Genomic DNA, 115,343 nt, shown 5'->3' with positions numbered 1-115,343 from the left:
TCAAATAAAATGGATAAATCTATTGTTATTGCTGAAGTAAGAAAAGTAAAACACCCATTATACGGTAAGTTCGTGTTGAAAACAAAGAAATACGTTGCACACGACGAAACAAACGACTGTAACATTGGAGATACTGTAAGAATTAGCGAAACGCGTCCTTTAAGTAAAACAAAATGTTGGAGATTAGTTGAAATCTTAGAAAGAGCTAAATAATTATGGTACAACAGGAATCAAGACTAAAAGTAGCAGATAACACGGGAGCAAAAGAAGTTTTAACTATCCGTGTTTTAGGAGGTACCAAAAGAAGGTATGCCTCTGTTGGTGACAAGATTGTAGTATCTATTAAAGATGCAACTCCTAACGGTAACGTTAAAAAAGGAGCTGTTTCAACTGCAGTTGTTGTACGTACCAAAAAAGAAGTGAGAAGAGCTGATGGTTCTTATATCCGTTTCGATGATAATGCTTGTGTTCTTTTGAACGCTGCAGGGGAAATGAGAGGAACACGTGTTTTTGGTCCGGTAGCAAGAGAACTTCGTGAAAAACAATTCATGAAAATTGTATCATTAGCACCAGAAGTGCTTTAATTCGTTTTAAGATGATAAAGCTAAAAATAAAATCAGGAGATATCGTAAGAGTTATTGCTGGAGACCATAAAGGTGCTGAAGGTAAAGTTTTACGTGTTTACCGTGAGAAAAATAAAGCGATAGTTGAAGGTGTAAACATGGTTTCGAAACATACAAAACCAAGTGCTAAAAACCCTCAAGGTGGTATCGTTAAGAAAGAAGCTTCTATACAAATATCTAACATTTCACTAATTGATCCTAAAACTAAGGAAACAACTAGAGTTGGTATTAGAGTAGAAGGAGATAAGAAAGTAAGATTTTCAAAAAAATCTAATCAAGTACTATAGTAATGGCATATACACCTAGACTAAAAGAAGAATATAAGAGTAGAGTAATCTCTGCTCTTAAAGAGGAATTCGGATATACAAACGTGATGCAAGTTCCAAAACTTGAAAAAATCGTTTTGAGCCGTGGAGTTGGTGCAGCTGTATCTGATAAAAAACTTATTGACTATGCGGTTGATGAGTTAACAAAGATCACTGGACAAAAAGCAGTATCTACAATTTCAAAGAAAGACGTTGCGTCTTTTAAATTGAGAAAAGGGATGCCTATTGGAGCAAAAGTTACTTTACGTGGTGAGAGAATGTATGAGTTTTTAGATAGACTTATTACTTCTGCTTTACCACGCGTTAGAGATTTTAGTGGTATCAAAGCTACAGGATTTGACGGAAGAGGCAATTACAATCTTGGAGTTTTAGAGCAAATCATTTTCCCAGAAATTGATATTGACAAAGTAAACAAAATTTCAGGAATGGATATTACTTTTGTTACTACTGCAAAAACAGACAAAGAGGCAAAGTCATTATTGGCTGAATTAGGATTACCTTTTAAAAAGAATTAAGACATGGCTAAAGAATCAATGAAAGCCCGTGAGGTGAAAAGAGAAAAAACGGTAGCTAAGTACGCTGAAAAAAGAAAAGCTTTATTGAAAGCTGGAGATTATGAAGGCTTACAAAAATTACCTAAAAATGCTTCACCAGTTCGTTTGCATAATCGTTGTAAATTAACAGGCAGACCAAGAGGTTATATCCGTCAATTCGGTATTTCACGTGTAACTTTCCGTGAAATGGCTAATAATGGATTAATTCCAGGTGTAAAAAAAGCATCTTGGTAATCTCATAATTAGTTTGTACTTTTGCAAACCAAAAAAATAATTTTAATTGATTAAAGGTTCGGGAGATGAGTATCTCCCGAAAACCATAATCGCAATCAAATACATATGTATACAGATCCTATTGCAGATTATTTGACTAGAGTTCGTAACGCTGTGGCTGCAAACCACAAAGTTGTAGAAATTCCAGCTTCTAATCTAAAAAAAGAAATAACTAAGATCTTATTTGATCAAGGTTATATCTTAAGTTACAAATTTGAGGACAACACTGTTCAGGGTTCAATCAAAATTGCTTTAAAGTATGATAAAGATACTAAAGAGCCTGTAATTAAAGATATCCAAAGAATTAGTAAACCTGGTTTACGTAAATACGCAGGTGCTGCCAAATTACCAAGAATCCTTAACGGATTAGGGATTGCTATTGTTTCTACATCAAAAGGTTTGATGACAGGAAAACAAGCTAAGCAATTAAATGTAGGTGGTGAAGTAATTTGTTACGTATACTAATTTTAAAGACTAAATAAGATGTCAAGAATAGGTAAAAGCCCAATTGTAATCCCTGCTGGAGTAACTGTAGAAGTTAAAGACGGTATTATTACAGTAAAAGGAAAAAAAGGTCAACTAACTCAGGAGTTTTCGGACGTAACTGTAACAGTTGAAGGCGATCATGCTTTAGTAGAAAGATCGTCTGATCATAAAGACCAAAGAGCAAAACATGGATTATACAGATCTTTAATCAGTAATATGATTGTTGGTGTATCTGAAGGTTTTACAAAAGAACTTGAATTAGTTGGAGTTGGTTACAGAGCTTCAAACCAAGGTCAAAAATTAGATTTAGCTCTTGGATATTCTCACAATATTGTTTTAGAAGTTGCTCCGGAAGTAGTGGTAGAAACAATATCTGAAAAAGGTAAAAACCCTATTGTAAAATTAACATCATTTGATAAACAACTTTTAGGTCAGGTTGCTGCGAAAATCAGAGGTTTCCGTAAGCCTGAGCCATACAAAGGAAAAGGTGTTAAATTTGTAGGTGAAGTATTAAGAAGAAAAGCAGGTAAATCAGCTTAAAAAATAAGATTATGTCATTAACAAAATCTGATAGAAGACAGAGAATTAGATTCAGAATTAGAAAATCGATTAGTGGTACTGCTGCTAACCCAAGATTATCTGTATTTAGAAGTAACAAAGAAATTTACGCTCAACTTATTGATGATGTGAATGGAGTTACTATTTTAGCTGCATCTTCAAGAGAAAAAGAAATAGGAAAAGGTACTAACGTTGAAGTAGCTGCTGCAGTTGGAAAACTAGTTGCTGAAAAAGCGTTAAAAGCCGGGATTGATACCATCACTTTTGATAGAGGTGGATATTTATATCACGGTCGTATTAAATCATTAGCAGAAGGCGCAAGAGCGGCTGGACTTAAATTCTAATATATTATGTCTAAATACAAAAATGTAGAATTGGTAAAACCAAGTGGTCTTGAACTTAAAGATCGTCTGGTAAGTGTTAATCGTGTTACTAAAGTTACAAAAGGAGGTAGAGCTTTCGGTTTTTCTGCTATTGTAGTTGTAGGTGATGAAAACGGAGTAGTTGGTCATGGATTAGGAAAATCTAAAGACGTTTCTGAAGCAATTGCAAAAGCAGTAGAAGATGCTAAGAAAAATTTAGTAAAAATTCCTTTGAACGGTCAATCTGTTCCTCACGAACAAAAAGGTAAATTTGGAGGTGCACGTGTATTTTTAATTCCTGCTTCTCATGGTACAGGAGTTATTGCTGGTGGAGCTGTTCGTTCAGTTCTTGAATCAGTAGGTATTCACGATGTATTGTCTAAATCTCAAGGATCATCAAATCCTCATAACGTGGTTAAAGCAACTTTTGATGCTTTATTGCAAATGAGAAGCGCTTATACTGTTGCAAAACAAAGAGGTGTTTCTTTAGAAAAAGTTTTTAAAGGTTAATTCAAGGAAATTATGGCTAAATTATTAGTAAAACAAGTACGAAGCAAAATCAACTGTCCTCTTTCTCAAAAGAGAGGTTTAGAAGCTTTGGGTCTACGTAAAATGGGACAAGTTGTAGAGCATGATTCAAACCCTGCTATCCTTGGGATGATAAACAAAGTTAAACACTTAGTTTCTGTTGAAGAAGCTAAATAACAAATACTGTTATGAATTTAAGTAACTTACAACCAGCTGAAGGGTCAACACACAATCAAAATAAAAGATTAGGTAGAGGAGAAGGTTCTGGAAAAGGTGGTACTTCTGCAAGAGGACACAAAGGAGCAAAATCTCGTTCTGGTTATTCTAAAAAGATTGGTTTTGAAGGAGGGCAAATGCCACTTCAAAGACGTGTGCCTAAGTTTGGTTTCACAAACATTAATCGTAAAGAATACGAAGGTGTTAATTTAGATACGCTTCAATTGTTAGTAGACAATGGTGTGATCACTGATTCTGTTTCTATGACAGATTTCGTAGCAAACCGTCTGGCTACCAAAAATGAAATCGTTAAGATTTTAGGTAGAGGAGAATTGAAAGCAAAATTAAAAGTAACTGCTCACAAATTTACTGCTACTGCGAAAGCTGCTATTGAAGCTGCTGGAGGAGAGGCTGTAACAATATAATTTTTCTATTGTATGAAGAAATTTATTGAATCAATAAGTAATGTTTGGAAAATCGAAGAACTGAAAAACAGAATCCTGATTACATTAGGTCTACTTTTAGTATATCGTTTTGGAGCACACGTTACGCTTCCTGGAATTGATGCAACTCAATTAACTGGTTTAGCGGGACAAACAAAAAATGGTTTAGGATCTATCTTAGACATGTTCACCGGAGGTGCTTTCTCTAAAGCTTCAGTTTTTGCTTTAGGGATTATGCCCTACATTTCTGCTTCTATTGTTGTTCAGTTAATGGGAATCGCAATTCCATATTTGCAAAAACTTCAAAATGATGGAGAAAGCGGTAGAAAAAAGATTAATCAAATTACCCGTTGGTTAACTATTGCTATTACATTGGTTCAAGGTCCTACTTATATTTATAATTTATACAGAACATTACCAGGTAATGCATTTTTGCTTGGTTTTAACTCTCCTGAGTTTTTATTTTCTTCTGTTATTATCTTAGTTACTGGTACTATTTTTGCTATGTGGCTTGGAGAAAAAATTACTGATAAAGGTATTGGAAACGGAATTTCATTATTAATTATGGTTGGTATATTAGCGCGTTTACCACAAGCTTTTATACAAGAGTTTACAACCAGAGTTACGAATAACAACGGAGGTCCAATGTTATTGGTTATTGAAATTATTGTATGGTTGTTAGTTATCATTTCTTGTGTATTGCTTACAATGGCGGTACGCAGAATTCCTGTACAATACGCTCGTCGTACAACTACAGGAGATTACGAACAAGATTTAGCAGGTGGTAATAGACAATGGATTCCTCTTAAGCTTAATGCTTCCGGAGTAATGCCAATTATTTTTGCTCAGGCAATTATGTTTATTCCTGCTGCTGTAGCTGGATTGTCTAAATCAGATACATCACAATCTATTGTTGGGGCATTTAGTAATATGTTTGGGTTTTGGTATAATTTTGTTTTTGCAACTTTAATTATTGTATTCACATTCTTCTATACTGCAATCACAGTACCTACTAACAAAATGGCCGATGATTTAAAAAGAAGTGGTGGTTTTATTCCGGGTGTCAGACCTGGCGCAGAAACTTCAGACTTTCTTGATAAAGTGATGTCTTTAATAACTTTCCCTGGATCTTTATTCCTTGCTTTGATTGCTGTGTTCCCAGCTATTGTTGTAAGTATTATGGATGTACAACAATCTTGGGCAATGTTTTTTGGAGGTACCTCTTTAATAATTATGGTTGGAGTTGCGATAGATACTATTCAGCAAATCAATTCATACTTGTTAAACAAACATTATGATGGTTTAATGAAGACTGGTAAAAATAGAAAAGCAGTAGCTTAATATATTTATGGCAAAACAATCAGCAATAGAGCAAGACGGATCAATCATTGAAGCATTATCAAATGCAATGTTCCGTGTAGAGTTAGAAAATGGACATATTGTAATTGCTCATATTTCTGGGAAAATGCGAATGCATTATATCAAATTATTACCTGGTGATAAAGTGAAGCTAGAAATGAGCCCTTATGATTTGTCAAAAGCAAGAATTACTTATCGATATTAAAGGATATTCACTATGAAAGTTAGAGCATCAGTAAAAAAGAGAAGTGCCGAGTGCATTATCGTGCGTAGAAAAGGGAGATTGTACGTTATAAACAAAAAAAATCCTAGATTTAAACAAAGACAAGGATAATTATGGCAAGAATAGCAGGGGTAGATATCCCAAAAAACAAAAGAGGTGTTATAGCACTTACCTATATCTTTGGATTAGGAAGAAGTAGAGCTATTGAGATTTTAGAAAAAGCTCAAGTTAGCCAAGATAAAAAAGTTCAAGATTGGAATGATGACGAGATCGGAGCAATTCGTGACGCAGTAGGATTTTACAAAATTGAAGGTGAATTACGTTCTGAAGTTTCTTTGAACATCAAACGTTTAATGGATATTGGATGTTACAGAGGTATCCGTCACAGATCTGGTCTTCCGTTAAGAGGGCAAAGAACTAAAAACAACTCTAGAACAAGAAAAGGTAAAAGAAAAACTGTTGCTAACAAGAAAAAAGCAACTAAATAATAAGTAATATGGCTAAAGCAACTGCAAAAAAACGTAAAGTTATCGTTGAATCAACGGGTGAAGCTCATATTTCTGCCACTTTCAACAACATCATTATTTCTTTGACAAACAAGAAAGGTGAAGTTATTTCTTGGTCTTCAGCTGGTAAAATGGGTTTCAGGGGTTCTAAAAAGAATACTCCATATGCTGCTCAAATGGCTGCAGAAGATTGTAGTAAGGTAGCTCTTGAGGCAGGACTTAAAAAAGTTAAGGTTTATGTAAAAGGACCAGGAAATGGACGAGAGTCTGCTATCCGTTCTATTCATAACGGTGGAATTGAAGTTACAGAGATTATCGATGTTACTCCAATGCCTCACAACGGTTGTCGTCCTCCAAAGAGACGTAGAGTATAATAATATTGTTTAAGTATAACAAGGTAGAATAAACGATTATCGAAGGATATGACCTGAATTCATAATCTCTACCTTAAATTTAATTTTTAGAAATGGCAAGATATACTGGTCCTAAAACTAGAATTGCTCGTAAATTTGGCGAAGCAATATTCGGAGATGATAAATCTTTCGAAAAAAGAAATTACCCACCTGGACAACACGGGATGGCTAAAAAAAGAGGTAAAAAATCTGAATACGCTGTTCAGTTAATGGAAAAGCAAAAAGCTAAATATTCTTATGGAATTTTAGAAAAGCAATTCAGAGGTTTATTCAAAAAAGCATCAGCTACTAAAGGTGTTACTGGTGAAGTTCTTTTACAATTATGTGAAGCAAGATTAGATAATGTTGTTTTTAGAATGGGAATTGCTCCATCTCGTAGAGGTGCAAGACAATTAGTTTCTCACAGACACATTACTGTTAACGGAGAAGTTGTAAACATTCCTTCTTACCACCTTAAGCCTGGTGATAAAGTTGCAGTTCGTGAAAAATCTAAATCTTTAGAAGCTATCGAACGTTCTTTGTCAAATTCAAGTCATGTTTATGAATGGATTACATGGAATAATGATCTTAAAGAGGGAACTTTCGTTTCTGTACCTGCAAGACTTCAAATTCCAGAAAACATTAAAGAACAATTAATCGTAGAGTTGTACAACAAATAATAATTGACTTAGTCGAAATTTATGGCAATATTTAATTTTCAAAAGCCCGATAAAGTTATCATGATCGATTCAACCGATTTTGAAGGTAAATTTGAATTTAGACCTTTAGAACCTGGTTACGGATTGACAGTTGGTAATGCACTTAGAAGAGTTTTGCTTTCAGCATTAGAAGGTTATGCAATTACATCTGTTCGTATCGAAGGTGTAGATCATGAGTTTTCTACTATTTCAGGTGTTGTTGAAGATGTTACCGAAATTATCCTTAATCTAAAACAAGTACGTTTCAAACGTCAAATTGAAGACATCGATAATGAAGCAGTTACTATTTCTGTTTCTGGTAAAGATCAATTAACAGCAGGTGATTTTCAAAAATTTATCTCAGGTTTTCAAGTTCTGAACCCGGATCTTGTTATCTGTAATTTAGATTCTAAAATCAAATTGAATTTCGATTTAACAATCGAAAAAGGTAGAGGATACGTACCTGCTGAGGAGAACAAAAAACAGAATGCTGCAATTGGAACTATTTTTACAGATTCTATTTTTACTCCGGTAAAAAATGTAAAATATGCAATTGAAAACTTCCGTGTTGAGCAAAAAACAGATTACGAAAAATTAGTTTTTGAAATTAAAACTGATGGCTCTATTAATCCAAAAGATGCTCTTACTGAAGCTGCTAAAGTTTTAATTCACCACTTCATGTTGTTCTCTGACGAAAGAATTACACTCGAGGCTGACGAAATTGCACAAACAGAATCGTATGATGAAGAGTCATTGCATATGAGACAATTGCTTAAAACTAAGCTTGTTGATATGGATTTATCTGTGAGAGCATTAAATTGCTTGAAAGCGGCTGAAGTTGATACACTTGGTGATTTAGTATCGTTCAATAAAAATGACCTAATGAAATTCCGTAATTTTGGTAAAAAATCTTTAACTGAACTTGATGAACTTGTTGCGGTTAAAAATTTAACTTTCGGGATGGACTTAGCTAAATACAAATTAGATAAAGAATAATTCAATCCCGCTTGCGGGATTAAATTTAAAATAGCAATGAGACACGGAAAAAAATTCAATCACTTAAGCAGACAGACTGGACATAGAAAAGCTATGTTGGCTAATATGGCTTGTTCTCTTATTGAGCACAAACGTATTAACACTACTGTTGCTAAGGCTAAAGCGCTTAAACAATTTGTTGAGCCTTTAATCACAAAATCAAAAGAAGATACGACTCACAACCGTCGTATTGTTTTTGCTTACTTACGTAGCAAATATGCTGTAACTGACTTGTTCAGAGACGTAGCTGCTAAAGTTGGTGACCGTCCAGGAGGATACACTCGTATCATCAAAGTTGGAAATCGTTTGGGAGATAATGCTGATATGGCAATGATCGAACTTGTAGATTTCAATGAGCTTTACAATGGAGGAAAAAAAGAAGTTAAAAAAGCAAAAAGCCGTCGTGGTGGTAAAGCAAAAAAAGCTGAGGAGACAACTACAGAAGCTCCTGCTGCTGAATCAGAAACGACTACTGAAGCTTCTGAATAATTATGAAAGTAATGATTCTATAGAAATAAAGGATAAGCTAATTTTTAGTTTATCCTTTTTTTTTTTTTTGATTTTTTTATAAAGAAAGTATAATTTAACTTATTTAAGAGATTAGGTTTTATTTTTATTAATGAAATTTTTAAAAAATCTTGGAGACACTCTTTTAAAAAAGTAAATTTGCAAAATATCTAATTACAAATAAACGAGCTACAGCTTGTTTTAGAATACGATAAAACAATACAAATTAAAGAATGAAATACACGACACGACAGAGCGCCATTTTATTACTAAGTGATGGGACTATTTTTCATGGGAAATCTATCGGTATTAGCGGTAAAACTTTTGGTGAAGTTTGTTTTAATACAGGAATGACCGGGTATCAGGAGATTTTTACAGATCCTTCATACTTTGGGCAAATATTGGTAGCTACAAATGCGCATATTGGAAATTATGGTGTTAATGATTTGGAAATTGAATCGGATAGCGTTAAAATTGCTGGTTTAGTTTGTAAAAACTTTAGCTTTAATTATTCAAGAGAAGATGCTTCGGGAAGTTTAGAAGATTATTTTACAAAACAAAATTTAATCTGTATTTCTGATGTTGATACAAGAGCTCTTGTAAGTTATATCCGTGATAATGGAGCAATGAATGCTGTTATTTGTACAGACGGAACTTCGATTGATGAATTGAAAAAAGAATTGGCTAATGTACCAAACATGGAAGGTTTAGAATTAGCGTCAAAAGTTTCAACTAAAGAACCTTATTTTTTTGGTGATGAAAATGCTACTTATAAAATATCTGCTTTAGATCTTGGAATTAAAAAGAATATTTTGAGAAATCTTGCAAAAAGAGATTGCTATATCAAAGTTTTTCCTTATAATTCAACATATGGAGATTTGACTGCCTTCAGCCCTGACGGTTACTTTTTGTCAAATGGGCCTGGAGATCCCGACCCTCTATTTAGTGCTATACAAGTTGCTAAAGAAATTATAGCAGATGATAAACCATTATTTGGAATCTGTTTGGGTCATCAGGTTATAGCTTTGGCTAACGGAGTTAAAACTTATAAAATGTTTGGAGGTCATCGTGGAATTAATCATCCTGTAAAAAATATTATTACTGGAAAAGGTGAAATAACTTCTCAAAATCATGGATTTGCTGTAAAAAGAGAGGCTTTGGAAGGTCATCCAGAATTAGAGATTACACACGTGCATCTTAATGATGATACAGTTGCGGGAATGCGTATGAAAAATAAAAATTGTTTTTCAGTGCAGTATCATCCTGAAGCTAGTCCGGGCCCGCATGATTCGTCTTATTTGTTTGATCAATTTGTTGATAACATAAAATCTGCAAAGGTCTAAAACGATGTAGTTAATAAATAAAGATGTTTAATGATAAAAATGCGTTTTTAGTATTAAATATTTTTATACTTTCGAAAAAAAATTATATTTTATTAATAAAAAACAAAAATAATGAGTATTATAATTAAAGTTCACGCAAGACAAATTCTTGATTCCAGAGGGAATCCTACTATTGAAGTTGATGTAGTAACTGAAAATGGTGTATTAGGTAGAGCGGCTGTTCCGTCTGGAGCATCAACTGGAGAGCACGAAGCTGTTGAATTACGTGATGGAGGTAAAGCTTATCTTGGAAAAGGAGTTTTGAATGCAGTGAATAATGTAAATACCGTTATTGCTGAAGAATTGGTTGGAACTTCTGTTTTTGAACAAAATACTATTGATCAATTAATGATTGATTTAGATGGAACACCAAATAAATCTAAATTAGGAGCTAATGCTATTTTAGGAGTTTCACTTGCTGCTGCAAAAGCTGCAGCTAATGAACTTGGATTACCATTATACAGATATGTTGGTGGGGTTTCTGCTAATACATTGCCTGTTCCTATGATGAATATCATCAATGGTGGTTCGCACTCTGATGCTCCTATTGCTTTTCAGGAATTTATGATTTTCCCTGTAAAAGCCACTTCTTTTACACATGCTATGCAAATGGGAACTGAAATTTTTCATAGTTTGAAAAAAGTATTACACGATAGAGGTTTAAGTACTGCTGTTGGTGACGAAGGAGGGTTTGCTCCAAACTTGGCAGGTGGTACTGAAGATGCTTTAGATACTATCAAATTAGCCGTTGAAAAAGCAGGATATACTTTTGGTGACGAAATTATGATTGCTCTTGACTGTGCTGCATCTGAGTTTTATGTAGACGGCAAATATGATTACACTAAATTTGAAGGAGAAACCGGAAAAATCAGAACTTCTGAACAGCAAGCAGATTATTTAGCTGAACTTGCTGCTAAATATCCAATTATTTCTATCGAAGATGGTATGTACGAAGATGATTGGGATGGATGGAAATATTTAACTGAAAAAATTGGACATAAAGTTCAATTAGTTGGAGATGATTTATTCGTAACTAACGTTGCTCGTTTGTCAACGGGAATTGAAAAAGGTATCGCTAACTCAATTTTAGTAAAAGTAAACCAAATTGGTACTTTGACAGAAACTATTGCTGCAGTAAATATGGCTAAAAATGCGGGTTATACTTCAGTTATGTCTCACCGTTCAGGAGAAACAGAAGATAATACAATCGCAGATTTGGCTGTAGCTTTAAATTGTGGTCAAATTAAGACAGGTTCTGCTTCTCGTTCTGATCGTATGGCAAAATATAATCAATTATTGAGAATCGAAGAAGAATTAGGAAGTACTGCTTATTTTCCGGGGTTAAACGCTTTTAAGATCAAGTAATTGTAGTGTTATATTCGTAAAATTAAACCATTCGTATAAACGAGTGGTTTTTTTTTGGGGTTTTAACAAATTCATAGCATTATTCCTTTTTTAATTAGTCTTAAATTCCTTAGATTTGATAAATTATTATTTTAAAGAATTATTTCCCATATATTATGTCAAAAATAGCTACATTAGAAGTAGATGGTAAGAAAATTGAGCTTCCGGTAATCACAGGAAGTGAAAATGAATCCGCTATCGATATTAACAAATTACGTGATTTAACTGGTATTATTACTATTGATCCTGGTTATAAAAATTCTGGTTCGTGCAAAAGTGAAATCACTTTTCTGGATGGAGAATTAGGAATTTTACGTTACAGAGGGTATTCAATCGAAGATCTTGCAGAGAAAGCAAGCTTCTTAGAGGTTTCTTATCTTTTGATTTTTGGAGAATTACCAACCGCTGCACAATTAGAGGATTTCGAAAATAATATTAAAAAGCATTCTTTGGTAAACGAAGAAATGAAAAATATTATTGACGGTTTTCCAAAAACTGCTCATCCGATGGGGGTTTTATCTGCTTTGACAAGTGCTTTAACAGCATTTAATCCTAAAGCAGTAAATGTTGATAACGAAAAAGAAATGTACGAAGCTATTTGTAAAACAATGGCTAAATTTCTCGTAATTGCTACATGGACTTACAGAAAGTCAATGGGGTATCCTTTAAACTATTATGACAATACAAAAGGATATGTAGAAAGCTTTATGCAATTAATGTTTAAATTGCCTACAGGTCCTTACTCTGCAAATCCGATAATTGTTAATGCATTAGATAAATTATTTATTCTTCATGCAGATCACGAACAAAACTGTTCTACATCTACAGTAAGAATGGTTGGCTCTTCTCATGCTGGTTTATTTGCTTCGGTTTCTGCAGGAGTTTCTGCTCTTTGGGGACCTCTTCACGGAGGGGCAAACCAAGCAGTTCTTGAGATGCTGGAAGATATTAATAAAGATGGTGGAGATACAGATAAGTTTTTAGCGAAAGCGAAAGATAAAAATGACCCATTCAGATTAATGGGGTTTGGTCACAGAGTTTATAAAAACTTTGATCCAAGAGCTAAAATCATCAAAAAAGCGGCTAAAGAAGTTTTGGAAACTTTAGGTGTTGAAGATCCGATTTTAGATATTGCCAGAAAATTAGAAACTGCAGCTCTTGAAGACGATTACTTCAAATCAAGAAACTTGTATCCAAACGTTGATTTCTATTCTGGAATTATTTACAGAGCATTAGGTATCCCAACTGATATGTTTACTGTAATGTTTGCTATTGGTAGATTACCGGGCTGGATTGCACAATGGAAAGAAATGCGAGAAAATAAAGAACCAATTGGAAGACCAAGACAAATTTATACTGGGCATCCATTGAGAGATTTTAAGTCAAATAAATAAAATTGAAAGCTTCACTTAACTGTGAAGCTTTTTTTATATTTGCAACAAAATATAACATATATGTTGCAATTAAATATAAAGAACGAAACCTCAAGATTACGTGCTGTAGTTTTGGGTTCTGCTGTTCATAATGGGCCAACTCCTTCAATAAGGGAAGCTTATGATCCTAAATCATTGGAACATATTAAAGCAGGTACTTATCCTGTAGAAAAAGATATGGTTGCTGAAATGGATGCTTTTAATGCTGTTTTTCAAAAATACGATGTAGTGGTTTATCGTCCGGAAATGATAGAAAATTACAATCAGATTTTTGCCAGAGATATTGGTTTTGTAATTGATGATGTCTTTGTGAAATCAAATATTTTACCTGACAGAGAACGAGAACTTGATGCAATTCAATATGTTATTGATCAGATTGATTCTTTAAAAGTGCTTCGTCCGCCAGAGGAAGTTCATATTGAAGGTGGTGATGTAATGTTATGGAATGATCATATTTTTATTGGAACTTATAAAGGGAGTGATTATAAAGATTACATAACAGCAAGGACTAATATGGAAGGAGTAAACTATATTAAAAATTTGTTTCCGAATAAAATTGTCAAGGAATTTGATTTGGTTAAATCTAAAATTGAAGCCCGCGATAATGCTTTGCATTTAGATTGCTGTTTTCAGCCTGTAGGAAAAGATAAAGGGATTGTTTATAAAAGAGGTTTTCGTGAAGAAGCTGATTATATGTATTTGGTAAATCTTTTTGGAAAGGAAAATTTATTTCATATCGAAAGAAACGAAATGTATAATATGTTTTCGAATGTGTTTTCGATTGATGAAAAAGTTGTAGTTTCAGAAAAAAACTTCACACGTTTAAACAATTGGTTACGTGCAAATGGTTTTATAGTCGAAGAAATTCCGTACGCTGAAATTGCAAAACAAGAAGGGTTGTTGAGATGTTCAACTTTGCCATTAATTAGAGATTAATTTTATTTTAAGATATGAAACAAACTACTCACTCGATTGTAATGATTCGTCCAGTTGCTTTCAGAATGAATGAACAGACAGCAGTAAATAATTATTATCAAAAAGTTTTAGATGGCCTTTTGCCAAGTACAGTAAATGCAAAAGCACAACAGGAGTTTGATGAATTTGTAGAAAAATTGATAGCAGTTGGAGTTGATGTTACCGTTATAGAAGATACCTTAGAGTCAGATACACCAGATAGTATTTTTCCAAATAACTGGGTGTCGTTCCATGAAAATGGAGAGGTAGCATTGTATCCAATGTTTGCTGAAAATCGTCGCCAGGAACGCCGCGAAGATATTTTGGATATTTTGGAAGAAAAAGGTTTTGAGATTACTGATATCATGGATTATACATCTGCAGAAGAAGATGGTATTTTTCTCGAAGGAACGGGAAGCTTACTTTTGGACAGAGCTAACGGAAAAGCATATTGCGCCTTATCACCTCGTGCAGATGAAGAATTGTTTATCGAATTCTGCGAAGATTTTGATTATGCTCCGGTAATTTTTGAAGCTTTCCAGACTGTTGATGGTGAACGTAAATTGATTTATCATACTAATGTTATGATGTGTATTGGTGAAACTTTTGCGGTTATTTGTGCAGATTGCATTGATGATAAAAAAGAGCGCAAAATGGTCTTGGAAAACCTGAAAGTAGATAATAAAGAAATTATTTTAATTACGGAAGCACAAGTAAATAATTTCGCAGGTAATATGTTGGAGGTTCGAGGATCAAATGATATAAAGTATATCGTTATGAGCTCATCGGCTTATAACAGTTTAACAATAAAACAAATTGAACAATTACAAAATCATGCTGAAATTTTAAGCTCGAGTCTCGATACAATTGAAGCCTGTGGTGGAGGTAGTGCCAGATGTATGATGGCAGAAGTATTCTTGCCAAGAAGTTAAAGTTAAATTTTCAATAAAAAATTCCAAATTCCAAAAGCTGAATGCAGTGGGATTTGGAATTTTGTGTTTTGATATTCAAAGGGTTATATTAAATTTGCTTTAACAATATTAATTATAGAACTCACAATATATTGAATTCCAATTGCAATTACAATAAAACCAATAATTCTGGAAATAGCGACAATACCAGAAGCGCCTAATATACGAGCTAAATAATGAGCGCTTTTTAAGATAACAAAAATGGTAATTGCTATAGCTAAAATAGCTAAGCTGGAAATTATTATTTCGTTCACTTCATGATGTTCCTGGTAAAAAGCAATTAGTAAAGAGATAGATCCAGGGCCAGCCAGCATTGGAATTGCCAATGGGGTCAATGCAATATCATTTCTTTTTTGGGCATCGTTTTCTACTTTTTTATTAATTCCTCTTTTTTTGCTGATTTTTCCGGATAATAATGAAAAACCTGAATTTAAGATCACAAGACCACCAGCAATACGAAGTGCATCAATGCTAATTCCAAAAAAAGTTAAAACATATTGTCCAATAAAAAATGAAACAATTAAAATAATGAAAACATTAATAGCTGTCCATAATGATATTCTGGAACGCTCACTATCTGAATCATCATGAGTGAGCCCTACAAAGATAGGAACAGTACCAATTGGATTTAAAACAGAGAAAAGAGCAGCAAATAAATAAATGAATAAATCCATAATGTTTTCGAATGATAAAGTAAAAATAATCAAATTTTAAGATTTTACCCGAATATGATGTTAGGATATTGTTTTTTTTGTCTTTAATAGCTCTAAATCAAAAGACGAAGGTATTTCAGCCTTTTTTGATTACTTTTGTGGCTTATTCAGAAACAATGAAAAATAAAAAAACTTTAGTTTTAGGTGCAACAACAAAACCGGAACGTTATGCTTTTAAAGCCATAAATATGTTGACTCAAAAAGGGCATACAGTTTTAGCAATAGGACAAAAAGCAGGTGAAGTTGCAGGCGTGAAAATTTATACCAAAGCCATTCCTGTTAAAAATATAGATACAGTAACCTTATATTTAAACCCGGCTCGTCAGCGTGATTATTATAATTATATTATCGAAGCACAGCCTAAGCGGGTAGTTTTTAATCCCGGAACTGAAAATCCAGAGTTTTATCAGTTACTTGAACTTAATAATATCAAAGCAGAGGTTGCTTGTACTTTGGTTTTGTTGGCAACAAATCAATATTAGTTTTCTTGGGAGTTATTTCCTTTTATGCACTATGTCTTTTGTGTCAAATGAGGTGTAAAAGGATTTTTTAATAGGGTTAGAAATCACTTTTTAAGATAGCTTTGTGATACTAAGTATGTTTAAAATGTAAGTCCTTACAAACCATATAAATTATTATTTTTGTTTCATGGAATTTTCTTCAAAATTAATAGAAAAAGCAGTCAATGAAATGTCTCAATTACCGGGGATTGGTAAACGTACGGCGCTTAGACTGGTGCTTCACTTATTGAAACAACCTAAAGAGCAGACAGGCTTTTTATCTCAGGCACTATTAAATATGCGTGAAGATATTAAATTTTGCGAAAGCTGTCACAATATTTCAGATACAAAAGTTTGTGAAATATGTGCTAATTCATCCAGGAATCATCAGACTATTTGTGTTGTAGAAGATATCAGGGATGTGATGGCTATAGAAAATACAGCCCAATATAAAGGGATTTATCATGTTTTAGGAGGTAAGATATCTCCAATTGAAGGAGTGGGACCAAGTCAGTTGAATATAGCAACTTTAGTGGAAAAAGTAAAACTAGGCAAAGTTGTTGAAATTATTTTTGCATTAAGTTCCACCATGGAAGGAGATACCACAAATTTTTATATTTATAAACAAATTGCCGATTCTGAAATTATAATATCTACAATAGCGCGAGGGATTTCCGTGGGAGATGAATTAGAATATGCTGATGAAGTTACGCTCGGCCGAAGTATTTTGCATCGTATTCCTTTCGAAAAAACTTTCAAAAATAATTAAATAATACAAACTAAGTAAGATTTCCTGAAGATTAAAGGAATGGTTATATTTGCTTATAAAATTTTTAAAATGACAAAAAACTGTTTTTATTTATTATTAATTAGTACGTTTTTTACATCGTGTATCCCAGTAAAAGATTTGGTCTATTTGCAGGATAAAGGAACCGTTGGAAATGAAACTACTGTTTCATCAATTGTATTAAAACCTTACAGATTGCAAGTCAACGATATTTTGAATATAGATATTAAAGCCATAGACCCTAAATTGGTTGCAATTTTTAAATCTACTGAAGTTGAAAATAGTATGGGTAAATCGGAGTCACAGCTATATTTTAATGGTTTTACTGTTGATGATCATGGAAATATAAGAATGCCAATTTTAGGGGAAATAAATGTAATTGGATATACTCTCGAAGAAGTACGTGTGAAGATTGAGAAAAAATTACTGGAGGAATATTTCAAAACAGAAGCAAATATTTTTCTTACTGTAAAATTAGCGGGTTTTCGATATACAATAAATGGAGAAGTAGGGATTACAGGTACTAAAACATTATTTCAGGAACGTGTAAATATCATGGAAGCGATTGCCAATGCTGGAGATATCACTACTGTTGGTAATCGTAAAGCAGTTACTGTAATACGTCAAACACCTACAGGAGTGCAGATCAATGATATTGATCTGACAGATGAAAATGTAATGAAATCACCATACTATTATTTACAGCCTAATGATTATGTTTACGTTAAGCCGTTAAAGCAAAAAACGTGGGGTACTGGTCAGACAGGAATTCAATCTGTTGGTACAATTATAACTTTGTTATCTTTGGCCACAACAGTTTATTTATTGTTGAAAAATTAAAAAGTAAATACAAGAGATGTTAGACATAAAAGATTTTTCAATTTTTGAAAATCATCCCAGTTTTGATTTTAAAGGCTTTTTGCTGAAAATCGCTGGTTATTGGAAATTGTTTTTGGTGAGTTTAATTATTGCATTTACGATAGCTTATCAGGTTAATATTCGTAAGGAAAAGATTTATGCCATGCAGACCTTAATTTCGATAAAAGAAGAGAGCAACCCTTTCTTTACCTCGAATACAAGCTTGGTTTTTAATTGGGGAGGTATTTCTGATCAGGTAAGTGGTGTTTCGACTATTTTGCAATCGAGATCACATAATGAATTGGTAGTGGATAAATTGCAGTATTATATTGATTATCTCGCGAAAGGCGAATTTAATATGGTTGATGTATATGGTGCGGTTCCTTTTTATGTTAATATAGATAAAACGAAACCTCAATTAACAGGAGTATTAATTAGTATTAAATTTTTAAGCCCGAATGAATATGAAATTAGAATTCCATTTGAGAATAATTCGGTTTCATTGCTGACTTATTCAAATAATACTTATAGCAGTACTGCCGTTCAGCCTATTGAATTCTTAAAAAAGTATAAAGTTGGGGAACAAGTTGTATTGCCATTTTTGAATTGGAAACTTGAAATAACTGATAATCCTGGTTTCTATAAAGGGAAAGAATATTTTGTAAGATTTAATAATTTCGATTCTACCGTTTCACGTTATCGTGGAATTGATGTTAATTCTGAGGAAAAAGGAGGATCTATACTTACACTATCGATGCAGGGTACAAATAAAGCACGGATGGTTGAGTATTTAAATTCCACAGTCAAAATGTTAATCAAAATTCAATTAGACGGTAAAAATCAGTTTGCTACAAACACTATAGCATTTATTGATAGTACTCTTGTGTCTATGGAATCTCAGTTGAAAGAAACCGGAAATGAACTTAAATCTTTTCGAAAAGATAAAAATATATATGATATTGAAGAAGGTGGAGCTAAGTTTTCAGATAAAATTTTAAATTTTGATGTTGAAAAAGATGTGGTAGCACGAAAAATTGCGTACTACAATTCGTTAAAAGCCTATCTTAAAAACAGTGTTGATTATTCTAAATTACCAGCGCCATCCGTTGCAGGAATTGAAGATCCAAATATTGTTACGAATGTTTCTAAACTTATTGCTTTATCAACCCAAAGATCTGAAATGTCTTATGCAGTAAAAAGTGATAAGATTTTTAAAGATTTCGATAATCAAATGATGGCTGTAAAAAATGTTTTGCTTGAAAATATAGCCTCAGCCAAGTCTTCTTTGCAATATGATTTAGCTTTAGTTAATAATAAAATTGGTGAAGCAGAGAGTAAAATCAAAAAACTTCCTGAAGAACAACAAGAATTGCTGAAGATTAAAAGGAAATATGATTTAAGTGATAATATTTATAGTACATTTCTCCAGAAAAGGAATGAAGCTGATATTGTAAAAGCTTCTAATTTGTCAGATATTCATTTTATAGATCCTGCGAAAGATATTGGAGGAGGTTTAATTGGTCCGAAAACTTCTGTTAATTATGTGTTAGCTTTGTTTTTAGGGTTTTTAATTCCTCTAATTATTGTTTTCATATTTTTCTTTATTAATAATACAATTCAAAATACAGAAGATATTAGTAAACAAACACAAATTCCGTTAATAGGTGTTGTGGGTATTAATAAAGAGAACACCAATCTAGCGGTTTTTGAAAAACCAAAATCAGCATTGTCGGAAGCTTTTAGAGGTATACGTTCTTCATTACAGTTCTTATACAAAAAAAAGCAGTTAGACGGAGCAAAAACGCTAATGATTACTTCATCAATAAGTGGAGAGGGAAAGACGTTCTGTTCTATAAATATTGCGACTGTATTTGCCTTAAGCGAAAAAAAGACAGTTATAGTAGGGTTAGATTTAAGGAAACCACGTCTAGCAGATGAATTTAATCTGGTAAACCAGTATGGGGTAGTCAATTATTTGATAAAGCAAAAAACACTTCCAGAAATAATAAATAAAACTCAGATTCCGTATCTTGATGTTATTTTATCAGGTCCAATTCCTCCAAATCCTTCAGAATTAATTATAAGTGAAGTAATGGGTGAATTGATTGAGGAGCTTAAAAAAACATACGATTATATTATATTGGACACACCACCGGTTGGACTTGTTTCGGATGCTTTAGAACTAGTGGAATTTAGTGATGTTACTTTGTATGTGGTGAGACAGAATTATTCAAAAAAGGAAATGATTACATTGTTAAATAATCGTGTCAAACGGGGAGAGCTGAATAATGTTAGTATAGTTTTAAATGGTTTTGAAAATAAAGCTAAATACGGGTCAGCATATGGTTATGGTTATTATGGAGGTTATGGAACGTATTCAAACGGTTATCATGAGGAAGAGGAGAAAGCAGGTTTTTTTAAAAGTGCTTTTAAAAAATTTAAAAAATAATAATTTGAAATAGATGGGAGCAGTTATTCAAAACACTATTTTAATAACAGGAGGAGCTGGTTTTATTGGTTCTAATTTATGTGAGTATTTTTTAAATTCAGGACACAAAGTAATTTGTTTAGACAATTTTTCAACCGGACATTATCATAATTTGGAAGAGTTTATTGTAAATCCGAATTTTAAATTAATTGAAGGAGATATTCGAAATATATCTGATTGTAATTTAGCTGTTACAGAAGTAGATTATGTGTTGCATCAGGCTGCGTTAGGCTCTGTTCCAAGATCAATAAATGATCCAATTACTACAAATGATGTAAATGTTACGGGTTTTTTAAATATGTTGGTAGCTGCCCGTGATGCAAAAGTAAAGCGATTTATTTATGCTGCAAGTTCTTCAACCTATGGCGATTCTGAAGGATTGCCTAAAGTAGAAGAAGTAATTGGTAAACCTTTGTCTCCTTATGCAATAACTAAATATGTCAATGAATTGTACGCTGAAATTTTTAGCAAACAATATGGGCTTGAAACTATAGGTTTGCGCTATTTTAATGTGTTTGGAAGAAGACAGGATCCAAAAGGTGCTTATGCAGCTGTGATTCCAAAATTTGTCATGCAATTAATGAATTACGAAAGTCCGGTAATTAATGGAGATGGAAATTATTCAAGAGATTTTACTTATATTGATAATGTAATACAAATGAATGCTCTCGCAATTTCATCTAATAACTCTGAAGCAATCAATAATATTTATAATACCGCGTTTGGAGATAGGAATACCTTAAATGATTTAGTTGAATATTTAAAAAAATATTTAGCCGTATATGATTCAAAAATAGCAACTGTGCCAATTATCTATGGTGAGACAAGAGCGGGAGATATCCCCCATTCATTAGCAAGTATAGATAAGGCTAAAAAATTATTAGGATATAATCCCAAATATTCCTTGGAAGAGGGGCTAAAAGAAGCACTGAGCTGGTATTGGAACAATTTAAAATAAAAGGAAACATAATATATAAGAAGTATAATATATAAAATATGAAAATCACAAAAATTTGTTGCATTGGTGCAGGTTATGTAGGAGGTCCAACTATGGCAGTAATTGCACAAAAATGTCCACATATTCAAGTAACTGTTGTCGATTTGAATGAACAAAGAATTAAAGATTGGAATGATCCAAATACGGATAATATTCCAATTTATGAGCCGGGTCTTTCTGAAATTGTGGCAGAAGCAAGAGGGAGAAATCTTTTTTTCTCAACCAATGTAGAAGAAGCTATTGATGAAGCTCAGGTTATTTTTATATCTGTAAATACACCTACTAAGACTTATGGGAAGGGTAAAGGAATGGCAGCAGATTTGAAATTCATAGAGTTATGTGCCAGACAAATAGCAAAAGTTTCAAAAAACAATAAAATAGTTGTTGAAAAATCAACTTTGCCTGTTCGTACTGCTGAAGCAATAAAAAGTATTCTGGATAATACCGGAAATGGTGTTCAGTTTCAAATTCTTTCTAATCCGGAGTTTTTAGCAGAAGGAACTGCTGTTACAGATTTACTAAATCCTGATAGAATTCTTATTGGAGGAGATTCAACTCCGGAAGGAGAATCTGCAATTAATGCTTTAGTTGATGTTTATGCTAATTGGGTTAGTAAAGATAAAATCTTAACAACAAATGTTTGGTCGTCTGAATTGTCTAAACTTACTGCAAATGCTTTTTTAGCTCAACGTATTTCATCAATAAATGCAATGTCTGAGTTGTGTGAGAAAACTGGTGCAGACGTAAGTGAAGTAGCACGTGCTATTGGAATGGACAGTCGTATTGGTTCTAAGTTTTTGAAGGCATCTGTTGGATTTGGAGGTTCTTGTTTTCAAAAAGATATATTGAATTTAGTTTATATAGCAAAATCTTACGGATTAAATGAAGTTGCGGATTACTGGGAGCAAGTAATAATCATGAACGATTATCAAAAGAGAAGATTTTCAAATAAAATCGTTCAGACTTTATACAACACAGTGGCCGATAAAAAAATAACTTTCTTAGGTTGGGCGTTTAAAAAAGATACAAACGATACACGCGAATCTGCAGCAATATATGTAGCAGACGATTTGATTAACGAACAGGCTAAGATTTCGGTTTATGATCCAAAAGTTTCAAGAAATAAGATTTTAGGTGATTTAGATTATTTAGAAACAAGAAAATCTTCCGCGAATGCAGATGCTGTATTAACATTTGAAGATTCTTATGAAGCCTGTAAAGGAGCTCATGCCATAGCAATACTTACGGAATGGGATGAATTTACACAATACGATTGGCAAAAAATATATGATTCTATGCAAAAACCTGCTTTTGTTTTTGATGGAAGAAATATACTAAATGCAAAAGATTTAAAATCAATTGGCTTTATTTATAATGGAATAGGTTCTTAAAAATAAATTACATGAATTGGTATGTTGTTTATACAAAACCTAAATGGGAAAAAAAAGTAGCTGAAAAGTTAAATGAAATAGGAATTGAATGCTACTGTCCTTTAATTACTCAGATAAAACAATGGTCTGACAGAAAGAAAAAAGTTGAAGTTCCTCTTTTTAATTCTTACGTTTTTGTTCAATTGTCTGATGCAGACAGAAATTTGGTATTTCAGGTGGCAGGTGTGATCCGTTATTTGTTTTGGTTAGGAAAAGCAGCAATTGTTCGAAATGAAGAAATTACAACGATAAAAAAATGTCTTTCGGATACAAGTATTTCTGATGTTTCAGTTGTATCTTATAAAAAGGGAGATAAAATAAAATTGGAAGCTGGGGTTTTCAGTAGTCAGAATGCAGTTATTCAGGAAGTGACAAATACTCATTATATTCTTGTTTTAGAATCTTTAGGATGTCTTTTGAAAATAAAATATAAAAAAGATGCTGACTGAATGTACTGAAGAATGAAACAAAGCTTGAAAAAAGCAAAAAATCACCAAACTTAGTGATTTTTTGCTTTTTTTTTGGAAGTATTTTCTTTTGTTTGTTGACTTTGAGGCTGTTAAATTTATTTATTTAATAGGATAATCATAAGATTTTTTAAGGGTTGATAAAATTGACTTATTGTACTATATTTGCTGAAATTGAATTTTTCGATATTCAGGTCATTAGTGTGACTGTGAATCGCGAAGCCGTACAATGTCATAAACGAAATTAAGGAAAAAGATGAATAATAACGTAAAAATTGCCGTTATTGGATTAGGTTATGTAGGGTTGCCTTTAGCTCGTTTATTTGCTACAAAATATCCTGTAGTAGGTTTTGATATTAATGAATCAAGAATTACAAGTTTAAGGCAAGGTACTGATTCAACATTAGAGGTTGAAGATGCTATTTTGCAAAGTGTATTAGTTGATAGTACAAACAAAACAAAAGGACTTTATTGCACTGACAATATAAATAATATTGCAGATTGTAATTATTTTATAATAACCGTTCCTACTCCTGTAGACAGAAATAATCGACCTGATTTAACTCCTTTATATAAAGCAAGTGAAACTGTAGGTAAAATGTTAAAACAAGGAGATATTGTAATTTATGAATCAACTGTATATCCTGGAGTTACTGAGGAGCAATGTGTACCGGTTTTAGAAAAAATATCCGGATTAAAATTTAATGTAGACTTTTTTGCAGGATATTCACCAGAAAGAATTAATCCCGGTGATAAAGAGCATACGGTAGAGAAAATTCTCAAGATTACCTCCGGTTCTAATCCTGAAACAGGTTTAAAAGTTGATGAGCTTTATAAATCAGTTATTACCGCGGGAACTTATCTTGCACCAACAATAAAAGTTGCTGAAGCAGCCAAAGTAATTGAAAATTCACAACGGGATATTAATATTGCTTTTGTAAATGAACTAGCAAAAATATTCAACTTAATGAATATTGATACACAAGAAGTATTAGCCGCTGCGGCTACGAAATGGAATTTCCTTCCTTTTAAACCAGGTTTAGTAGGAGGACATTGTATAGGCGTAGATCCTTATTATTTAGCACAAAGAGCACAAGAATTTGGTTATCATCCTGAAATAATTTTAGCTGGGCGGCGTTTGAATGATAGTATGGGCGAATACATAGCATCTCAGGTTGTGAAATTAATGATAAAAAAAGGTATTTCAGTAAATAATGCTGAGCTTTTAATGCTTGGAATTACTTTTAAAGAAAATTGTCCAGATGTTCGGAATACTAAAATTGTAGATGTGGTAAGGGCATTAAAAGAATATGGAATTTCGGTTACAATATATGACCCAATAGCAAATATTGAAGAAGTTAAAAAAGAATACGGATTAACAACAATAAATATTTTTCCGAAAGAAAAATTTGACGCAATAGTTTTAGGAGTTGCACATTCTGAATTTTTAGACTTAGATTACTTTGAGATTCAAAAAACAAATAGTTTGATATATGATGTAAAAGGAGTTTTAGGAACTATAGCTGATAATAGACTATAGCCTAAAACTTTTTTATTTAAAATAAAAAATATGAGTAATTCAATTGTACATGTAATTCTTACAGGAGGAGTTGGTAGTAGACTATGGCCGCTTTCACGTAAAAGCCAGCCTAAACAATATCTTGAGATATTTGATGGGAAATCATTATTTGAAATGACAGTTAATCGCAATAGCCATTTAGCAAATAAAGTGATGGTAGTAGGAAATGTCGATAATCATCATTTAAGTGGCAAAGTTATGGATAAATCTCAAACAGCTTATCTTAATATTGTTGAAGCCACACCCAGAAATACGGCTGCTGCTATTGCTTTTGCAGCTTTTGCCAGTGATCCTGATGATATTTTGATTATTACTCCTTCAGATCATATTATTGATAAAATGGAGAATTATAATGATGCGATTAATGATGCAATTAGTAAAGCACAGGAAGGTTTTATTGTAACTTTTGGAATCATTCCTACTAAACCTGAAACAGGTTATGGTTATATCGAATCAAAAGGAGATAAAGTACTTTCATTTAGAGAAAAACCAAATGAAACAACTGCTAAAGATTTTATTGCAAAAGGTAATTTTTTATGGAATAGCGGAATGTTTTGTTTTAAAGCCAGTGTGCTTTTAGAAGAATTGAAACAGTTTCAACCCGAAGTTTACGAAAAGTCCAAAATAGTCTGGGAATCAAGTAAAGAGGGCTTTCTGGACTTAGAAGCATCTCTGGAAATTCCATCGATCAGTATTGATTATGCGGTAATGGAACGAAGTAAAAAAATTAAAGTAGTTCCTGCATCATTTTCCTGGTCAGATTTAGGTTCATTTGAATCTGTTTATGATTATTTATTTTCTAAAGGGCATCCGATAGATAAAAATGGTAATATGGTTATAGGCTGTAATAAACATACCACTTTTTTAGGGTTAAAAAACACAATTTTTGTTTATACAGAAACTGCTAATTTAATTTTACAAAAAGAAAATTCGCAAGATGTAAAAGACATATATAGTGAGTTAGAAAAACAAAACTCAGAATTATTAAATTAAGAAAATGAAAAAAATTCTTATAACAGGTGGTGCTGGTTTTATCGGTTCACATGTAGTGAGGCGTTTTGTAAACAAATATCCTGAATATCAAATTTACAATCTTGATGCTTTAACTTATGCTGGAAATTTAGAAAATATTAAAGATATTGAAAATTGTCCTAATTATAATTTTGTAAAGGGAGATATTGTAAATGAAACTTTTATTAATGAACTTTTTTCAATTCACAATTTTGATGGAGTATTGCATTTGGCCGCAGAATCTCATGTCGACAGATCAATCGAAGATCCGTTAGCATTTGTAAAAACAAATGTTATTGGGACCATGAATTTGCTTAATGCTGCAAAAAAACAATGGAAAGACAATTTTGAAGGCAAAAGATTTTATCATATCAGTACAGATGAAGTTTACGGATCTTTAGGCACCGAAGGACTTTTTACCGAAACTACACCATATGATCCAAACTCTCCTTATTCAGCTTCAAAAGCAAGCTCAGATCATTTTGTAAGGGCATATGGAGAAACGTATGGTTTACCCTATGTTTTGACAAATTGTTCAAACAACTATGGATCTTATCATTTTCCTGAAAAATTAATTCCGCTTTTTATCAATAACATTATTAATAACAATCCACTACCTGTTTATGGAGATGGTAATTATACTCGTGACTGGCTTTTTGTTGAAGATCATGCCATTGCCATTGATTTAGTTTTTCATGAAGGGAAAAATCATGAAACTTATAATATTGGTGGCTTTAACGAATGGAAAAACATTGATTTGGTTAAATTATTATGCCAGATTATGGATGAAAAACTAGGACGGAAAAAGGGCAAATCTCAGGAATTAATCACCTACGTGAAAGACAGACCTGGACATGATTTGCGTTATGCAATTGATGCTTCTAAAATTAATAAGGAATTGGGCTGGAAGCCATCGGTAACTTTTGAAGAAGGCTTGGAAAAAACCATTAATTGGTATTTGAACAATGAAGAATGGTTAAAAAATGTAACTTCTGGTTCCTATAAAGATTATTATAAAAAACAGTATTCTTAAAAATAAATCCCATTCTGATTTGAATTTCTTATCAAAACATCATTAAATATGAAAAATATAACGGTTGTTGTTTTATTATTTTTTACTTTTTTACTTTCTTTTCAAGTAAGTGCTCAGGATTTAATGAAATCAAGTGATTTGAGTACTTTAAAAGTGGATTATTTGTCTGATAGTGATATTGCTAAAATACGAATTCAACTGCAGAATAACAATATGACTATTGAACAGGCTGAACCTATGGCTTTATCAAAAGGGATGAGTGCTGCGGAATTTTCAAAGCTAAAAGCAAGAGTAAATGAAGGGGTCATTATTAATTTAAATAAAAAAAATAACGAAAATACTGCTACAAACAAAAAAGATTCAGGACGTGCTCAGGACAAAATAGTAAATAATAAAGTTAAAGATTCTGCTAATGCCTTAATATTTGGTTCTGAATTGTTTGATAATCCGACGTTGAACTTTGAACCTGATTCAAATCTTGCCACTCCCATGAATTATGTTTTAGGACCGGGAGATGAACTTCAGGTAAGTGTTTATGGAGTACAAGAGTACAATGCCAGTATACCCGTAAGTGTTGAAGGAAAAATTACGATTCAGTATGTTGGTCAAATTTCAGTTTCCGGAATATCAATTGAGGCTGCAACACAAAAAATTAAGGCAGCAATTGCAAAAGTTTACAGTACTGTAAGATCGGGGCAATCTCAAGTAAGTGTGAGTTTAAGTAGAATTAGAACCATTAAAATTACTATTGTAGGTGGAAAACAGCCAGGAAATTATTCTATTTCATCTTTGGCGACAGTATATAATGCTTTGCATTTAGCTGGGGGGCCAGGAAAAAACGGTAGTTACAGAAATATAGAATTAATTAGAAATAATAAGATTTATAAAAACATAGATATTTATCGTTTTTTAGTTAAAGGTGATCAGTCAGACAATGTAAGTTTAAAAGAAAACGATGTAATTCGAATTCCGGTTTATACACAAAGGGTTACTGTCGAAGGAGAAGTAAAGAGACCTGGTATTTTCGAGATGAAAAAAGGCGAAAAATTTTCAGATTTATTGAATTTTGCATCTGGTTTTAACGAATTTGCCTATACTGCGTCAGTAAATGTTTTACAAAAAACGGGCAAAGAGTTTAAGGTTCATGACATTAAGGAAAGTGAATTCTCTTCATATCTGCCAAAATCCGGTGATGTTTTCCGAGTTACTAAAATTTTAAACCGATTTGAAAATCGTATTAAAATAGAAGGGGCAGTTTTTAGACCGGATTATTATTCTTTTGATGAAGGAATGAGAATTTCGGATCTTATTGCCAGAGTAGAGGGGCTTAAAGAAGATGCTTATACTAAAAGAGCCAGAATTATTCGTTTAAAATCTGATTTAACTACAGAAATAGTAAATATTGATTTAGCGAGCGCATTGTCCGGAAATTTGAATGCTGATATTGAGTTAAAAAGAGAAGACGAAGTAACAGTATACTCAATTTTAGATTTTAGAGAAGAATATAAAGTTACAATTGATGGCGAAGTAAAAACTCCCGGGGAATATCCATTCTTTGATAACTTAACATTAAATGATTTGATTATTCAGGTAGGAGGATTAACAGGTTCAGCTTCTAAAAGAGTTGAAATTGCAAGAATGATAAAATCTGATGAAATTGATGATACTAATCCAAGGCGTATTGAATTAGTAGAATTAGAAATAACCGCTGACAATAATGAGCAAGTAAAAAACTTTCTTTTAAAGCCTTTTGATGTGATAAATATTAGAAGAATGGCCGTTTATGAAAAACCACAAATGGTAACAATTAGCGGAGCCGTTGCTTATCCCGGGAAATACGTTCTGGCAAATAAAAAAGAATCCGTTTATAATGTAGTTATGCGTGCAGGAGGATTAACATCAGTAGCTAATCTAGAAGGGATGAAAATTAAGAGGCCAATTAAACAGCAACAAATTGATGATATAAAACGAGTTGATTTAAATTTATCTAAAAATGACACTTTAAAAGAAAATCTTGCTAAAAGACTAAAAGAGGAATTGAAATATGCTACTATTCCTTTGGATTGGAAAAAAATTGTAAAGGATAAAGAGCATTATTCTAATGTTAGCTTGTTTCCTGATGATGAAATAGAAGTTTCGACATTAAATGAAGGGGTTAAAGTTACAGGAAATGTATTGCTTAATTCTGAAATTCCATATAGAAGCGGAAAGAGTTTCAAATACTATATAAATGCAGTTGGAGGAGTGGACAGTAAAGGATGGAAGAAAAAGGCATATATTATCTATCCTAATGGAAAAGCTGCAGTAACAGGTTCATTTTTGTTTTTTAGGTCATACCCTAAAGTTACACCGGACTCTCAGATTGTTGTTCCTGAAAAGCCAGAAACAAAAAAGATGAGTACTGGTGAATGGGTAAGTATCGGTAGTGTTCTGACTAGTTTAGCATTATTAATCGTAACAGCATTTAAGTAAAATTTAGATTTTATATGGAAAATAGTTTACCGGTTAAAAATGATGAGATTTCATTGAAAGAATTATTTGGAAAAGTAAAAGAGTGGTGGAATTATTTACTTTCTCAATGGAAAATTATTTTGATAGCGAGTGTTATTGGAGCTAGTTTGGGGCTTGCCTATTCATTTAGTAAGAAGCCTGTTTATACAGCTACATTATCGTTTGCATTAGAAGACGAAAAAGGAGGAGGAGGATTTAGTGGAGCACTAGGGTTAGCAAGTTCATTTGGCATTGATTTAGGAGGTGGCGGGGGTAGCATTTTTACAGGATCTAATTTGACCGAATTGTTTAAATCCAGATCAATGGTAGAAAAAACATTGCTGTCTTCTGTTGTAGTTGAAGGAAAGACAATTTCTTTAGCAGAAATGTTTATTCAGAATAATAATTGGCGTAAAAACTGGAGGGATAATCCAAAATTTGCAAGTTTAGAATTTTTGCCAAATGCAAACCGAAAATTATATACCCGTGTCCAGGATAGTATAATGGGGAAAATGTATGAAAGTTTGTCAAAAGGAGGTTTAAATGTTGCCCAAAAAGACAAAAAGATTTCAATTATAAGTATTGATGTTACTTCTCAAAGTGAACTTTTTGCAAAATATTTTTGCGAAGCTTTAGCGAAACAAGTATCTGATTTTTATGTGGATACTAAAAGTAAAAAAGCAAGAATGAATATGGCAATTTTACAACGCCAGACAGATTCTATTAGAGGGGAACTTAATGGTGCAATTACTGGAGTCGCAGTTGCGAATGATAATACATTTAATTTAAATCCGGCACTTAATGTTCGACGAGCTCCATCAGCGAGGAGGCAAGTTGATGTACAGGCTAATACAGCAATCTTAACAGAATTAGTTAAACAATCGGAATTAGCAAAAGTTACTTTACGTAAAGAAACCCCTTTAATTCAAATTATTGACAGGCCAATTTTACCATTGCCTAAAGAACGTTTTGGTAAAGCGAAAGGATTGATTTTTGGTGTTTTTTTGACCAGTTTAATGACTGTTATTGTATTAATTATTAGAAGATTTTTCAAAGTTTTTTTTTAAATAATTTTCAATGAATTGTAAACAAAGAAAGATGTCTTAAAATAGAATAATATAAATAAAAAGCAATTGGTGATTAAAAAGTATTTTAGGCATGTTAATCAAGATAGATCTCAAAAAGCTAATCATAACATAATATTATCTATTTTCTTTAAGGGCTGTAGTATAATAATGCAATTTGTCTTAGTGTTTTTGACAATTCACTATATTAAACCAGATGCATATGGGGTATGGTTAACACTTTCCTCCTTAGTTGGGTGGATTGCTATTTTTGATATAGGTATTGGAAATGGTTTGAGAAATAAGTTATCTGAAAGTTTAGCAAAAGAAGATTTTAGAACTTCTAAAATCTATGTAAGTACTACATATGCAATTATAGGTCTAATTGCTTTGGTCTTAATTGTTTTGTATTTTATAGTGAGTTCGTTTGTTAATTGGCAATCTGTTTTTAATTCTGATTTTATTCCAGAGAAGGAGCTGCATACAGTTGTAACAGTCGTTTCTCTTTGTTTTTTCTTGAAATTTGTAACTGATATTATTAATATTGTTGCGGCCTCTTTTCAAATGGTTTCAATTAGTTCTATATTGTTGTTTCTAAGTAATATTGGTTTAATTGTCGCGGTTTGGATATTAACAAACACTACAAATGCTAATTTGGTTATACTTTCTTTATGTTTATCAGTTATTCCACTTTTAATTTCTATTGGAGCGACTCTTTATTTGTATACAAAACAATTTAAACTAGTTTCGCCCTCTTTAAAAGCAGTTGATTTCAAGGAATCTAAGGGTATCGTAAACTTAGGGTCTCAGTTTTTTATACTTCAGATTGTAAGTCTGATTATTTTTCAAACAGATAATATATTGATTGCACAATTGTTTCAACCTTCTGATGTAACTGATTTTAATATCTCATATAAGTATTTCAGTATTATAACTATACTTTTTACAATTGTTCTTTCTCCTTATTGGACTGCATTTACAGAAGCTTACTATAAAAAAGAGTATGCTTGGATAAAAAAAGCGATTAGAACTTTAATGAAATATTGGGCATTAAGTGTTATTGTTTTGGTTTTCATGGTTCCATGCGCTAGTATTATTATTAATCTATGGGTTGGAGATTCCGTTTCTGTTTCTTTATCTTTATCAATATCTATATGCTTTTATATAATTGTATTCAATTGGAACGCAATTTTTGCTAATTTTTTAAATGGTGTTGGTAAAATACGTATTCAAATCATTTATGCTATAATAATGGGTTTTCTTAATATTCCGATCTCTATTTTTTTAGTCAAATATTTAAAATGGGGTATTTATGCGATGCCTGCTTCTAATTTTATATGTTTACTTTTAGGTGCAGTAATAAGTTATATTCAATATAAAAAAATAATAAATGGCACTGCATCAGGTATTTGGAATAAATAATCTATAACCATTGATATAAATACTTAAAACTTGAAAATAAATGAAAGTGTTATTTGATTATCAAATTTTTGCGATGCAACAATATGGAGGGATATCAAGATATTTTTTTGAATTGATTAAGCGTTTTGAAAACTCAGAAAATGATTACTTGCTAGGAACTAAATTTACCAATAACGCTTATTTGAATTCAAATACGTTTTCAAATGTATATCCTTTTTTTCCTAATTTTAATTTTAGAGGTAAAGAAAGGTTCATAGATTTAGTTAATAAGTCTAATACTTTAAGATATGTTCAAAAATCAGATTTTGATGTTTTTCACCCTACTTATTATGATGATTATTTTTTTAATAATCTTGGAGATAAACCTTATGTTGTGACTTTTTACGATATGATTCATGAAAAATTTTCGGATTCATTTTCTGATTTAAAAAGTCTTGAAAAGACAATTATGCAAAAAAGTAGAATTGCTAAAAAAGCTCACAGAATTATTGCTATTTCAGAACATACAAAAAATGATATTATTGATATTTATAATATTGATAAAGATAAAATAGATGTTGTTTATTTAGGAAATTCTTTAATAAATACAGAACAAGGAGAAGAAGCTATTGTAAATGACAACTATCTTTTATTTGTAGGAAATAGATCTGGGTATAAAAATTTTTCATATTTTGTAAAAACAATTTCTATTTTGTTAATTGAAAATAAACTTAAGTTGGTCTGTGGGGGTGGAGGAAATTTCTCAATAGAAGAACTTAATTTGCTTAAAGATTTAGGTTTGCAGAATCATGTAGTATTGATAAAAGAAATTAATGATGCTATTTTATCTAATTTATATACTAACGCCCTATTTTTTGTTTTTCCAAGTTTGTATGAAGGATTTGGCATACCCGTTTTGGAATCATTTGCCTGTAATTGCCCAACACTTTTGAGTAATGGAGGGTCTTTGCCTGAAATTGGGGGTAATGGTGCAGTTTATTTTGATTTAAATGATGATCAGTCATTGTTTAATGCAGTTTTTAACTTGATTAATGATGCAAAATTAAGAAATGAGTTAATACAGCAAGCAAATATAAGATTACAAAATTTTTCTTGGGATAAAACTTTTGAAGACACTATTAAAGTTTATCAGAAAATTATATGAAAGTAGCTTTTATAACTGGAATTAGTGGGCAAGATGGTGCTTATTTGACTAAATTTTTAATTGATAAAGGTTATTTTGTTATTGGTTTTACTCGAAATAATCATTCAGACGTACTCGATAATATAAAATATTTGGATGTAACTTCAAATGTAATAATTGAAGAATGTGACTTATTAGATTTGTCTAGTATTATCTTATTGATAAATAAATATCAGCCAAACGAGATATATAATTTAGCTGCACAAAGTTCTGTTAGTTTGTCATTTAAGCAACCGATTGGAACTATAAATTTTAATATTATTTCTGTTATTAATTTATTAGAAGCTATTCGGATAGTTAAACAAGATATTCGTTTTTATCAGGCCTCTAGTAGTGAAATGTTTGGAAAAGTTGAGGATTTACCAATTAACATAGATACTCCAATGCATCCGCTAAGCCCTTATGCAATTTCTAAAGCCTCTGCCCATTGGATTGTTGTTAACTACCGGGAATCTTATGGATTGTATGCATGCAATGGAGTTTTATTTAATCATGAATCTCATTTAAGGTCTACAAATTTTTTTGTTAAAAAAGTATTAAGTGAGGCTGTGAGAAATAAAGACAATCCTGAATGGGTGCTTAAAGTTGGTAATATTGATATTAAAAGAGATTTTGGATATTCGCCATATTATGTCAAAGCTATGTGGTTAATGCTACAGGCAGGTGAGCCGGAAGATTTTATTATTTGCTCAGGAAAAAGTATAACTCTAAGATCAATTATTGAATATGTTTTTAGTAAATTAAATATTTCTCAAGATAAATTGGAAATTGATTATGGTTTAATGAGACCTACAGATATTGAGGATATTTATGGAGATAATACACCCGCAAAAAAAATATTAGGTTGGGATTATGATCTCGATTTTTACGATATTTTAGATCTGTTAATTGAGGAGGAATTAAGATGTTTGGAATAAACTATTATCAAATTTTTATAACAATAAGAGAAAATGGATACTGATTCACCCCTTATAACAATTATTACAGTATGTTATAATGTAAGTAGCACTATTGAAAAAACTATTTTGAGCGTTATTAATCAAAATTTTTCTGACTTTGAATATATTATAATTGACGGTGGTTCTACAGATGATACTCTTGAAATAATTACAAAATATAAAGATAGAATAAGCTTTTGGCTTTCGGAACCTGATGCCGGGATTTACGATGCTATGAATAAAGGAATTAAGCTTGCGACTGGAGAATGGATAAATTTTATGAATGCAGGAGATGTCTTTTATGATATGCAAATTTTAAAAAGGGTTTTTAGTATTGATAGGTTTTCAGACGTAATTTATGGAGACAATATGTTGTGCTATAGATGGGGAAATATAGTTCTGGCTCCTGATGATATTGAAAAAACACGGGATTTTATGGTTTTTGGACATCAAACAGTTTTTGCGAAAAGTAAATTGTTATTGAAGTATTTATTTGATACCAATTATAAAATTGCTGCGGATTATGATCTTTTTTTTAGAATATATATAGATAATCATATTTTTGAATATATCCCAATATGTATATGCAAGTTTTCAGCATATGATGGTGCTTCTACAAATAATCCGCTTATCACATTTTTAGAAGATTCAAAAATTAATGCCAGGAATAAAAATAAAAATTGGAAACTCATTCTGTTTTTATATAAAATGCGTCTTAATTTAAGAAAATATATATTATTGTTATTGCCTGCTGAATTTATTGAGAATACAAAAAGAAAAAATATTCTAAAAAATAAATTAATAAAAAGGGTTATCTTAAATGATTAACTTTTTTCAAATTTAAAGTAATACATGAAAATAGCACTTTTTGGCAGTAAGGATTTTGATAGTTTAGAATATCATCTCAATGATTCGTTTAGTTTCTTAGGTCATAGTGTAATACATTTTGATATAAGAGATGTCATTTCAATTCCATATAAATATAATTATTTTGCTATAAAATTTTTAAATTTTTATGATGAGTATCTCTTTAGGAAAATAGCAAAATTAATTATCGATTCAGAGCCTGAATTAATTGTTTGTACTTACCGTTTTACTCATCCAATTTGTATCAAATTAATTAAAGAAGCTTTGCCGTATATACCAGTTGTACACTTTAATCCAGATGCATTAACGACATTTGAATATCAGCAAATTTTCGCATCTAATTATGATGCTTATTTTACAAAAGACCGATTTATAGTTGATTTTATGAAGAATAAAATGGGATTACCTACCTTTTATTTACCAGAGGCCTTTAATCCTCGAGTACATAAAATGCCTAATGGAGATCGTGAAGAATATGAAAAAAAAATAGATATTGATGTAGTTGCTTTTGGTACTATGTATCCTTATCGGGCTAATATGATTGAGAAATTATTGAAATCAGGTATTAATTTAGCGCTATTTGGTACTCCTGACAGGCGTTTTGCAAAACATGAAATTAGTTCGAAATTTCGAAATGAATATATTACAGGTAATAGGAAAGCTGAAGTTCTGTATGGGTCAAAAATTGTATTTAATAATTTTCATTATGCAGAAATAGAATCTGCGAATGTGAAATTTTTTGAAATTGCAGGTGTTGGTGGATTTCAAATATGTGACTATAAAACTGTACTACAGGAATATTCTAAAATCAATGTTGAAAAATTTACTTACAAAAATATAGGGGAAGCAATAGATTTAGTACAGTATTACTTAGATAAGCCAGATGTAAGACATGAGTTAGCTTTAGAGCAATATAGCCACTTTTTGTTAAATCATACCTATGAACATAGAATTAATCAAATGTTACAATTTTTATAAAAAATGGCTAAATCGGCTATGTTATTTTTCGGTTTTAATAGTATGCGAATTCACAAACGTGGTGTTGAAAATGTAGTTCATTTTCAATCCCTAGCGAGTCCTTTTGATACAAATTATTATTTACACTGGGATGTCCAAACTAAAGTAAGCAGATTTGGAAATTTAGTTTGTATTGGAGTAAAGAAAAATTTCTTTTGGATTATAACGCTTAATATTCTTTTATTTAAATTAAAAAAAAACAAACAAATATTTATTCATTCCCACAACCCATTAATGAGTATTGGAAGTTGTTTTCAAAGTAATTTGTTTACAGTTCATGATGGCGCATATTATTTCGCCAAGGTAACAAAACATAAGCTGAAATATGTGTTTTTGCTTTTGGAAAAATTACTTTATTTACGTTGCGATTTTGTTCATTTTATTTCATTCTATGCAAAGAAAATGAGCTTGTATAAAGGAATCAATAACTGTATTATCCCTAATACTTCTCACTTTGAAAATTTCAAAACGAACAATATTGTTAATAAAGAAATTACATGTTTTAAAACAGGAGTTATCAAGGTCTTTACTGTGAGAAGTATAGAGGAAAGAGCATTAATAGATTTATTAATTGATGTCGCTAAATTATTAGAAGATGAAAATTTTGAATTTTTAATAGCAGGAAAAGGACCTCTATTAAAGTTTTATCAGGAGAAAATTAAAGAGCAGAATTTAGATAACATATCCCTTTTAGGTTATGTTGCTGATGATGAGTTGATCCAGTATTATAAAAATAGCGATGTGATTTTAATTCCTGCAGCGTATGGTGAAGGTTTTGGTTTGCCAATAATTGAAGGATATTTGTTTGATAAGCCTGTAATTGCTTCAAATATTTGTGCAATTCCAGAGATAATTATTTCCAATGATTTTCTTTTTGAGAATAATGCAAAAAGTATTATCACAAAGCTTAATCATTTTAGAAAAAATGAGAATAATAATTTTAAAGACCATTATGATACTTATTTTTCAAATAATATAGTGATTTCAAAAATGAATGAACTGTATACTAAATTATATTGATGGAAATTTATATTGGAACACTTTTAATAATTCTCTTATTTGCATTTTTAGAATTAAGATGCAAACTTACTGACATTGAAAATAAGATATTATTTTCAATTTTGTATTTTATAATTGTTGTCCAAATTGGATTAAGATGGGAAACCGGTACAGATTGGTATCCTTATTATCATCACTTTAGCGATGTGGATGAAGTGAGTTTGGTTTTTATAAATGCGTTAGCAGGTTTTGAAATTGGATATGGTTTTACTACGTTTTTTATCTATAAGATTTTTGGAGACTATTCATTTTTTTTATTTTTTCACGCTTTGTTTTTTTACGGTATTATTTTTAAAACTGCCAAAAAGTATAGTCCATATTTATATCTGTCATTACTTTTTTTTTACGCTACAAATTTAGGTTTGGTTGGAAGCAATCGACAATTAATGGCATTGGCTATCTGTTTATTGGCTTTGCCTTTCGTTGAAAAGAAAAAAACTATCCCTTTTTTTTTGTTAATACTTCTCGCCTCCTTTTTTCACACAACAGCTATTTTGTTTAGTGTTTATTATTTTCTTAACAGAGTATTTAAATGGCAAGCCATTTGTACTATTTTAATTATAGCTTTTGTTATTGGTAAAACTTCATTACCATTAAAGTTTTTTTCATTAGGAGGATTTGTAAGTGAATCAGCAACATATAAAGTTGAATTCTATGGAAATGAGGCTAAAGATGCGCTTAAAGATGCTAGTCTTAGTATATTTGGTCTGATTAAAAGGATTTTACTGCTTATTTTGTTTACATGCAATTTTGACTATTTAAATAAAAAACTTCCCTATTACAAAATAATTTACAATGGTTATGCCTTTGGGTTATTTTTATATTTTATGTTTTCCTCCTCACTTTTAATTATTGTTAACCGTGGAAGTTTGTATTTTAATATAATGGAATCCTTTTTAATTTCTTCACAATTAGTATTCTTCAAATTTAGCTTAGATAAAGTATATGTTCTTTTAATTATTTTTATTGTTTCGGTATTTTTGTTGTTACAGTCAATCTCTCCCTATTTTGATTTATTTGATCCTTATAAAAGTTTGTTTTATAATATAGAATTTTTTAGAGAAATGTATTAAAAATATAATTGTGCTTTTGAAGCGTTTTGTAACAAAATAGAATTAATTAAATAGTTGTCAATTCTAAGCCCTAAATGAAAAAAAAAAACATTTTATTTTTTTGCCCTATTCCTCCACCTATCGGAGGACAGGCATTAATTTCAAATATGGTCTATAATTTAATTAAACCAAAGTTTTTAATTAATACCAATGTAAAAAGTAAATATTTGGGTACAATAATAACTTTATTAAAAACTTTTTGGATCTTCATTTTTCATAAAGTTGATTTAGTTTATTTCACATGTACCCGAAGTAAAAAAGGAGCAATAAAAGATATTGTTTTGTTATTTTTATGTAAAATAAAGGGAGTCAAAGTAATTAATCATTTACATGGTAATGAGATTATGGATCTTTTTACAGGTGGAATATTATCAAAAATTATTCATCAAGCATATACTAACATTGACGAAACGATTTTTGTGACAGAAAGGCAAAAACAACTTATGCCTTCATCATTAACGAAAATGAAAAGAACTGTAATTCCCAATTGTTATGATTCGGTTTTAGATGATGTTGATTTTGATTTGAAAAACAAAAATGAAGAAGTACATATTCTATACATATCATTTTTGATGAAAAGTAAGGGCATTTTTGTGGCTTTAGATACTTTTGAAAAAATAGCTAAGCATTATAAAAATGTTGTGTTTAATATTGCTGGTGACCCTCTCTCAGATTATTTGATGTCAGCTTTAGAAGTGAAAAAAAAATTTGATGATAAATTTCACCAATTAAATCAACTTTATCCAAATAGGATAGTTTATCATGGTGTTGTTAAGGGAGTCAACAAAATAAATCTATTTTTAAATAGTGACATTTTACTCTTTCCAACATTTTTTAAAACTGAATCATTTGGTTTAGTAAATATTGAAGCAATGAGAACAGGAAATGCAATAGTTGCCACAGATCATAATTTTTTATCAGATATTGTTACTAAAAACGAAGGTCTGTTAGTTAAACCAAATGATGTTGATAGTACATATAATGCAGTGAAATTCTTTCTTGATAATCCTGAATTGTTATTAAAAATTCAGCAGCATAATATTATACATTCAAAATGTGAATTTTCTCCAGAAAAATTTAATAGTAGAATAAATCTTTTATTCTCCCAATATTTGAGCTAAAATCTAATTAAATTAATTTTTTAAAAAATATTAATAATGTTAATTAAACATAAAATACTAATAACTGGAGGCTCAGGATTTATTGGGACTAACTTCTCGGAGAAGTTGATTCAAGACGGTCATGAAATTTTAAATATTGATGTTAAAGAACCAAGTAACAAAGAATTCCTTAAATATTGGACTAAAATAGATATTAATGATTTATTGGAGTTAAAGCATGCAGTTCTTAATTTCGAACCTGACTATATTTTACATTTAGCTGCACGTACAGACTTGGACGGGAAAGGCCTGGAAGATTATAATTCGAATGTTTTAGGTGTAGAAAATTTGCTAAAAGCCACAACCGAATTAAAGAATTTAAAGAAAATTATTATAACTTCATCAATGTTGGTGTGTTATGGAGGGTATTATCCAAAAAACCAGTTTGATTATGCACCAACTACAATTTATGGAGAAAGTAAAGTGAAAACAGAACAATTAGTGTGGGAAAACAGGCCTGATTGTGACTGGGCAATAATAAGACCTACGTCAATTTGGGGACCTTGGTTTGGTATACCTTACAAGAATTTTTTTGATATGATTATTGCTGGAAAATATTTTCATGTTGGAAATAAAGGATGTACCAAAACATACGGATTTATTGGTAATGCTGTTTGCCAAATTGAAAGTATACTTTTTACCGAAACAATAAATGATGAACAAAAAGTTTTTTATATTGGAGATGATCCTGCAATAAATATTGAAGAATGGGGTAATGAAATAGCAACTGAACTTGGTACTAAAATTAAAAAAGCTCCTTATTTTATAATTAAGGGAGCTGCTTTTTTTGGAGATATTTTGAAATTATTTAAAATTCATTTTCCAATGAACTCATTCAGATTGCATAACATGACAACTAATAATATTATTGATTTAAAAAATACTTATAAAATAGCTCCATTGTTACCATATTCAAGAAAGGATGGTATAAAAATAACTTTAAATTGGATGGCAGAGAATAAGTCTGAAAATTTCTAAACAAAGTACAGTTTTTAAATAATATCTTATAAAATAAATAGATGGGTTTTTATATTATACTAATTTTTGTTGTACTGGCTTTATTTTTAGTTAGTTATAATTATCCTGGTAAAGAGAAAATTGTTAGTTTATCCCTTCTTGTGATTATGATTTTAATAGGAGGTTTTAGAGAAGGCATAGGTTGGGATTATAATAACTATACTTATTGGTATATGTATGGGACAAGAGACAATAATGTTGAGTATGGTTTTTTAATGATAATGAAAATTTTTAGGTTTTTGAACCTGAGTTACACATTTCTTTTTTTCTTTTTTTCTTTTTTTACCTATTTATTTGTTTATTTAGGAGCCAGGAAATATACTAAAAAAAGTACCTTACCACTAGTCTTGTATTTCATGATTCCCGTAATGTTTTTATATTCATTCACCTATATAAGACAGTTTTTATCAGTTGCTATTACATTTTATGCATTTAGCTTTTTATTAGATAAAAAATATTATTATTACTCTTTATTAATGATATCTGCTATATTCATTCACTATAGTTCTTTAATCCCTTTTATTATCTTTTTCATCATTTTTAAGTGGGGAGAGTTTATTGAAACTCGTTATTTATATCTAGTAATAGGTATTTCATTTATTATATCGCAAATTGGTGTTATTCATTTGCTGACTTTTATTTTTAAAGAATCACATTATCTCTATTACGTTTCTAATAAATTTACTGTTCCGGTTCCTTTTGCCAAACTTCTAGTATTAAATACTATGGGACTAATTATTTTATGGTATTATCAGAAATTCGGCTTTCAATTATCTCATCAGAGATGTTTAATGTTAGCTTATATATCTTCAATTGTTTTTATAAACATGTTTTCAGAATCTACAGAATTGACTAGAGTTTATATTTATTTTAGAATTTTTGAAATAATTTTGGTTTCTGAAATAATTTATTACACATTACGGAATAAAAAAATCTGGTTAACCAGTTTTATATGTTGTTTTTATTTATTTCCTTTTTTTAGAGCAATAAAAATAGATGGAGAAAAACAAAAAGATGAAAAAATGAGGTTAATTCCTTACAAGTCTCTATTGATTAAAAATTGTATTTAAATAATTTAAAAAACTAATAAATAAATTTTAAAATAAATAATGGAATATACAATACTAGGGTTTCTTTTAATGATTTTAATGTTACTATACTTTAAAGTCGCAAACCGTTTTAATATTATTGACAAACCTAATCAAAGAAGCTCTCATACCGAAATTACTTTGCGTGGGGGAGGAGTTATTTTTTGGTTTGCAGCTTTGTTGTATTCGGTCCAACATATCCAAAATAATTATTTTTTCTTTATAGGAATTACATTAGTGAGCTTCGTAAGTTTTTGGGATGATATTCAGAGTTTGTCAAATAAAATTCGAATCTCAATTCACTTTTTGGCTATTACTTTAATATTTTTCGACTTAGGTATTTTTAATCCTGCCTTTCTTTTAGGTCTTATAGTGGCTTACATTACAGCTATTGGCTTAATAAATGCTTACAATTTCATGGATGGAATAAACGGCATAACAGCTTTATATACTTTAGTGGTAATGGGTTCGCTATTATATGTAAACAAAAATATTCAACTATTCACAGATGGGAATTTTATAAAATATGCTATAGTCGCTAGTTTGGTTTTCCTTTTTTTTAATTACAGAAAAAAAGCGAAATGTTTCGCCGGAGATGTTGGCAGTATAGCAATTGCTTTTTGGATAATATATCTGGTTTTTAAACTTATTTTAGCCACTAACTCAATTATTTGGATTTTATTTTTAGCAGTTTATGGAGCAGATTCATGTTGTACAATTTTACATCGGTTATATTTAAGGCAAAATATATTTGAAGCACATCGCTTGCATCTATATCAGGTTTTAAGCAACGAATATAAAATTCAACACAGATTAGTTGCTCTATATTATGCATTAGCACAAATAGTGGTATCGGTTTTAGTTGTTTTTTTATATCATAAAGTTCTGGATATATTAATATTTGCAATTATTATCCCTCCTTTACTTTTGGTATATACCTTAAAATTCTATTTGCTAAAAAAGACAATTTAAAATTAAATTAATGGATTCTAACATAATTCAGGGAGGCAATTTTTCAGATCATCGGGGAACTATTTCGTATGTAAATGATTTCAGTTTTAAGGATATCGAAAGGTTTTATATTATTAGTAATTCTGATGAAAATCCTATTAGAGCTTGGCAAGGACATAAATTGGATGCTAAAAATTTCTATTGCATAAACGGATCTTTTAAAATTCATTTTGTAAAAATTGATAACTGGGAAAATCCTTCAAAAGAATTAAAAGTTGAAACTATTATCATGTCAGCCTCTGATAGCAAAATTTTACATGTACCAGCTGGTCATGCAAACGCTATTGAATCATTAGAAATAAACTCTAAGCTGATATCATTTTCGACTTTGCCATTAACGAAAGTTAGTGATGATGATGTTCGTTATACTTCGGATTATTGGAAAATTAATGACTAATAAAAGAATTTTTTTATCCTTGTCAAAGCAAAGTGGTTTTGAACAAAAATATATTCAGAAAGCCCTTGAAGATAACTGGATCACTTCTGGTGGGCCGAATGTTAATGATTTTGAGAAAGTTCTGGAAAATTATCTTGACGATAAAATATTTGTAACGGCCTTAAATTCTGGGACATCTGCAATTCATTTAGCGTTGATTTTATTAGGTGTAGGAATTGGGGATGAAGTTATTTGTCAAAGCCTGACATTTTCGGCCTCAGCTAATCCTATTTTATATCAAGGTGCTATTCCCGTATTTGTAGACAGCGAAACAGAAACTTGGAACATTTGTCCCAAGAGTCTTGAAATTGCTATTCAGGACAGAATAAGTAAGGGTAAAAAACCTAAAGCTATTATAGCAGTACATTTGTACGGAAACCCATATAAGGTAGATGAAATTCATAAAATTGCTGAGCGATATGAAATTCCTGTTCTTGAGGATAGTGCAGAAGCTCTTGGGAGTACTTATAAAGGTAAAAAGTGCGGTACTTTTGGCACTTATGGAGTTTTGTCTTTTAATGGAAATAAAATCATTACTACTTCAAGTGGTGGAGTTTTAATTTCTAATTCACAATCATCTAAAGAAAAGGCTATTTTTTATGCCACCCAATCAAAAGATAAAGCAATACATTATGAGCATAGTCAAATAGGCTATAATTACAGAATGAGTAATGTTTGCGCAGGCATAGGTCTTGGTCAGATGGAGATATTAAAACAAAACATTATTGCCAGAAGAGAAATAAATAGTTTTTATGACAAAATTTTCAAGAATATAGACGAAATACATTTTTTTAAGGTAGCTAATAATGATTGTTTTTCAAATTATTGGTTAAGTACAATTTTAGTTGAACCAAGCGAAAAAAAAAATATAGATAGAGAAAGTTTAAGGCTTGCATTTGAAAGTGCAAATATTGAATGTCGCCCAATATGGAAACCTATGCATTTGCAGCCTCTTTTTACCAATTATCCATATTATGGTAATAATGTTGCTGAATATTTATTCGAGAGAGGATTGTGTTTACCATCAGGCTCCTATATTACAAATGAAGAAAAAGACAGAATTAAAGAAGTGATTTATAACTTCTTTAAAATAACATAAATAAAAAAAGAATTACATTTTAAAAATGAAAATTGAAAAAACCTTTATAAAAGATTTAATAATAGTGGAGCCAACGGTTTTTGGTGATGAGAGAGGTTATTTTTTTGAATCCTACAGCAAAACTAAATTTGAAGATTTAGAAATAGATATTGATTTTGTTCAGGATAATCAATCTTTTTCAAGAAAAGGAACTTTAAGAGGTTTGCATTATCAAAATCCACCTTTTGCACAAACGAAACTGGTTCGTGTTTTAGAAGGAGAAATTATTGATGTTGCAGTAGATTTAAGAAAAAATTCTCCAACTTATGGAAAATCATTTAGCGTTTTACTTTCGGCTGAAAATAAAAAACAATTATTAGTGCCTCAAGGTTTTGCTCACGGATTTTCGGTTATTAGTGAAACAGCTTCCGTGATGTATAAATGTGATCAGTTTTATAATAAAGCTTCCGAAGGTGGGATTAAATTTGATGACCCTTCTTTAAATATTGATTGGGGTATGAACTTAGAACATGCAATAGTTTCTGATAAAGATAAAATACTTCCTTTTATTGAAAATTGTAATAGCTTATTCTAATGGAAAAAATATTGGTGACAGGTGCTAATGGCCAATTAGGCACTGAGCTTTCGGTCTTATCGACAAAACATTCACAATTTGAATGGATTTTTGCAAACAGAACACAAATTACTTTGGATGATTTAAAAGTTTTAGCAAAACAATTAAAAGAAATTCAACCTAACATAATTTTTAATTGTGGTGCCTATACTGCAGTAGATAAAGCAGAATCAGAAAAAGAAATTGCCTTTACTGTAAATCACTTAGCAGTACAATTAATAGCAAAGTATGCTAAAGAAAACAATGCAAAATTAATACACATTTCAACGGACTATGTATTTGATGGAACTTCTTCAATTGCTTTAAATGAAGAAGCTGAAACAAATCCGATCAATATTTATGGTGCTAGTAAGCGAGCAGGTGAGATCGCTTGTCTGACTGAAAATCCAAATTCAATTATAATAAGAACTTCTTGGGTTTACAGTAAGTTTGGTAATAACTTTGTTAAAACGATGCAGCGACTGATGAAGGAAAAAGAATCAATTAATGTGGTAAATGATCAAATAGGCTCTCCAACTTACGCAGCTGACTTAGCTCAAGCCATGTTGGATATTTTGGATTCACCAAATTGGATACCAGGAATCTATAATTATTCCAATGAAGGCGAAATAAGTTGGTATGAGTTTGCGTTAAGTATAAGAGAATTTGGGAAATATAATTGTAATGTTGGGGGAGTTCCATCTGCATCATATCCCACACCGGCAAAACGCCCTCAATTTTCTTTACTGGATAAGAAAAAAATAAAAAGAATCTATAATTTAGATGTTCCGGATTATAGAGAAAGTTTAAGAAAAATGTTTGTTTAAATAAAAAAAGGTTGAAGTTTTCCAAGATTTCTAAAGCAATTTAAAAAGAAATCTAATCCTAAAAAATTACAAAAATATATGAAAGGAATTATATTAGCTGGTGGTTCAGGAACAAGATTACACCCTTTGACTCTTGCTATGAGTAAGCAAATGATGCCAGTATATGATAAGCCTATGATTTATTATCCATTATCAACATTGATGATGTCTGGAATAAATGAAATATTAATTATTTCTACACCCCATGATTTACCAAATTTTAAAAAATTATTAGGTGATGGGGTGAGTTTAGGATGCAAATTTAGTTATGCTGAACAAGCTATTCCAAATGGTTTAGCTCAGGCTTTTGTAATTGGAGAAGAATTTATTGGTAATGATGATGTTGCTCTTATTTTAGGAGATAATATATTTTTTGGTTCTAATATGCAGGAGCTTTTAAAGTCAAATACAAAGCCCAATGGAGGAGTTGTGTTTGCTTATCATGTTTCAGATCCTGAACGTTATGGAGTTGTGGAATTTGATGAAAACCTTAAAGCTATATCAATTGAAGAAAAACCCGAAGAGCCAAAATCAAGTTATGCAGTTCCCGGATTGTATTTTTATGATAACTCAGTTGTAGAAATAGCTAAAAATATTCAGCCAAGTGCCAGGGGAGAATATGAAATTACAGATGTAAATAAAGTTTATTTAGAAAAAGAATCTTTAAAAGTTGGTATTTTAAGCAGAGGAACTGCTTGGTTAGATACTGGAACTTTTAATAGTTTAATGCAGGCCGGACAATTTGTTCAGGTCTTAGAAGAAAGACAGGGATTAAAAGTTGGCTGTATCGAAGAAATTGCATGGAGACAAGGTTTTATTAAGGATGAACAGTTAGAAGAACTTGCGCTGCCTCTGGTTAAATCAGGTTATGGGACCTATCTGTTAGAATTTTTGAAGCAAAAGAAAAAGGGAGCCAGATTTTAATTCTTTTAAAGAAATATCTTTTTATATGTTAAATTAGTACTTTTGTAATTGTGCTTAGTTGTAAATATTAAATATAACCAATTTGAATACAGATAAACGAAACAACATGGCGGCTTTGTTACATAACAATTTTTCGCCAAGAAACCTTAAAGCAAACATTAATAATCTTAGTTATTTACCAAGATGGATTATTGTTGCTATTGATGTAATGGTTCTTATCTTTTCGTTTACACTTACTTATATGTTGTTTGAGGGAACAGCATTAGGGTATATTATAACATCATTTCATTTCATTTTTGTTACAAGTCTTATACTTGTTAATGTGTTTTTCTTCTGGCTTTTTAGAACATATTCAGGAATTATTAGGCATTCTTCCTATATAGACGCAATCAAACTACTGTTTTCACAGATGTCAGTTTTGGTTTTCTTTTTGTTCTTTAATTTGATATATGAGTTATATTCAGGACACAAAGCTTTTTTAAATACAGCTCTTTTTATAAACTTAGTCCTTTCTTTTTGTGGTTTGTTTTTATATAGGGTAATTGTAAAACAAACTTTTGAAATTTATTTTTCAGAAAAAACGGATTCTAAATTAATAAGAACAGTTATTTATGGTACAGATGCTAATGCAATTTCAGTTGCCAATGCATTAAAATTTGAAACGCCTTCCAGATTTAAGATTGTTGGTTTTGTAGATAAAAATAATCAAAACGCCTCTAAGCGAATGCTTGATATGCCAATATTGATTCAAAAGAAAAAATTACCAGCATTAATGCGATCAGTAGCTGCAGAAGGAGTTATTATTGCTGATAAAAGTTTATCTAAGGAAGAGCAGTTAATTATTGTTGACCAATGTTTAGAATTTAATTACAAGGTATACACAGTTCCTTTAATTTCAGATTGGGAAAATCAAAAAGAGATTTCTCAAAAAGTAAAAAATATTCAGATTGAGGATTTATTAGAAAGGAAACCAATTGTTTTGGATAGTAAATCTATATCTAAACAATTGAAAGATAAAGTGATCTTAATTACAGGGGCCGCAGGTTCTATTGGTAGCGAAATTGTAAGGCAGGTTTTAGGATTTAATCCTAAAACAATAATTATTTTAGACCAAGCAGAAACACCTTTGCATAATCTATGTCTGGAAACTTTGAGTATGGATTCTCAAACAAAAATAAGGGCCGTTATTGCTGATGTTAAGAGTAAAAAAGCTTTAGAAAAAGTATTTATAGATTATAGCCCCCAGGTTATTTTTCATGCTGCTGCCTATAAGCATGTTCCCCTGATGGAAGAAAATCCCTCACAAGCGATTCTTACAAATGTAAAAGGGACTAAAAATTTAGCAGATTTGGCTTGTAAATACAAGGTTAAAAAATTTGTAATGGTTTCTACTGATAAAGCCGTTAACCCTAGTAATGTTATGGGGGCAAGTAAACGTATTGCGGAAAAATATGTACAGTCTTTATTTTTAAAAAATCAAACTGAAAAATCGCAATGTGTAACTAAATTTATTACAACCCGTTTTGGGAATGTATTAGGTTCCAATGGATCAGTAGTTCCTTTGTTTACTAGACAAATTGCTGAGGGAGGTCCTGTTACTATAACTCATCAGGATATTATACGTTATTTCATGACCATCCCAGAAGCCTGTCAGTTGGTTTTAGAAGCAGGAGCAATGGGAAAGGGTGGTGAAATTTACATCTTTGATATGGGTAAACCGGTAAAGATTATAGATTTAGCCAAAAAAATGATTAAGTTAGCCGGTTTTATCCCTGACAAGGAGATAAAAATAAAGATTGTAGGACTTAGACCAGGTGAAAAATTGTATGAAGAATTATTAAATGATACTTCTAAAACTTTACCAACCTATCATAATAAAATTATGATTGCACAGGAAATCCAGGATGAGTATGAAAATCTGCATACTGAAGTAGACCAACTCATAGAGATTGCCAATTTTTATAGTAATGATGATATTGTTAGTAAAATGAAAAAAATAGTTCCAGAATTTAAAAGTATGAATTCTTCTTTTGAGGTTTTGGATGTATAAAATGTTTATTATATAGTAAATATGGAAGGTGTTTTTATAAAAAAACGCCTTTTGCTTTTTTAATCTTTTTTTGAATGGGTAAAAACCCTGTTAATTTATGAAATGAATAATATTGATAATAAAGATTGGTTGTTTGAAATAACACCAAAAAATAATTTTTTCGCTCTTAATTTTAAAGAAATATGGCAATATAGAGATTTATTGTTGCTATTTGTAAAACGAGATGTAATTACAGTTTATAAACAAACAGTTTTAGGACCACTTTGGTATCTTATTCAGCCTTTATTAACCTCGCTAACTTATACTATTATTTTTAATAATGTTGCTGGGATTGATACAGGAAAGGTACCTGCGTTTTTGTTTAATCTTGCCGGAATAACTGTATGGAATTACTTTACATCTTGTTTAACAAGTACTTCAGATACATTTAAAGCCAATGCGGGAATCTTCGGAAAAGTTTATTTCCCAAGAATTATAACACCGCTTTCAATTGTGATTTCCAATTTAATAAAATTAGGTATTCAATTCCTGATTTTTATAATCTTTTATATTTACTATTACACGAGTGGCGCTTTAGTTTCTTTAAATGTTGCAGTTGTATTTTTGCCGTTTCTAATCTTGCTGATAGGAATTTTAGGCCTCGGATTAGGAATGCTGATCTCCTCTTTAGTCACGAAATATAGAGATTTTAGTTATTTAATAGGTTTTAGTATACAATTGCTAATGTATGTTTCTGCGGTAATGTATCCTATAGAATTAATTAAAGCAAAATTGCCTCAGTATGGGTGGATTGTAGCATATAATCCATTAGCTTATATTATTGAAACCTCGCGTTATATGCTCTTAAATGTTGGACATATATCTCCTTTAGGTCTAATATATACTTTTATAGTAACCATAATTATATTTTTTCTGGGGCTTTTAATGTTTAATAAAACTGAAAAAAGTTTTATTGACACTGTTTAGTCTTCTAATAATTTATTAATAACAGTTAATTGTGGAAAAAGATATTATTTTAAAAGTAGAAAATGTTTCTAAACAATACCGATTAGGACAAATTGGGACAGGTACTTTGAGTCATGACTTAAATAGATGGTGGCATAAAGTTCGAGGGAAAGAAGATCCTTATTTAACTATAGGTGATACTAATGACAGATCGACTAAAGGAACCAGTGATTATGTCTGGGCATTACAAAATATTGATTTTGATGTTGAGAGAGGAGAAGTATTAGGTATTATTGGTAAAAATGGTGCTGGAAAATCAACTTTGTTGAAAATATTGTCCAAAGTTACTGCTCCATCCGGGGGGACTATTAAATCAAGAGGACGAATAGCTTCTTTGTTAGAGGTTGGAACGGGTTTCCATTCCGAAATGACAGGTCGCGAAAACATCTATCTTAATGGAGCTATTCTTGGTATGACTAAAAATGAAATTACCTCAAAGCTTGACGAAATTATTGAATTTTCTGGTTGTGAACGTTATATTGATACACCTGTAAAAAGGTATAGTAGTGGAATGACTGTACGATTAGCTTTTGCCGTAGCCGCTTTTTTAGAACCTGAAATATTAGTAGTGGACGAAGTTTTAGCGGTTGGAGATGCTGAATTTCAGAAAAAAGCTATTGGAAAAATGAAAGATATTGCTAAAGGCGAAGGCAGAACTGTTTTGTTTGTAAGTCATAACATGGCCGCAGTAAAAAGCTTATGTACAAGAGCCATATTAATAGACAAAGGAAAGTTTGTTTTTTCGGGTTCACCTGAAGAGACTATTGACGAATATTTAAAAGTTGAAAAGAGAAACAATATTTTGGAAAAAACGTGGACGTTTGAAACTGCTCCTGGAGATCAATTGTCTAAATTAATTAGTGTAAAAGCGAGGACTAATCAAAAATCAATATTTATTAATCAGGATTTAGTGCTTGAATTTATGATTGAAAATTTTGATACCATAACAAGAAATTTAAATATAAGCCTTGTGTTATATTCAAGTGCAGAAGTACCTGTTTTTAATGTAGTATCTGATTCATATGCATGCGGAAATGGTCAATTTTGCATCACCACAACTATACCCGCCAATTTAATGAACACAGATACATATTCGATTAGAGTTTTATTAGTTGAAGATACTTCAAAACCACTTTGTAATGAATATAATGTATTGGAGATTTCATTTTTAGAAGAAAAAAGAGATGTTTCCTGGTATGGAAAATGGATTGGAACCGTGAGACCTCAAGCAATGATGAATTGGAATATAAAAAAATGTTAAGGATGATTCATATTTTAAAAAAAATAAAAAGTATTATAAAGTCTTCGAAAAAAGGAAATTTCTCTTGCTCAGTTTGTAATAAAGAGAAAGTAAAATTAAATAAATTATCAGAAAAATATCTTAGAGCATTCGATGATGCAGGATTTATTCATTCTATTTTTTTATTCGAAACTTTAAATATTTTTGAATATTCTTGCGCCAATTGTTCGGCCTCAGATCGTTCCAGATTATATGCTCTATACTTGAATGAATTTTTCAAAAAGGGCAAGTCTAAAATTAAAGTTTTGGATATTGCACCAACTGAACATTTTAAAAATTATCTAAATGGTTATATAAATCAAATGGATTATCGTTCAGCCGACTTATATATGCAAGGTGTTGATGATATTGTTGATATCCAAAATATGACACTTTATCCTGATGGAACATGGGATTTGGTTATATGTTCTCACGTTTTAGAACATGTAAAAGACGATATGAAAGCAGTAACTGAAATATATAGGGTTTTGAAAAAAGGGGGAGTTGCTATTTTAATGGCTCCCATTAATCTGGGATTAGAAGAATCTATTGAGGCAGAAAAAAATAGAGAGTATACAATAACTGAACGCTGGAAATATTTTGGGCAAGATGATCACGAAAGACTCTATAGCAAAAAAGATTTTATTAATCGTATTAGATCTGTTGGTTTTGAATTAGATGAATTAGATGTTGAATATTTTGGTGAGGCAATATTTAAAAAATATGGTATAAATAAAAAAAGTGTATTGTACATAGCAAAAAAAAATGATTAACGTAACTAAAACATTCTTACCTCCAAAAAATGAATACGATGAAATTCTAAATGATGTTTGGGCTACGCAATGGCTTACAAATAGAGGTAAACTCGTTTTAGAGTTAGAAACTAAATTAAAGTCGTATCTAGATGTTTCTTCAATTTTAATAACTAGTAACGGAACTGTTCCATTACAAATAGCAGTAAAAATTTTAGGAGAAAATAGCGAAATTATTACCACTCCGTTTAGTTATGTTGCTACTTCTGCCGCAATAATATGGGAAAATTGTACCCCAATTTTTGTTGATATCCATCCTGAGTATTTTACTATTGACGAAACTAAAATTGAAGCAGCAATTACTTCAAAAACAAAGGCAATATTAGCCACACATGTTTTTGGTAATCCCTGTGATGTAGAAGCTATCGAAAGGATTGCTCAGAAGCACAACTTAAAAATAATTTACGATGCTGCTCATTGTTTTGGTGTAAAATATAAACAAAAAAGTATTTTTGAATATGGAGATGTTAGTACTGTAAGCTTTCATGCTACAAAACTTTTTCATACTGCAGAGGGGGGAGCTTTGTTCTGTAAAGACGAGAAATTATTTCAGAAATTATATTATTCGCATAATTTTGGACATAAAGGAGAACTTGATTTTTATGGTTTAGGAATAAATGGGAAAATTTCTGAGCTTCAGGCAGCCATGGGTTTAGCTGTATTTCCTTACTTAGATTATATTCTGGATGAAAGAAAAAAAGTGGTAGAGTATTATAATGCAAATTTGGATAAAAATAAAATTAAAAAAATACAACTTAGAGAAAATACAACCTGGAATTACAGTTATTACCCTGTTGTATTTAATACTGAAACTGATTTATTAAATGTTCAGACTCATCTCAACAAAGTTTCAATTTATCCCAGAAGATATTTTTATCCTTCATTAAATACAATAAACTACATCAATAAGGCAGAAATGCCTATTAGTGAAAGTATTTCTTCCAGAATATTGTGTTTGCCATTATATGTTGGAATAAAAGAATCAGAATTGGAACAAATTGTTGCAGTAATTAATAAAAGTTTATGCTTATAATAGGTGCAAAAGGTTTTGCTAAAGAGGTGTTAGAAACATTTTATCATAAAAATGATTTAGAGAATGTTGTATTTTATGATGACATAACCTTAAATGCGCCTGATTTTTTATTTAAAAAATTCAAAATACTTCATTCTAAACAAGAAGCTCAAGAATATTTTCAGACTACAGACTCCTCGTTCACTATAGGAATCGGAAAGCCTATTTTGAGAAAACAGATAAAAGATACTTTTGAGGCTTTGGGAGGGAACTTATCATCTACAATTAGTCCATTAGCTCAAATAGGAAATTTTGATGTTTCCATTGGCGCTGGAAATAACATTTTGCAGGGAGCTATAATTTCTAATGGTGTTCGTTTGGGTAAAGGGTGTATTGTTTATTATAATGTCATTGTAACTCACGATGTTTTGATAGGAGATTTTGTTGAAATTTCGCCAAATGCTACTTTACTAGGCAGATGTGAAATTGGTTCATTTTCCCACATTGGCAGTGGAGCTGTTATTTTGCCAGATGTTTCCATAGGTAAAAATGTTCTTGTAGCAGCCGGATCTATAGTAACTAAAAATGTTCCTGATAATTGTATGGTAGCAGGAAATCCTGCAAGTTTTAAAAAAGAAATAGCACCATTAGATTTTTATTATGAAGGTTAGTGTCTGCATGATTACCTATAAGCATGAAAATTACATTCGCGAGGCAATAGAAAGTATTTTGATGCAAAAAACAAATTTTGATTTTGAACTCATAATTGCAAATGATCACTCTCCAGATGGTACTGATGAGGTGATCAGAAGTATAATAGCATCACATCCTAAAGGAAATTGTATTCGATATTTTTTGCATCCTAGTAATCTAAGAGTAATGCCAAATTTTATTTTTGCTTTGAAAGAGTGTTCCGGCGAATATATAGCACTCTGTGAGGGAGATGATTATTGGACAGACAAAAATAAGCTTCAAAAACAAATTGATTTTTTAGATAATAACAAAGATTATTCAGGTTGTTTTCATAATGTAATTATGATTAATGAGATGATTCCAAATTTTAAACCACAACCTTGGCGAGTATATGAAAAAAATGATTTTGAACTTAAAGACACTTTTTCTAAAACGGCACTTTTTCATACCTGCTCGTTCGTGTTCCGAAAAGAATTTTTGCAAATTCCAGATTGGTTTGAGAAGGTTTTAAGTGGTGACAGAGCTTTGTTTTCATTAGTTGCTTCGAAAGGCAGACTTAAACGAATTGAAGGAGAAATGGGAGTTTATCGAAAAAATGAAAATGGCGTTACTTCAATTTTGTCATTAAAAAATTATCATAAAAAAAATATTAAGCTTTTTAGATTTTTTAAAACTCATTTTAGTAATTCGTATCAGAATGAATTAGATAAAATGATAAATTATCATCGCTATGAATATCTAAAACTATATATAAGTAAAGGGCTTAAATTTTTAAAATTAAAGTAGGGCTTATGGCTCAAAAATTATGAATAAAATAATTGATAAAAAGATTTTAACAAATTAATGGATAATTTTACAAAAATAGAGCTCAATAATAGTAATTTAGATACTTATTGTATTCGCAAAGCAATTTTTAATGCTTTAAAATCAAATATAAACCTGTTTTCGGGTCATATTCTGGATATTGGATGCGGTAAAAAGCCATACGAAAAATTTATTCTCGAAAATAGTCAAGTCTTAAATTACACAGGATTAGATATTGAAAATGCATTAATTTATGATAATTTGGTAAAGCCAGATTATACATGGGATGGTGTTGTAATGCCATTTGACAATAACAGTTTTGAATGTGCCTTTGGAACAGAAGTTTTAGAGCATTGTCCTGAACCGGAAATTGTATTGAAGGAAGTTTTTCGGGTTTTAAAACCAAATGGGGTGTTTTTTTTCACGGTCCCTTTTTTATGGAATTTGCACGAAGTTCCCCATGATGAGTATCGATACACTCCATTTTCACTTGAAAGACATTTAAAAAAAGCAGGTTTTACAAATCTTCAGATTAAAGCAACAGGAGGATGGCATGCAGCAATGGCACAAATGCTGGGATTATGGGTAAAAAGAAGTTCATTATCTAAAAATAAAAGAAAGATAGCAACCCTGTTAATAAAACCATTGATTAAAATATTATTAAAAAAAGATAAACCTGGTCAGGTAAAATTTAACGAAGGACAAATGATAACTGGATTATATGGGACTGCAAGAAAATAAAATAGCGATAATCTCACCTTCACAAAATGCATACTCTGAAACTTTTATCCAGGCGCATAAAAATCATTTGTCAGGCAAAGTTTATTATTATTTTGGATCGGTTTCAAACTTAACTTTAGAAGGAGAAGGAATATTGTTAAAAGGAGCAAAGAAAATTTATGGTAAATTTTTGAATCTCCTGCTAAAGAAAAAATTTTATTCTGAAAAAAAGGCATTATTAAATTCATGGAAAAAAAAAGGCATTAATCTGCTTTTTTTTGAATACGGAACAACAGCCGGACTGTTTATAGATGTTATAAAAGAATCTAAAATTCCGTTAATAGTTCATTTTCATGGATACGATGCTTCAATGTATTCTACAATAAAGGAATTCGAAAAACAATATGCTCAAATATTTGATTATGCAACTTATATTGTAGTTGTTTCTGAGGTAATGAAAGAGAAATTACTTGAACTGGGCTGTCCAAGAGATAAATTAGTTAAAAATATTTATGGACCTAACAATTTATTTTTAGATTGTCAGCCTAACTTTAGTAAACAGCAGTTTATATCAGTAGGAAGATTTACAAATAAAAAAGCACCTTATTATACATTACTGGCTTTTAAAGAAGTATTAAGTGAATTTCCGGAAGCTAAATTAATTATGGGAGGAGATGGTAATTTACTTGAAACCTGTGAAAATATTTGTAAATACTATCAACTGGAGAAGTCTGTTTTGTTTGACGGCATTATTACTCCCGAAAAATATGGGCAATATTTGACCGAATCTTTAGCCTTTGTTCAACATTCTATTACTGCAAAAAATGGCGATATGGAAGGAACACCATTAGCCATTTTAGAATCAAGTGCTGCCGGTTTACCCGTAATCGCATCTAGGCATGCAGGTATTTCTGAAGTCATTACAGATAACCAGACAGGTCTTTTATTTGAAGAACATGATGTAAAAAAAATGGCAGAGCATATGAAGATCATCCTGAGAGATAAAGAGTATGCCATTTCTTTAGGTTTGAGAGGCAAAGAAAATATTAGGACATATTTTTCTATGAAAAAGCATATTGATACTCTTGATTGTTTGATCTTAAAAGCAATACAATCGTGAAACCACTAGTATCTATCATTATTCCATTTTATAACAGGAAACATTTGATTTTAGAAACACTTGAAAGTATTGGTTCTCAAAGTTTTCAAAACTGGGAATGCATATTAGTAGATGACCATTCGACAGATCATTCATTTGAGATAATATCAGATTTTATAAAAAAGGATTCCAGATTTAGATTATTCAAGCGCCCTGATAACAGAATTAAAGGAGCAAATGCTTGTAGAAATTATGGTTTTGAAGTTTCTCAGGGAGAATTTGTTAATTGGTTTGACAGTGATGATATTATGCATCCTGAGTTCATTCTTCAAAAAATAACAACTTTACAAGAAAAAACTAATTTAGACGGTGTGATTTCTAAAACAATGATGTTCAAAGAAACAGTTACTCAAATTACTGGTAGAGAGAATCGAACTTTTTTAACCCAAAATACATTGGTTGATTTCCTGACACTAAAGATTTCGTGGTATTTACCAGATGTTATGTGGAAAATGTCTTTTTTGAAATCGCAAAAACTTCTTTTTGACGAAATACTCCTTGCTGGACAAGATGGCGATTTTTATGCAAGAATTCTTTTAGAAAATCCTAACCTAAAAGTTGTTGATTCATACCTGACATATTACAGGAAGCATGAAAATAATATAACCTCGCATATTGACAATAGAAAAAAGGCAGTATTGAAAGTATCGCATTTGCATAGTGTCGTTAGGTTAATAGAATTATTAGAGAAGAGAGATAAGCTATCAAATGAATTAAGATTATATTATTTTAAATCGATGATGAAATATTTGCCTTTTGTGATTTCGAATACAGCAGATTTAATTTGTCTTTTTAAATTACTTAAAAAACTCACTTTTTTTAAGAAGGACTATTTGATGCTTTGGAGTAAAGTTATAGTGGCATATTTTTCTTTTAAAATAATAGGAAAAGGTGAAAAATTATTAAAGTAATTAAAAAATGATTACCATTATTTACCCTTATCGAAATCGTGAACCTCAACGTATTAAGCGTTCTTTAGATTCATTGGCACAACAAAACGAGCAAAATTTTGAAGTTGTTTTTATTGATTATGGGTCAAAAAAAGAAATAGCATCAGAAATTAAAAAAATAGTTGAAGAATTTTCATTCTGTACCTATCACTATTTGTTTTCAGAATTTCAGCCTTGGAATAAAAGTAAAGCACTCAATTTTGTTATCAAAAATTTACAATCAGATTATTGTTTAGTTGCTGATGTTGATATGATTTTTCATTCTGATTTTACGACTGTCATGAAGCAGTATTGTGCAAATGATAAAGTTACTTATTTTCAGGTAGGGTTTCTTTCAGAACAAGAAAGTAAAAAAGAAAAATCGTTTGAAAAATATAAAATAAATTTCTTTAGCAATGGCGATGCCACAGGGATTTCTCTTTTTCCAGTTAATAAATTAAAAGAAATTAGAGGCTTTGATGAAGTTTTTCATTTTTGGGGAGCTGAGGATACAGATGTTCATAATCGCTTAAAAAATGTAGGTTGCGAAGTGCATTTTTATGATAAAGAAACCATGGTATTGCACCAGTGGCATTTTAATTATCGAAGAAGAGAAATCAAAAAACTTAATGCCGAATTGCAATTATCAGGAATTGTTGAATTCAATAATCAGCATATGAAGCAAAATTTGAAAAATGGAACAACCAAAGTTAATAAAGAGTCCTGGGGAAATGTTATCTCAGAATCTGACTTTGATAAATTAAAAGATTATCCAGTTGTTCAAGTGTCAAACAAGAGAGAAAATGTTGATTATTTTTTGTTTCAGGAATTGGCTTTAGCTAATGAATGCATCTTGGCTATTCAAATTAAAAATGACCCTTTTGAAAATTCAATAAAATATAAGGTAAAAAAATATTTAGGAAAAAAAGTACCGGAGTTTTATACTTTAAAGGAAGTAAACGATCGAATTTTGCAGCACATTATCTCGTTTTATCATACTAAGCCCTATATTTATAGGATTGAAGAAAATTTGAAAAGTCTCATTTTCAAAATTAAATTTTAAATAATAGTTTAAGATTTTATGAAAAGTAAAAAAAAAATCAGGCTGTTTTGGTGGAGTGAAATTCATTTAGCCAGTAAAAAAGAGGAAAATTATGGTGATTTGATTGGCAGGTATTTAGTTGAAAAAATATCTAATAAAAAGATTATTTGGACACATCCAAAAAAACGGAATTTTTTGAATCATTTTCAAACCGTTTATTTTACAGTTGGAAGTATCCTATCCCAAATAAATGGTAAATGCGTAGTTTGGGGGAGTGGTATTATATCTAAAGAGTTTAAAATTAAAAAGGCAGAATTTTTGGCAGTACGAGGACCTCAAACAAGAAAACTGTTGATAGAACAAGGATATCAGGTTCCCGAAATCTATGGTGATCCTGCCTTGCTGATGCCAAAGTATTACAATCCTGAATATAAAATAAAGTATAATTTAGGGATTATTCCTCACTATATTGATTATGAAAATGTTATGATTCAGTATAAAGGATTAAAAGATATTCTGGTTATTAATTTAATGACTAATAATGTCGAAGAAGTCACTGACGCTATTTTGTCCTGCAAAAAAATAATTTCTTCCTCCTTACACGGAGTAATTGTATCACATGCATATCAAATTCCAGCAGTTTGGGTTGAATTTTCAAATAAAATTTTTGGTGATGGGATTAAATATCAGGATTATTTTGAGTCGGTCGATCTCGCAATGTATAAACCACTTTTTTTAGAAAGGCCAATTACTAATGATCAATTAGATATTGTTTTTAGTTCAAGTAATATATTGCCAAAAAAGGAAAGAATTATTCAGATCCAAAAACAATTAATGGAAGTTTGTCCATTTTAAATAAATCCATATGCCAAAAGTAATTTTGATATCTCAATTTGCATTACCCTATCATAAGACAGGAAGTTGGACTACTTTGTATGCTAATTATTTAAGAGGAACTAATCAAATAGATTATGTGATTTGTGAAGAACCTGAAAAAGTTTTTGATAATGTTAAATACGAATTTGTAAGCCAAAGCAAAAAATATAAGTTTTTTAAAAGATGGAAAAAAAAACCATACTTTAATTATTTGCAGGCATTAAAAAAAAATCTGAATGAAGAAGAGAAATACGTAATTCAAATTGTAGATAATTTTGGGATTGTAAAACCTCTTCAAGAACTTTTGTTACAGTTAGGACTTAGAAAAAACTGTTTTCTTCAGTTTTTTTATCATGGTTTCGCTCCTTTTTATGGAAATTTGGCAAGTCGATATTTTTATGAAACTATTGACGAAATGGTTTTGCTTACGCATGACAGCTACAAGGTTCATAAAGAATGTTATACTATTTTACCTTGTAGATTTTCTGTACTTCATAACGGAATTGACACTTCAAAATTTCAAAAAATAAGCAATGAGCAAAAAGAAATTTTAAAAGATGAATTAGAATTAAAAGATAAAAAAGTTTTCATCTGGTGTTCAAGAGATGTTCCTAAAAAAGGATTAGATTTTATTTTACCAATTTGGAAAAAGATTAATACATTTCATAAAAATGCAATTTTATTAGTGGTTGGCGCTACCAGAAATACTCCGGTAGAAGGAGTTCGGTTTTTAGGACAGATTCCAAATGATACGCTTCCTAAATATTACCAAACAGCAGATTGTTATTTGTTTCCCACCTTATGGCATGAAGGTTTTGGTTTGAGTTTGATAGAGGCTTTGCATTCTGGTTGTTACTGTATTGCTTCGGCTTTAGGGGGAGTTCCTGAAGTTTTGCAATATGGAAAATTAGGAAAGTTGATTCAGAATCCACATTTTGAGCAAGAATGGGAAGATGCTATTTTGGAATTTTTAGATCAAAATAAAAACAATTCAGCACCAGTTTTAGAAGAATTATACAGTTCGGAAAGCTGGAATTCAGGAATGAATGTAATTATTGAAAATGCTAAAAACAGATTGCAATAAATGAAAACAATAGCTATAATTCCAGCCAGGGGAGGTTCTAAAAGGCTACCGCAGAAAAACATAAAAATTTTAGGCGAAATTCCTTTATTGGCACATAGTATTTTGTATGCTCAGGCAAATAATGATATTGTCGATGAAATTTATGTTTCGACAGATGACGAAGAAATAAAACGAGTTGCCATACAATTTGGTGCTAAAATTGTAAACCGTCCTCAATCTTTGTCGGGTGATTTAGAACCTACAGTATCAGCATTAAAAAATGTTCTGGAACAAATTGATGATAAGGTGGAAAATGTAATTTTATTACAAGCTACAAATCCATTAAGACCAGTAAATTTATTAAAAGAAGCATTTGAAATTTATAAGGAAAAAAAAATGGATAGTTTATTTACCGTTAGCCAGAATTATCAAAAGTTAGGAAAAATAGAAAATAATAAATTTATTCCGTTCAATTATACAATCGGTCAGCGAAGTCAGGATTTAGAGCCTTTATTTTATGAAAACGGATTACTTTATATCAGTAAAGCAAAACTGATTTTAAAAAGCAAAATTTTATCAGAGAATGCTTTTCCTTTAAAAATGAATCATATTTTTGCTAATGTTGATATCGATGATCAAAATGATTTTGATTATGCAGAATATCTTCTGTACAAGAAACAATAATCTATTTTAACATAATACATTTATGAATCCATATATAGAAATTTCCGGACGAAAAATAGGAGCAGATTTTCCGCCTCTAGTTATAGCTGAAATAGGAATTAACCATGAAGGGTCTCTTCTGGTTGCCAAAGAAATGGTTGATGCTGCACATAGGGCAGGAGTTGAGGTTGTAAAACACCAGACCCATATTGTTGAAGACGAAATGAGTGGTGCTGCAAAAAAAGTCATTCCAGGTAACGCAGATGTGTCTATTTATGAAATTATGGAACGCTGTTCTTTAAATGAAACGGATGAATTAGAGCTTAAAAAATATGTTGAAAGTAAAGGAATGATTTTTATTTCAACACCGTTTTCGCGTGCAGCTGCAGAACGATTAAAAAAGTTTGATATTCCGGCTTATAAAATAGGTTCTGGAGAGTGTAACAATTATCCATTACTTGAACATATTGCATCTTTTGGAAAACCTGTAATTTTAAGTACGGGAATGAATACAATCGAAAGCGTACAAAAAGCAGTTGCTGTTTTTGATAAATATAATATTCCGGTAGCACTTTTACATACTACCAATTTATATCCGACACCAATTCATTTGGTTCGTTATGGAGCTATGATAGAATTACATGAAGCTTTTCCCGATAAAGTTTTTGGATTAAGCGATCATACATTAAATAATAATGCCTGTCTGGGCGCAGTAGCTCTTGGAGGAAGTATTTTAGAGCGCCACTTTACAGATCATATGCAGCGTACAGGACCAGACATTGTGTGCAGCATGGATGAAAAGGCATGTCAGGAGTTAATTATTTCGTCTGCAGAAATTGCTTTAATGCGTGGTGGATCTAAAAAGCCGGCTTTAGAAGAACAAGTCACAATTGATTTTGCATTTGCGACAGTTTGTTCTATTAAAGATATCAAAAAAGGGGAGGTATTAAATAAAGAGAATATATGGGTAAAACGTCCCGGAACCGGTAAAATTTTAGCAGAAAATTTTAATAATATTCTCGGAAAAGTTGCTTTGCGTGATATTCAAAACGATGAACAATTAGACTTTTCGGATTTTGAGTAGTTTACAAAAAAAGATTCTTTTCCTAACAGGTACACGTGCTGATTTTGGAAAAATAAAATCATTAATTCAAATCCTTGAAATACAACAGGATTTTGAAGTTTTTGTTTTTGTTACAGGGATGCATCTGCAGGAGTTGTATGGTTATACTTTAATTGAGATTGAACGCTGTAATTTTAAAAATGTTTTTATTTTTGAGAATCATACTCATGAGACTACTATGGATTTAACCCTGGCCAGAACCATAGAGGGATTGTCAGGCTATTGCAAAACAATTAATCCAGATATGATTGTGGTACACGGGGATCGTGTAGAGACGCTTGCAGGAGCCATTGTAGGGTCATTAAATAATATTTTAGTTGCACATATTGAAGGGGGAGAAATTTCAGGTACTGTAGATGAATTAATCAGACACAGCGTGAGTAAATTAAGTCACATTCATTTTGTTTCAAATAAACAAGCTGCTAAGAGGCTGCTTCAAATGGGAGAAATCAATGAATCTGTTTTTACTATTGGTTCTCCTGATATTGACATTATGTTTTCGGACCTATTGCCTGATTTGGATGTAGTTAAAAAATACTACCAAATTCCTTTCCAAAAGTTTGCAATTGTAATGTTTCATCCTGTCACTACAGAATTTAAAGGCATGCAAAAATATGCTCACGATTTTGTTGAAGTTTTATTAAATGACAATCACAACTATATAGTAATTTATCCAAATAATGATTTAGGAAGCCAATTCATTGTAGAAGAATATGAGAAACTAAAAGATAATCCAAGATTTAGAATTTTTCCATCGCTTCGTTTCGAGTATTTTTTGATGTTATTAAAAAACAGTCAATTTATTATAGGCAATAGTAGTGCTGGAATTCGCGAAGCACCCTATTATGGAATCCCAATTATAAATATTGGAACAAGACAGCAAAATAGAGCTATTCATGCAGATATCATAAATACAGACTATTCTGGAACAAACATAAAAGAGGCTCTGAATTTAATAGTTTCGCATAAAGTTAATCCTTCCAATGAAGATTTTGGACAGGGCAATAGTAAAGAATTATTTCTTGAGTGTATAAAAAACCAAGATATTTGGAAGCTTAATCATCAAAAACAGTTTAGGGATTTTAATGAAAAATAATAAGATTTTTATTTTATTACCAGATGGCGTTGGCTTACGAAATTTTGCATTTACAAATTTTCATAAAATTGGTATTCAAAATGGTTTTGATATTACATTTTGGAACAATACCCCTTTTCAATTAAAGGAACTAGGTTTTAAAGAAATTAAAATTGAAAAAGCCAAAACGCATTCTTTTACGGATATTTATAAAAATGTGAGAAAACATATTGAACTCAATTTAAATATTAAAAAGAATGATGATATTGTTTATAATACTTATAGATTTCCGTTTAGTTATAAAGGAATTAAGAGCAAAATAAAAAGTTTTACTGCACAGATACTCATTTATTTTCTTTCCTCAGAAAAAGGATTAAAAGTTATTCGTGAAAAGATCAAAAAAAGTGAAGAAAAAACAGCTTATTATCAGAAATGTTTAGAAACACTTCAAAGCGAAAAACCTGCTATAGTTTTTTGCACAAATCAACGTCCTACCCTTGCTATTGCTCCAATTTTGGCTGCGAAACAGTTAGGGATTCCCACTGCGACTTTTATTTTTTCCTGGGATAATTTGCCTAAAGCCACAATGATTGTCGAAACGGATTACTATTTTGTGTGGAGCCAGCATATGAAGAACGAATTACTTAATTATTATCCCTATATAAAAGAGAAACAAATATTTATTACAGGAACACCTCAGTTTGAAACGCACTTTGATATAGATAATTTAGTTTCACGTGACCTTTTCTTTGAACAAAATAAATTAGACGTAAATAAAAAATATATTTGCTATTCAGGAGATGATATAACAACCTGTCCTGATGATTCTGAATATTTAAGAGATGTTGCTGAAGCAGTTCGTAACCTTAATAACCAAGGAAATAATTTAGGAATTGTTTTTAGACGGTGTCCTGTTGATTTCTCTAAAAGATACGATAAGACACTCGAAGATTACAAAGATATTATTAGACCAATTGCTCCTGCATGGCAAAAAATAAGTAAGAATTGGAATACAATTTTACCAACTCAGGCTGATATTATTTTGCATGCGAATACTATAAAGCATACAGAAATGGTTGTAAATCTTGGTTCTTCGATGGTTTTTGATTATGTAAGTTTCAAAAAACCATGTGCTTTTATTAATTACGATGTTGCTGATAAGAAAGATAAAAACTGGGCGGTAGCAAAAATTTATAATTATATCCATTTTAGATCAATGCCTGACCAAAAAGCGGTAATATGGTTAAACTCGCGTGAGGAAATTGGTCAAAAAATAAACACTAGCTTGTCAAATACAGAGACAACAATTAAATACGCTCAAAAATGGTTTGAAAAAATAAATCAATCCCCACCACAGTTAGCATCTCAACGTATATGGGACGGTATTAAACATATAGTAAAATGAAATTGCTTTTACGTAAAATAGCGTGGAAAATATTAGGAAAAAACTACCATGATTTTCTAATAGGTCAAAATAAAACATATTTGCATCAGGCAAAAAATGTTACGATAGGATATAAGACATATCATAATGGCGCATTTGTATGGCAATGGCATAATAATTCACACTTAGAGATTGGCAAATACTGTTCTATAGCAAATGATGTTAATTTTATATTAGATTCTGGTCATCATATGATGAGTGAGGTTACTACATTTCCTCATTTTAACCATATGGTAAATAAAAATTTGCTCATTGGTAATAAAACGCAATCTGAATTTAAGGAAGAAATAAAAACAGATCCAAGTAAAACTAAAATTGGCCATGATGTATGGATTGGCATGAATGCAGTAATTTTGCCAAACATAACAATTGGTAATGGTGTAACTATTATGGCTGGTGCAGTTGTAACGAAAAACGTTCCTGATTATGCTATTATTGGAGGTGTTCCGGCTGAGATTGTCAAAATGAAATATGATTTGGATACAATTTCAAAAATGAAACAAATAGAATGGTGGAATTGGAGTCCAGAAAAAGTTGAAGAAAATGTAGGAGATTTTTATATTCCGATTCAGGACTTTATAATCAAGTGGCTCTAATACTTTTATTTCATGACAATAAGAATCTATTTGTGATTAATAACTAACTTAATTTATGTTTTTTAACTCTTTGGCTTTTGCCATTTTTTTACCAATTGTTTTTTTCTTGTATTGGTTTGTTTTTAATAAAAGCAAAAACGCTCAAAATGCTTTATTGATAGTTGCCAGTTATTATTTTTATTCTTGTTGGGATTGGAGATTTCTTTTTTTATTGGTTTTCTCCACATTTCTGGATTATTATACCGGAATTCAAATCGAAAAAGGAAAATCAGATAAAAGCCGAAAATTCTGGTTTTGGTTAAGCATTATAGTTAATTTAGGATTTTTAGGAGTCTTTAAATACTATAACTTTTTTGCTGCTTCATTTTCAGAATTATTAAATACTGTAGGAATTCAGGCAAGTCCAATTTTGTTAGAAGTCATTTTGCCAGTCGGAATTTCATTTTACACCTTTCACGGTTTATCGTATGTAATTGATATCTATTATAAACGAATAAAAGCCGAATATAACTTTGTAGATTACTCCTTATTTGTGAGTTATTTTCCGCTTTTGGTAGCAGGCCCAATAGAAAGAGCGACACATTTATTGCCGGAAATAAAAGTCAAAAGAGAATTTGATTTAGAAAAAGCTAAAGAAGGTATTTATCAAATCATTTGGGGGCTAGTCAAAAAAGTAGTAATTGCTGATACATGCGCAACTTATGCCAATGCTATTTTTGATCATTATACTTCAATGAATTCATTTTCATTAATTCTGGGGGCAGTGTACTTTGCATTTCAGATTTATGGAGATTTTTCAGGGTATTCAGATATTGCATTGGGAGTTTCAAAACTATTCGGATTAGATTTACTACGAAACTTTAATTATCCTTACTTTTCAAGGGATATTGCAGAGTTTTGGCGTCGATGGCATATATCACTTTCGTCTTGGTTTCGTGATTATTTATACATCCCATTAGGAGGAAGTAAAGGTGGAATTTGGATGAAAATCAGAAATACATTTATCATTTTTGTAGTCAGCGGATTTTGGCACGGAGCTAGTTGGACATACATTGCATGGGGATTTATTAATGCCGTTTATTTTTTACCATTGTTATTATCTAATAGTAATCGAAATAATATGGATGCAGTTCTGCTAAAATTCAATTTAGATTCGGCAAAAGTTATAATAAGCATTCTTTGTACTTTTTTATTAACTTGTTTGGCCTGGGTATTTTTCAGAGCCAAAACAATTACGGACGCGGTTTTGTATTTAAAGAGAATTTTTACTAATAGAGATTTTAGCTTTCAATATTTAGACAACGAAAGATATAGTTATGAAATTTTGCTAATGATTGGTGCGTTTGTTTTAGTCGAATGGAATAATCGTACCAAAGTTGAGCCACTTTCAGGAAAAAGAAGTATGCTTAAAATAGCTTTGGCTATTGGAGCCATAATAGCTTTCGGAACTTATTCAGATTACAAAGAATTTATTTATTTTCAGTTTTAATGAAACAGTTTTTGACTTATACGCTCAAGATTTTATGTATCACGATCTTAATAGCAATCATTCTTGACGGATTGTATACTTATGTTTTTTTGCAATCTAAAAATAGAGGAAAAATAGAGGATGTTTTTAATTCAAAATACAGAAATTTTGATGTGGTAATCTTAGGTTCATCAAGAGCTAATAACCATTTTGATGCAAAGATGTTTGAAGAAAAAGGATTAAAAACTTTTAATTATGGAATGAGTGGGGGACATTTATTTGAGGCTTCCTTACTTCTAAAGTTAATGATTGAGAGAAAATATAATATTAAGAATGTAATTCTGGAGGCAGATTTGAATTTGTCAAACGAACATGAAGCAGAGGGAATATCGGCTTTATTTTTACCTTATATTCACAATTCAAAAATCATAAAAAGTCATTTTGAAAGGCAGCAAAATTTTTGTGAGTTATATTATATTCCTTTTTACCGATATATTAAATATGAAACTAAAATAGGGTGCAGAGAGACATTTTTTGCAGCTATTCACAAAAAAACAAACCAGTTAGATAACCTGGGATACCGTGGATTAGAAAGGCATAAAAACGCTAATATGAAGAACAATATTGCAAAACTAAATCCATTGACTCATAATAAATATTATGAGGAAATCAAGATTATCTGTAAAGCCAATAAAATTAATTTTATACCAGTAATGACACCCATGTGCGAGAATGTTGTGGGTATGAACTATTTTGACAAAGTAAAAAAAGCTTATCCTGAAATTCATAATTATGAGAATGTAGTAATAGAAGATAAATATTTTTCATCATGCGGTCACATGAATGATACCGGGTCTAAAATTTTCACTTCCATAATTTTAAGAGACTTTTTTAAGAAATGATTCATATAGCTTTTCTAACTCCAGAGTTTCCTCATGCCAAAGTAGCAAATGCTGCTGGTATTGGTACCAGCATTAAAAATCTTGGAATCGCTTTAGTAAAAGAAAATGTAAAAGTCTCAGTATTTGTTTATGGTCAAAAATCAGAAGAAATCATTGTTGAAAATGGAATTAAAATTCACTTGATAAAAAATAAAAAATATAAATTATTGAGTTGGTTTTTTCATCGAAAACATATTCAGAATTATTGTAATGCGATTATTGAAAAAGAAAAAATTTCGCTCATTGAAGCTCCTGATTGGACCGGAATTACAGCTTTTATGAATTTTAATATTCCGGTAATAATTCGTTTTCATGGCAGTGATACTTATTTTTGTCACTTAGAAGCCAGAAAGCAAAAACGCAAAAACTTGTGGTTTGAAAAAACAGCGATTCAACAGGCTGATGCATTTATTGCACCAACTGGTTTTGCAGGAGAAGTTTCTAAAAAACTTTTTAAAATCAAAAAAAAAGAAATTAAGGTTATTTACCACGGATTGGAACTTCAAAATTTTGAAAACACAACTCCGGAAGCCTACGAGAAAAATTTAATATTGTATATAGGAACTTTAATTAGAAAAAAAGGAGTGTTAGAATTGCCTGAAGTTTTTAATAAAGTGCGACAAAGTTTTCCTGAAGCCAAATTGGTTTTAATAGGAAGTGATGCTCCTGATATTCAAACAAAATCAAAATCGACCTGGCAATTGATGAAAAATCAATTTAAGGATGAGGATTTAAAAAATGTGAATTATCTGGGTAAGATTCCCTATTCTGAGATTCAGCATTACATAAAAAACGCAAATGTATGTGTGTTTCCTGCTTATGCTGAAACCTTTGGCATGGTAACCATTGAATCTATGGCATTGCAGAAAGCGGTTGTAAACAGTAATATAGGCTGGTCTAAAGAACTTATTGAAGACAAAGTGAATGGATATTTGGTTCACCCGGTTGATTATGATTTATATTCTACAAGAATAATAGAGCTATTACAAAATGATCAGCTTTGTTTAGAGATTGGTAAATTGGCAAGGTTTAAAGTAGAGTCAAAATTCGATATAGGTAAAATTGTTTCAAAGAATATTGATTTTTATAAAGAAGTTTTAAACTCAAGGAAATAATGATAGCGATTTATCATGAAAATAATAATGTAGTTCAGGTTGAAGTTGATGCAAAGCCCATCACTTTTTCTCAAAATAATATAGCCAGAACATTATTCGAAATGTCAGAGTTATATCCCAATTCCTTATTGATTTGGTGCCATATTGATTTAAAACCCAATTTAAATCTTGCTGGAATGGATACGGTTTTTCATCATAATAAAATAATGGTATCATATAATCCTATTGATGAAACGTTTCTTTCAGAAGCAATTGGATATTGTGAGTTATCATCTTTCATTAAAATTAATAAAAAAGTAAGTTATCCAAGCTGGCTGGTTAGTAGTTTTGCAGGCGGAATTCATACTTCGGTTTTAAATACTTTAAAAGATAGTTTATCAACATCCGGCAGCTTTGATTATTTTTTAAATTCGTTAGCAAAACTTGCTATGCCTGAAGGTCTTCTATGTTATTCTGAGCCTCAATTATTAACTGGTTTTCCACGAAAAATCGCGACAAGCAAGAAAAATATTTTTGTATTATTTCGATTTGTAAAACAGCATTATAAGATACAGTGGATCTTTCTGTTGTTTTTAAATTTATTTTTGTACGAAAGAAAGATACCCGTTTTGCCTTTTGTTTTTAGTCTATTTTATGTTCGAAGAAAATTAAGCGAAAATATTTTAGATGAAATTGAAGTCAGCTCTAAGGAACAGGTTACGGGCGGAAAAATAGATGTTATTATTCCCACAATAGGTAGAAAAGATTATTTATACAATGTTTTGCAGGATTTAAAAATACAGACAAGTTTGCCTTCAAAAGTTATAATTGTAGAGCAAAATCCAAATCCTTTAAGTATATCTGAATTAGATTATCTTACTTGTGAAAATTGGCCGTTCTCAATAGAACATATTTTTACGCACCAAACAGGAGCGTGTAATGCCAGAAATTTAGCATTAAAGGAAATCAAAAGCGAGTGGGTCTTTATGGCTGATGATGACATTAGACTTGAAAAATATTTTCTTGAGAAAGCTTTAGAACAGATAAAATTGTACGGAATAAAAGCCGCAACTTTTAATTGTTTTCAAAAAAATGAAAAATTAATTTATAAAAAAATATTTCAATGGCCTACTTTTGGTTCCGGATGTAGTATTGTTAAGCATCAATTTATAAAAAATATGCAGTTTAATATGAAATTCGAGTTTGGTTTTGGGGAAGATGCAGATTTTGGTATGCAGCTTCGTAATCAGGGTGTTGATGTTATTTATTTTCCAAAACCTGAAGTTTTACACTTAAAAGCTCCAATAGGAGGGTTTAGAACTAAACCTGTTTTACCTTGGCACAATGACAAAATTCAGCCGAAACCTTCACCAACGGTTATGTTGTATGACCAGTTGCATTTGTCTAAACAACAGATAAAAGGATATAAAACCATTTTATTTTTTAAGTTTTACAAATTACAGACTATTAAAAATCCAATACGATATTTTTTAAATTTTAAAATGCAATGGAAACAAAGTGAATATTGGGCTAATGAATTAAAGAATAAAAAATGAAGTTTTCACTAATAGTTTGCACTTATATGCGGCCAGAGCCTCTACTGAAACTCTTAAAATCGGTTCAGGCGCAAAGTTTATATCCAAATGAAATTTTAATTGTAGACGGATCAACTAACAATAAAACGGAAACGATTTTAAAACAAAATTCATTTCAATATTTAAAATACGAATTAGTTTCTGATGAAAATAGAGGACTAACCAAACAAAGGAATTTTGGTATTTCTAAAGTAGCAAAAGATATTGATGTTGTTTGTTTTTTAGATGATGATACGGTTTTAGAATCGGATTATTTTAAAAATTTACTTCATACATATGCCGTATACCCGGAAGCCTTAGGGGCAGGCGGGTATATTATAAATAATAATGCAGATTGGCAAAGATGTAGTGAAAACGAAGTTAAGAAGTTTAATTATTTCTATTTTGAAAGTTGGAAAAGAAAATATTCCCAAAGGTTTGTTTTAAGAAAAAAAATAGGTTTATTAGACAATAGTCCTCCCGGAATTGTTCCGGATTTCGGACATGGAAAAGCAATGAGTTATTTTCCGCCCACAAATAAAATCTATAAGACAGAATTTTTTTTAGGAGGTGTTTCGTCTTTTAAAAAGAATATTTTAGAAACTATTAAATTCTCAGAATACTTTGAAGGATATGGTCTTTATGAAGATGCTGATTTTACGATAAGGGTATCTAAAATAGGAGATTTGTATGTTAACACATCTGCTAAATTATTTCATTATCATGATGATGGCGGAAGACCCAACCAATTTCAATATGGAAAAATGGTTTTACGTAACGGATGGTATGTTTGGCGAGTAAGTTTTCCCAAGCCACTACTAAAAGCACGAATAAAATGGAATTTAACTGCACTATTTCTCACTGCTGTCCGAGCTACCAATATCTGGAATAGTAAAAAAAAGAAGGAAGCATTAACAGAAACAGCGGGAAGGATTTATGGTTGGTTTTCAATATTGTTTAATGCACCAAAACAAAAATAACAGGTATGAATGTATTTTCATTGTTTAAGAAAAGGAATTATATTTATTTTTATCATAGACTAAAACCATATTCAAGATCTGTTAGAAAAGGAATGCTGGATTATTCAGATTATGAATCATTAAATAATTTAAGTGATTACTTTAGAATATCAGATTTTAAAAAAATTGTCGTTGTAGCAAGTGGTCCCAGTGCAAAAAAAATAGTACTGGAGAAAGACGCACTTTATTTTTGTTGTAATGATTCAATTAATATTGTGAAAACCATGCCTCATATTTATGTTGTTCATGATCCATTTTATCTAATTAAATATTTGAAATCTTTTGTTCCAACAGATAAATGGATGGGAACTACTTTTTGGATAATGGATAATAAATCTAAAATAAACTCCAATTCGTTTGAAAAAGTATTGTATTATATTCTTAGAAAACATCGAAATAAAAGAGAATTTTTGATTACTAATTATAAGTATAATAAAAGTTCAGAATTCTTATATAAAGAATTAATTGAAAGTCTAAAGGAAGATTTTGGTTTTACATATCAAAGTATTAATTCAGGTTTCAATACCTTAATGTTAGGAGCAATATTAGCCTTAAAAAAAAATAAACCCCTTGAAGTATATGGTCTGGATATGGGAATTGGAGGGAATCAATATTATAATAAAAGTGCAAGTATAGGAAAAAGTATAAGTGGTGATAACAATAAAGAGATTGTTAAAGACTTTCTTAACCAATTGTACAAACAAAAAATTAAAATTTATAATGCCTCAAATTTTATGAATTATGAATCAAAATAGTTTTTATGGAGTTTGCAAGTGCTGTGGCGCTGAAATTAAAGATGAAAATCAAAAAATTAATTTAGTGAAGTGTAATTCATGCGATTTGGTTTTTTGTAGAAAAATTTACACTGAAAAGGATTTTGAAAGGGTTTATAACGAACTTTACAATGCAACTAATCCCAAATACAGTAAACACTCTGTTGAAGAGTTTAATAATTTAAAAAAGCAAATTGTAAATATTGGTTATAATAGAAAAATACTGTTGTCTAAAATAATTAAAAAGCATAAGCAAAAATTTTTAGAAATTGGTTCAGGTATAGGACTAGTAGGAGTTTATTTAAAGAGTTTTAAAAATATAATTTACGAAGGTATCGAAATTGATAAAGCTACACATGAAAAAGCATTAGAATTAGAAGTTAACTCTATAAATGGAGATTTTTCGAAAATGAATGAGAATCATGAGACGGTAGATATCATTATGTTATGGGAAGTTTTGGAGCATATTCAGGACCTTAAATTATTTTTTGAACTGGCAAAGAATAAATTGGCTCCAAAAGGTAAATTAGTTTTTTCAGTTCCTAATTACAATAAGCGTCTCAATTATAATATTATTGAAAGAGATGATAAAATATACCAAAGCGGGCCTCCTGTTCACCTTAATTTTTTTGAAGAAAAATCCATAAAAAAAGTTTTGGATTTCAATGGATTTAAAACGAATGAAATTAAAATTAAAAAAATTCCTTATTTGGATTTAAGAAATAAAAAGTTTTTTAACTTTCTGTTCAAGGCGTTAATTGGCAAGTATCATGGCTCTACTATTTATGTAATTGCCGAATTAAAGTAAAATGAGATTTGCAATAATCACCCATGTTAACCACATTCAGAAAGGCAGCCAATATTTTGGTTATGCTCCTTATATACGTGAAATGAATATTTGGTTAAAATATGTTGATGAGGTAACCATTGTAGCGCCTCTTGTAGAAAGAGCTCCTTCAGTAATTGATATTGCCTATAATCATAATAAAATTAATTTCAAAAAGGTCCCTAATTTTAATATTACTAATTTTAAAAGTATAATAGCATCTTTAATGAAGTTTCCGGGTATTTTTCTTAAGATATTCCATGCAATGAAAAAGGCAGATCATATTCATTTGCGATGCCCGGGAAATATGGGATTAATAGGCTGTATTATACAAATGTTTTTTCCGTATAAAATTAAAACGGCCAAATATGCAGGAAATTGGGATCCAAAAAGCAAACAGCCGTTTACATATAAATTGCAGAAATATATTTTGGGTAATTCTTTTTTAACACGTAATATGCAAGTTTTGGTTTATGGTGAATGGGAGAATCAATCTAAAAATATACGACCTTTTTTTACTGCAACTTATTCAGAATTAGAAAAAGAATATATACCAAAAAAAGCTTTTAACTCAATAATCCAATTTTCTTTTGTAGGAAGTTTGGTTGCCGGTAAAAATCCGTTATATGCTATCAAATTGGTTCAGCATTTAGTACAAAAAGGAAACAATATTTTGTTAAATATATATGGAGAAGGTGTTGAACGAATTGCTATAGAAGCTTATATACAAGAAAATAAATTATCAGATTATATAATTCTAAATGGTAATCAGGATCAGGAAATAATTAAGGGAGCTTATCAAAATAGCCATTTTGTACTTTTACCTTCTAAAAGTGAGGGATGGCCAAAAGCAATCGCTGAAGCTATGTTTTGGGGATGTGTACCTGTCGCTACAAAGGTTTCTTGCGTACCTTTTATGCTAGATGCCGGCAATAGGGGGATTTTGTTAGAAATGAAGCTGGAATATGATACAAAACAAATCGATAATTTGCTAAAAAATCAAAATGAATTTATTTTAAGGAGCGAATTAGCAAGAGAATGGTCGCAACAGTACACTACAGATATTTTTGAATCCGAAATAAGAAAACAATTAATAATATGAGAGTTGTACAGATAATAGACTCTTTAGAAGTAGGAGGTGCTGAACAAATGGCAGTGAATTATGCAAATGCATTATCTGAAAGAGTTGCTTTTTCGGGCTTGATTGTAACGCGAAGAGAAGGAGCACTTTTACAACAGATTGACCCTAAAACGTCTTATTTGTTCTTGAAGAAGAAAAAAATAATCGATATAAAAGCGGTTCTGCAGTTAAAGAATTATCTAAAAAAAAATAACGTATGTCTCATACATGCTCACAGTTCTTCTTTTTTCATTGCTGTTTTATTAAAAATTATTTCGCCGGGCATTAAAATTATTTGGCATGATCATTTAGGAAAAAGAGTAACTCAGACAAAAAAAAATAATCGTATCCTAATACTTTTTTCTTCTTTTTTTAATTCTATTGTTACAGTAAATCCACAATTACTTGACTGGAATAAAAAGCACTTGCTTTGTTCAGATGTATCATTTTTGCCAAACTTTGTTAAAACTAAAATTGAGTTTCAAAAATCAACCTTTTTGAGAGGTACCGATTTAAAAAGAATCGTATGTATAGCAAATTTAAAAGAACCAAAAAATCATATAGCTATTTTAAAAGCATTTTTAAATTTGAATTTAAAAGATAGCGACTGGACTTTGCATTTAATCGGGCATGATTATTTTGATGATTATTCAGAGAACTTAAAAAAAATTATAAAAGAACATTCTCTGGAAAATCACATTTATTTATATGGGAGCAGAAATGATGTTGCGCATATTTTATCACAAGCAGCTATTGGGATTTTAGCTTCTACGCAGGAAGGATTTCCTGTTGTATTATTAGAATATGGTTTGGCTAATGTGCCTGTTTTATCAACTAATGCAGGATATTGTTCTTTATTGATAAAAAATCATTTTAACGGCTTGTTGTTTGATCCAAATAAGAGTGGTGAACTCGAAAACCAATTACATTATTTATTATTGTGCGATGAGGAAAAAAAGAAGCTTTACAGCAAAAATATGAAGCAAATAGTGATGGAATCTTACTCTGAAGAAACGGTAGTTCAAAAACTTATAATGGTGTATAAAAATTGTCAGAATGAAAAGTAAACTGTTTTTTTATATTTCACTGCTTCTTATTCATTCAGGAATAGCTTTGGTTGTTTTTGTTTTACCTTTTTTTAGTAAAATCTACGCTGTTATAATTCCAATTATCGGTTTTTTTTATGTGTATAAGACAAAAAACAAAAATAACGAAGTGTTGGTGGTCTGTGCTTACTTAGTAGGGGCAGAAGTTCTCATTAGAATGACAGGGGGGAACATTAATAATGAATATATAAAATTTTGCGTTATACTATTTATGTTAGTGGGAATGGCATATAGTGGTTTTTCGGTTAAATCAATATTTTTTTGGCTTTTTCTTTTACTGCTTGTTCCCAGTATTTTAGTCACAGCTTCAACAGATGATTATGGGGTAGATGTAAAGAAATATTTGGTTTTTAATCTTTCAGGTCCGATATGTTTAGGCGTTTCGGCGATTTATACGTTTCGGCGTAATGTTAGGTTTTTGGACTTACAATATATGGTTGTTGCAATGGGGTTACCCATTTTTACTACAGCAATCTATTTGTTTTTATATAATCCGAGTGTACAGGATGTAATTAAAAGTACACAATCTAATTTTGAAACTTCAGGCGGATTTGGACCTAATCAGGTTTCAACAGTTCTAGGCTTAGGCATGTTTGTCTTTTTTACACAATTGCTTTTATTTTCCAAGTCAAAAATATTACTTGTAATTAATGGTTTGATTGTTTTACTTATAAGTTACAGGGCAATTGTTACTTTTTCGAGAGGAGGAGTCATTACTGGAGTAGTAATGATTTTGGTTTTACTGAGCATATTGTACTTTTATTCGAGAGCCCAAATTAGACAGAAATTTATTTATATATTTTTGCTTACAGGTTTAATGGGAATTGCTGTCTGGTCTTATACATCAGCTCAGACTTCTGGTTTAATCGAAAAAAGATATTCAAATCAGGATGCTGCCGGAAGAAGCAAAAAAGATCGTTTAGGAGGCAGGGAAGCTATAATGGATATTGAATTTAAAACGTTTATGGATAACCCTATTTTAGGAGTAGGTGCAGGAATGGGAAAACAAGTAAGAAAAGACAAATTCGGCGTAAATGTTGCTTCACACAATGAAATAACACGTATGTTGAGTGAGCATGGTATTTTTGGGCTTTTCGGACTCTTAATACTTTTTATAACTCCATTTATTTTGTATATTAAAAATAGACAGCATTTGTATTTTTTATCTTTTTATTTTTTTTGGCTTTTGACGATCAACCACGCAGCTATGCGAACAGCTGCTCCTGCATTTGTTTATTCCCTGTCTCTTCTTTTAGTTCAGATCAGGAATCAGGAAAAAGACATTAATAGCCTGAATTAAATGTCAATATTTATAATACATTTGTCAATCATAAATTAACCTGAAAATTTTATGCTTTTTAAAAACAAGATGCATTTCGAAATATCTGAACGTAAAATATTGCTTCGTCTTTTTGATGCTCTGTTTATTTTAGGAATGCTATTTTTGATAGGTACGTTTTTTAATCATAATTATTTTGAATTTAAAACCATAAATTTTCAGGGACTGTGGTTATTGATAGGATATGTATATATTTTTGGATCAATTTTCGAGATGTATAATCTACAAGTTGCAAGTAATCAGTTTCAGATACTTCAAAGTGTAGTTTTAACAAGTACAGCCACAGTTTTACTTTATTTGTTTACTCCTGTTTTATCGCCTGAATTACCTAAACACCGATCAACAATACTGGTTTTTTATTTTACCGTTTTGAGTGCTTTATTGCTTTGGCGATTTTTTTATGTATACTTTTTGGCAACGCAACGATTTTCGCAAAATGTAATTTTAATTTGTAACAAGCATCAGGCAGACGAACTCGTTTTGGGTCTGGAAAACGTTGATCCTCATTATAAGATTATTGGTTTTGTAAATGCTGATTATTCTGCCGAAGAGGATTTTTCTTTAAATTACATTAAAGAAATTGAAAAGAGTGATTTGTTAAGTTTTGTAAGTAAAAATAATATCTCTGAAATTGTTATCGCTTCTCAAAAAACAGAAGGAATTACTTCCGATTTATACCAAAAATTGCTTCATTTGCTTGAATCAGGAAATATTATTAGAGAATATACCCAGGTTTATGAAAGTAAAACGCAACGAATTCCCGTTCAATATATTTCTCGGGATTTTTATCGTTTTTTCCCCTTTAGCAGGAGTAACAATAATAAGTTATATCTATTATTGGTAAGTATTCTTGAAACCATTTTTTCTTTAATGGGTTTGTGTTTTTGCGCTGTTTTTATTCCCTTCATTTTTATAGCCAATATCTTTTGGAATAAAGGACCTCTGTTTTATACACAGGAGCGAGTTGGTAAATACGGAAAAATATTTCAAATCTATAAGTTTAGGACAATGACTGAAAATTCCGAAACTAATGGAGCTGTTTTTGCGACATCAAATGATAAAAGAATCACACCGTTTGGAAAATTCATGCGTAAAACAAGAATTGATGAATTACCTCAGTTTATTAATGTCTTGAAAAGGGATATGGCTGTAATTGGCCCAAGACCCGAAAGGCCATTTTTTGTAAAAGAAATTGCAGATATAATGCCGTTTTATGAAACCAGACACGTCATAAGGCCCGGGCTTACAGGCTGGGCACAGGTTAATTATTCATACGGTGAATCTATAGAGGAAAGTCTTATAAAACTGCAATATGATTTGTATTATATAAAACATCGAAGCATATTCCTTGATCTGAGTATTACTTTTAGAACCATTACAACAGTTTTATTCTATAGAGGACAGTAAGTAATTTTAAATGATTATCGGAATTCTTTTTTTATTTCTGATGGCAACTCTTACCAAAACTATCCCGCTGGTAAAAATCATTGGTAAAACAATAAAAAAGTGTGCTTTGTTAATTATAAAGAGTGTATAAATAAGTAATAAAACCAAATGCAGTACAGCGAATTTATAGGTCCATTTTTTATTTTTAAATGCTGATAAAATAATTAAAATCAATAAAAATGGGCTAAATAACAAGATGTTATAATTCATTGCCAGTTCTTGGTGAAAAGAATAAAAACCAACTGAGAAAAAAAAGATTCCCATTACAGACAAAATAAATAAATAAATTTTATCGATAAATTTTTTGTTTATAAGGACAATAAAACCAAGTAAAATAATATAACTGTAAACGTTATTCCACCACGAATCCGGTGTTTCTTTTTTAAAATCTAATAATGTTTTGCTTTTGCTTACAAAAGCATGATTTTCAAAAGTTGTTTTTTCTAAACTATTTTTTAACTCAAAAGGCAGAAATATTTTAGTGCTTAATTGATCTACTTTTGTCCCAAAAATGATGCTCGTTCCTAACTTTTCATAAAAATGACCGTCAAAATAAGGAAATAAAACGCTTCTGTATGTTTTATCCGTATTTTCCTTTTTGGTAATTACGTCTTTTTTTAATGTTTTATTAATGACATCAACCACCATAGAAGTACAGTTTTTATCAATAAATTTATAGGTGTAATAACGATCCTCGGAAAGTAGAGTAGTATTTAAATTGTCAAAAAGTTTTTGTTTTGCCTCTTGTGAAATAAGCAGTTCTTGTTCAAAGACACTTCTTTTTTCGTAATTATATTCATTTATAAAATCAGCATAAGAATGTGCAATTACGAAATATTGTAAATCGCCTTTTGCAAATTTGGCCACAAAGTTTGGAGTTCTGAAATCAAATGCGCCATAATTGTATACAACATCAATATTGTTTGCAGTATCTGCTACACGAATTGCAGTATGTCCGAAAAAGGAATAAGATTCATTGCCAAGTCCACAAGTTAATACACTTACATGTGCTTCTTTTGATAAGGGTAAACTTTGTCCAAAACTAAAATTGAACATCAGTAATAAAAACATTATTTTTCGAAACGTAAAACCTCTCATGGCTGGATTTTTTTAATAATAAATCTTATCTAAAGATTCCTAAGTCTACTTTAAGCGAAAAAATATTAGAATATAGAGCAGTACTTTGGTTTCCTAAATCTGTAAGAGCATAATCAACCTGGATTCCTTTATATTTAAAGCCAAGCCCAATATTAGGCTGAAAATTTAATTTCTCTGTATTGTCTAATTGCGTCACGTTTTGAAAGTTTCCTACTCCTCCTCTTAAAAAAACAAGCTCAGTATAACCAAATTCAAGTCCAAGTGCAGGATCAATGCTCACAATATTGGATGAAATAATATCGTTAGTCTGTTCAAAACGCATATTTAGGTTTGTTGCAACCAAAAGACTCGTATCATTATGAAATTCAAACTTTTTAGAAATTCCTAATTGTGCTTTTGGCAATGTAATCTCAGTACTTTCCGGTAACTCCTGATTTTCTCCGGGAATAGCATCTGAGATTTTCTTATATTCTTCTTCATCAATATTCCAAACATTGTAAGTAGTTGTAATATCTCGTAACATCAATCCAAATTTCCAGCCGTTTCTTTCAAACTGTAGGCCAAAATCAAATCCAAATCCCCAGGAATTAGCAAATTTACCAATTACACGGCGAATGACTTTGGCATTTACACCGTACTGAAATCCTTCAATTGGCAGTTTTCGGGCATACGAAAATGTAAAACCATAATCAGCTGTCGAGAATAAACTGATACGGTTGTAATCAATATTGCCCTGATTATCTATTAATTCTGTTGTATCTAAAATGTCATCTACCCCAAAACGAATCATTGAAATTCCCCAGGCACTTCTGTCATCAATTGGAATTGCATATCCAATATAATCGTACTGAGCAATATTTGCAAAATAATTGGCATGCATTAATGAAATTTGGTGATCCTCAAGATTTGTCAAACCTGCCGGATTCCAATAAACAGAATTAACATCATTTGTCGAAGCAACAACAGCGCTTGACATTGCCAAAGCTGCTGCATCAACTCCAATATTCATAAACTCGTTCGAATATTTTCGAACAGTCTGTGCATAATGGGAAGCACAATTCCAAAACAATAAAAATACTAAGATTTTTTTCAACGTATTTATTTTTTCAAACCTAGGCTTGTTTTAATTTTTACCAAAAATATAATTTTTTACCGAGCTTATTTCTTCCTTTTCATAAATAATATAAAAGTCGAATATTAGAATAAAAAACTCTATTAAAAACGCAGATAAGATTGACTTATTATGCTAAATTTGCTCCTTGGATCTTCAAAATTATAAAAGATGAATATTAAAAAACACATTCCTAATTTAATTACACTAATCAATCTTTTTTGTGGCTGTATTGCCGTAGTTTTTGTTTCTGAACAAAATTATGAAATGGCGTTTTATATGGTTTGTTTAGGAATATTTTTTGATTTTTTTGATGGTTTTTTTGCCAGATTATTTAAAGTTTCAAGCCCGCTTGGTTTGCAGTTGGATTCTTTGGCGGATATGGTAACCAGTGGAGTCGTGCCGGGATATGTTATGTATAGTTTATTTGTAAAAAGCGCTCATCCGCATGACGTGATTGCATCTGCTTTTATTCCTTTTTTAGGATTTATTGTGACTTTAGGTTCTTGCTATAGATTAGCAAATTTTAATATCGACATTCGCCAAACAGATTCGTTTATAGGATTACCAACACCCGCAAACGCTCTTTTTATTTTGAGTTTACCTTTAGTAATTGAACATTCAGATTCCTTAATGGTATTCGAAATTTTAACAAATCACTGGGTTTTATTGGGTATTGTTTTGTGTAGCGCTTATATCCTGAATGCCGAAGTCCCATTATTCTCATTAAAAATTAAGAAGTTTAATTTTAAAGATAATGCTCTGCAAATAGTGTTCTTATTAGTTTCAATCGTATTGGTTTTAGTGATTCATTATATTGCTATTCCTTTAATTATTATTTTCTATGTGCTATTATCGGTTGTAAATAATACGTTTTTGAAAAAGTAGTTTATCAATGGCAAGAAAAACGACTTATCGCAAAACCACGTCCAAAAAATCAGGAAGATCATTCTTTGGTAAGATACTGCGTTTTGTTTTTTTATCCCTATTTGCATTATTGTTTGTTTTTGCAGTTTATCATTACCGTCGCGGATTAGCGTATTATTTTGGTTTTAAAACTAATAAGCTGTCCGAAAAAGAAATTGAAGATAAACGATTGTCAGATATTCGTAATTTTCAGGTACTGGCAAAACATCAAGGAAAATCAATAGGGTTGGATGTGTCTGAGTATCAAGGCGAAATTAGGTGGTCTTATGTAGATACTTTAGAACAAAAATATCCTCTTGATTATGTGTTTATAAGAGCAACTATAGGAAGAGACAGAAAAGATTTTCAGTTTAAACGAAATTGGATTGGTGCCAAAAAAAATAAAATGATCCGTGGGGCTTATCATTATTACAGGCCAAACGAAAATTCTATTGAACAGGCCGATCTTTTTATTAAAACGGTTAAACTTGAAAAAGGTGATTTGCCTCCAGTTTTGGATATAGAAAAATTGCCAAAAAATCAATCTTTGGATAGTTTGAAAAAAGGATTGAAACGCTGGCTTTTAAAAGTAGAAGATCATTACAAAGTACGCCCAATCATTTATACAGGGGAGCGTTATTATTCAGATTTTTTAAAAGATGAATTTGGGGAATATTTATTTTGGATAGCCAATTATAATTTCTACAGAGAAAAAATTGAAGATGACTGGTTATTTTGGCAGTTTACAGAAAAAGCAAATGTACCAGGAATTGATCGTACTGTAGATATAAACATTTATAATGGTGATCTACAACAATTGCAGTTCATCACAGTCGATTAGTTTTTTTTGTAAAGAGTAGTGAAAAGAAAAATGGGAAGAATTAAAATAAATGTTTTAGTTCTTCCCATTACTATTTTACTATAAATTATTTTTAAAATTCCAATTTCTTCTTACGCAGCTCAAAATTTTGCCCAAGGTAAACACGGCGAACCATTTCGTCTTCAACTAATTCTTCCGGAACTCCTGCTTTCAAAATTCCACCTTCAAACATTAAATAGGTTTTGTCTGTGATAGCCAAAGTTTCCTGAACGTTGTGGTCGGTAATTAAGATTCCAATATTCTTGTTTTTTAACTGAGCTACAATTCTCTGGATATCTTCAACCGCAACTGGGTCAACTCCTGCAAAAGGTTCGTCTAATAAAATGAATTTTGGATCTGTGGCCAAGGCACGAGCAATTTCAGTACGTCGTCGTTCTCCTCCTGAAAGTAAATCACCACGATTGGTACGAATATGTTCTAAACTGAATTCTTCAATTAAACTTTCCATTTTTGCAATCTGTGCTTCCTTTGAAAGTTTAGTCAATTGTAAAACGCTTAAGATATTATCTTCAATGCTTAGTTTTCTAAAAACGGAAGCCTCCTGTGCTAAATAACCAATTCCTTGTTGTGCGCGTTTGTACATTGGATAATCGGTAATATTCAAATCATCCAGATAAATGTTTCCCTGATTTGGCTTTACTAATCCCACAATCATGTAAAAAGAGGTTGTTTTCCCGGCACCATTTGGCCCCAAAAGCCCAACGATTTCTCCCTGATTTACTTCAACGGAAATTCCTTTTACAACACTGCGGCCTTTATAGGTTTTGATTAAATTATCGGCTCTTAGCTTCATTTTTGTTTAATTAGATAATGTGTCAATTGGATAATTAGATAATTCAATTCTGTAGAAATATATTTTTTATCTTTGAGAGAGGCAAAATAAGTTAAAATAAATTAATCAATTAAGAGAATTAACAAATCATGTTTAAAATTATCTAATTGACTAATTATCTCATTGTCTAATTACCTGCTTCTTCAAGAGCTTCCCAAAATTCATATGCTCTTCTTAAATGCGGAATTACAATTGTTCCTCCAACCAAAGTTGCGATTCCCATTGCTTCCATCATTTCTTCTTTGGTTACTCCTTCTTTATGACTTGTTTCTAAATGATATTTTACACAGTCGTCACATCGTAAAACAGCAGAAGCCACTAAACCTAAAAGTTCTTTTGTTTTTACATCCAAAGCTCCTGGTGCATAGGCATTAGTGTCAAGATTAAAAATTCGCTTTACAATTTTATTGTTATCAGCCAGTAATTTTTCGTTCATTTTAGAACGATAGTCGTTAAATTCTTGAATAATATCAGACATTTTCTTTGTTTTTATAAACAATTTTGGATATAAGAATACTAATTTCGTATATAATTAACATTGGTATCGCTACAATTGTTTGACTTACAACATCTGGGGGAGTAACGATTGCAGCTACAATAAGAATGATAACTACAGCATATTTCCAGTATTTTCTTAAAAAATCAGGTGTTACCAAGCCTAATTTGGTTAAAAAATAAATAATGATTGGTAACTCAAAAAATAATCCACTAGCCAGAATACTTGTTTTTACCATTCCCATGTAAGAGGATAAGGTAAATTGGTTCTGGACAACATCACTCACCGAAAACGTGGCAACGAAATTTACTGACATTGGAATTACCACATAATAGCCAAATATAACACCTAAGAAAAAAAGTAATGAAGAGGCAAAAATAAACAACTTTGCATTTTTTCTTTCTTTCTCATATAAAGCAGGACTGATGAACTTCCATATCTCCCATAATATATAAGGGAAACCCAGAATAAATCCGCATAAAATACACATCCATACAAATATGTTAACCTGACCTTCCATTTCAGTATTTTGAATTATAAAATTCATTTCAGTAATACAAATGCTGTCAGCAAATCCTAATTGATGTGATAAGTCGCAAAACCATTGATAGGTAAAAAATGAAGGTCTTGTAGGTCCTAATAATATGACATCGAACAGATAATCGCTAATAAAATAGGTAAAAAAAGCCATTACAAGTATGGCAATTGTACTTCTTACCAATAACCATCTTAATTCTTCAAGATGATCTAAAAAAGACATTTCGTTAAGGTTTTTCTTTGTCATTATACAATTCCTTCTTTTAAAATGTCATGTAAATGCAATACTCCTTTGTATTGGCCATCGTCAGAAACAATCAATTGTGTTATCGAAAAATCTTCCAAAATATTCAGGGCATCTACAGCCATGGTATTTGAAGAAACTAATTTTGGATTTTTACTCATAATATCTTTGGCGGTTAAATCTGCAATCGAATCTCTGTCGTTCAGCATTCTTCTAATGTCCCCATCTGTTATAATTCCTATTATTTTATCATTTTCGATAACGGCAGTTACACCAAGTCTTTTTTCGGAGATTTCAAAAATTACCTTTTTAACAGATGTGTCCGGCGAAACCATAGGTTTTAAGGAATTCTCAATCATATCTTTTACACGCAGTAATAATTTTTTGCCTAAAGCGCCCCCTGGGTGATAAACGGCAAAATCTTCGGGTTTAAAGTCACGCATTTCCATAAGGCAGACTGCAAGTGCATCACCCATGACAAGTTGTGCTGTTGTGCTGTTTGTAGGAGCAAGATTTATGGGGCACGCTTCCATATCAACAGTGGTGTTTAAAACATAATCAGAACCTTTTGCTAAAAACGAAGTTATATTTCCTGTCATTCCAATCAAAATATTTCCAAAGCGTTTTAGTAAAGGAACTAAGGCCTTAATTTCCGGGCTATTTCCGCTTTTTGAAATACAAATTATAATGTCGTCATTTTGTATCATTCCTAAATCTCCATGGATCGCTTCAGAAGCATGAAGGAACATAGAAGGGGTTCCGGTAGAATTGAATGTGGCAACCATTTTTTGCGCAATAATGGCGCTTTTTCCGATTCCTGTAACAATTAATCTGCCTTTTGTTTGGTAGATGCGTTGTGTTGCTTCGTAAAAATTTTCATCAAGAAAATCAATTAATTTTGTAATTGCCTCACTTTCAGAGAGTATTGTTTTTTTTGCGATAGCTAAAATATTTTCTTTTGTAATCAAAACAGGAAAGTTAAAATTTGTGAATGTGAAAGAAATTCGTATCTTTATGATGCAAATTTATACAAAATACCATTAATATAAAGAATGAATTCAAACGAAATTGAAATACATAAAGAATTAAAGAAGTATTTCGGCTTTAGCCAATTTAAGGGTTTGCAGGAACAAGTTATTACAAGTATTTTAAATAGAAAAAATACTTTTGTCATTATGCCAACCGGGGGTGGTAAATCTCTTTGTTATCAACTACCTGCTTTAATTCAGGATGGAACAGCAATCGTTGTTTCTCCTCTAATTGCTTTAATGAAAAATCAGGTTGATGCTATTCGAAGTCTTTCTTCTGAAAATGGAATTGCACACGTACTTAATTCATCTCTCACAAAAACAGAAATTGCTCAGGTCAAAAAAGATATTACATCTGGTTTAACTAAACTTTTATATGTTGCGCCGGAATCTTTAACAAAAGAAGAATATGTGGCTTTTTTACAAAGTGTTCCTATTTCATTTGTAGCAATTGATGAAGCGCATTGTATTTCAGAATGGGGTCATGATTTCAGACCTGAATATCGAAATCTGAAAAACATCATCAAACAATTAGGACAGGTTCCTATTATAGGACTTACTGCTACTGCAACTCCAAAAGTTCAGGAAGATATTCTGAAAAACCTTGATATGTCAGATGCGAGTACTTTTAAAGCATCTTTCAACAGACCAAATTTATATTACGAAGTACGTACAAAAACTAAAAACATTGAGTCGGATATTATTCGATTTATTAAACAGCATAAAGGAAAATCAGGAATTATTTACTGCCTGAGTCGTAAAAAAGTAGAATCGATTGCTGAGGTTTTGCAAGTCAACGGAATCAGTGCTGTTCCTTATCATGCAGGTTTAGATGCAAAAACCCGTGCCAAACATCAGGATATGTTTTTGATGGAAGATGTAGATGTGGTGGTTGCAACAATCGCATTTGGGATGGGAATCGATAAACCGGATGTTCGTTTTGTAATTCATCACGATATTCCAAAATCTCTCGAAAGTTATTATCAGGAAACAGGTCGTGCCGGACGTGATGGAGGAGAAGGACATTGTTTGGCTTACTACTCTTATAAGGATGTGGAAAAGCTAGAAAAATTCATGTCTGGGAAACCAGTTGCCGAACAGGAGATTGGTTTTGCTTTGTTGCAGGAAGTTGTAGCTTATGCCGAAACCTCGATGTCAAGAAGAAAGTTTCTTTTGCATTATTTTGGTGAAGAATTTCCGGATAATGGCGATGGGGCTGATATGGATGATAACGTGCGAAATCCTAAAAACAAAATTGAAGCGAAAGATCAGGTGGTTAAGTTGTTGGAAATTGTTCGCGATACGAAGCATATTTACAAATCAAAGGAAATTGTATTTACTTTAATTGGCCGTATAAATGCGGTTATTAAGGCACATAAAACAGATACGCAGTCGTTTTTTGGTTCAGGATCTGACCACGACGAAAAATATTGGATGGCACTTCTTCGACAAGTTCTCGTAGCAGGATATTTATCTAAAGATATAGAAACTTATGGAGTAGTTAAAATCACCAAAAACGGATTGGATTTTATTGAAAAACCAGTTTCTTTTATGATGTCTGAAGATCATGAATATAATGAATCTGAAGATGAAGCTATTGTCACTGCTGGAAAATCATCAGGAACTGCAGATGAAGTTTTGATGGGGATGTTACGTGAATTGCGTAAAAAAGTAGCCAAAAAACTTGGAGTTCCTCCTTTTGTCGTTTTTCAGGATCCTTCTCTTGAGGATATGGCTTTAAAATACCCGATTACTTTAACAGAATTGTATAATATTCATGGAGTTGGGGAAGGAAAAGCCAAGAAATATGGTAACGATTTTGTTGCTTTAATTAGTCGATATGTAGAAGATAATGATATTATTCGCCCCGATGATTTAGTGGTAAAATCAACCGGAGTTAATTCAGCTAATAAATTGTATATTATTCAGAATATAGATCGAAAATTACCATTAAGTGACATTGCTTCTGCCAAAGGACTTTCCATGGATGCCTTGATTAAAGAAATGGAAATGATTGTGTATGCAGGAACCAAGTTAAATATCAAATATTGGGTTGATGATATGCTTGATGATGATCAGCAGGAAGAAATTCACGATTATTTCATGGAATCAGAATCCGATAAAATCGAAGATGCACTTAAAGAATTCGATGGAGAATATGATATTGATGAATTACGACTGATGCGAATTAAGTTTATTAGTGAGGTTGCAAACTAAAATGTTTCTATGAGTTTAAAGTTTTTTTTTACCTTTATTTTTCTTCTTCCAACGGTAAATTTATTTGCGACAGCCCAAGTTCCAGATTACTTAATAGTAGAAAAGGACACTTTAAGCATACAATCAAATCCATTAGAAGGTTATTTTAAGGAACATCCAATTCCTGCAAATTTAATTACCTTAACGTCCAGTGCTAATTGGAGAGGTTATATTGCTTATTTTAAATTTTTGGATGGGAAATTAGTTGTTGAAAATATTTATAAAGAAGAATACAAAGAAGATGATAAGGGAAATTCTCATTTCTTTTTGACGTCAATATATAAGAACATTTTTGGTGAAAATAAAAATTTTGAATGCAGTTATTATTCCGGCCTTTTGATTTGCCCTTCTGGAAAAATATTGCAGTATGTTCATATGGGGTATAGTTCTTTGTATGAAAATTACAATCTTATAGAATTAAAAGATGGAGTTAAGGTAAAATCTAAAAAGTTAACTGCTCAGGAATTTATGGATTATAAAAAGGATTATTTTAAATACTATAAGAAAACTGAAGAATACCAACAAAAAGCAAAAGAATTTAAAGAAATGACAGCTGATGTTGATAAAAAGCTGGATTTGAGCATTTCTGGAAATTCAAAGAACAAAAAGAAAGAAAATAAATATTTGAATGAAAAAGAAGCTGCTTACAAAGCAGATAAAGAAGTAGAATCTTTTATGTTTATCTTTTTAAATGATTATATGAAAACAATTGAAATACCAGTTAATTAATTTTATGAAAAAAGCTTCCTTATTATTTGCGCCAGTAGGTTTGATTTTATTATCACTCTTAATTTTTAGTTTTTCATCTAATCTAAAAGAACAAGACTCAAAATTAATTGGTGTTTGGAAAGGTTTCGAAGTTGAGAAACAAATTGAAGGCGTAGAAAAACACTGGATACAGCAAAGATTTGAAAATGGCACCTATGTTATTATGTTTACAACAAAGCAGGACTGTCAAATAGAAACTTTTACAGAAAAAGGGAAATGGTGGACAGAAAAAGGAAAATTCTATGAACTTTCATCCAATGCAAAAGATCCTGAAATATACATATACAATGTAAAAAATGAGGATGAAGTGGTAGATTTTAAAAGTGTTAAGATGTCAGGAGAAAAAAATGAAAGTTATACCTTTAGTGACTACAAAATTAGTTTCTAATCCCTAAAAAAATAAAAAATTCCAAATTCAAACTGAATTTTCAGTTTGAATTTGGAATTTTTTATTTACATCTTACTCAGAATACAGTTCTCCTCGATGTGGTTTCAAAGCATCTCTTACCTGAATCATGTTTTCATCAGTAACAACCATAAAAGCAATTGCCAGCATTTCGGTGATGACTTCAAAACCCGTTATATTTAAGGGGAGTTTTTCGATTGCGATATATTCTTTCAAATGAATTTCATGATGTTCCGCTGTTTTTGCAGAAGCAGGACCACGAAAATCCCAAATTAGTTTTATTTTTCTCGACATTATTATAGGTGTAAAGTTTCAAAGACACAAAGGTACAAAGTCTCACTTCAAAATGTTATTTTTGCATATTCTTTTCATAAATAGAAAAGCTAATCGAATAAATAAAATACAATGCCAAGAGAACTTTTACTTCAGGTAACTCCCGAAATAGCAGCAAATGAATTATTGCTAAAAGACTATTTGTCCAAACAAATAAAAGTATCTCCCCAGGAAATTCAACATGTTTCGATTCTGAAGCGATCAATTGATGCGCGGCAAAAAGCGATAAAGATCAATTTAAAAGTATTTATTTATTTAAAAGGAGAACCATTTCAGGAATCTAAAATTGAACTTCCTGTATATAAAGACGTTTCAAAAGCGCAGGAAGTAATTGTTGTTGGTGCAGGTCCGGCAGGACTTTTTGCAGCTTTGCAATTAGTTGAATTAGGACTAAAGCCAATTGTAATCGAACGAGGAAAAGACGTGCGCGGACGCCGACGTGACTTAAAAGCAATAAATCGCGAACATATAGTAAACGAAGATTCTAATTATTGTTTTGGAGAAGGTGGCGCAGGAACTTATTCAGATGGGAAATTATATACTCGTTCTAAAAAGCGTGGTGATGTTACCAGAATCTTAGAACTTTTAGTAGCTTTTGGAGCATCAGAAGATATTCTGGTAGAAGCGCATCCTCATATTGGGACCAATAAATTACCTAAAATAATCGAAGACATTCGTAACAAAATAATCGAATTTGGTGGTCAGGTTTTGTTTGATACCCGTGTGACCGATATTTTATTAAAAAACAATGAAGTTGAAGGAATTGTAACTCAAAATGGAGATACGATTCTTGCCAATAAATTGATCTTGGCAACGGGTCATTCTGCACGTGATATTTTTGAGTTATTAGATAAAAAGAAAATTTTTATTGAAGCAAAACCTTTTGCATTGGGTGTACGCGCAGAGCATTCTCAGCAATTAATTGACAGTATTCAATATAGTTGTGATTATCGTGGTGAACATTTACCCCCCGCGCCATATTCTATTGTAAAACAAGTTAACGGACGCGGAATGTATTCATTTTGTATGTGCCCCGGAGGTGTAATTGCTCCTTGTGCCACAAGTCCGGGAGAGGTTGTTACAAACGGCTGGTCGCCTTCTAAGCGTGATCAGGCAACGGCAAATTCCGGAATTGTAATTGAATTGAAATTAGAAGATTTTAAACCTTTTGCAAAATTTGGCGCCTTGGCCGGAATGGAATTTCAAAAAAGTATTGAACAAAAAGCATGGCATTTAGCAGGAAGAACGCAAAAAGTTCCGGCACAGCGTATGATTGATTTTACTCAGAATAAAGTGTCAGCAGATATACCAAAAACATCTTATGTTCCCGGAATCACTTCGGTAGAAATGGGGCAGGTTTTTCCAGGATTTTTATCGCAAATTTTGCGTGAAGGGTTTAAAGAGTTCGGAAAATCCATGCGGGGTTATTTGACCAACGAAGCAATTTTGCATGCACCGGAAAGCCGAACTTCATCACCGGTTCGTATTCCAAGAGATCCTATTACTTACGAGCATTTGCAAATAAAAGGTTTATATCCGTGTGGAGAAGGAGCGGGCTATGCGGGGGGAATTATTTCTGCGGCAATTGATGGTGAAAAATGTGCTTTGATGATTGCGGAAACTTTAAAATAATTTTAGAGCAGAAAATATTTAATGTCTGTATTTCTTATTACTTTAGAGATACAACATGTGAATAATAATTAACTGCTATGAAAAACTTTTTATCAAATTTATTTAATAGAAACAATGAACCAAAATCAATAATTTCTTTTGATGTTATTGAGCCAATTTATTCATACTTATATAATCAAAATGGAAGTCTTGAATTCAAAATAAAAGGGATTCAGGAAACAATATCGGTTAATTTATTCTATTTCCCAGGTTCGTTTGATCATAACGACGGACATACAGAAATTAAAAAAGCGGGTTTCAATAACGCTTATGAAGTTTTAAATGAACTTTATAAAAAGATTGATATCGGTGGTGTTTCTGAAGAAAATATACAAGAAGGCCTGGAATATGATTTTATTCATATTCAGTTTTATTCAGTACCAGGTATGCAGATGAAAACACATTTTAAACGTATTCTGAATAACTTTGTCATCTTTTTTTGCTGTACAAACAGTACAGAAATAAACGATTTTAAGATTTTATATTCAAGTGGTCATTTTATAGATTATACAAAAGGTTTGTTGGACTCAGAGTATCTGAATTTTAATAATCCAAAAAATGAAACGCAGGAAATTGGCATCAAAGATTTTAAAACTGTTTTGCAGGGGATTTGTCAATATATGAATATTGAAATTCCGAAAGATATTGAGCTGATTTCTTCAGAGAATTTACTACAAGCAGAAGAAGTTACAGCAGAAACTTTTGAAGAGTTTATAAAGCTGGTTTCAAGAGGGAATGTAGATCAAAAACTACTGACGAAACATTCTAAAAAGCTGTTTAAAGATTTTCAAAAAGAAACAAAAGAGTATCATGCACAAGTTGAAGGTCATTTCGATTTTTTTGAAAGTATAAATGCATGGAACAGCGACTGGAAATTTGATCCCGAAGATGCTGAATATTTTATTTCTGAAATGATTGGTGAGGATTTAAATTTTGAATACCCGGAAGAAACATATAGTCATGAATTATTTCCGTATATTCAATCTGCTTTAGGAAAATTAGATTTTGAATTAATGACTTACGATACAGGTGGGGATAATTATTTATTTTTTGTAGTAAATAAAAGTGATTCAGAAAGGATTTTAGAATTATCAGACATTATTAAAATAAAAATAGATAAACTATATTAATCAATTTAGCTGATGTTTATTTATGTAATAAATGTCAATTTTACACTTGTGTGTAAAAACAAACAAACATTTGTTACATTCTGTTTTTAATTTTTTTTTCTTTTGTAAGAGTAAAAAATTCATAATCACATATTTTTTTTGTATGTAATTACTTTGTAATTCTGTTTTTTTTAGTTAATTATAGGTTTTTCATTTAAAAAATCCATAGTTTTCTATTTTAAATTATTCAATGATTTGCTATTTCTTTCTGTTATTTCTTAATGATGTTTATTTATTTTTGATTTTTAATCATGAATTGTTATTTTTAAACTGTTTTTTTTAAGGAATAAAAAAAAAATTTAAAAAAAATATAAGAATATTAAAAAAAAAATATATTTTTATGCAATCGATTACAAAGAAAAATATGCAAAAAAAATTATTCTGAAAAAAATATTTTGAACTTGATTTTATTTTTTCCCTGCGTATTTCTCTTAAATCAAATATTATTTTAATCCAAAAACAGCAAAAAAATGAAAAAAATTAGAACTTATCTTTTATTACTATTAACAAGTACTACTTTTCTAATTCATGCTCAAAAAGCACCAAAAATAGATTTGACTTTATGGAAATTAACAATTCCTGAAGGTTCTGTTACTACATATAAAGCGCCAAAAATTTTGGATTATGCTGAAAATGTGGAAATCCAAAAATTCATGTTCAATGACCTGACTGATAGATCTTTGGTTTTTTATGTTTATCCTTCAATAAAATCCAAACGATCTTTTAATAAAACAGATTTAAAAGAGCAAAATTCATTTGGAGGAGATGCAAGCTGGTCTTTTAAACAAGGAGCTAAATTAAAAGCGTCGCTTAAAATGGGAGAGATTTATAAAAAGAACGATCAGCACCCACGTGTTATATTTGCCCAAATAGGTGGCAGATTAAAAGAAGATCAGGTTAATCAAATTGGTGCAAAAGATAAATCTGCCCCGTCAATCTTAAAAGTTTTTTGGGATAATGGATATGTAAAATTAAGATCAAAAAGACTTGCTGATCCCTCTATTACAGGAGTTGATATTTTAAAAGAAGATTCCTGGATTGATGATGATGGTTATATATTTAAAAATAAAGTTGGTTTTGACAAATTTACATTTCAAATTGAAATTAGTGATGGAAAGATGGAGGTTAGTGTAAATGGTGAAAAAAAGGTATATTCCGGAGGTGATTATAAGTTATGGAATTCATTTGATAATTATTTTACTGTAGGATGTAATCTTCAGGGTGATGAAACCGGAGCTTATGCAAATGTGAAATTTTATTCTTTAGATGTTACTCACTAAGAATCTGATTTTTTAATAAAAAACAGAAAGTCTGTGTCGTATTTGATACAGACTTTTTTGTTTGTAATTATTTGAAGATAAGATCTTTATTTTAAGGTTTCTTTTTTAATTTAGCTTTAAAAATTTTTTCAAATTTTTCTATTTTTGGCTGAATTACCATCTTGCAATACGGTTGGTTTGTGTTGTTTTGGTAATAATTCTGATGATAATTTTCGGCTTTGTAAAATTTTGTAAGAGGTTCGATTTTTGTAACAATAGGGCTGTCGTAAACTTTTGCTTTATTAAGGTCATTAATAATACGTTGAGCTGCTTTTTTTTGTTCCTCATTTTTATAAAAAATTACAGATCGGTATTGAGTTCCTATATCTGCACCTTGTCTGTTTAATGTTGTCGGGTCATGAACCGTAAAGAAGACTTTGAAGATTTCATTGATGTCGGTAATATTTTTATCATACGTAATCTGTACTACCTCCGCATGACCGGTTGTTCCTGTGCAAACGTCTTCGTAAGTAGGATTTGCAGTTTTTCCTCCTGAAAAACCTGAAACTACAGATTTTACACCTTCTAAATTTTCATAAACAGCTTCAACGCACCAATAACATCCTCCGCCAAGAGTAATGTTTTCCAGATTAGAAGTGCTTTTTGTTTTGTTTTCCTGTGCAAATCCATTAAGCGTGAATGCTATCAGTAAACATGAAATTATGTTTTTCATATATATAATATTTATTTTTTAGAATCAGGAATGAAGTCAAGGGCAATCGAGTTCATGCAATATCGTTTTCCTGTAGGTGCCGGGCCATCATCAAATAAATGACCTAGATGGCCATTACATCTTCCGCAGAGAGCTTCGATTCTTTCCATTCCAAGAGAGTTGTCGTTTTTATAAACAACACTTTTTTTATTGTCTTGTTCGAAAAAACTTGGCCACCCGCAGCTGCTCGCAAATTTTGTTGTTGATCTAAAAAGTTTATTTCCGCATGAGACGCAATAATAAGTTCCTTTCTCATCTGTGCTCCAATATTTTCCTGTAAAAGGTCTTTCTGTATCTGCTTCTCTCATGACAGCATAAACATCTTCGGGTAAAACTTTTTTCCATTCTGCATCGCTAACATTTAATTTGGTTGTAGCTGTATTTGAATAATAAGGATTTCCGGGTTTGTTGATTTTGTTTTCCACAACTTTATTTTCAGGTTCTTTTTTAGTGTTTTGTCCGCAAGCCTGCAAAATGAAAAGAGGCATTAGGAAGAATAGGCTGATGAGATTTTTTGATTTCATGTTTTTGGAGATTAATCTGAATTCCAAAGATACGATGAGATTTCATGCAGAAATATCTTTACATTGTAATTCAGATATATTTAAGTGTGTTTTAACTTTTTGTTTATTTACGTAAAAATATATAGTTGTAGTTTTAAAAGCTTGGTTTTAAAAGGTTTTTTTTGAAAAAATAATGAAATATGATATTGAAAATCAATAAAGTATAATAAAATCAGGCTTAGTTAAACTTTTCACAATCTTTTCTGAAATTTTCAAGCCATTTCTTTTTTCGTATTTTTGTTACATCAACACACCTTATGATAGAAGAAAACGTAATATTAGTTAATACAAATGATGAGCAAATTGGCTTAATGCCAAAATTAGAAGCACACGAGAAAGCGGTTTTACATCGGGCTTTTTCAGTTTTTATTTTAAACAGTAAAAATGAAATAATGTTACAGCAGCGTGCTCATCAAAAATACCATTCACCTTTACTATGGACAAATACTTGTTGCAGTCATCAACGTGAAGGGGAGTCTAATATAGAAGCTGGAAGTCGCAGATTGTTTGAGGAAATGGGTTTTAGAACCGAATTAAAAGAACTATTTCACTTTATATACAAAGCGCCTTTTGATAATGGTTTGACTGAACATGAACTTGATCACGTGATGATTGGATATTATAATGATAGTCCAGCCATCAATTTAGAAGAAGTAGAGGATTGGAAATGGATGTTGATAGAAGATGTAAAAGATGATATTGAAAAGCATCCCGAAATTTACACTGTTTGGTTTAAAATAATTTTTGATGAATTTTATCATTATTTAGAGGACCACAAACTATAAAAAACCTACTAACTAAAACCTAAATGAGAGTAACCATATCAAGAAAGGCACATTTTAATGCTGCGCATCGATTACACAGGAAAGACTGGACATCTGAAAAGAACGATTTAGTTTTTGGAAAATGCAATAATCCCAATTTCCATGGTCATAATTATGGTTTAACAGTAAGTGTTACAGGAAAAATTGATCCGGAAACTGGTTTTGTAATGGATGTAAAAGTGTTAGCGGATATTATACTTGCTGAAGTGGAAATTCCGTTTGATCACAAAAACCTGAATCTGGATGTTCCTGAATTTCAGGATTTGAATCCAACAGCTGAAAACATTGCTGTTGTGATATGGAATAAAATTAGAAAAAGAATTCAGCCCGATTTTGATTTAGAAATCGTTTTGAATGAAACGGAACGTAATTTTGTAACTTATAAAGGAGAATAAAGCATGTCATTAAAAATAGGAGATATAGTTCCGAATTTTACTGCGAAAGATAGTCACGGAGAAATTTTTGAAAGCCAAAGTGTTTTGGGGCGAAAGCCGCTCGTGATTTATTTTTACCCTAAAGATAATACACCGGGTTGTACTACCGAAGCCTGCAGCTTTAGGGATCAATATGAAGATTTTAAAGATTTAGGGGCAGAAGTAATTGGGATAAGCAGTGATAGTGTGAAATCCCATCACAAGTTTGCTAAAAAACATGAGTTGCCATTTATTTTGTTATCAGATGAAGATAAGAAATTGAGGCATCTTTTTGGAGTTAAAAATAATTTATTCGGACTCCTTCCTGGAAGAGTAACGTATGTAATTGACAGAAATGGTCTTGTAATTTTAATTTTTGACAGTATGAATGCTGCCAGCCATATTCCGAAAGCGTTGCATACAATTAAAGAATTAGTATTGTAAGTTAAAAAAAATAGTATTAGATAAATATTGTATTAATAAAGATATTAGCCAAAAAAAAACTATGAAACCAAAATCATACCCTTTGCAATTTGAACCAATTTTAAAAGAAAGAATTTGGGGAGGAGAAAAACTGAAAACGATTCTTAACAAGCCAATTGTTTCAAAAATTACGGGAGAAAGCTGGGAGTTGTCAACTGTAGAAGGAGATGTGAGTATTGTAGCTAATGGAGAGCTAAAAGGTAAATCATTAATGGAGCTTATTGATGAAATGCCAAACGAAATTTTGGGAACCGAAGTTTACAAGCGTTTCGGTAAACAATTTCCTTTGCTTTTTAAATATTTAGATGCAAGAGAAGATCTTTCTATACAAGTTCATCCAAATGATAAATTAGCCAAAGAACGTCATAATTCATTCGGCAAAACCGAAATGTGGTATGTAACACAGGCTGATCCGGACGCAAGAATTATTGTTGGCTTCAAAAATGATTCCAGCAAAGAAGAGTATTTGCAGCATCTTAATGATAAAAACCTGGGTTCTATTCTTGATACTGTAAAAGCTAAACCTGGAGATGTTTTCTTTTTAGAAACCGGAACGGTTCATGCAATCGGAGCAGGGCTGGTTGTGGCCGAAATTCAACAAACTTCAGATATTACATATCGTTTGTATGATTTTGATCGTAAAGATGCTCAAGGAAATACAAGAGAGCTACATGTAGATTTAGCGCTTGACGCAATAAATTATAATAAAGTAGATACACAAAAGAAATACGAAACAAAAACGAATACATCAAATGTAGTTGTTGATTGCCCTTATTTTACAACCAATTTTATACCGTTGGGAAATAAGGTTTCCGTTTCTAAATCAGGAGAGACTTTTACGGTTTATATGTGTATAGAAGGGGCTTTTGAAATTGAATTTGATGGTTTTAAAGAAGTGTATGAAAAGGGAGATACTGTTTTGATTCCGGCTGAGATAAATGCATTTATTTTGAATGGAAAGGCTTCAATTTTAGAAATTTATATTTCATAGCGCTTAATATAAAGATTATGTGTACTTTTGCAAACGCAAATTAAAATTAAAATAAAATGGCAAACGTTAAGAATTTAAAGAAAGACATCAATTTCGTATTAGGAGATATTATTGAGGCAATTTACTTATTTGAAATGTCTACTACAGGAAATCCTACACCTGAAACGAATGCTTTGATCGATCAGGCAATCGCTGCTTTTGATACTTTGATCACAAAAGTGAATGCTAAAAATGTTGAAAACAAAAAGGCACACTTCAAGCAAATCAATGTTGAGTTGGAACAAACTGCTAATCAATTAATTGCTAAAATCAACGAATTGTAAGCCAAAAAAAAGTATAAAAAGTTCAAATATATTTTGGAAAAACCAAAAACCGCCTTATATTTGCACCCGTAATGAGTCGCCAGCGTAGCTCAGTTGGCTAGAGCAGCTGATTTGTAATCAGCAGGTCGTGGGTTCGAGTCCCTCCGCCGGCTCAACAAAAAAACCATCACTTTTGTGATGGTTTTTCGTTATAATGAAGGGCAGTCTTATTTTTGGGACAAAAAAACCATTAATAATTGTGCTTTAAAATGAGTCGCCAGCGTAGCTCAGTTGGCTAGAGCAGCTGATTTGTAATCAGCAGGTCGTGGGTTCGAGTCCCTCCGCCGGCTCAGCAAAAAACCATCACTTTTTGTGATGGTTTTTTTTTGGAATAAATTAAGTTTTAGATTCAATGGTTTATGCGATATGATTTTTAATGTCTTGTAATAAAACAAAAAGGCCTGAAAATTTTCAGGACTTTTTTGTTTAAAATATTCAAATTATTTTTTTTCTTCTTTTTTGATGTCATTAACATACTTGGTTAGCTTTTTACCGTATAATGATTTAGCTACATTAGGAGTCATCGACTTTTGAATAGTATCCAGAAATTTAATATTGATATCATAAATTTCTGCCAAGGCTATATAAGGTGCTATTTCATGATCTTTATTGTTAATTGCAAAGTTGGTAGCGAATAAATATTTTCGTTTAATATTCGAATTACCTTTTGCTTCAATGCTATCCATTGCTTTTTGATCCTGTCTTTTCAATGCTTTAAATTTTGCTTCTATCAATGAAAGACTTTCGTCTTTAAAGCGGGAGTTTACTTTTTGATATTCTTCATATAGCTCTTGGTTTTTTGAACCGGTAATCTTGGCGCCATTAATAAAATTATCAAGATTTGCATCGATATTTATGTTTCCCGGTTCAGCAAAAAACATGATGTTATTGTCTAATGAGTTGGTAACGCCACGATCCAGGAATAAATAAAGCATTTCCGGGGATTCTAATTTTATAGTAGTTTCAAAAGCTGAATTTCCATCAATCTTAATGCTGTCAATAGCTACCAAAGCTGTGTCATTATATCTTTGTATATATAATTTTCCTTCTTTTAATCCTTTTATGTTTCCTGTAATATGTACACTGTCAGTTGGTTCTTTTTTGTCACATGAGACAGCTAATAAGGTAATTGCAATAAATGCAATAATTGATTTTTTCATTGTTTTTTAGATTTGGGTGCAAAATAAAGAAATTTTTTAAATGAAGTTGATTGAAGGTTTAATTTTTCAGAAATAAATTTTAAACAGGCTCTTAAGTTAAAATTTTGTCTTTTCTGTTTTTTGAATAGTAAGCCCAAAACTATGTGTTATCTTTGCAGGCTCAATTTTAAATAAAGTAAAATGTCACAAAAAAATATACTGAAAGGAGTTTTTCTGGTTGGTTTAGGTGCTACAAGTTATGGTATGCTGGCTACATTTGTAAAAATGGCTTATGCGGAAGGTTTTACGACTGCAGAAGTTACTACTTCTCAATTTATATTAGGCATTTTAGGTGTTTTGTTGATTAATGCTTTTCAAAAAGCAAAGCATAAGGAAAATGTAGTAAAAGCAACGACGAAAAATATTTTTAATTTAATGTTGGCCGGAACTTCATTGGGTATGACTAGTTTGTTTTATTATTTAGCTGTAAAGTATATTCCTGTTTCAATAGGTATTGTTTTATTAATGCAGACTGTCTGGATGGGGGTTTTGCTTGAAATGGTTTTAGAAAAGAAACTGCCATCAATTCAAAAGATAATTGCTGTTTTTATTGTTCTTATTGGAACTGTGTTAGCAACTAATATTCTTAATAATAATATTGCGTTAGATTGGCGTGGAATTGGCTGGGGCATTCTGGCAGCGGCATCATTTACTACAACCATGTTTACAGCAAACCGTATAGCTGTCAAAATTTCTTCGGCGCAAAGAAGTTTATATATGCTTTTGGGTGGTTCTGTTATTGTTTTTTCGTTTGCTCTGGCTACACAAAATGCACCTTTTAATTTTTCAATTTTCTTGAAATGGGGGATTGTACTTTCTCTTTTCGGGACTATAATTCCTCCGATGCTTATGAATGCCGGTTTCCCTTTAACCGGAATTGGATTAGGAAGCATTGTTTCTGCTCTTGAACTGCCGGTTTCGGTAATGATGGCGTTTGTTTTATTAAATGAAAAAGTCATTTTTTTGCAATGGATCGGAATCGTACTAATTGTTTTGGCAATCATTATAATGAATGTTAATTTTAGAAAAACAATTGTTTTGTAAAAAAAATCATACTTTCGGGTAAAAGTCCTTGGAATTTATTAAATTCGTGCTAAAATCTGATTATCATGGATTTACCCTGGCATTTGTATCTAATGGCTTTTCTTTATATTGTTGCCGGAATTAATCATTTCAGATCTCCGGGGATGTATCTTAAAATCATTCCTCCTTATTTTCCAAATCCCGGATTACTAAATATTATAAGTGGAGCCGCCGAAATAATTTTGGGTTTTCTTCTCACTCTTCCTTTCATGAGCCATTTTGCTGCATGGGGAATTATAGCTTTGCTCGTTGCAGTGTTTCCGGCAAATCTTTTCATGTATCAAAATAAAAAAGCAGGTTTTGGTTTGCCAAAATGGATTTTATTGCTGCGTATGCCATTACAGCTTTTGTTGATTTTATGGGCATATCAATATACCTAAATTACTAACCATTAATTAAAACCATTTATTATGAAAAAATTATTTGCAGAGTTTTTTGGAACATACTGGCTTGTTTTTGGAGGCTGTGGAAGTGCACTTTTTGCAGCCGGAATTCCTGAATTAGGAATTGGTTTTCTTGGGGTTTCATTAGCATTTGGTTTGACCGTATTAACAATGGCCTATGCTGTCGGGCATATTTCAGGGGGACATTTTAATCCTGCAGTTTCAATTGGATTATGGGCAGGTGGAAGATTTTCGGCAAAAGATTTGATTCCGTATATTATAGCACAATGTATTGGTGCTCTCGCTGCAGCAGGAACATTGTTTATTATCTGGTCAGGGAAAGCCGGAAATGCAATAGACAATACTAAAGCCGGAGCTTTTGCATCTAATGGATTTGGCGCATTTTCACCAGAGGGTTATTCTATGTCATCAGCATTTATTACTGAGTTCGTGCTTACATTTTTTTTCCTGCTAGTAATTTTGGGTGCTACAGATAAATTTGCAAACACAAGTTTTTGTGGTATTGCAATTGGTTTAGCCTTAACATTAATTCATTTAATCAGTATTCCAATTACAAATACTTCAGTTAATCCTGCACGTTCATTATCTCAGGCTATTTTTGTCGGAGGTAAGCCTTTGTCACAGGTTTGGCTGTTTTGGCTTGCTCCGTTTTTAGGCGCAATTGCAGCAGGATTTATTTATAAAACAGTATTGCAAAATAATGAAAAATGAATAGTTTAATATTAGTTTTTAAAAATAGAGAGAGGAAATCAGATATTGGTTTTCTTTTTGTATGTAGAAATTTTATTTTATAAGATTTTAAAATGCATATATGGGTTAAGAATAAATTATAAATTATAAAATTTACAAATATGTCAGGCAAAATTCAGATACCGTAAAAAAATGCTGAAATCAATAAAAAAAATATACTCAATCTGATCAACTAATTATTTTTTTTATTAATATTGATACTTAAATTGAAAATCAATCTATTAATCATTAACCTCTATTTTGAATTAATTTTCACGTGATGAAAAAGAGTAACCGCAAAGAATTGAATTGGGAACAAACTGAAAAGCTTGTTTCGTTGGCACTAGAAGAAAAGAATCCATTCGAAATTATAAAAAAAGAATTTGGGTTGTCAGAAAAAGAAGTTCTGGAAATAATGAAAAAGAAAATGCCTCTTGAAAAATTTGAGATGTGGAAAAAAAAAGCAATTGCAAATAAACCAAAGCCCAAACCGGTTAAAATAGATGATTTTGATGAAGATTTGGACGGCAAATATTATATCAAAAATAAATTAGATTAAACAAAAACTCCTGAATTGCAGGAGTTTTTTTATTTTATATCTTTACTGTAACAGTTTTACATTTTGTAAGACTTATATAAAAATTAAACTTTTAATAAATGAAAAAAATAATTTGCACATTAGCTCTCGCAGTTACACTTTGGAGCTGTAAAACCGGGACTTCAGGTGCTACGCAAAAAAATGTGGCTGTCAATATTAATCTTACAGATATAAAGGATGATAAAGTTTTGGTAACAGTTACTGCACCTGAAATAAAAACTGATGAAGTAATTTACAGTATTCCTAAAACTGTTCCGGGAACCTATTCTACGGATAATTACGGAAAATATTCAGATGGTTTTAAAGCTTTTGATGCTAAAGGAAATAGTTTAAATGTAAAAAGAATTGATGATAATTCCTGGTCTATTTCTGATGCAAAAAAATTAAAAACGATTACCTATTTAGTGGGTGATACTTTTGATACTGAAAAAGGAACCGGTTTTGGTAATGATGATGTCTTTTCGCCAGCAGGAACAAACATAAATGCAGGAATCAACTTTATGGTCAACACACATGGTTTTGTTGGATATTTTCAGGATAAATTAGATATTCCTTATAAAGTTACCATAACACATCCTGAAACACTTTGGGGAGCAACTTCAATGACAGATGAAGATGCAAGCAAAACAAGTGATGTTTTTATAACTTCTCGTTATGCTGTTTTGGTAGAGAACCCAATCATGTATTCTAAGCCTGATTATACTACATTCAACGTTAATGGAATGGATATTTTAATTGCTGTATACTCTCCAACAGGAAAATTTACGGCAGAAAGTATTACGCCGGAGATGAAAACAATGATGACAGCTCAGAAAAACTTTTTAGGAAAAGTAAATGCTACTAAAAAATATACAGTTTTGTTGTATCTGTCAAGTATGGCAAAAGATGACGCACATGGTTTTGGTGCTTTAGAACATCCAACTGCTACAACTGTAGTTTTACCTGAATCAATGCCGAAAGATAAATTGGTTGAATCGATGAAAGATGTAGTTTCTCATGAATTTTTTCATATAGTAACTCCATTAACTATTCATTCTAAAGAAATTCAGTACTTTGATTATAATGCTCCAAAAATGTCTGAACATTTATGGATGTATGAAGGTGTAACCGAATATTTTGCAAATCTTTTTCAGATTAATCAGGGTTTAATTGATGAAGCTGAATTTTATGCCCGCATTGCTGATAAAATCGAGCAGGCAAAAGGTTTAAATGATACTATGTCGTTTACTGTAATGAGTAAAAATGTTTTGGAACAGCCATATAAAGATCAATACTTAAATGTATATCAAAAAGGGGCTTTGATTGGAATGTGTATTGATATAATAATCAGGGAAAAAAGTAACGGAGAACGAGGAATTCTTGATCTAATGCACAAGTTATCTGAGGAATACGGAGTCGAAAAACCATTTAATGATAATGAACTTTTTGATAAAATTACAAAGTTGACTTATCCGGAGGTTGGGGAATTTTTAAAAACTTACGTGGCCGGAACAACTCCTATTCCGTATGATCAATATTTGGCAAAAGTGGGGGTAACCAAAGCTTCTGAGAAAAAGGCAGGATCAGTTTTCTTAAAAGGACAGGTGCCGTATATAGGTGTAGATCCAAAAACAAAACAAATAAGTGTGCGTCCGGATCTTGAGCTAAATCCGTTTTTTACTAATTTGAATCTTAAACCTGGAGATGTTATTTTGTCTATAAATGCGAAACCGTATTCATTGGATAATATTTATGACCTGATTGGGGAGAGTGAAAACTGGAAAGAAAATGATCCGATTACTATTCAGATAAAACGTGGTGGTAAAGATGAAACTATAAAAGGAACTGTAAAATTACCATACGAGGAAAGCGAAACTTTTAAAGCTACAGATATTTCAAAAGAAAAACTAAGAAATGCCTGGCTGAAAGGTTAAAGTTTAAAAAGCACAAACAAAAAAGTCTCTGAAGTTTATCAGAGACTTTTTTATTTGTGAATAGAAGACTAAATATCATTAGTTTTTTAAATATTTTTCCAGAAATTGATCCTGTTCCCAAAGTAAGTGCAGGATATTTTCTTTAGCAACATAACTGTGCGCTTCTTTTGGCAGAATTACCATTCTCGCAGGGGCGCCTAATCCTTTTAATGCCTGAAAATAGCGTTCAGTTTGTAAAGTGAAAGTTCCAGGATTATTATCTGCTTCTCCATGTACTAATAAAATAGGTGTTTTCATTTTGTCTGCATTCATAAAAGGAGACATCGTATTATAAACAGATGGAACTTCCCAGTAATTACGCTGTTCAGTCTGAAAACCAAAAGGAGTCAGAGTTCTGTTATACGCTCCGCTTCGTGCAATTCCGCAGGCAAAAAGATTAGAATGGGTTAATAAATTCGCTGTCATAAAAGCGCCATAAGAATGTCCTCCCACAGCAACTTTCTTGCGGTTAATATATCCTAATGCATCAACGGCATTTATTGCTGCTTCAGCATTATCAACTAATTGAGAAATAAAGTTGTCATTTGGTTCTGTTGTACCTTCTCCAATTATAGGAAAGGCAGCATCATCCAAAACAACATATCCTTTTGTTACCCAATATACAAATGAACCATAGTACGGAAAAGTAAATTCATTTGGGTTTTGACTTGTTTGTCCGGCACTGCTTTTATCTTTGTATTCTGCCGGATAAGCCCAGATTAATAAAGGCAATTTTTCTTTTTTGACTTTGTCATATCCTGCCGGCAGGTATAAAGTGCCTGATAATTCAACACCGTCTTTACGTTTGTATTTAATTACTTCTTTGCTGACATCTTTAATGCTTTCAAACGGGTTTTTAAAACTGGTAATTGGAGTCAGGGCGTTTTGTTTTTTGATATTTCTGAAATAATAATTTGGATAGTCATTTTTGGATTGGATCTGAACTAAAACTTTTCCGGTTTTAAAATTTTCAATTTCCAAAAGATCCTCTTTTTTATCTTTATAAGCAGAAGTATATAAACGTTTGGTTTGTAAAGTTTTTAGATTAAACTCATCGATAAAAGGAAATTGCCCGTCCTTGGTAAAACCTTCACCAATTCGATAAGCAGTATTATTCTCAATTGCTAATACATATTTGTTATAAGCATTTTTTCTGGTTTCAAAAATACCAGGGTCAGAATAGATGTCCTGCGAATTCCTGTCTGAAATTACCTTTGGCTGTTGATCCGGATTTGACGGATTTATGAGGTATGTTTTTGTATTTCGAGTATCATACCACTCATCAGAAACAATTGCTGTATGGTCATCACCCCAGGTAATATTGTTAAATCGTTGAGGTATTTTTAATAATGTATTGGCATCCTTTGTGAATGGTGCTTCCCATAAAAATAGTTCATCTCTAAAATCTGCTTTATTGGCAGGGTCACCCTCGTCTAAAGCTACAACGTATGACAGAGTAGCTGGTTTGTCATTTCGCCATGCCATTTCTCTTTTTCCTTTTCTGACTGCCATGAAGCCTTTTGGTATAATTTCATTAAGCGGAACTTCGTTTACCACTTTTATCTCTACCCCGTTATTATCATAAACCACCGTTTTAGAAGGGAATCTGTTTAAGGGTACAACATATGAAAAAGGTTTTTGGATAGTGGTTAATAGTATGTAATTTCCATCAGGCGAAATTCGTTCTCCGGCATACATAGCAGCTGCTTTAAACAAGGTAGCAGTTCCGTTAAGATTGACTTTATATAATTCAGAAGTGATAATATTTTCAAAATTTATTTCATCATTTTGATTTTTTAACATATCAGGATAGGTTCTGTTTTGCGATTTTGTTCCTGATGTATTCGAAATAATAGGTCCAGTTGGCAAATCTTTTTTGGCATCAAGTAAAGGCTGTCTGTTTTTTGGAAGCATTTTAACCAAAATAGTTTCGCTGTCTAAAAACCAACTGAATGGATTTCCTAGATTTGCATTGACAATTCCCTCAGTAAGTTTTTTAGCTTTTGCTGAAGCAACATCCAAAACCCAAAGTTCAACTCCTGAATTTGTTGTATGAGAGAATAAAATTTTCTTATCGTTTGGAGACCAAAGAATATTACTTATTTTTGGATTGTCCGGCAAGCCCGAAACCTGTATTTCCTCTGTGTTATTTATTTTTCTTATTTTGAAATTGTTTATATAAGTTACAGTGCTGGAAATATTAGTGTTAGGGTTAATTCTTAAACCAGCCAGTCTCAGTTCATCCTGATTTAAATCATCTAAAGTTTTATAGGTGCTTCTATAGGATAAAAGCAAATATTCTTTTTTAGTATCCATAGATACACTAGGTGCTCTTTCGTAATCAGCCAGATCCAAAATTGATTTGGATGGTTTTTGATACATGAGGTTTTCTTGTGCAAAAGCAATAAAACTCACGTTTAAAAATAGAAGCAGGGTAATTTTTAATTTCATAATTTCAATTTTTGTGTTTAAAAATGAAGGATGTATTTTGTTAGTCTAAAATATCGTAATCTTGTTACATTTCTTGTGCTTTTTACTTCTTTTTTTAATTTATTAAACAAAACAAAATATAAAAAAAAGAGAAATTAAGATAATGAATAGTTTTAAGAAAGTATTGAATTGTTAATTGCGAAAAAAACAGTAATTTGTATACTTATGTTTTTAAGTATACTTAAATTTGTAGTCCAAATTTTTAACAAATAATAAAAAAAATATGTATCATTCAAAAGTAACGGGCTTAGGATATTATGTTCCTTCAAATGTTGTGACAAACGATGATTTGTCTAAGATTATTGATACCAATGATGAGTGGATTCAGGAAAGAACAGGAATTCAGGAAAGAAGACATATTATTCGTGGAGAAGATACCACAACTTCGATGGGAGTAAAAGCGGCTAAAATAGCAATTGAGCGTTCTGGTGTTGCCAAAGAAGATATTGATTTTGTAGTTTTTGCTACATTAAGTCCGGATTATTATTTTCCTGGTCCCGGAGTTTTAGTGCAACGTGATTTAGGATTAAGAACTGTAGGAGCATTAGATGTTCGAAATCAATGTTCTGGTTTTGTGTATGCAATTTCTGTTGCGGATCAATATATTAAAACCGGAATGTATAAAAACATTTTGGTAATTGGTTCTGAGGTGCATTCAACAGGATTAGACATGACAACCCGTGGGCGTGGAGTTTCGGTTATTTTTGGAGATGGAGCAGGAGCGGCAGTCTTAAGCCGTGAAGAAGATTTAACGAAAGGAATTTTATCTACTCATTTGCATTCCGAAGGGCAGCATGCAGAAGAATTAGCTTTGCAGGCTCCGGGGATGGGTGCGCGCTGGGTAACAGATATTATTGCAGATAACGATCCTAATGACGAAAGTTACTATCCCTACATGAATGGTCAATTTGTGTTTAAAAATGCAGTTGTTCGTTTTGCAGAAGTTATTAATGAAGGTTTAGAAGCAAATGGTTTACAGGTATCAGATATTGATATGCTGATTCCGCATCAGGCGAATTTGAGAATTTCACAGTTTATTCAAAATAAATTCAAATTATCAGATGATCAGGTTCACAACAATATCCAGAAATACGGTAATACAACCGCTGCGTCTATTCCAATTGCTTTGACAGAAGCCTGGGAACAAGGGAAAATTAAAGCAGGAGATACTGTTGTTTTAGCAGCCTTTGGAAGTGGATTTACGTGGGCAAGTGCAATTATCAAATGGTAATTAGTTTTCACAACCCTAAAATAGTAGAACCTGCTTTATTTGAAGCAGGTTTTTTTATAAATTTAGCGGGTAATAATTGTTTTTAAGAACATGAAAAAAAATCAACTCGAAATAGCATGTTTTAATTACGAATCAGCTTTGATTGCTCAGAATAATAGAGCTGATCGAATAGAGTTGTGCGAAAATATGCATCTTGGTGGTACAACACCTAATTATGTTTTGGCGGTAAAGGTTCGTGAAAAACTTTCTATAAATATGCACGTTATAATAAGACCCAGAGGTGGAGATTTTGTTTATTCAGATGAAGAAATTGTCGAAATGAAGCAAGACATAAAACAATTTAAGAAATTAGGTGTTGATGGTTTTGTTTTTGGAATTTTAAACGAAGACGGAAGTGTAAATAAAAAGAAAAATCAGGAATTAGTCAATTTAGCTCATCCTCTTTCCTGTACTTTTCATCGTGCTTTTGATGTGGTTAAAAATGTTGAGCAGTCTTTAGAAGATGTTATATATTGTGGTTTTAAAACCATTTTAACTTCCGGACAGCAAATAAATGTTGAAGAGGGAATTTTCAATTTAGAGAAAATTCAAAAATTAGCCAATTACAGAATTGAAATTATGCCTGGCGGAGGATTACGATCATCAAATATTAAATTATTGCAGGATAAATTAGAACCTACTTTTTATCATTCATCTGCCATTACAGATAATACAGAAACAGCAAATCCCGAAGAAATAAAAGAAATTCGAAATTTTTTATAAATGTTAATCAATAAAAAATGCCTGAAGTTGGCAAACTCCAGGCATTTTTCTACAAGTACTAATTAAAAAAATATTCAAAAGAATTAAAAAGTGGGACTAAAACATTCCGCCACCACCTTTATTAGTGTTATCTTCTCTTTGTTTACGTTGCAGGTTTTTAATTTTTCCACCTCCAAAATTATAGGTTAAACCTAAATAAACTGTTTGACTTTCCCATGTAAATTGTCCTGATTGCGGATAAGGATATTGGGTATCAAAAGCATATTTCATAGTGTTGAAAACATCATTAAAACGTAAGCTAATATTCATTTTGTTGTCTAATAATGTGTAACGTGACCCTATATCCATTTTGTACATTTCATGACTGTTATTTTGAACTCCATCAACAGCCCCTCTGTAAAAACCGAACAATAAGAAACTTAAACGTTTATTTGCTTTAAAGTTAGAGTTCATGCGTCCGTTGAATGCTGCAACTGTAACCGGATTGTTTTTTGATGTTCCATTTGCTAAAAACACAACGCCATCCTGATCTATGCTTGAAAAATCGATAGACGGCTGGATATCCCACCATTTTGTAATTTTATAATTTAAAGAAACTTCAAAACCATATGCTGTATTGTGATCATAGTTGGCAAACGTTAAAATTTGTTTATTCCCGTTTAAATCTGATGGATCCGGACGTAAAATTCTGCCAATCTGATCATTGATGCTTCTAACAAAAACACCTGTAGTAAAACTGCCTTTTTCGAAGGTTTTAGTATAATTTACTTCAACAGAATTAGTAAACTGAGGTCTTAGTTCCTGATTCCCAAATGAAGTAACCAACGGAGTAGAAAACTCACGAATAGGTTTTGTCTGTTCTAAACTCGGACGGTCAACACGACGGCTGTAGCTAAGTTGCAAAGTGTTTTTCTCATTTAAATTATATGTTAAATAAGCTGATGGATATAAAGTAATATAATCATCATCAAACTTTTTCGAACCATTATTTAAATTAGCTGCCACATTATAGCTTTCAAAACGAGCTCCTAATTGGTAACTTAATTTTTTAAATTTCTGTCCAAATGTTAAATAAGCAGAATAAATATCGGTATCATAAGTATAATTAACAACTTTGTCAGTAACTATAGGATTGTTGGTTGTATAGTTATTTTCAGTACGGGTTATTCTGGCTTCTGCACCCGCTTCGAGGGTCGACTTTTCGTTTAACGGATTTACATAATCAACATTAAAAGTGCTTAATTTTCGTTTATCATTTATGAAATCATTGTAAACAATATTGTTGGATGTATTATCCGTTTTTGTTGTTTCAGTATCAAAAGCCGCATTTTGAGTTTCTTTTGTATCACTATAATTTCCTTCAAAATCTAATGTATGACCTTCTTTTTTGAAGATGTGTTTATAAGCTAAATTATATGTACCGGTTTTGTTTGGCCCCTGATATCTTGATTTTTGATACATATTTAAAATGTTATCCGCTGAATTAACATAATCAATATTAGTATTTACAAAGCCAAGTCCTGTTGCTTTATTTTGAGTGGTGTAAAAAGATAGAGTATTATGATCATTAATTAAATAATCCATCCCCACTTTGTATAAGTAGGAGTCGTCTTCGTTTGAAATGTCTAAATCCTGTGTAATACTCTTGTCTGTTTTTTTGATAAATCCATCGTTAAAATGTGTTCCAAAGTTATTACCTGCATTCCCAAAGAAGTTTACTTTTCCTGTCTTATAATTCAAATCTAATGACTGATTGTATTTTGCAGTTTGTCCGAAGGTGATACCCCCGCTGTAAGTTCCGTTAAAACCGGTATTCGCATTTTTGTGCAAAACAATATTAATGATTCCTGACATCCCTTCCGGATTGTATTTTGCACTCGGATTAGTAATCAATTCAATTTTTTTAATCGAAGTTGACGGAATCTGTTTCAGTAATTGAGCCGGATCAAGATTTGTTGGTCTTCCGTCAATTAATACACGTACATTCTCATTTCCACGAAGTGAAAGCTTTCCGTCCTGATCTACGTTTACAGAAGGAATATTATTCATGATATCAGATGCAGAAGCTCCTGCAGTTGTCAGGTCTTTACCAACATTGATCACTTTACGGTCAATTTTTTGTTCAATTGTAGAACGTTCAGCAACAACATTAACGCCTTTGAGCTGAGTCGCTTCTTCTTCTAGAGATACATTAAAAGTAGCCGTTTTTTTATTGTCGCTTAAAATTACAGATCCAATATATTTTCTAAAACCAATATACTGAATTTCGATTGTGTAACTTTTTAGAGGAAGGTTTTTAATTGTAAAATCTCCGTTGTCATCTGTGTTTACCCCTGATACCACTTTTCCATTGTCTTTAATCGAAACTGTAGCATAAGAAATGGGAGCCTTATTGGATTTTTCAATAATTTTCCCGGAAACCGTTCCTGTATTCTGGGCCTGTGCTGCTGCAATAAAACTGAATAATGCAAACAGAAAGAATTTTAATTTCATAATTTGATAATTGATTATTTTGATTTGATTGATGATTGATTGTATTCAAATTTCCTAATAAGACATTTTTACTAACAATTTGTTACAAGAAATTAATAAGAAAAAATTAGTATTTTCTTAGATGTTCTGTTTTGTAAGGGATTAGTGGTTTTTTTTTGATGATTTTAACAATTATAACAAGTCTGTTTTTGAGAATTTCTAATTATTCTTTGGTATTTAATATGTTTTTCGTTTTCTCTAATTGATGAATAAGCAGTATATTTGCTCACTTTAAAATAAGTTTACATGTCATTATCACAAATTCTTACTCCTTCTATACAAAGCGCTATTCAGGCATTATTTGATGTTACTGTTGATAAAATCGAATTCCAGACTACCAGAAAAGAGTTTGAGGGAGATATTACCATGGTAATTTTTCCTTTATTGAAATTGACTAAAAGCAATCCTGTAGAATTAGGAAATAAAATTGGAGATTATCTGGTTGAAAATGTGGCTGAAGTTGCAAGATTCAATGTTGTTTCCGGTTTCCTTAATATCGTAATTGCAGATCGCTATTATTTGAATTTCTTTAATGAAATAAAAGACAATACTAAATTTGGTTTCATAACTCCAAACCCTGAAGATAAGGCGGTAATGGTCGAATATTCTTCGCCAAATACCAATAAACCTTTGCACTTAGGTCACGTTCGTAATAATTTGCTGGGATATTCTGTGGCTGAAATTATTAAAGCTTCGGGTAAAAAAGTATATAAAACACAAATCATCAACGATCGCGGAATTCATATCTGCAAGTCAATGCTGGCCTGGGAAAAATTTGGAAATGGAGAAACTCCGGAAAGTTCAAATTTGAAGGGAGATAAACTAGTTGGTAAATATTATGTTGAGTTTGATAAAGCCTATAAAGGTGAAATCAATCAATTAATAGAAACCGGTAAAACGGAAGAAGAAGCTAAAAAACAAGCCCCAATTATTCTTGAAGCACAAGAAATGCTTAAGAAATGGGAAGCCGGAGATGAAAAAGTAATTGCACTTTGGAAAAAAATGAACCAGTGGGTTTATGACGGTTTTGCTGTAACATACACCAATCTTGGAGTTGATTTTGATAAATATTACTATGAAAGCAATACGTATTTATTAGGAAAAGATGTTGTTCAGGTGGGACTTGACAGAGGAGTTTTCGAAAAAGATCCTGACGGTTCAGTATGGATTGATTTGACAGACGAAGGTTTAGACCGTAAAATTGTACTGCGTTCTGACGGAACTGCGGTTTACATGACACAGGATATTGGAACTGCAATTCAGCGTGTAAAAGACATGCCGGATGTTGGTGGAATGGTTTACACCGTAGGTAACGAGCAGGATTACCATTTTAAAGTATTATTCTTAATTCTGAAAAAGTTAGGTTTTGACTGGGCTTCAAGCTTATATCATTTATCATATGGAATGGTTGATTTGCCATCCGGAAAAATGAAAAGCCGTGAAGGAACTGTTGTAGATGCTGATGATTTGATGCATGATATGACGGCAACAGCAAAACAAATTTCTGAAGATTTAGGAAAACTGGAAAGTTATTCTGCTGAAGAAAAAGCTAAATTGTACAAAACAATTGGGCTAGGAGCTTTAAAATATTACATTTTAAAAGTAGATCCAAAAAAACGTATTTTATTTAATCCGGAAGAATCTGTAGATTTTGCCGGAAATACTGGTCCGTTTATTCAATATACGTATGCGCGAATTCAATCGATCATTCGCAAAGCTGATTTTGACTACAATGTCACACTGAGCGGAGTCGAAGTGATTCACGAAAAAGAAAAAGAACTGGTAAAACAAATCGAACTTTTTCCTGAAGTAATTCAAAATGCGGCACAAAACCATAGCCCGGCTTTGATTGCAAATTATACATATGATTTAGTCAAAGAGTATAATTCTTTCTATCAGTCGGTACATATTTTAGGAGAAACAGATTTGACTAAAAAAATATTCAGAGTACAGCTTTCGCAAAAAGTAGCCGAAGTTATTAAATCTGCTTTTGCGTTATTAGGAATTGAAGTTCCTGAGAGAATGTAAATTGTTCTTTAATAATTTTTGAATCAAACAACAACAAAAAGAGCCGATAGTTTAGGACTATCGGCTTTTTTACAACTAACACAAACATTTTTTATTTTACGAACTTTTGAATGATGGCATCCGTTTCTGCTTTTGTTGCATTTGGTTTCAAATCAAACAAAAGAGAATAAAGCGCTTTTTTCTCTACTTTGGCTTCTAGGCTTAAGTCCTGGTGTCTGTCAAAAAGAGTCTGCCATTTATCACGAACATTTTTCCAGAGTGCATTATTTGCTGCCCACCATTTTTGACCGGCAATACATTTAATATCCGGAACTTTGGTATAAACGTCCATTCCTTTTTCTTGCGCTAATAAAACATCTTTTCCGCTGTCATCTCTGATCAGTTTATCATTGTCCTGTTCATGGTTCCATCCGGTAGCAGTAATTTCATGAATGTTTCTTCTTTTTAAAACATTATAATCATTACGTTTTGTGTGTTCTCTTCTTGGCAATGGGGCATCTGTTACATTTGCCCAGTAATTCTGACCGTCAACATGTACCCAGGTGGCAGACCCTTCGTATCTTGGGCTGTCGTCTACCTGATATACTTTTTGAGTCCATTGTCCTTTTACAGCTTTTTTATCCAGTTTTTTATACTTCCATGAAGTGTTTTTGTCAAATAAATACAAGTCTGTGTTTTCGTATAACCAATCTTGTCTCCAGTGTTTAATGATCATGTCATCACTTACAATTAATAAATGCTGCATTGAGATTTTATTTGGAGTGTCTTCTACTAATTCTACCCATTCCAGCGCCGACTCGTGCTTTGTTTCAGAGGGTTTATAGCTAAGAGAATCTTTTGGATAAGAGAAAGTCTCTGTGAAGTTAAATTTTACTTCATAACAGCCACACATCGATTTTATAGACTTAATATCCTGCTGTTTTTTGTCTTGGCTGAAACCTGAACTAAAAGTTAAAGCCATAATGGCTGAAAAATAAAGGCTTTTTGTGATCATAACTACTTATTATAGGTTTTAAATTTTTTTCGCAAATATATAAATTTTATTTAGAACAAATAAAAATAATTATATATTTGCAAAGTTATTAAGACTAAATAAAAATAATGAAAATTACCCTTTTCACTGCCTTACTGTTTTGTACTTATTCTTTTGCTCAGCAAAAAGATCCTATTGTATCGAAGGAAAAATTATCCGAAGTTGTTGTTACTGGTCAGTTTGAGCCTCAGTCCATAAAGAAATCTGTTTTCAATGTCCGTGTGATTTCTAAAGAAAATATTAAACAGTTGGCTGCGAATAATTTGGCAGATGTCTTAAATCAGTATTTAAACATTAGTGTTACATCCAATGGTAATGATGGACGTTCTAAGGTTTCAATGTTTGGATTAGATGCACAATATTTTAAGATTTTGGTTGACAATATACCTTTAGTAAGTGATACAGGAATGGGGACTAATGTTGATTTAACGCAGGTAAACCTTGATGATGTCGAGCGAATCGAAATTATCGAAGGATCAATGGGTGTAACTCATGGCGCCAATGCGGTAAGTGGTATTTTAAATATTATTACTAAAAAAGGCGGTGGATATAAATGGCAGATCGGTGCAACTGTTCAGGAAGAAACAGTAGGTAAAGAGTTTGGTTTTTTTGATAAAGGCCGTCATATACAATCGGCTAAAATTGGGCATAACTTTAATAAAAACTGGTTTGTAAACATTGGAGGAAATCGTAATGCAATGGCGGGTTATTTTGAAAACATGCAAGGAAAAGATTATGATAAAAACGATGGACTTAGAGGATATACACAGCTTCCGAAAGAGCAATTGGTAGGGAATGCTATTTTAGGCTACCAAAAAGATGCTTTTAGAATTTTTTACAAATTTGACTATTATGGTGAAGATGTTCATTACTACAATCCAGTTGTAAATATACAAGACAATTATCCATTTGCAGATACGTATTTTTCGAGAGACAAAAGATACATAACCAATCGTTATTACCACCATTTGAATGCCAGTGGAAATCTTTTCTCGAAGTTAAAGTATAATGTGTCGGTTTCTCAACAGAAACAAAAGCGTGATTTAGAAAATTTCGTCTATCACATAGATACAAAACAAGAGGTAGATAATGAAAGAGACACTTATCAATCAAAAGAGGTGTTTTATTCAACAGGTACACTTAGCAATTTCTTTGATAATGAAAAGGTAGACTTTCAGCTTGGTTATGAAGTTACCAACGAGAATGGTTTTTATGATTCTTCAGTGGGAGCTTTTAGAGATGATAATCAACAGGGTGTAGATATTAGAAAGACACTTGAGAATTATGATATTTATTCGGTTGCAGAAATTAGTCTAAATGATAAATTCTCAATTCGCCCAGGGCTTCGATTTTCATTTCAAAGTGCTTTTGATAATCAATATGCAAGTTCTTTGGGTTTAAGATATCTTTTTGATAAAGGATTAGAGGCAAGAGCTTCTTTGGGTAAATCTTACCGTACTCCAAACTTTGATGAGTTGTATACTTATTTTGTAGACTCTAATCATAACATGCAGGGAAATCCGGATTTAATTCCTGAAACAAGTACTTCTTATGAAATGAGCTTAAAAAGAGCCTGTACTTTTGAATCTGGTGCTCAACTCTCGAACAACTTAGCACTTACGTTTCTGAATGTTGATGATAGAATTGATCTGGTTACAATACAGGTAAATCCACTGCATTTTAAATACGTTAATATCAACAGATATAAAATGTGGAACATTTCAACAGTAGAGCAATATACTTATGAAAATTGGAATGTAATGTTAGGTGCTGCTGTAGTTGGAATTTCCAGAAGACTTGATTTGGCGGCTCAAAACTTAGTATCTGATGATAAATTTTTCTACTCGTTCAGATTAAATTCAAGTATCTCTTATAATATTACAAAATGGAATACTTTGTTGGCTGTTTTTTATAAATATAATGGACAGCAGCAACAATATGTAGCAGGAACAGACAGTGATGGAAAAGAAGGTTTCTTTTTAAACGAACTTAAGTCTTTTAGCTGGATGGATGCTTCTATTCGAAAGACATTCTTTAAAAATCAATTTGAAGTGACAGTCGGAGCCAGAAACCTTTTTGATGTTACCAATCTGCAATCTGTGCAAAACGGAGGCGGAGGTGACGCAAGTGGCGGTGCACACGGAGGTGGCGGTGGGGCATCTTCCGACATGCTGGGCTATGGCCGATCTTACTTCTTAAAACTTTCGTATAATCTAAATTTTAATTAATAAATCAATACCATGAAAAAGAATTTTATTTTAATACTATCTTTTGTATTACTTATCGTTGGAGCTTGTAGTAGCGATGACGAAGCGGCTCAGCCAAATGCTGTAGCTTTTGCTTCTACGTCGTTAAATTTATCAACGGAAACAACTCCGATCGAAATTAAATTTGCGTCTCCAACTGCA

General features: G+C 31.3%; 118 protein-coding genes and 2 tRNA genes (2 of these 120 cut by a window edge). 106 read left to right on the top strand and 14 right to left on the bottom strand.

Going from position 1 to position 115,343, the window contains the following annotated elements; all coding sequences use genetic code 11:
- The 24 genes from rpsQ to ctlX form a co-directional block, all read left to right on the top strand.
- Positions 1–213 carry the 3' portion of a 30S ribosomal protein S17 gene (gene rpsQ / locus FLACHUCJ7_RS22060; RefSeq protein WP_007803646.1) on the top strand. Its footprint begins 48 nt before the window's first position, so the window shows 213 of its 261 coding nt (coding positions 49–261); its start codon lies beyond the left edge, outside the window; the stop codon is at positions 211–213.
- A gap of 2 nt (positions 214–215) precedes the next feature.
- Positions 216–584 (top strand): 50S ribosomal protein L14, encoded by a 369-nt coding sequence (gene rplN, locus FLACHUCJ7_RS22055; protein WP_007803649.1) that lies wholly within the window; start codon positions 216–218, stop codon positions 582–584.
- A gap of 11 nt (positions 585–595) precedes the next feature.
- On the top strand, positions 596–910 hold the full coding sequence (gene rplX, locus FLACHUCJ7_RS22050; protein ID WP_007803650.1) for a 50S ribosomal protein L24: 315 nt from the start codon (positions 596–598) through the stop codon (positions 908–910).
- Positions 911–912: 2 nt separating this feature from the next.
- Positions 913–1,464 (top strand): 50S ribosomal protein L5, encoded by a 552-nt coding sequence (gene rplE / locus FLACHUCJ7_RS22045; RefSeq protein ID WP_017495015.1) that lies wholly within the window; start codon positions 913–915, stop codon positions 1,462–1,464.
- A gap of 3 nt (positions 1,465–1,467) precedes the next feature.
- On the top strand, positions 1,468–1,737 hold the full coding sequence (rpsN, locus tag FLACHUCJ7_RS22040) for a 30S ribosomal protein S14 (protein WP_180910473.1): 270 nt from the start codon (positions 1,468–1,470) through the stop codon (positions 1,735–1,737).
- Positions 1,738–1,842: 105 nt separating this feature from the next.
- On the top strand, positions 1,843–2,241 hold the full coding sequence (gene rpsH / locus FLACHUCJ7_RS22035; RefSeq protein ID WP_007803657.1) for a 30S ribosomal protein S8: 399 nt from the start codon (positions 1,843–1,845) through the stop codon (positions 2,239–2,241).
- Positions 2,242–2,259: 18 nt separating this feature from the next.
- Positions 2,260–2,802, top strand: a complete 543-nt coding sequence (rplF, locus tag FLACHUCJ7_RS22030) for a 50S ribosomal protein L6 (RefSeq protein WP_078225739.1) — start codon at positions 2,260–2,262, stop codon at positions 2,800–2,802.
- A gap of 11 nt (positions 2,803–2,813) precedes the next feature.
- The gene (gene rplR / locus FLACHUCJ7_RS22025; RefSeq protein ID WP_031456035.1) at positions 2,814–3,164 is read left to right on the top strand and encodes a 50S ribosomal protein L18; all 351 of its coding nucleotides are present in this window, start codon (positions 2,814–2,816) and stop codon (positions 3,162–3,164) included.
- A 3-nt stretch (positions 3,165–3,167) separates the two neighbouring features.
- Positions 3,168–3,692, top strand: coding sequence for a 30S ribosomal protein S5 (rpsE, locus tag FLACHUCJ7_RS22020; RefSeq protein WP_085950271.1), 525 nt, complete (start codon positions 3,168–3,170; stop codon positions 3,690–3,692).
- Positions 3,693–3,704: 12 nt separating this feature from the next.
- Positions 3,705–3,887 carry a 50S ribosomal protein L30 gene (gene rpmD / locus FLACHUCJ7_RS22015; protein ID WP_017495010.1) on the top strand — a complete coding sequence of 61 codons (183 nt, stop codon included), beginning with the start codon at positions 3,705–3,707 and terminating at the stop codon, positions 3,885–3,887.
- 11 nt (positions 3,888–3,898) lie between these two features.
- Complete coding sequence (rplO, locus tag FLACHUCJ7_RS22010) at positions 3,899–4,351, top strand: 50S ribosomal protein L15 (RefSeq protein ID WP_017495009.1); 453 nt, start codon at positions 3,899–3,901, stop codon at positions 4,349–4,351.
- Between the two features lie 12 nt (positions 4,352–4,363).
- Positions 4,364–5,710: a preprotein translocase subunit SecY gene (gene secY / locus FLACHUCJ7_RS22005; protein ID WP_031456034.1), complete on the top strand. Its 1,347-nt coding sequence runs from the start codon at positions 4,364–4,366 to the stop codon at positions 5,708–5,710.
- Between the two features lie 7 nt (positions 5,711–5,717).
- A complete protein-coding gene (gene infA / locus FLACHUCJ7_RS22000) occupies positions 5,718–5,933 on the top strand; it encodes a translation initiation factor IF-1 (RefSeq protein ID WP_007136545.1) in 216 nt (71 codons plus the stop codon).
- A 12-nt stretch (positions 5,934–5,945) separates the two neighbouring features.
- Positions 5,946–6,062, top strand: coding sequence for a type B 50S ribosomal protein L36 (gene ykgO / locus FLACHUCJ7_RS21995; protein ID WP_002987490.1), 117 nt, complete (start codon positions 5,946–5,948; stop codon positions 6,060–6,062).
- A 2-nt stretch (positions 6,063–6,064) separates the two neighbouring features.
- Positions 6,065–6,439 (top strand): 30S ribosomal protein S13, encoded by a 375-nt coding sequence (rpsM, locus tag FLACHUCJ7_RS21990; RefSeq protein WP_031456033.1) that lies wholly within the window; start codon positions 6,065–6,067, stop codon positions 6,437–6,439.
- Positions 6,440–6,447: 8 nt separating this feature from the next.
- Positions 6,448–6,831 carry a 30S ribosomal protein S11 gene (gene rpsK, locus FLACHUCJ7_RS21985; protein ID WP_007803677.1) on the top strand — a complete coding sequence of 128 codons (384 nt, stop codon included), beginning with the start codon at positions 6,448–6,450 and terminating at the stop codon, positions 6,829–6,831.
- A 92-nt stretch (positions 6,832–6,923) separates the two neighbouring features.
- Positions 6,924–7,529 carry a 30S ribosomal protein S4 gene (gene rpsD / locus FLACHUCJ7_RS21980; protein ID WP_007803679.1) on the top strand — a complete coding sequence of 202 codons (606 nt, stop codon included), beginning with the start codon at positions 6,924–6,926 and terminating at the stop codon, positions 7,527–7,529.
- A 21-nt stretch (positions 7,530–7,550) separates the two neighbouring features.
- Entirely contained in the window at positions 7,551–8,543 is a 993-nt protein-coding gene (locus FLACHUCJ7_RS21975) for a DNA-directed RNA polymerase subunit alpha (protein ID WP_026109818.1), read from the top strand.
- Positions 8,544–8,579: 36 nt separating this feature from the next.
- The gene (rplQ, locus tag FLACHUCJ7_RS21970) at positions 8,580–9,071 is read left to right on the top strand and encodes a 50S ribosomal protein L17 (RefSeq protein ID WP_078225741.1); all 492 of its coding nucleotides are present in this window, start codon (positions 8,580–8,582) and stop codon (positions 9,069–9,071) included.
- Positions 9,072–9,322: 251 nt separating this feature from the next.
- Positions 9,323–10,432 (top strand): glutamine-hydrolyzing carbamoyl-phosphate synthase small subunit, encoded by a 1,110-nt coding sequence (carA, locus tag FLACHUCJ7_RS21965; protein WP_031456030.1) that lies wholly within the window; start codon positions 9,323–9,325, stop codon positions 10,430–10,432.
- A 111-nt stretch (positions 10,433–10,543) separates the two neighbouring features.
- A complete protein-coding gene (gene eno, locus FLACHUCJ7_RS21960; protein WP_078225743.1) occupies positions 10,544–11,836 on the top strand; it encodes a phosphopyruvate hydratase in 1,293 nt (430 codons plus the stop codon).
- Between the two features lie 155 nt (positions 11,837–11,991).
- Positions 11,992–13,269, top strand: a complete 1,278-nt coding sequence (locus FLACHUCJ7_RS21955; RefSeq protein WP_031456028.1) for a citrate synthase — start codon at positions 11,992–11,994, stop codon at positions 13,267–13,269.
- 60 nt (positions 13,270–13,329) lie between these two features.
- Positions 13,330–14,244 carry a dimethylarginine dimethylaminohydrolase family protein gene (locus tag FLACHUCJ7_RS21950; RefSeq protein WP_180910467.1) on the top strand — a complete coding sequence of 305 codons (915 nt, stop codon included), beginning with the start codon at positions 13,330–13,332 and terminating at the stop codon, positions 14,242–14,244.
- Positions 14,245–14,258: 14 nt separating this feature from the next.
- Positions 14,259–15,194 carry a citrulline utilization hydrolase CtlX gene (gene ctlX, locus FLACHUCJ7_RS21945; protein ID WP_180910465.1) on the top strand — a complete coding sequence of 312 codons (936 nt, stop codon included), beginning with the start codon at positions 14,259–14,261 and terminating at the stop codon, positions 15,192–15,194.
- An 83-nt stretch (positions 15,195–15,277) separates the two neighbouring features.
- Here the strand turns inward: ctlX and FLACHUCJ7_RS21940 are convergent, their stop codons facing one another.
- Positions 15,278–15,907, bottom strand: a complete 630-nt coding sequence (locus FLACHUCJ7_RS21940; protein ID WP_180910464.1) for a MarC family NAAT transporter — start codon at positions 15,905–15,907, stop codon at positions 15,278–15,280.
- A gap of 155 nt (positions 15,908–16,062) precedes the next feature.
- On the opposite strand from FLACHUCJ7_RS21940, the gene FLACHUCJ7_RS21935 reads away from it, so the two are divergent.
- From FLACHUCJ7_RS21935 to FLACHUCJ7_RS21655, 57 genes are all read left to right on the top strand, one after another.
- Positions 16,063–16,428: a CoA-binding protein gene (locus FLACHUCJ7_RS21935; RefSeq protein ID WP_031456024.1), complete on the top strand. Its 366-nt coding sequence runs from the start codon at positions 16,063–16,065 to the stop codon at positions 16,426–16,428.
- Positions 16,429–16,594: 166 nt separating this feature from the next.
- Positions 16,595–17,215, top strand: coding sequence for a recombination mediator RecR (recR, locus tag FLACHUCJ7_RS21930; RefSeq protein WP_031456023.1), 621 nt, complete (start codon positions 16,595–16,597; stop codon positions 17,213–17,215).
- Positions 17,216–17,284: 69 nt separating this feature from the next.
- A complete protein-coding gene (locus FLACHUCJ7_RS21925) occupies positions 17,285–18,073 on the top strand; it encodes a polysaccharide biosynthesis/export family protein (RefSeq protein ID WP_180910462.1) in 789 nt (262 codons plus the stop codon).
- A gap of 16 nt (positions 18,074–18,089) precedes the next feature.
- Positions 18,090–20,540 carry an exopolysaccharide transport family protein gene (locus FLACHUCJ7_RS21920; RefSeq protein ID WP_180910460.1) on the top strand — a complete coding sequence of 817 codons (2,451 nt, stop codon included), beginning with the start codon at positions 18,090–18,092 and terminating at the stop codon, positions 20,538–20,540.
- 13 nt (positions 20,541–20,553) lie between these two features.
- Positions 20,554–21,537, top strand: coding sequence for an SDR family oxidoreductase (locus tag FLACHUCJ7_RS21915; RefSeq protein WP_180910459.1), 984 nt, complete (start codon positions 20,554–20,556; stop codon positions 21,535–21,537).
- 38 nt (positions 21,538–21,575) lie between these two features.
- Positions 21,576–22,967: a UDP-glucose 6-dehydrogenase gene (locus tag FLACHUCJ7_RS21910; protein ID WP_078225749.1), complete on the top strand. Its 1,392-nt coding sequence runs from the start codon at positions 21,576–21,578 to the stop codon at positions 22,965–22,967.
- A gap of 11 nt (positions 22,968–22,978) precedes the next feature.
- Entirely contained in the window at positions 22,979–23,455 is a 477-nt protein-coding gene (locus tag FLACHUCJ7_RS21905) for a UpxY family transcription antiterminator (protein WP_180910457.1), read from the top strand.
- 274 nt (positions 23,456–23,729) lie between these two features.
- Entirely contained in the window at positions 23,730–25,013 is a 1,284-nt protein-coding gene (locus FLACHUCJ7_RS21900) for a nucleotide sugar dehydrogenase (protein WP_078225751.1), read from the top strand.
- A gap of 30 nt (positions 25,014–25,043) precedes the next feature.
- The gene (locus FLACHUCJ7_RS21895; protein WP_078225752.1) at positions 25,044–26,045 is read left to right on the top strand and encodes a mannose-1-phosphate guanylyltransferase; all 1,002 of its coding nucleotides are present in this window, start codon (positions 25,044–25,046) and stop codon (positions 26,043–26,045) included.
- 4 nt (positions 26,046–26,049) lie between these two features.
- Positions 26,050–27,096 (top strand): dTDP-glucose 4,6-dehydratase, encoded by a 1,047-nt coding sequence (gene rfbB / locus FLACHUCJ7_RS21890; RefSeq protein WP_180910455.1) that lies wholly within the window; start codon positions 26,050–26,052, stop codon positions 27,094–27,096.
- A 48-nt stretch (positions 27,097–27,144) separates the two neighbouring features.
- Positions 27,145–29,568, top strand: coding sequence for an SLBB domain-containing protein (locus tag FLACHUCJ7_RS21885; protein WP_180910454.1), 2,424 nt, complete (start codon positions 27,145–27,147; stop codon positions 29,566–29,568).
- 14 nt (positions 29,569–29,582) lie between these two features.
- Positions 29,583–30,653 carry a Wzz/FepE/Etk N-terminal domain-containing protein gene (locus FLACHUCJ7_RS21880; RefSeq protein WP_180910452.1) on the top strand — a complete coding sequence of 357 codons (1,071 nt, stop codon included), beginning with the start codon at positions 29,583–29,585 and terminating at the stop codon, positions 30,651–30,653.
- 69 nt (positions 30,654–30,722) lie between these two features.
- Complete coding sequence (locus FLACHUCJ7_RS21875; protein ID WP_180910450.1) at positions 30,723–32,072, top strand: lipopolysaccharide biosynthesis protein; 1,350 nt, start codon at positions 30,723–30,725, stop codon at positions 32,070–32,072.
- A 40-nt stretch (positions 32,073–32,112) separates the two neighbouring features.
- A complete protein-coding gene (locus tag FLACHUCJ7_RS21870; protein ID WP_180910449.1) occupies positions 32,113–33,216 on the top strand; it encodes a glycosyltransferase family 4 protein in 1,104 nt (367 codons plus the stop codon).
- Positions 33,213–34,172, top strand: coding sequence for a GDP-mannose 4,6-dehydratase (locus FLACHUCJ7_RS21865; protein WP_180910448.1), 960 nt, complete (start codon positions 33,213–33,215; stop codon positions 34,170–34,172). The genes FLACHUCJ7_RS21870 and FLACHUCJ7_RS21865 overlap by 4 nt, the downstream gene beginning before the upstream one ends.
- A gap of 33 nt (positions 34,173–34,205) precedes the next feature.
- Complete coding sequence (locus FLACHUCJ7_RS21860; RefSeq protein WP_180910446.1) at positions 34,206–35,021, top strand: glycosyltransferase family 2 protein; 816 nt, start codon at positions 34,206–34,208, stop codon at positions 35,019–35,021.
- 24 nt (positions 35,022–35,045) lie between these two features.
- A complete protein-coding gene (locus tag FLACHUCJ7_RS21855) occupies positions 35,046–36,038 on the top strand; it encodes a CgeB family protein (RefSeq protein ID WP_180910444.1) in 993 nt (330 codons plus the stop codon).
- 378 nt (positions 36,039–36,416) lie between these two features.
- Entirely contained in the window at positions 36,417–37,097 is a 681-nt protein-coding gene (locus tag FLACHUCJ7_RS21850) for a glycosyltransferase (protein ID WP_180910443.1), read from the top strand.
- Positions 37,097–38,209: an EpsG family protein gene (locus tag FLACHUCJ7_RS21845; protein ID WP_180910442.1), complete on the top strand. Its 1,113-nt coding sequence runs from the start codon at positions 37,097–37,099 to the stop codon at positions 38,207–38,209. The genes FLACHUCJ7_RS21850 and FLACHUCJ7_RS21845 overlap by 1 nt, the downstream gene beginning before the upstream one ends.
- Before the next feature lie 74 nt (positions 38,210–38,283).
- Positions 38,284–39,369 carry a glycosyltransferase family 4 protein gene (locus FLACHUCJ7_RS21840; protein ID WP_180910441.1) on the top strand — a complete coding sequence of 362 codons (1,086 nt, stop codon included), beginning with the start codon at positions 38,284–38,286 and terminating at the stop codon, positions 39,367–39,369.
- 36 nt (positions 39,370–39,405) lie between these two features.
- Positions 39,406–40,386 carry an NAD-dependent epimerase/dehydratase family protein gene (locus tag FLACHUCJ7_RS21835; protein WP_180910440.1) on the top strand — a complete coding sequence of 327 codons (981 nt, stop codon included), beginning with the start codon at positions 39,406–39,408 and terminating at the stop codon, positions 40,384–40,386.
- Between the two features lie 41 nt (positions 40,387–40,427).
- On the top strand, positions 40,428–41,495 hold the full coding sequence (locus FLACHUCJ7_RS21830; RefSeq protein ID WP_180910439.1) for an EpsG family protein: 1,068 nt from the start codon (positions 40,428–40,430) through the stop codon (positions 41,493–41,495).
- A gap of 39 nt (positions 41,496–41,534) precedes the next feature.
- On the top strand, positions 41,535–42,485 hold the full coding sequence (locus tag FLACHUCJ7_RS21825; protein ID WP_180910437.1) for an MraY family glycosyltransferase: 951 nt from the start codon (positions 41,535–41,537) through the stop codon (positions 42,483–42,485).
- 10 nt (positions 42,486–42,495) lie between these two features.
- Complete coding sequence (locus FLACHUCJ7_RS21820) at positions 42,496–42,921, top strand: WxcM-like domain-containing protein (RefSeq protein ID WP_180910435.1); 426 nt, start codon at positions 42,496–42,498, stop codon at positions 42,919–42,921.
- Positions 42,914–44,059 (top strand): DegT/DnrJ/EryC1/StrS family aminotransferase, encoded by a 1,146-nt coding sequence (locus FLACHUCJ7_RS21815; RefSeq protein WP_180910434.1) that lies wholly within the window; start codon positions 42,914–42,916, stop codon positions 44,057–44,059. The genes FLACHUCJ7_RS21820 and FLACHUCJ7_RS21815 overlap by 8 nt, the downstream gene beginning before the upstream one ends.
- A gap of 25 nt (positions 44,060–44,084) precedes the next feature.
- Complete coding sequence (gene rfbC / locus FLACHUCJ7_RS21810; protein WP_180910432.1) at positions 44,085–44,633, top strand: dTDP-4-dehydrorhamnose 3,5-epimerase; 549 nt, start codon at positions 44,085–44,087, stop codon at positions 44,631–44,633.
- Positions 44,633–45,478, top strand: a complete 846-nt coding sequence (gene rfbD / locus FLACHUCJ7_RS21805; protein ID WP_180910431.1) for a dTDP-4-dehydrorhamnose reductase — start codon at positions 44,633–44,635, stop codon at positions 45,476–45,478. The genes rfbC and rfbD overlap by 1 nt, the downstream gene beginning before the upstream one ends.
- Positions 45,479–45,556: 78 nt before the next feature.
- Positions 45,557–46,441, top strand: a complete 885-nt coding sequence (gene rfbA / locus FLACHUCJ7_RS21800) for a glucose-1-phosphate thymidylyltransferase RfbA (protein WP_180910430.1) — start codon at positions 45,557–45,559, stop codon at positions 46,439–46,441.
- A 106-nt stretch (positions 46,442–46,547) separates the two neighbouring features.
- Positions 46,548–48,491 (top strand): polysaccharide biosynthesis protein, encoded by a 1,944-nt coding sequence (locus FLACHUCJ7_RS21795; protein WP_379781661.1) that lies wholly within the window; start codon positions 46,548–46,550, stop codon positions 48,489–48,491.
- Between the two features lie 102 nt (positions 48,492–48,593).
- Entirely contained in the window at positions 48,594–49,457 is an 864-nt protein-coding gene (locus tag FLACHUCJ7_RS21790; RefSeq protein ID WP_180910427.1) for an ABC transporter permease, read from the top strand.
- A gap of 28 nt (positions 49,458–49,485) precedes the next feature.
- Entirely contained in the window at positions 49,486–50,757 is a 1,272-nt protein-coding gene (locus FLACHUCJ7_RS21785) for an ABC transporter ATP-binding protein (RefSeq protein WP_180910504.1), read from the top strand.
- Positions 50,758–50,759: 2 nt separating this feature from the next.
- Positions 50,760–51,548 carry a class I SAM-dependent methyltransferase gene (locus FLACHUCJ7_RS21780; protein ID WP_180910426.1) on the top strand — a complete coding sequence of 263 codons (789 nt, stop codon included), beginning with the start codon at positions 50,760–50,762 and terminating at the stop codon, positions 51,546–51,548.
- Complete coding sequence (locus FLACHUCJ7_RS21775; protein WP_180910425.1) at positions 51,541–52,620, top strand: DegT/DnrJ/EryC1/StrS family aminotransferase; 1,080 nt, start codon at positions 51,541–51,543, stop codon at positions 52,618–52,620. The genes FLACHUCJ7_RS21780 and FLACHUCJ7_RS21775 overlap by 8 nt, the downstream gene beginning before the upstream one ends.
- Positions 52,611–53,270: an acetyltransferase gene (locus FLACHUCJ7_RS21770; RefSeq protein ID WP_180910424.1), complete on the top strand. Its 660-nt coding sequence runs from the start codon at positions 52,611–52,613 to the stop codon at positions 53,268–53,270. Before FLACHUCJ7_RS21775 ends, FLACHUCJ7_RS21770 begins: the two co-directional genes overlap by 10 nt.
- Positions 53,260–54,078, top strand: a complete 819-nt coding sequence (locus FLACHUCJ7_RS21765) for a glycosyltransferase family 2 protein (RefSeq protein ID WP_219634153.1) — start codon at positions 53,260–53,262, stop codon at positions 54,076–54,078. The genes FLACHUCJ7_RS21770 and FLACHUCJ7_RS21765 overlap by 11 nt, the downstream gene beginning before the upstream one ends.
- A gap of 57 nt (positions 54,079–54,135) precedes the next feature.
- Positions 54,136–54,837 carry a class I SAM-dependent methyltransferase gene (locus FLACHUCJ7_RS21760; protein ID WP_031455992.1) on the top strand — a complete coding sequence of 234 codons (702 nt, stop codon included), beginning with the start codon at positions 54,136–54,138 and terminating at the stop codon, positions 54,835–54,837.
- Entirely contained in the window at positions 54,818–55,936 is a 1,119-nt protein-coding gene (locus FLACHUCJ7_RS21755; protein WP_180910422.1) for a glycosyltransferase, read from the top strand. The genes FLACHUCJ7_RS21760 and FLACHUCJ7_RS21755 overlap by 20 nt, the downstream gene beginning before the upstream one ends.
- The gene (locus tag FLACHUCJ7_RS21750) at positions 55,933–56,886 is read left to right on the top strand and encodes a glycosyltransferase family 2 protein (protein WP_180910421.1); all 954 of its coding nucleotides are present in this window, start codon (positions 55,933–55,935) and stop codon (positions 56,884–56,886) included. The genes FLACHUCJ7_RS21755 and FLACHUCJ7_RS21750 overlap by 4 nt, the downstream gene beginning before the upstream one ends.
- A 7-nt stretch (positions 56,887–56,893) precedes the next feature.
- Positions 56,894–57,967, top strand: a complete 1,074-nt coding sequence (locus tag FLACHUCJ7_RS21745; RefSeq protein ID WP_180910420.1) for a glycosyltransferase family 2 protein — start codon at positions 56,894–56,896, stop codon at positions 57,965–57,967.
- Positions 57,968–57,985: 18 nt separating this feature from the next.
- Positions 57,986–58,801 carry a polysaccharide pyruvyl transferase family protein gene (locus FLACHUCJ7_RS21740; RefSeq protein WP_180910419.1) on the top strand — a complete coding sequence of 272 codons (816 nt, stop codon included), beginning with the start codon at positions 57,986–57,988 and terminating at the stop codon, positions 58,799–58,801.
- Between the two features lie 10 nt (positions 58,802–58,811).
- Positions 58,812–59,906: a glycosyltransferase family 4 protein gene (locus tag FLACHUCJ7_RS21735; protein ID WP_180910418.1), complete on the top strand. Its 1,095-nt coding sequence runs from the start codon at positions 58,812–58,814 to the stop codon at positions 59,904–59,906.
- Positions 59,907–60,569 carry an acylneuraminate cytidylyltransferase family protein gene (locus tag FLACHUCJ7_RS21730; RefSeq protein WP_180910417.1) on the top strand — a complete coding sequence of 221 codons (663 nt, stop codon included), beginning with the start codon at positions 59,907–59,909 and terminating at the stop codon, positions 60,567–60,569.
- A 22-nt stretch (positions 60,570–60,591) separates the two neighbouring features.
- Positions 60,592–61,632 (top strand): N-acetylneuraminate synthase family protein, encoded by a 1,041-nt coding sequence (locus FLACHUCJ7_RS21725; protein ID WP_180910416.1) that lies wholly within the window; start codon positions 60,592–60,594, stop codon positions 61,630–61,632.
- Positions 61,625–62,767 (top strand): UDP-N-acetylglucosamine 2-epimerase, encoded by a 1,143-nt coding sequence (gene neuC / locus FLACHUCJ7_RS21720; protein ID WP_180910415.1) that lies wholly within the window; start codon positions 61,625–61,627, stop codon positions 62,765–62,767. The genes FLACHUCJ7_RS21725 and neuC overlap by 8 nt, the downstream gene beginning before the upstream one ends.
- On the top strand, positions 62,757–64,151 hold the full coding sequence (locus FLACHUCJ7_RS21715) for a glycosyltransferase family protein (protein WP_180910414.1): 1,395 nt from the start codon (positions 62,757–62,759) through the stop codon (positions 64,149–64,151). Before neuC ends, FLACHUCJ7_RS21715 begins: the two co-directional genes overlap by 11 nt.
- Positions 64,148–64,786: a CatB-related O-acetyltransferase gene (locus tag FLACHUCJ7_RS21710; protein ID WP_180910413.1), complete on the top strand. Its 639-nt coding sequence runs from the start codon at positions 64,148–64,150 to the stop codon at positions 64,784–64,786. The genes FLACHUCJ7_RS21715 and FLACHUCJ7_RS21710 overlap by 4 nt, the downstream gene beginning before the upstream one ends.
- A gap of 55 nt (positions 64,787–64,841) precedes the next feature.
- Positions 64,842–66,275 carry an MBOAT family O-acyltransferase gene (locus tag FLACHUCJ7_RS21705; protein ID WP_180910412.1) on the top strand — a complete coding sequence of 478 codons (1,434 nt, stop codon included), beginning with the start codon at positions 64,842–64,844 and terminating at the stop codon, positions 66,273–66,275.
- On the top strand, positions 66,275–67,156 hold the full coding sequence (locus FLACHUCJ7_RS21700) for a hypothetical protein (RefSeq protein WP_180910411.1): 882 nt from the start codon (positions 66,275–66,277) through the stop codon (positions 67,154–67,156). The genes FLACHUCJ7_RS21705 and FLACHUCJ7_RS21700 overlap by 1 nt, the downstream gene beginning before the upstream one ends.
- A complete protein-coding gene (locus tag FLACHUCJ7_RS21695) occupies positions 67,153–68,310 on the top strand; it encodes a glycosyltransferase family 4 protein (protein ID WP_317170947.1) in 1,158 nt (385 codons plus the stop codon). Before FLACHUCJ7_RS21700 ends, FLACHUCJ7_RS21695 begins: the two co-directional genes overlap by 4 nt.
- Positions 68,310–69,845: a glycosyltransferase family 2 protein gene (locus FLACHUCJ7_RS21690; RefSeq protein WP_180910410.1), complete on the top strand. Its 1,536-nt coding sequence runs from the start codon at positions 68,310–68,312 to the stop codon at positions 69,843–69,845. The genes FLACHUCJ7_RS21695 and FLACHUCJ7_RS21690 overlap by 1 nt, the downstream gene beginning before the upstream one ends.
- Positions 69,842–70,843 carry a glycosyltransferase family 2 protein gene (locus FLACHUCJ7_RS21685; protein WP_180910409.1) on the top strand — a complete coding sequence of 334 codons (1,002 nt, stop codon included), beginning with the start codon at positions 69,842–69,844 and terminating at the stop codon, positions 70,841–70,843. Before FLACHUCJ7_RS21690 ends, FLACHUCJ7_RS21685 begins: the two co-directional genes overlap by 4 nt.
- Positions 70,844–70,848: 5 nt before the next feature.
- Positions 70,849–71,637, top strand: coding sequence for a hypothetical protein (locus tag FLACHUCJ7_RS21680; RefSeq protein WP_180910408.1), 789 nt, complete (start codon positions 70,849–70,851; stop codon positions 71,635–71,637).
- The gene (locus FLACHUCJ7_RS21675) at positions 71,624–72,463 is read left to right on the top strand and encodes a class I SAM-dependent methyltransferase (protein WP_180910407.1); all 840 of its coding nucleotides are present in this window, start codon (positions 71,624–71,626) and stop codon (positions 72,461–72,463) included. Before FLACHUCJ7_RS21680 ends, FLACHUCJ7_RS21675 begins: the two co-directional genes overlap by 14 nt.
- Before the next feature lies 1 nt (position 72,464).
- Positions 72,465–73,583: a glycosyltransferase gene (locus FLACHUCJ7_RS21670; protein ID WP_180910406.1), complete on the top strand. Its 1,119-nt coding sequence runs from the start codon at positions 72,465–72,467 to the stop codon at positions 73,581–73,583.
- A complete protein-coding gene (locus FLACHUCJ7_RS21665; protein WP_180910405.1) occupies positions 73,580–74,668 on the top strand; it encodes a glycosyltransferase in 1,089 nt (362 codons plus the stop codon). The genes FLACHUCJ7_RS21670 and FLACHUCJ7_RS21665 overlap by 4 nt, the downstream gene beginning before the upstream one ends.
- A complete protein-coding gene (locus FLACHUCJ7_RS21660) occupies positions 74,658–76,007 on the top strand; it encodes an O-antigen ligase family protein (protein WP_180910404.1) in 1,350 nt (449 codons plus the stop codon). The genes FLACHUCJ7_RS21665 and FLACHUCJ7_RS21660 overlap by 11 nt, the downstream gene beginning before the upstream one ends.
- 51 nt (positions 76,008–76,058) lie before the next feature.
- Complete coding sequence (locus tag FLACHUCJ7_RS21655) at positions 76,059–77,453, top strand: sugar transferase (RefSeq protein WP_180910403.1); 1,395 nt, start codon at positions 76,059–76,061, stop codon at positions 77,451–77,453.
- A 6-nt stretch (positions 77,454–77,459) separates the two neighbouring features.
- Here FLACHUCJ7_RS21655 and FLACHUCJ7_RS21650 read toward each other — a convergent pair whose 3' ends face one another.
- Positions 77,460–78,590, bottom strand: a complete 1,131-nt coding sequence (locus FLACHUCJ7_RS21650; protein WP_078225800.1) for a lipoprotein N-acyltransferase Lnb domain-containing protein — start codon at positions 78,588–78,590, stop codon at positions 77,460–77,462.
- Positions 78,591–78,615: 25 nt separating this feature from the next.
- Positions 78,616–79,683, bottom strand: coding sequence for a putative type IX sorting system protein PorV2 (locus FLACHUCJ7_RS21645; protein ID WP_449536173.1), 1,068 nt, complete (start codon positions 79,681–79,683; stop codon positions 78,616–78,618).
- A 189-nt stretch (positions 79,684–79,872) separates the two neighbouring features.
- On the opposite strand from FLACHUCJ7_RS21645, the gene FLACHUCJ7_RS21640 reads away from it, so the two are divergent.
- Together FLACHUCJ7_RS21640 and FLACHUCJ7_RS21635 are read left to right on the top strand one after the other, a co-directional pair.
- The gene (locus FLACHUCJ7_RS21640) at positions 79,873–80,589 is read left to right on the top strand and encodes a CDP-alcohol phosphatidyltransferase family protein (RefSeq protein ID WP_078225801.1); all 717 of its coding nucleotides are present in this window, start codon (positions 79,873–79,875) and stop codon (positions 80,587–80,589) included.
- 7 nt (positions 80,590–80,596) lie between these two features.
- The gene (locus tag FLACHUCJ7_RS21635) at positions 80,597–81,448 is read left to right on the top strand and encodes a GH25 family lysozyme (protein ID WP_180910402.1); all 852 of its coding nucleotides are present in this window, start codon (positions 80,597–80,599) and stop codon (positions 81,446–81,448) included.
- A 91-nt stretch (positions 81,449–81,539) separates the two neighbouring features.
- Here FLACHUCJ7_RS21635 and lptB read toward each other — a convergent pair whose 3' ends face one another.
- From lptB to FLACHUCJ7_RS21615, 4 genes are all read right to left on the bottom strand, one after another.
- A complete protein-coding gene (gene lptB, locus FLACHUCJ7_RS21630; protein ID WP_012022391.1) occupies positions 81,540–82,280 on the bottom strand; it encodes an LPS export ABC transporter ATP-binding protein in 741 nt (246 codons plus the stop codon).
- A 166-nt stretch (positions 82,281–82,446) separates the two neighbouring features.
- Entirely contained in the window at positions 82,447–82,797 is a 351-nt protein-coding gene (locus FLACHUCJ7_RS21625; RefSeq protein WP_078225803.1) for a carboxymuconolactone decarboxylase family protein, read from the bottom strand.
- Positions 82,790–83,599: a twin-arginine translocase subunit TatC gene (gene tatC, locus FLACHUCJ7_RS21620; protein WP_180910401.1), complete on the bottom strand. Its 810-nt coding sequence runs from the start codon at positions 83,597–83,599 to the stop codon at positions 82,790–82,792. The genes FLACHUCJ7_RS21625 and tatC overlap by 8 nt, the downstream gene beginning before the upstream one ends.
- A complete protein-coding gene (locus FLACHUCJ7_RS21615) occupies positions 83,599–84,564 on the bottom strand; it encodes a KpsF/GutQ family sugar-phosphate isomerase (RefSeq protein ID WP_031455963.1) in 966 nt (321 codons plus the stop codon). The genes tatC and FLACHUCJ7_RS21615 overlap by 1 nt, the downstream gene beginning before the upstream one ends.
- An 84-nt stretch (positions 84,565–84,648) precedes the next feature.
- On the opposite strand from FLACHUCJ7_RS21615, the gene recQ reads away from it, so the two are divergent.
- From recQ to FLACHUCJ7_RS21600, 3 genes are read left to right on the top strand one after another with little or no spacing between them, the layout of a single operon-like run.
- On the top strand, positions 84,649–86,841 hold the full coding sequence (gene recQ, locus FLACHUCJ7_RS21610) for a DNA helicase RecQ (RefSeq protein ID WP_078225805.1): 2,193 nt from the start codon (positions 84,649–84,651) through the stop codon (positions 86,839–86,841).
- Positions 86,842–86,850: 9 nt separating this feature from the next.
- Positions 86,851–87,609: a hypothetical protein gene (locus FLACHUCJ7_RS21605; protein WP_180910400.1), complete on the top strand. Its 759-nt coding sequence runs from the start codon at positions 86,851–86,853 to the stop codon at positions 87,607–87,609.
- A gap of 4 nt (positions 87,610–87,613) precedes the next feature.
- A complete protein-coding gene (locus FLACHUCJ7_RS21600) occupies positions 87,614–88,036 on the top strand; it encodes a hypothetical protein (protein WP_123921936.1) in 423 nt (140 codons plus the stop codon).
- Positions 88,037–88,108: 72 nt separating this feature from the next.
- Here the strand turns inward: FLACHUCJ7_RS21600 and FLACHUCJ7_RS21595 are convergent, their stop codons facing one another.
- Positions 88,109–88,348 carry a hypothetical protein gene (locus FLACHUCJ7_RS21595; protein ID WP_031455959.1) on the bottom strand — a complete coding sequence of 80 codons (240 nt, stop codon included), beginning with the start codon at positions 88,346–88,348 and terminating at the stop codon, positions 88,109–88,111.
- 111 nt (positions 88,349–88,459) lie between these two features.
- Between FLACHUCJ7_RS21595 and FLACHUCJ7_RS21590 the strand changes: the two genes are divergently transcribed.
- From FLACHUCJ7_RS21590 to FLACHUCJ7_RS21580, 3 genes are all read left to right on the top strand, one after another.
- Positions 88,460–90,019, top strand: coding sequence for an NAD(P)/FAD-dependent oxidoreductase (locus FLACHUCJ7_RS21590; protein WP_180910399.1), 1,560 nt, complete (start codon positions 88,460–88,462; stop codon positions 90,017–90,019).
- 77 nt (positions 90,020–90,096) lie between these two features.
- Positions 90,097–91,188, top strand: coding sequence for a DUF6630 family protein (locus FLACHUCJ7_RS21585; protein WP_180910398.1), 1,092 nt, complete (start codon positions 90,097–90,099; stop codon positions 91,186–91,188).
- A gap of 509 nt (positions 91,189–91,697) precedes the next feature.
- The gene (locus FLACHUCJ7_RS21580; protein WP_051872889.1) at positions 91,698–92,507 is read left to right on the top strand and encodes a polysaccharide lyase family 7 protein; all 810 of its coding nucleotides are present in this window, start codon (positions 91,698–91,700) and stop codon (positions 92,505–92,507) included.
- A 91-nt stretch (positions 92,508–92,598) separates the two neighbouring features.
- Here FLACHUCJ7_RS21580 and msrA read toward each other — a convergent pair whose 3' ends face one another.
- Both msrA and msrB read right to left on the bottom strand, forming a co-directional pair.
- Positions 92,599–93,219 carry a peptide-methionine (S)-S-oxide reductase MsrA gene (msrA, locus tag FLACHUCJ7_RS21575; RefSeq protein ID WP_078225810.1) on the bottom strand — a complete coding sequence of 207 codons (621 nt, stop codon included), beginning with the start codon at positions 93,217–93,219 and terminating at the stop codon, positions 92,599–92,601.
- A gap of 11 nt (positions 93,220–93,230) precedes the next feature.
- The gene (gene msrB / locus FLACHUCJ7_RS21570; RefSeq protein WP_180910397.1) at positions 93,231–93,782 is read right to left on the bottom strand and encodes a peptide-methionine (R)-S-oxide reductase MsrB; all 552 of its coding nucleotides are present in this window, start codon (positions 93,780–93,782) and stop codon (positions 93,231–93,233) included.
- A 296-nt stretch (positions 93,783–94,078) separates the two neighbouring features.
- Here msrB and idi point away from each other — a divergent pair, with 296 nt between their 5' ends.
- The 7 genes from idi to FLACHUCJ7_RS21535 all read left to right on the top strand — a co-directional run bounded on the left by idi (position 94,079) and on the right by FLACHUCJ7_RS21535 (position 97,184).
- Complete coding sequence (idi, locus tag FLACHUCJ7_RS21565) at positions 94,079–94,606, top strand: isopentenyl-diphosphate Delta-isomerase (RefSeq protein ID WP_180910396.1); 528 nt, start codon at positions 94,079–94,081, stop codon at positions 94,604–94,606.
- A gap of 23 nt (positions 94,607–94,629) precedes the next feature.
- Positions 94,630–95,040, top strand: coding sequence for a 6-pyruvoyl trahydropterin synthase family protein (locus FLACHUCJ7_RS21560; protein ID WP_031455952.1), 411 nt, complete (start codon positions 94,630–94,632; stop codon positions 95,038–95,040).
- 3 nt (positions 95,041–95,043) lie between these two features.
- On the top strand, positions 95,044–95,502 hold the full coding sequence (locus FLACHUCJ7_RS21555) for a peroxiredoxin (RefSeq protein ID WP_031455951.1): 459 nt from the start codon (positions 95,044–95,046) through the stop codon (positions 95,500–95,502).
- A gap of 61 nt (positions 95,503–95,563) precedes the next feature.
- Positions 95,564–96,532, top strand: a complete 969-nt coding sequence (locus tag FLACHUCJ7_RS21550; RefSeq protein WP_180910395.1) for a type I phosphomannose isomerase catalytic subunit — start codon at positions 95,564–95,566, stop codon at positions 96,530–96,532.
- Positions 96,533–96,588: 56 nt separating this feature from the next.
- Positions 96,589–96,855: a hypothetical protein gene (locus tag FLACHUCJ7_RS21545; RefSeq protein WP_031455949.1), complete on the top strand. Its 267-nt coding sequence runs from the start codon at positions 96,589–96,591 to the stop codon at positions 96,853–96,855.
- A 78-nt stretch (positions 96,856–96,933) separates the two neighbouring features.
- Positions 96,934–97,007, top strand: a tRNA-Thr gene (locus FLACHUCJ7_RS21540).
- 103 nt (positions 97,008–97,110) lie between these two features.
- Positions 97,111–97,184, top strand: a tRNA-Thr gene (locus FLACHUCJ7_RS21535).
- A 150-nt stretch (positions 97,185–97,334) separates the two neighbouring features.
- On the opposite strand, the gene FLACHUCJ7_RS21530 is transcribed toward FLACHUCJ7_RS21535, so the two are convergent.
- Positions 97,335–98,054, bottom strand: a complete 720-nt coding sequence (locus FLACHUCJ7_RS21530) for a DUF4369 domain-containing protein (protein ID WP_078225815.1) — start codon at positions 98,052–98,054, stop codon at positions 97,335–97,337.
- Between the two features lie 180 nt (positions 98,055–98,234).
- Here FLACHUCJ7_RS21530 and FLACHUCJ7_RS21525 point away from each other — a divergent pair, with 180 nt between their 5' ends.
- The 5 genes from FLACHUCJ7_RS21525 to FLACHUCJ7_RS21505 all read left to right on the top strand — a co-directional run bounded on the left by FLACHUCJ7_RS21525 (position 98,235) and on the right by FLACHUCJ7_RS21505 (position 102,820).
- The gene (locus FLACHUCJ7_RS21525; RefSeq protein ID WP_180910394.1) at positions 98,235–99,137 is read left to right on the top strand and encodes an EamA family transporter; all 903 of its coding nucleotides are present in this window, start codon (positions 98,235–98,237) and stop codon (positions 99,135–99,137) included.
- A 65-nt stretch (positions 99,138–99,202) separates the two neighbouring features.
- Positions 99,203–99,556 (top strand): DoxX family protein, encoded by a 354-nt coding sequence (locus FLACHUCJ7_RS21520; RefSeq protein WP_078225817.1) that lies wholly within the window; start codon positions 99,203–99,205, stop codon positions 99,554–99,556.
- Between the two features lie 30 nt (positions 99,557–99,586).
- Entirely contained in the window at positions 99,587–100,291 is a 705-nt protein-coding gene (aqpZ, locus tag FLACHUCJ7_RS21515; protein ID WP_180910393.1) for an aquaporin Z, read from the top strand.
- A 298-nt stretch (positions 100,292–100,589) separates the two neighbouring features.
- Positions 100,590–100,868: a DUF2805 domain-containing protein gene (locus FLACHUCJ7_RS21510; RefSeq protein WP_031455944.1), complete on the top strand. Its 279-nt coding sequence runs from the start codon at positions 100,590–100,592 to the stop codon at positions 100,866–100,868.
- Between the two features lie 98 nt (positions 100,869–100,966).
- Positions 100,967–102,820, top strand: coding sequence for a M61 family metallopeptidase (locus FLACHUCJ7_RS21505; RefSeq protein WP_180910392.1), 1,854 nt, complete (start codon positions 100,967–100,969; stop codon positions 102,818–102,820).
- A 78-nt stretch (positions 102,821–102,898) separates the two neighbouring features.
- Here FLACHUCJ7_RS21505 and FLACHUCJ7_RS21500 read toward each other — a convergent pair whose 3' ends face one another.
- On the bottom strand, positions 102,899–105,310 hold the full coding sequence (locus FLACHUCJ7_RS21500) for a S9 family peptidase (RefSeq protein ID WP_180910391.1): 2,412 nt from the start codon (positions 105,308–105,310) through the stop codon (positions 102,899–102,901).
- 262 nt (positions 105,311–105,572) lie between these two features.
- On the opposite strand from FLACHUCJ7_RS21500, the gene FLACHUCJ7_RS21495 reads away from it, so the two are divergent.
- Positions 105,573–106,580, top strand: a complete 1,008-nt coding sequence (locus tag FLACHUCJ7_RS21495) for a 3-oxoacyl-ACP synthase III family protein (protein WP_180910390.1) — start codon at positions 105,573–105,575, stop codon at positions 106,578–106,580.
- A gap of 90 nt (positions 106,581–106,670) precedes the next feature.
- Complete coding sequence (locus FLACHUCJ7_RS21490; RefSeq protein ID WP_078225822.1) at positions 106,671–107,342, top strand: copper homeostasis protein CutC; 672 nt, start codon at positions 106,671–106,673, stop codon at positions 107,340–107,342.
- A gap of 96 nt (positions 107,343–107,438) precedes the next feature.
- On the opposite strand, the gene FLACHUCJ7_RS21485 is transcribed toward FLACHUCJ7_RS21490, so the two are convergent.
- Complete coding sequence (locus tag FLACHUCJ7_RS21485) at positions 107,439–109,835, bottom strand: TonB-dependent receptor domain-containing protein (protein ID WP_180910389.1); 2,397 nt, start codon at positions 109,833–109,835, stop codon at positions 107,439–107,441.
- A gap of 285 nt (positions 109,836–110,120) precedes the next feature.
- Here FLACHUCJ7_RS21485 and argS point away from each other — a divergent pair, with 285 nt between their 5' ends.
- Positions 110,121–111,902: an arginine--tRNA ligase gene (gene argS / locus FLACHUCJ7_RS21480; protein WP_180910388.1), complete on the top strand. Its 1,782-nt coding sequence runs from the start codon at positions 110,121–110,123 to the stop codon at positions 111,900–111,902.
- Between the two features lie 91 nt (positions 111,903–111,993).
- Here argS and FLACHUCJ7_RS21475 read toward each other — a convergent pair whose 3' ends face one another.
- Complete coding sequence (locus tag FLACHUCJ7_RS21475; RefSeq protein WP_180910387.1) at positions 111,994–112,896, bottom strand: DUF6607 family protein; 903 nt, start codon at positions 112,894–112,896, stop codon at positions 111,994–111,996.
- A gap of 107 nt (positions 112,897–113,003) precedes the next feature.
- Here FLACHUCJ7_RS21475 and FLACHUCJ7_RS21470 point away from each other — a divergent pair, with 107 nt between their 5' ends.
- A complete protein-coding gene (locus FLACHUCJ7_RS21470; RefSeq protein WP_230408895.1) occupies positions 113,004–115,163 on the top strand; it encodes a TonB-dependent receptor plug domain-containing protein in 2,160 nt (719 codons plus the stop codon).
- 12 nt (positions 115,164–115,175) lie between these two features.
- Positions 115,176–115,343, top strand: the 5' portion of a protein-coding gene (locus tag FLACHUCJ7_RS21465) for an HmuY family protein (protein WP_180910386.1). Its footprint extends 1,239 nt past the window's final position; only the first 168 of its 1,407 coding nucleotides appear in the window; its start codon is at positions 115,176–115,178; its stop codon lies off the right edge, out of view.

The sequence above is a fragment of the Flavobacterium salmonis genome, from assembly GCF_903819435.1.
GTDB lineage: Bacteria > Bacteroidota > Bacteroidia > Flavobacteriales > Flavobacteriaceae > Flavobacterium > Flavobacterium chungangense.
Note: the sequence above shows the minus strand (reverse complement) of the source record. Positions and strands in the feature narration are given on the sequence as shown.

Bases quoted from the DNA above. Each gene is read 5' to 3' on its own strand.
- rplN (WP_007803649.1), top strand. From the start codon at position 216: ATGGTACAACAGGAATCAAGACTAAAAGTAGCAGATAACACGGGAGCA.
- rplX (WP_007803650.1), top strand. From the start codon at position 596: ATGATAAAGCTAAAAATAAAATCAGGAGATATCGTAAGAGTTATTGCT.
- rplE (WP_017495015.1), top strand. From the start codon at position 913: ATGGCATATACACCTAGACTAAAAGAAGAATATAAGAGTAGAGTAATC.
- rpsN (WP_180910473.1), top strand. From the start codon at position 1,468: ATGGCTAAAGAATCAATGAAAGCCCGTGAGGTGAAAAGAGAAAAAACG.
- rpsH (WP_007803657.1), top strand. From the start codon at position 1,843: ATGTATACAGATCCTATTGCAGATTATTTGACTAGAGTTCGTAACGCT.
- rplF (WP_078225739.1), top strand. From the start codon at position 2,260: ATGTCAAGAATAGGTAAAAGCCCAATTGTAATCCCTGCTGGAGTAACT.
- rplR (WP_031456035.1), top strand. From the start codon at position 2,814: ATGTCATTAACAAAATCTGATAGAAGACAGAGAATTAGATTCAGAATT.
- rpmD (WP_017495010.1), top strand. From the start codon at position 3,705: ATGGCTAAATTATTAGTAAAACAAGTACGAAGCAAAATCAACTGTCCT.
- rplO (WP_017495009.1), top strand. From the start codon at position 3,899: ATGAATTTAAGTAACTTACAACCAGCTGAAGGGTCAACACACAATCAA.
- secY (WP_031456034.1), top strand. From the start codon at position 4,364: ATGAAGAAATTTATTGAATCAATAAGTAATGTTTGGAAAATCGAAGAA.
- infA (WP_007136545.1), top strand. From the start codon at position 5,718: ATGGCAAAACAATCAGCAATAGAGCAAGACGGATCAATCATTGAAGCA.
- ykgO (WP_002987490.1), top strand. From the start codon at position 5,946: ATGAAAGTTAGAGCATCAGTAAAAAAGAGAAGTGCCGAGTGCATTATC.
- rpsM (WP_031456033.1), top strand. From the start codon at position 6,065: ATGGCAAGAATAGCAGGGGTAGATATCCCAAAAAACAAAAGAGGTGTT.
- rpsK (WP_007803677.1), top strand. From the start codon at position 6,448: ATGGCTAAAGCAACTGCAAAAAAACGTAAAGTTATCGTTGAATCAACG.
- rpsD (WP_007803679.1), top strand. From the start codon at position 6,924: ATGGCAAGATATACTGGTCCTAAAACTAGAATTGCTCGTAAATTTGGC.
- FLACHUCJ7_RS21975 (WP_026109818.1), top strand. From the start codon at position 7,551: ATGGCAATATTTAATTTTCAAAAGCCCGATAAAGTTATCATGATCGAT.
- rplQ (WP_078225741.1), top strand. From the start codon at position 8,580: ATGAGACACGGAAAAAAATTCAATCACTTAAGCAGACAGACTGGACAT.
- carA (WP_031456030.1), top strand. From the start codon at position 9,323: ATGAAATACACGACACGACAGAGCGCCATTTTATTACTAAGTGATGGG.
- eno (WP_078225743.1), top strand. From the start codon at position 10,544: ATGAGTATTATAATTAAAGTTCACGCAAGACAAATTCTTGATTCCAGA.
- FLACHUCJ7_RS21955 (WP_031456028.1), top strand. From the start codon at position 11,992: ATGTCAAAAATAGCTACATTAGAAGTAGATGGTAAGAAAATTGAGCTT.
- FLACHUCJ7_RS21950 (WP_180910467.1), top strand. From the start codon at position 13,330: ATGTTGCAATTAAATATAAAGAACGAAACCTCAAGATTACGTGCTGTA.
- ctlX (WP_180910465.1), top strand. From the start codon at position 14,259: ATGAAACAAACTACTCACTCGATTGTAATGATTCGTCCAGTTGCTTTC.
- FLACHUCJ7_RS21940 (WP_180910464.1), bottom strand. From the start codon at position 15,907: ATGGATTTATTCATTTATTTATTTGCTGCTCTTTTCTCTGTTTTAAAT.
- FLACHUCJ7_RS21935 (WP_031456024.1), top strand. From the start codon at position 16,063: ATGAAAAATAAAAAAACTTTAGTTTTAGGTGCAACAACAAAACCGGAA.
- recR (WP_031456023.1), top strand. From the start codon at position 16,595: ATGGAATTTTCTTCAAAATTAATAGAAAAAGCAGTCAATGAAATGTCT.
- FLACHUCJ7_RS21925 (WP_180910462.1), top strand. From the start codon at position 17,285: ATGACAAAAAACTGTTTTTATTTATTATTAATTAGTACGTTTTTTACA.
- FLACHUCJ7_RS21920 (WP_180910460.1), top strand. From the start codon at position 18,090: ATGTTAGACATAAAAGATTTTTCAATTTTTGAAAATCATCCCAGTTTT.
- FLACHUCJ7_RS21915 (WP_180910459.1), top strand. From the start codon at position 20,554: ATGGGAGCAGTTATTCAAAACACTATTTTAATAACAGGAGGAGCTGGT.
- FLACHUCJ7_RS21910 (WP_078225749.1), top strand. From the start codon at position 21,576: ATGAAAATCACAAAAATTTGTTGCATTGGTGCAGGTTATGTAGGAGGT.
- FLACHUCJ7_RS21905 (WP_180910457.1), top strand. From the start codon at position 22,979: ATGAATTGGTATGTTGTTTATACAAAACCTAAATGGGAAAAAAAAGTA.
- FLACHUCJ7_RS21900 (WP_078225751.1), top strand. From the start codon at position 23,730: ATGAATAATAACGTAAAAATTGCCGTTATTGGATTAGGTTATGTAGGG.
- FLACHUCJ7_RS21895 (WP_078225752.1), top strand. From the start codon at position 25,044: ATGAGTAATTCAATTGTACATGTAATTCTTACAGGAGGAGTTGGTAGT.
- rfbB (WP_180910455.1), top strand. From the start codon at position 26,050: ATGAAAAAAATTCTTATAACAGGTGGTGCTGGTTTTATCGGTTCACAT.
- FLACHUCJ7_RS21885 (WP_180910454.1), top strand. From the start codon at position 27,145: ATGAAAAATATAACGGTTGTTGTTTTATTATTTTTTACTTTTTTACTT.
- FLACHUCJ7_RS21880 (WP_180910452.1), top strand. From the start codon at position 29,583: ATGGAAAATAGTTTACCGGTTAAAAATGATGAGATTTCATTGAAAGAA.
- FLACHUCJ7_RS21870 (WP_180910449.1), top strand. From the start codon at position 32,113: ATGAAAGTGTTATTTGATTATCAAATTTTTGCGATGCAACAATATGGA.
- FLACHUCJ7_RS21865 (WP_180910448.1), top strand. From the start codon at position 33,213: ATGAAAGTAGCTTTTATAACTGGAATTAGTGGGCAAGATGGTGCTTAT.
- FLACHUCJ7_RS21860 (WP_180910446.1), top strand. From the start codon at position 34,206: ATGGATACTGATTCACCCCTTATAACAATTATTACAGTATGTTATAAT.
- FLACHUCJ7_RS21855 (WP_180910444.1), top strand. From the start codon at position 35,046: ATGAAAATAGCACTTTTTGGCAGTAAGGATTTTGATAGTTTAGAATAT.
- FLACHUCJ7_RS21845 (WP_180910442.1), top strand. From the start codon at position 37,097: ATGGAAATTTATATTGGAACACTTTTAATAATTCTCTTATTTGCATTT.
- FLACHUCJ7_RS21840 (WP_180910441.1), top strand. From the start codon at position 38,284: ATGAAAAAAAAAAACATTTTATTTTTTTGCCCTATTCCTCCACCTATC.
- FLACHUCJ7_RS21835 (WP_180910440.1), top strand. From the start codon at position 39,406: ATGTTAATTAAACATAAAATACTAATAACTGGAGGCTCAGGATTTATT.
- FLACHUCJ7_RS21830 (WP_180910439.1), top strand. From the start codon at position 40,428: ATGGGTTTTTATATTATACTAATTTTTGTTGTACTGGCTTTATTTTTA.
- FLACHUCJ7_RS21825 (WP_180910437.1), top strand. From the start codon at position 41,535: ATGGAATATACAATACTAGGGTTTCTTTTAATGATTTTAATGTTACTA.
- FLACHUCJ7_RS21820 (WP_180910435.1), top strand. From the start codon at position 42,496: ATGGATTCTAACATAATTCAGGGAGGCAATTTTTCAGATCATCGGGGA.
- FLACHUCJ7_RS21815 (WP_180910434.1), top strand. From the start codon at position 42,914: ATGACTAATAAAAGAATTTTTTTATCCTTGTCAAAGCAAAGTGGTTTT.
- rfbC (WP_180910432.1), top strand. From the start codon at position 44,085: ATGAAAATTGAAAAAACCTTTATAAAAGATTTAATAATAGTGGAGCCA.
- rfbD (WP_180910431.1), top strand. From the start codon at position 44,633: ATGGAAAAAATATTGGTGACAGGTGCTAATGGCCAATTAGGCACTGAG.
- rfbA (WP_180910430.1), top strand. From the start codon at position 45,557: ATGAAAGGAATTATATTAGCTGGTGGTTCAGGAACAAGATTACACCCT.
- FLACHUCJ7_RS21795 (WP_379781661.1), top strand. From the start codon at position 46,548: ATGGCGGCTTTGTTACATAACAATTTTTCGCCAAGAAACCTTAAAGCA.
- FLACHUCJ7_RS21790 (WP_180910427.1), top strand. From the start codon at position 48,594: ATGAATAATATTGATAATAAAGATTGGTTGTTTGAAATAACACCAAAA.
- FLACHUCJ7_RS21780 (WP_180910426.1), top strand. From the start codon at position 50,760: ATGATTCATATTTTAAAAAAAATAAAAAGTATTATAAAGTCTTCGAAA.
- FLACHUCJ7_RS21775 (WP_180910425.1), top strand. From the start codon at position 51,541: ATGATTAACGTAACTAAAACATTCTTACCTCCAAAAAATGAATACGAT.
- FLACHUCJ7_RS21770 (WP_180910424.1), top strand. From the start codon at position 52,611: ATGCTTATAATAGGTGCAAAAGGTTTTGCTAAAGAGGTGTTAGAAACA.
- FLACHUCJ7_RS21765 (WP_219634153.1), top strand. From the start codon at position 53,260: ATGAAGGTTAGTGTCTGCATGATTACCTATAAGCATGAAAATTACATT.
- FLACHUCJ7_RS21760 (WP_031455992.1), top strand. From the start codon at position 54,136: ATGGATAATTTTACAAAAATAGAGCTCAATAATAGTAATTTAGATACT.
- FLACHUCJ7_RS21755 (WP_180910422.1), top strand. From the start codon at position 54,818: ATGGGACTGCAAGAAAATAAAATAGCGATAATCTCACCTTCACAAAAT.
- FLACHUCJ7_RS21745 (WP_180910420.1), top strand. From the start codon at position 56,894: ATGATTACCATTATTTACCCTTATCGAAATCGTGAACCTCAACGTATT.
- FLACHUCJ7_RS21740 (WP_180910419.1), top strand. From the start codon at position 57,986: ATGAAAAGTAAAAAAAAAATCAGGCTGTTTTGGTGGAGTGAAATTCAT.
- FLACHUCJ7_RS21735 (WP_180910418.1), top strand. From the start codon at position 58,812: ATGCCAAAAGTAATTTTGATATCTCAATTTGCATTACCCTATCATAAG.
- FLACHUCJ7_RS21730 (WP_180910417.1), top strand. From the start codon at position 59,907: ATGAAAACAATAGCTATAATTCCAGCCAGGGGAGGTTCTAAAAGGCTA.
- FLACHUCJ7_RS21725 (WP_180910416.1), top strand. From the start codon at position 60,592: ATGAATCCATATATAGAAATTTCCGGACGAAAAATAGGAGCAGATTTT.
- FLACHUCJ7_RS21715 (WP_180910414.1), top strand. From the start codon at position 62,757: ATGAAAAATAATAAGATTTTTATTTTATTACCAGATGGCGTTGGCTTA.
- FLACHUCJ7_RS21710 (WP_180910413.1), top strand. From the start codon at position 64,148: ATGAAATTGCTTTTACGTAAAATAGCGTGGAAAATATTAGGAAAAAAC.
- FLACHUCJ7_RS21705 (WP_180910412.1), top strand. From the start codon at position 64,842: ATGTTTTTTAACTCTTTGGCTTTTGCCATTTTTTTACCAATTGTTTTT.
- FLACHUCJ7_RS21700 (WP_180910411.1), top strand. From the start codon at position 66,275: ATGAAACAGTTTTTGACTTATACGCTCAAGATTTTATGTATCACGATC.
- FLACHUCJ7_RS21695 (WP_317170947.1), top strand. From the start codon at position 67,153: ATGATTCATATAGCTTTTCTAACTCCAGAGTTTCCTCATGCCAAAGTA.
- FLACHUCJ7_RS21690 (WP_180910410.1), top strand. From the start codon at position 68,310: ATGATAGCGATTTATCATGAAAATAATAATGTAGTTCAGGTTGAAGTT.
- FLACHUCJ7_RS21685 (WP_180910409.1), top strand. From the start codon at position 69,842: ATGAAGTTTTCACTAATAGTTTGCACTTATATGCGGCCAGAGCCTCTA.
- FLACHUCJ7_RS21680 (WP_180910408.1), top strand. From the start codon at position 70,849: ATGAATGTATTTTCATTGTTTAAGAAAAGGAATTATATTTATTTTTAT.
- FLACHUCJ7_RS21675 (WP_180910407.1), top strand. From the start codon at position 71,624: ATGAATCAAAATAGTTTTTATGGAGTTTGCAAGTGCTGTGGCGCTGAA.
- FLACHUCJ7_RS21670 (WP_180910406.1), top strand. From the start codon at position 72,465: ATGAGATTTGCAATAATCACCCATGTTAACCACATTCAGAAAGGCAGC.
- FLACHUCJ7_RS21665 (WP_180910405.1), top strand. From the start codon at position 73,580: ATGAGAGTTGTACAGATAATAGACTCTTTAGAAGTAGGAGGTGCTGAA.
- FLACHUCJ7_RS21660 (WP_180910404.1), top strand. From the start codon at position 74,658: ATGAAAAGTAAACTGTTTTTTTATATTTCACTGCTTCTTATTCATTCA.
- FLACHUCJ7_RS21655 (WP_180910403.1), top strand. From the start codon at position 76,059: ATGCTTTTTAAAAACAAGATGCATTTCGAAATATCTGAACGTAAAATA.
- FLACHUCJ7_RS21650 (WP_078225800.1), bottom strand. From the start codon at position 78,590: ATGAGAGGTTTTACGTTTCGAAAAATAATGTTTTTATTACTGATGTTC.
- FLACHUCJ7_RS21640 (WP_078225801.1), top strand. From the start codon at position 79,873: ATGAATATTAAAAAACACATTCCTAATTTAATTACACTAATCAATCTT.
- FLACHUCJ7_RS21635 (WP_180910402.1), top strand. From the start codon at position 80,597: ATGGCAAGAAAAACGACTTATCGCAAAACCACGTCCAAAAAATCAGGA.
- lptB (WP_012022391.1), bottom strand. From the start codon at position 82,280: ATGAAGCTAAGAGCCGATAATTTAATCAAAACCTATAAAGGCCGCAGT.
- FLACHUCJ7_RS21625 (WP_078225803.1), bottom strand. From the start codon at position 82,797: ATGTCTGATATTATTCAAGAATTTAACGACTATCGTTCTAAAATGAAC.
- tatC (WP_180910401.1), bottom strand. From the start codon at position 83,599: ATGACAAAGAAAAACCTTAACGAAATGTCTTTTTTAGATCATCTTGAA.
- recQ (WP_078225805.1), top strand. From the start codon at position 84,649: ATGAATTCAAACGAAATTGAAATACATAAAGAATTAAAGAAGTATTTC.
- FLACHUCJ7_RS21605 (WP_180910400.1), top strand. From the start codon at position 86,851: ATGAGTTTAAAGTTTTTTTTTACCTTTATTTTTCTTCTTCCAACGGTA.
- FLACHUCJ7_RS21600 (WP_123921936.1), top strand. From the start codon at position 87,614: ATGAAAAAAGCTTCCTTATTATTTGCGCCAGTAGGTTTGATTTTATTA.
- FLACHUCJ7_RS21595 (WP_031455959.1), bottom strand. From the start codon at position 88,348: ATGTCGAGAAAAATAAAACTAATTTGGGATTTTCGTGGTCCTGCTTCT.
- FLACHUCJ7_RS21590 (WP_180910399.1), top strand. From the start codon at position 88,460: ATGCCAAGAGAACTTTTACTTCAGGTAACTCCCGAAATAGCAGCAAAT.
- FLACHUCJ7_RS21585 (WP_180910398.1), top strand. From the start codon at position 90,097: ATGAAAAACTTTTTATCAAATTTATTTAATAGAAACAATGAACCAAAA.
- FLACHUCJ7_RS21580 (WP_051872889.1), top strand. From the start codon at position 91,698: ATGAAAAAAATTAGAACTTATCTTTTATTACTATTAACAAGTACTACT.
- msrA (WP_078225810.1), bottom strand. From the start codon at position 93,219: ATGAAAAACATAATTTCATGTTTACTGATAGCATTCACGCTTAATGGA.
- msrB (WP_180910397.1), bottom strand. From the start codon at position 93,782: ATGAAATCAAAAAATCTCATCAGCCTATTCTTCCTAATGCCTCTTTTC.
- idi (WP_180910396.1), top strand. From the start codon at position 94,079: ATGATAGAAGAAAACGTAATATTAGTTAATACAAATGATGAGCAAATT.
- FLACHUCJ7_RS21560 (WP_031455952.1), top strand. From the start codon at position 94,630: ATGAGAGTAACCATATCAAGAAAGGCACATTTTAATGCTGCGCATCGA.
- FLACHUCJ7_RS21555 (WP_031455951.1), top strand. From the start codon at position 95,044: ATGTCATTAAAAATAGGAGATATAGTTCCGAATTTTACTGCGAAAGAT.
- FLACHUCJ7_RS21550 (WP_180910395.1), top strand. From the start codon at position 95,564: ATGAAACCAAAATCATACCCTTTGCAATTTGAACCAATTTTAAAAGAA.
- FLACHUCJ7_RS21545 (WP_031455949.1), top strand. From the start codon at position 96,589: ATGGCAAACGTTAAGAATTTAAAGAAAGACATCAATTTCGTATTAGGA.
- FLACHUCJ7_RS21530 (WP_078225815.1), bottom strand. From the start codon at position 98,054: ATGAAAAAATCAATTATTGCATTTATTGCAATTACCTTATTAGCTGTC.
- FLACHUCJ7_RS21525 (WP_180910394.1), top strand. From the start codon at position 98,235: ATGTCACAAAAAAATATACTGAAAGGAGTTTTTCTGGTTGGTTTAGGT.
- FLACHUCJ7_RS21520 (WP_078225817.1), top strand. From the start codon at position 99,203: ATGGATTTACCCTGGCATTTGTATCTAATGGCTTTTCTTTATATTGTT.
- aqpZ (WP_180910393.1), top strand. From the start codon at position 99,587: ATGAAAAAATTATTTGCAGAGTTTTTTGGAACATACTGGCTTGTTTTT.
- FLACHUCJ7_RS21510 (WP_031455944.1), top strand. From the start codon at position 100,590: ATGAAAAAGAGTAACCGCAAAGAATTGAATTGGGAACAAACTGAAAAG.
- FLACHUCJ7_RS21505 (WP_180910392.1), top strand. From the start codon at position 100,967: ATGAAAAAAATAATTTGCACATTAGCTCTCGCAGTTACACTTTGGAGC.
- FLACHUCJ7_RS21500 (WP_180910391.1), bottom strand. From the start codon at position 105,310: ATGAAATTAAAAATTACCCTGCTTCTATTTTTAAACGTGAGTTTTATT.
- FLACHUCJ7_RS21495 (WP_180910390.1), top strand. From the start codon at position 105,573: ATGTATCATTCAAAAGTAACGGGCTTAGGATATTATGTTCCTTCAAAT.
- FLACHUCJ7_RS21490 (WP_078225822.1), top strand. From the start codon at position 106,671: ATGAAAAAAAATCAACTCGAAATAGCATGTTTTAATTACGAATCAGCT.
- FLACHUCJ7_RS21485 (WP_180910389.1), bottom strand. From the start codon at position 109,835: ATGAAATTAAAATTCTTTCTGTTTGCATTATTCAGTTTTATTGCAGCA.
- argS (WP_180910388.1), top strand. From the start codon at position 110,121: ATGTCATTATCACAAATTCTTACTCCTTCTATACAAAGCGCTATTCAG.
- FLACHUCJ7_RS21475 (WP_180910387.1), bottom strand. From the start codon at position 112,896: ATGATCACAAAAAGCCTTTATTTTTCAGCCATTATGGCTTTAACTTTT.
- FLACHUCJ7_RS21470 (WP_230408895.1), top strand. From the start codon at position 113,004: ATGAAAATTACCCTTTTCACTGCCTTACTGTTTTGTACTTATTCTTTT.